The sequence below is a fragment of the Blautia caccae genome (assembly GCF_040095955.1).
Classification (GTDB): domain Bacteria; phylum Bacillota; class Clostridia; order Lachnospirales; family Lachnospiraceae; genus Blautia; species Blautia celeris.
The window spans coordinates 115,343-230,685 of record NZ_JBBMFP010000003.1 but is presented as its reverse complement, the minus strand read 5'-3'; the positions used below and the strand labels follow the sequence as shown (position 1 = coordinate 230,685).

Annotated in this window: 99 protein-coding genes and 1 tRNA gene (2 of these 100 running past the window's edge); 18 read left to right on the top strand and 82 right to left on the bottom strand. The window is 47.1% G+C overall.

Features of this window, described 5'->3' with window-relative positions:
- The 6 genes from WMO65_RS04565 to WMO65_RS04540 form a co-directional block, all read right to left on the bottom strand.
- Positions 1–520, bottom strand: the 5' portion of a protein-coding gene (locus tag WMO65_RS04565; RefSeq protein ID WP_148392602.1) for an ABC transporter ATP-binding protein. 1,208 nt of this gene lie to the left of the window's left edge; the window shows 520 of its 1,728 coding nt (coding positions 1–520); its start codon is at positions 518–520; its stop codon lies off the left edge, out of view.
- 94 nt (positions 521–614) lie between these two features.
- Entirely contained in the window at positions 615–800 is a 186-nt protein-coding gene (locus tag WMO65_RS04560; RefSeq protein ID WP_033139363.1) for a cysteine-rich KTR domain-containing protein, read from the bottom strand.
- Positions 797–1,267 (bottom strand): MarR family winged helix-turn-helix transcriptional regulator, encoded by a 471-nt coding sequence (locus WMO65_RS04555; protein ID WP_148392603.1) that lies wholly within the window; start codon positions 1,265–1,267, stop codon positions 797–799. Before WMO65_RS04555 ends, WMO65_RS04560 begins: the two co-directional genes overlap by 4 nt.
- 145 nt (positions 1,268–1,412) lie before the next feature.
- The gene (locus WMO65_RS04550) at positions 1,413–2,930 is read right to left on the bottom strand and encodes an ATP-binding protein (protein ID WP_148392604.1); all 1,518 of its coding nucleotides are present in this window, start codon (positions 2,928–2,930) and stop codon (positions 1,413–1,415) included.
- A gap of 308 nt (positions 2,931–3,238) precedes the next feature.
- Positions 3,239–5,473, bottom strand: a complete 2,235-nt coding sequence (locus WMO65_RS04545) for a beta-L-arabinofuranosidase domain-containing protein (protein ID WP_103732394.1) — start codon at positions 5,471–5,473, stop codon at positions 3,239–3,241.
- Positions 5,474–5,488: 15 nt separating this feature from the next.
- Positions 5,489–6,742, bottom strand: coding sequence for a dicarboxylate/amino acid:cation symporter (locus tag WMO65_RS04540; RefSeq protein ID WP_033139359.1), 1,254 nt, complete (start codon positions 6,740–6,742; stop codon positions 5,489–5,491).
- A gap of 240 nt (positions 6,743–6,982) precedes the next feature.
- Here WMO65_RS04540 and WMO65_RS04535 point away from each other — a divergent pair, with 240 nt between their 5' ends.
- The 3 genes from WMO65_RS04535 (at position 6,983) to WMO65_RS04525 (ending at position 10,285) form a co-directional block, all read left to right on the top strand.
- A complete protein-coding gene (locus WMO65_RS04535) occupies positions 6,983–7,882 on the top strand; it encodes an AraC family transcriptional regulator (protein ID WP_227210401.1) in 900 nt (299 codons plus the stop codon).
- Between the two features lie 33 nt (positions 7,883–7,915).
- Positions 7,916–8,866, top strand: coding sequence for an AraC family transcriptional regulator (locus WMO65_RS04530; RefSeq protein WP_033139357.1), 951 nt, complete (start codon positions 7,916–7,918; stop codon positions 8,864–8,866).
- Between the two features lie 168 nt (positions 8,867–9,034).
- The gene (locus WMO65_RS04525) at positions 9,035–10,285 is read left to right on the top strand and encodes a uroporphyrinogen decarboxylase family protein (protein WP_052098856.1); all 1,251 of its coding nucleotides are present in this window, start codon (positions 9,035–9,037) and stop codon (positions 10,283–10,285) included.
- A 71-nt stretch (positions 10,286–10,356) separates the two neighbouring features.
- Here the strand turns inward: WMO65_RS04525 and WMO65_RS04520 are convergent, their stop codons facing one another.
- From WMO65_RS04520 to WMO65_RS04490, 7 genes are all read right to left on the bottom strand, one after another.
- Positions 10,357–10,776, bottom strand: a complete 420-nt coding sequence (locus WMO65_RS04520; RefSeq protein ID WP_148392667.1) for a HipA domain-containing protein — start codon at positions 10,774–10,776, stop codon at positions 10,357–10,359.
- 38 nt (positions 10,777–10,814) lie between these two features.
- Complete coding sequence (locus tag WMO65_RS04515; protein ID WP_054352143.1) at positions 10,815–11,093, bottom strand: hypothetical protein; 279 nt, start codon at positions 11,091–11,093, stop codon at positions 10,815–10,817.
- A gap of 289 nt (positions 11,094–11,382) precedes the next feature.
- Positions 11,383–12,099 carry a DUF169 domain-containing protein gene (locus WMO65_RS04510; protein ID WP_148392605.1) on the bottom strand — a complete coding sequence of 239 codons (717 nt, stop codon included), beginning with the start codon at positions 12,097–12,099 and terminating at the stop codon, positions 11,383–11,385.
- Between the two features lie 166 nt (positions 12,100–12,265).
- Complete coding sequence (locus WMO65_RS04505; protein WP_033139353.1) at positions 12,266–13,057, bottom strand: ABC transporter permease; 792 nt, start codon at positions 13,055–13,057, stop codon at positions 12,266–12,268.
- 11 nt (positions 13,058–13,068) lie between these two features.
- On the bottom strand, positions 13,069–13,863 hold the full coding sequence (locus WMO65_RS04500; RefSeq protein WP_148392606.1) for an ABC transporter permease: 795 nt from the start codon (positions 13,861–13,863) through the stop codon (positions 13,069–13,071).
- A complete protein-coding gene (locus WMO65_RS04495) occupies positions 13,860–14,852 on the bottom strand; it encodes an ABC transporter ATP-binding protein (RefSeq protein WP_148392607.1) in 993 nt (330 codons plus the stop codon). Before WMO65_RS04495 ends, WMO65_RS04500 begins: the two co-directional genes overlap by 4 nt.
- A gap of 518 nt (positions 14,853–15,370) precedes the next feature.
- A complete protein-coding gene (locus tag WMO65_RS04490) occupies positions 15,371–16,246 on the bottom strand; it encodes an AraC family transcriptional regulator (RefSeq protein ID WP_148392608.1) in 876 nt (291 codons plus the stop codon).
- A 268-nt stretch (positions 16,247–16,514) separates the two neighbouring features.
- On the opposite strand from WMO65_RS04490, the gene WMO65_RS04485 reads away from it, so the two are divergent.
- Entirely contained in the window at positions 16,515–18,731 is a 2,217-nt protein-coding gene (locus WMO65_RS04485; protein WP_148392609.1) for an alpha-L-rhamnosidase, read from the top strand.
- A gap of 101 nt (positions 18,732–18,832) precedes the next feature.
- Here the strand turns inward: WMO65_RS04485 and WMO65_RS04480 are convergent, their stop codons facing one another.
- The 4 genes from WMO65_RS04480 to WMO65_RS04465 all read right to left on the bottom strand — a co-directional run bounded on the left by WMO65_RS04480 (position 18,833) and on the right by WMO65_RS04465 (position 23,719).
- Positions 18,833–20,599, bottom strand: coding sequence for a glycoside hydrolase family 36 protein (locus tag WMO65_RS04480; RefSeq protein WP_148392610.1), 1,767 nt, complete (start codon positions 20,597–20,599; stop codon positions 18,833–18,835).
- A gap of 22 nt (positions 20,600–20,621) precedes the next feature.
- Complete coding sequence (locus WMO65_RS04475) at positions 20,622–21,449, bottom strand: carbohydrate ABC transporter permease (RefSeq protein ID WP_033141103.1); 828 nt, start codon at positions 21,447–21,449, stop codon at positions 20,622–20,624.
- A complete protein-coding gene (locus WMO65_RS04470) occupies positions 21,449–22,321 on the bottom strand; it encodes a carbohydrate ABC transporter permease (RefSeq protein ID WP_033141102.1) in 873 nt (290 codons plus the stop codon). Before WMO65_RS04470 ends, WMO65_RS04475 begins: the two co-directional genes overlap by 1 nt.
- 63 nt (positions 22,322–22,384) lie before the next feature.
- On the bottom strand, positions 22,385–23,719 hold the full coding sequence (locus WMO65_RS04465; protein ID WP_148392611.1) for an ABC transporter substrate-binding protein: 1,335 nt from the start codon (positions 23,717–23,719) through the stop codon (positions 22,385–22,387).
- A 239-nt stretch (positions 23,720–23,958) separates the two neighbouring features.
- Between WMO65_RS04465 and WMO65_RS04460 the strand changes: the two genes are divergently transcribed.
- On the top strand, positions 23,959–25,764 hold the full coding sequence (locus WMO65_RS04460) for a sensor histidine kinase (protein ID WP_148392612.1): 1,806 nt from the start codon (positions 23,959–23,961) through the stop codon (positions 25,762–25,764).
- Complete coding sequence (locus tag WMO65_RS04455) at positions 25,742–27,184, top strand: helix-turn-helix domain-containing protein (protein WP_187370590.1); 1,443 nt, start codon at positions 25,742–25,744, stop codon at positions 27,182–27,184. The genes WMO65_RS04460 and WMO65_RS04455 overlap by 23 nt, the downstream gene beginning before the upstream one ends.
- Here WMO65_RS04455 and WMO65_RS04450 read toward each other — a convergent pair whose 3' ends face one another.
- The 12 genes from WMO65_RS04450 to WMO65_RS04395 all read right to left on the bottom strand — a co-directional run bounded on the left by WMO65_RS04450 (position 27,185) and on the right by WMO65_RS04395 (position 40,647).
- Positions 27,185–28,210, bottom strand: coding sequence for a LacI family DNA-binding transcriptional regulator (locus WMO65_RS04450; RefSeq protein ID WP_054352093.1), 1,026 nt, complete (start codon positions 28,208–28,210; stop codon positions 27,185–27,187).
- A gap of 196 nt (positions 28,211–28,406) precedes the next feature.
- Positions 28,407–29,819 carry an MFS transporter gene (locus WMO65_RS04445; protein ID WP_148392615.1) on the bottom strand — a complete coding sequence of 471 codons (1,413 nt, stop codon included), beginning with the start codon at positions 29,817–29,819 and terminating at the stop codon, positions 28,407–28,409.
- A 16-nt stretch (positions 29,820–29,835) separates the two neighbouring features.
- The gene (locus WMO65_RS04440; RefSeq protein ID WP_033141098.1) at positions 29,836–30,777 is read right to left on the bottom strand and encodes a sugar phosphate isomerase/epimerase family protein; all 942 of its coding nucleotides are present in this window, start codon (positions 30,775–30,777) and stop codon (positions 29,836–29,838) included.
- Between the two features lie 26 nt (positions 30,778–30,803).
- A complete protein-coding gene (locus WMO65_RS04435) occupies positions 30,804–31,724 on the bottom strand; it encodes a sugar phosphate isomerase/epimerase family protein (protein WP_033141097.1) in 921 nt (306 codons plus the stop codon).
- Positions 31,725–31,830: 106 nt separating this feature from the next.
- Positions 31,831–32,847 (bottom strand): Gfo/Idh/MocA family protein, encoded by a 1,017-nt coding sequence (locus WMO65_RS04430; RefSeq protein WP_033141096.1) that lies wholly within the window; start codon positions 32,845–32,847, stop codon positions 31,831–31,833.
- Between the two features lie 372 nt (positions 32,848–33,219).
- On the bottom strand, positions 33,220–33,645 hold the full coding sequence (locus WMO65_RS04425) for an EamA family transporter (protein ID WP_033141095.1): 426 nt from the start codon (positions 33,643–33,645) through the stop codon (positions 33,220–33,222).
- Between the two features lie 283 nt (positions 33,646–33,928).
- Positions 33,929–34,867 carry a sugar phosphate isomerase/epimerase family protein gene (locus WMO65_RS04420; protein ID WP_033141094.1) on the bottom strand — a complete coding sequence of 313 codons (939 nt, stop codon included), beginning with the start codon at positions 34,865–34,867 and terminating at the stop codon, positions 33,929–33,931.
- A 21-nt stretch (positions 34,868–34,888) separates the two neighbouring features.
- Complete coding sequence (locus WMO65_RS04415; protein ID WP_033141093.1) at positions 34,889–35,896, bottom strand: Gfo/Idh/MocA family protein; 1,008 nt, start codon at positions 35,894–35,896, stop codon at positions 34,889–34,891.
- A gap of 37 nt (positions 35,897–35,933) precedes the next feature.
- Complete coding sequence (locus WMO65_RS04410) at positions 35,934–37,343, bottom strand: MFS transporter (RefSeq protein WP_033141092.1); 1,410 nt, start codon at positions 37,341–37,343, stop codon at positions 35,934–35,936.
- Between the two features lie 417 nt (positions 37,344–37,760).
- Positions 37,761–38,567 carry an AraC family transcriptional regulator gene (locus tag WMO65_RS04405; protein ID WP_033141091.1) on the bottom strand — a complete coding sequence of 269 codons (807 nt, stop codon included), beginning with the start codon at positions 38,565–38,567 and terminating at the stop codon, positions 37,761–37,763.
- 73 nt (positions 38,568–38,640) lie between these two features.
- Positions 38,641–39,501 carry a class II fructose-bisphosphate aldolase gene (locus WMO65_RS04400; RefSeq protein WP_148392616.1) on the bottom strand — a complete coding sequence of 287 codons (861 nt, stop codon included), beginning with the start codon at positions 39,499–39,501 and terminating at the stop codon, positions 38,641–38,643.
- A gap of 12 nt (positions 39,502–39,513) precedes the next feature.
- Complete coding sequence (locus tag WMO65_RS04395; RefSeq protein WP_148392617.1) at positions 39,514–40,647, bottom strand: carbohydrate kinase family protein; 1,134 nt, start codon at positions 40,645–40,647, stop codon at positions 39,514–39,516.
- Positions 40,648–41,005: 358 nt separating this feature from the next.
- Here WMO65_RS04395 and WMO65_RS04390 point away from each other — a divergent pair, with 358 nt between their 5' ends.
- The gene (locus tag WMO65_RS04390; RefSeq protein WP_148392618.1) at positions 41,006–41,986 is read left to right on the top strand and encodes an AraC family transcriptional regulator; all 981 of its coding nucleotides are present in this window, start codon (positions 41,006–41,008) and stop codon (positions 41,984–41,986) included.
- 29 nt (positions 41,987–42,015) lie between these two features.
- Here WMO65_RS04390 and WMO65_RS04385 read toward each other — a convergent pair whose 3' ends face one another.
- From WMO65_RS04385 to WMO65_RS04365, 5 genes are all read right to left on the bottom strand, one after another.
- On the bottom strand, positions 42,016–42,600 hold the full coding sequence (locus WMO65_RS04385) for a flavodoxin family protein (RefSeq protein ID WP_148392619.1): 585 nt from the start codon (positions 42,598–42,600) through the stop codon (positions 42,016–42,018).
- Positions 42,601–42,675: 75 nt separating this feature from the next.
- Positions 42,676–43,350, bottom strand: a complete 675-nt coding sequence (locus WMO65_RS04380) for a DUF5680 domain-containing protein (RefSeq protein ID WP_033141116.1) — start codon at positions 43,348–43,350, stop codon at positions 42,676–42,678.
- A 277-nt stretch (positions 43,351–43,627) separates the two neighbouring features.
- Entirely contained in the window at positions 43,628–43,897 is a 270-nt protein-coding gene (locus WMO65_RS04375; RefSeq protein WP_033141088.1) for an acylphosphatase, read from the bottom strand.
- A 257-nt stretch (positions 43,898–44,154) separates the two neighbouring features.
- Positions 44,155–45,147 (bottom strand): ornithine cyclodeaminase family protein, encoded by a 993-nt coding sequence (locus WMO65_RS04370; RefSeq protein WP_033141086.1) that lies wholly within the window; start codon positions 45,145–45,147, stop codon positions 44,155–44,157.
- A gap of 23 nt (positions 45,148–45,170) precedes the next feature.
- Positions 45,171–46,745 (bottom strand): BCCT family transporter, encoded by a 1,575-nt coding sequence (locus tag WMO65_RS04365; protein WP_033141085.1) that lies wholly within the window; start codon positions 46,743–46,745, stop codon positions 45,171–45,173.
- A 272-nt stretch (positions 46,746–47,017) separates the two neighbouring features.
- Between WMO65_RS04365 and WMO65_RS04360 the strand changes: the two genes are divergently transcribed.
- Complete coding sequence (locus WMO65_RS04360; RefSeq protein ID WP_118743299.1) at positions 47,018–47,950, top strand: LysR family transcriptional regulator; 933 nt, start codon at positions 47,018–47,020, stop codon at positions 47,948–47,950.
- A gap of 53 nt (positions 47,951–48,003) precedes the next feature.
- On the opposite strand, the gene WMO65_RS04355 is transcribed toward WMO65_RS04360, so the two are convergent.
- From WMO65_RS04355 to WMO65_RS04345, 3 genes are all read right to left on the bottom strand, one after another.
- Positions 48,004–49,344: a M56 family metallopeptidase gene (locus WMO65_RS04355; protein WP_148392620.1), complete on the bottom strand. Its 1,341-nt coding sequence runs from the start codon at positions 49,342–49,344 to the stop codon at positions 48,004–48,006.
- A gap of 1 nt (position 49,345) precedes the next feature.
- A complete protein-coding gene (locus WMO65_RS04350; RefSeq protein WP_225305376.1) occupies positions 49,346–49,702 on the bottom strand; it encodes a BlaI/MecI/CopY family transcriptional regulator in 357 nt (118 codons plus the stop codon).
- A gap of 77 nt (positions 49,703–49,779) precedes the next feature.
- Positions 49,780–50,697 (bottom strand): M14 family zinc carboxypeptidase, encoded by a 918-nt coding sequence (locus tag WMO65_RS04345; RefSeq protein ID WP_330641444.1) that lies wholly within the window; start codon positions 50,695–50,697, stop codon positions 49,780–49,782.
- A gap of 131 nt (positions 50,698–50,828) precedes the next feature.
- Here WMO65_RS04345 and WMO65_RS04340 point away from each other — a divergent pair, with 131 nt between their 5' ends.
- Positions 50,829–51,659: an HAD family hydrolase gene (locus WMO65_RS04340; RefSeq protein WP_054352081.1), complete on the top strand. Its 831-nt coding sequence runs from the start codon at positions 50,829–50,831 to the stop codon at positions 51,657–51,659.
- 66 nt (positions 51,660–51,725) lie between these two features.
- Here the strand turns inward: WMO65_RS04340 and WMO65_RS04335 are convergent, their stop codons facing one another.
- The 3 genes from WMO65_RS04335 to WMO65_RS04325 all read right to left on the bottom strand — a co-directional run bounded on the left by WMO65_RS04335 (position 51,726) and on the right by WMO65_RS04325 (position 55,080).
- Positions 51,726–53,009, bottom strand: coding sequence for an adenylosuccinate synthase (locus WMO65_RS04335; RefSeq protein ID WP_033141082.1), 1,284 nt, complete (start codon positions 53,007–53,009; stop codon positions 51,726–51,728).
- 212 nt (positions 53,010–53,221) lie between these two features.
- The gene (locus WMO65_RS04330; protein ID WP_148392622.1) at positions 53,222–54,604 is read right to left on the bottom strand and encodes a DUF4179 domain-containing protein; all 1,383 of its coding nucleotides are present in this window, start codon (positions 54,602–54,604) and stop codon (positions 53,222–53,224) included.
- Complete coding sequence (locus tag WMO65_RS04325) at positions 54,598–55,080, bottom strand: RNA polymerase sigma factor (protein WP_033141080.1); 483 nt, start codon at positions 55,078–55,080, stop codon at positions 54,598–54,600. Before WMO65_RS04325 ends, WMO65_RS04330 begins: the two co-directional genes overlap by 7 nt.
- Positions 55,081–55,279: 199 nt before the next feature.
- On the opposite strand from WMO65_RS04325, the gene WMO65_RS04320 reads away from it, so the two are divergent.
- A complete protein-coding gene (locus WMO65_RS04320) occupies positions 55,280–56,272 on the top strand; it encodes a Fic family protein (protein ID WP_118743296.1) in 993 nt (330 codons plus the stop codon).
- A 53-nt stretch (positions 56,273–56,325) separates the two neighbouring features.
- Here the strand turns inward: WMO65_RS04320 and WMO65_RS04315 are convergent, their stop codons facing one another.
- From WMO65_RS04315 to WMO65_RS04290, 6 genes are all read right to left on the bottom strand, one after another.
- Positions 56,326–57,615 carry a Na+/H+ antiporter NhaC family protein gene (locus tag WMO65_RS04315; protein WP_033141078.1) on the bottom strand — a complete coding sequence of 430 codons (1,290 nt, stop codon included), beginning with the start codon at positions 57,613–57,615 and terminating at the stop codon, positions 56,326–56,328.
- Positions 57,616–57,641: 26 nt separating this feature from the next.
- A complete protein-coding gene (purB, locus tag WMO65_RS04310; protein ID WP_148392623.1) occupies positions 57,642–59,075 on the bottom strand; it encodes an adenylosuccinate lyase in 1,434 nt (477 codons plus the stop codon).
- Between the two features lie 96 nt (positions 59,076–59,171).
- A complete protein-coding gene (purC, locus tag WMO65_RS04305) occupies positions 59,172–59,882 on the bottom strand; it encodes a phosphoribosylaminoimidazolesuccinocarboxamide synthase (protein ID WP_033141076.1) in 711 nt (236 codons plus the stop codon).
- Positions 59,883–59,982: 100 nt separating this feature from the next.
- Complete coding sequence (locus WMO65_RS04300; RefSeq protein WP_033141075.1) at positions 59,983–60,762, bottom strand: tetratricopeptide repeat protein; 780 nt, start codon at positions 60,760–60,762, stop codon at positions 59,983–59,985.
- Between the two features lie 10 nt (positions 60,763–60,772).
- The gene (locus tag WMO65_RS04295; protein ID WP_103731259.1) at positions 60,773–62,020 is read right to left on the bottom strand and encodes a DUF5716 family protein; all 1,248 of its coding nucleotides are present in this window, start codon (positions 62,018–62,020) and stop codon (positions 60,773–60,775) included.
- Positions 62,021–62,036: 16 nt separating this feature from the next.
- Positions 62,037–65,579, bottom strand: a complete 3,543-nt coding sequence (locus WMO65_RS04290; RefSeq protein ID WP_187370592.1) for a DUF5717 family protein — start codon at positions 65,577–65,579, stop codon at positions 62,037–62,039.
- A 232-nt stretch (positions 65,580–65,811) separates the two neighbouring features.
- Between WMO65_RS04290 and WMO65_RS04285 the strand changes: the two genes are divergently transcribed.
- Positions 65,812–66,909 carry a pyridoxal phosphate-dependent aminotransferase gene (locus WMO65_RS04285; protein ID WP_103731260.1) on the top strand — a complete coding sequence of 366 codons (1,098 nt, stop codon included), beginning with the start codon at positions 65,812–65,814 and terminating at the stop codon, positions 66,907–66,909.
- Between the two features lie 143 nt (positions 66,910–67,052).
- Here WMO65_RS04285 and folK read toward each other — a convergent pair whose 3' ends face one another.
- The 10 genes from folK to WMO65_RS04235 all read right to left on the bottom strand — a co-directional run bounded on the left by folK (position 67,053) and on the right by WMO65_RS04235 (position 79,870).
- Complete coding sequence (folK, locus tag WMO65_RS04280) at positions 67,053–67,880, bottom strand: 2-amino-4-hydroxy-6-hydroxymethyldihydropteridine diphosphokinase (RefSeq protein WP_187370593.1); 828 nt, start codon at positions 67,878–67,880, stop codon at positions 67,053–67,055.
- A 6-nt stretch (positions 67,881–67,886) separates the two neighbouring features.
- A complete protein-coding gene (gene folP / locus WMO65_RS04275) occupies positions 67,887–68,702 on the bottom strand; it encodes a dihydropteroate synthase (RefSeq protein WP_148392624.1) in 816 nt (271 codons plus the stop codon).
- 57 nt (positions 68,703–68,759) lie between these two features.
- Positions 68,760–69,263 carry an HD domain-containing protein gene (locus WMO65_RS04270; protein ID WP_330641443.1) on the bottom strand — a complete coding sequence of 168 codons (504 nt, stop codon included), beginning with the start codon at positions 69,261–69,263 and terminating at the stop codon, positions 68,760–68,762.
- A 98-nt stretch (positions 69,264–69,361) separates the two neighbouring features.
- The gene (gene folE, locus WMO65_RS04265) at positions 69,362–69,916 is read right to left on the bottom strand and encodes a GTP cyclohydrolase I FolE (protein ID WP_033141071.1); all 555 of its coding nucleotides are present in this window, start codon (positions 69,914–69,916) and stop codon (positions 69,362–69,364) included.
- Positions 69,917–69,919: 3 nt separating this feature from the next.
- A complete protein-coding gene (locus tag WMO65_RS04260; RefSeq protein WP_148392625.1) occupies positions 69,920–71,212 on the bottom strand; it encodes a bifunctional folylpolyglutamate synthase/dihydrofolate synthase in 1,293 nt (430 codons plus the stop codon).
- Between the two features lie 192 nt (positions 71,213–71,404).
- Positions 71,405–71,632, bottom strand: a complete 228-nt coding sequence (locus WMO65_RS04255) for a hypothetical protein (protein WP_033141069.1) — start codon at positions 71,630–71,632, stop codon at positions 71,405–71,407.
- Between the two features lie 24 nt (positions 71,633–71,656).
- A complete protein-coding gene (locus WMO65_RS04250; RefSeq protein ID WP_148392626.1) occupies positions 71,657–76,198 on the bottom strand; it encodes a PolC-type DNA polymerase III in 4,542 nt (1,513 codons plus the stop codon).
- A gap of 25 nt (positions 76,199–76,223) precedes the next feature.
- Entirely contained in the window at positions 76,224–77,279 is a 1,056-nt protein-coding gene (ispG, locus tag WMO65_RS04245; RefSeq protein ID WP_033141067.1) for a flavodoxin-dependent (E)-4-hydroxy-3-methylbut-2-enyl-diphosphate synthase, read from the bottom strand.
- Positions 77,280–77,343: 64 nt separating this feature from the next.
- A complete protein-coding gene (locus tag WMO65_RS04240) occupies positions 77,344–78,486 on the bottom strand; it encodes a toxic anion resistance protein (RefSeq protein ID WP_033141066.1) in 1,143 nt (380 codons plus the stop codon).
- A gap of 43 nt (positions 78,487–78,529) precedes the next feature.
- Positions 78,530–79,870 (bottom strand): 5-bromo-4-chloroindolyl phosphate hydrolysis family protein, encoded by a 1,341-nt coding sequence (locus WMO65_RS04235; RefSeq protein ID WP_103731265.1) that lies wholly within the window; start codon positions 79,868–79,870, stop codon positions 78,530–78,532.
- Positions 79,871–80,056: 186 nt separating this feature from the next.
- On the opposite strand from WMO65_RS04235, the gene WMO65_RS04230 reads away from it, so the two are divergent.
- Positions 80,057–81,082: a branched-chain amino acid aminotransferase gene (locus WMO65_RS04230; protein ID WP_033141064.1), complete on the top strand. Its 1,026-nt coding sequence runs from the start codon at positions 80,057–80,059 to the stop codon at positions 81,080–81,082.
- Between the two features lie 79 nt (positions 81,083–81,161).
- On the opposite strand, the gene WMO65_RS04225 is transcribed toward WMO65_RS04230, so the two are convergent.
- The 3 genes from WMO65_RS04225 to WMO65_RS04215 all read right to left on the bottom strand — a co-directional run bounded on the left by WMO65_RS04225 (position 81,162) and on the right by WMO65_RS04215 (position 84,077).
- Entirely contained in the window at positions 81,162–81,656 is a 495-nt protein-coding gene (locus WMO65_RS04225) for a dihydrofolate reductase (protein ID WP_033141063.1), read from the bottom strand.
- A gap of 42 nt (positions 81,657–81,698) precedes the next feature.
- Positions 81,699–82,550 carry a thymidylate synthase gene (thyA, locus tag WMO65_RS04220; protein ID WP_148392627.1) on the bottom strand — a complete coding sequence of 284 codons (852 nt, stop codon included), beginning with the start codon at positions 82,548–82,550 and terminating at the stop codon, positions 81,699–81,701.
- A 144-nt stretch (positions 82,551–82,694) separates the two neighbouring features.
- Positions 82,695–84,077 carry a sodium-dependent transporter gene (locus tag WMO65_RS04215; protein ID WP_148392628.1) on the bottom strand — a complete coding sequence of 461 codons (1,383 nt, stop codon included), beginning with the start codon at positions 84,075–84,077 and terminating at the stop codon, positions 82,695–82,697.
- Positions 84,078–84,574: 497 nt separating this feature from the next.
- Between WMO65_RS04215 and WMO65_RS04210 the strand changes: the two genes are divergently transcribed.
- Entirely contained in the window at positions 84,575–85,075 is a 501-nt protein-coding gene (locus WMO65_RS04210; protein WP_033141061.1) for a VanZ family protein, read from the top strand.
- On the opposite strand, the gene WMO65_RS04205 is transcribed toward WMO65_RS04210, so the two are convergent.
- The 10 genes from WMO65_RS04205 to WMO65_RS04160 all read right to left on the bottom strand — a co-directional run bounded on the left by WMO65_RS04205 (position 85,072) and on the right by WMO65_RS04160 (position 94,278).
- Positions 85,072–86,034, bottom strand: coding sequence for a biotin--[acetyl-CoA-carboxylase] ligase (locus tag WMO65_RS04205; RefSeq protein WP_033141060.1), 963 nt, complete (start codon positions 86,032–86,034; stop codon positions 85,072–85,074). The genes WMO65_RS04210 and WMO65_RS04205 overlap by 4 nt on opposite strands.
- 92 nt (positions 86,035–86,126) lie before the next feature.
- Complete coding sequence (locus WMO65_RS04200; RefSeq protein ID WP_033141059.1) at positions 86,127–87,083, bottom strand: ABC transporter permease; 957 nt, start codon at positions 87,081–87,083, stop codon at positions 86,127–86,129.
- Positions 87,083–88,171 (bottom strand): ABC transporter permease, encoded by a 1,089-nt coding sequence (locus WMO65_RS04195; RefSeq protein WP_033141058.1) that lies wholly within the window; start codon positions 88,169–88,171, stop codon positions 87,083–87,085. The genes WMO65_RS04200 and WMO65_RS04195 overlap by 1 nt, the downstream gene beginning before the upstream one ends.
- Positions 88,164–89,735 (bottom strand): ABC transporter ATP-binding protein, encoded by a 1,572-nt coding sequence (locus WMO65_RS04190; protein WP_148392630.1) that lies wholly within the window; start codon positions 89,733–89,735, stop codon positions 88,164–88,166. Before WMO65_RS04190 ends, WMO65_RS04195 begins: the two co-directional genes overlap by 8 nt.
- Before the next feature lie 128 nt (positions 89,736–89,863).
- Positions 89,864–91,120 (bottom strand): BMP family ABC transporter substrate-binding protein, encoded by a 1,257-nt coding sequence (locus WMO65_RS04185; RefSeq protein ID WP_103732349.1) that lies wholly within the window; start codon positions 91,118–91,120, stop codon positions 89,864–89,866.
- Between the two features lie 118 nt (positions 91,121–91,238).
- Positions 91,239–92,153 carry an alpha/beta fold hydrolase gene (locus WMO65_RS04180; RefSeq protein WP_033141055.1) on the bottom strand — a complete coding sequence of 305 codons (915 nt, stop codon included), beginning with the start codon at positions 92,151–92,153 and terminating at the stop codon, positions 91,239–91,241.
- Positions 92,154–92,243: 90 nt separating this feature from the next.
- The gene (locus tag WMO65_RS04175) at positions 92,244–92,630 is read right to left on the bottom strand and encodes a 4Fe-4S binding protein (protein ID WP_033141054.1); all 387 of its coding nucleotides are present in this window, start codon (positions 92,628–92,630) and stop codon (positions 92,244–92,246) included.
- Positions 92,631–92,829: 199 nt separating this feature from the next.
- On the bottom strand, positions 92,830–93,213 hold the full coding sequence (locus WMO65_RS04170; protein WP_207727870.1) for a cupin domain-containing protein: 384 nt from the start codon (positions 93,211–93,213) through the stop codon (positions 92,830–92,832).
- Between the two features lie 33 nt (positions 93,214–93,246).
- Positions 93,247–93,924 (bottom strand): DUF554 domain-containing protein, encoded by a 678-nt coding sequence (locus WMO65_RS04165; protein ID WP_033141052.1) that lies wholly within the window; start codon positions 93,922–93,924, stop codon positions 93,247–93,249.
- A 15-nt stretch (positions 93,925–93,939) separates the two neighbouring features.
- Positions 93,940–94,278: a cyclic-di-AMP receptor gene (locus WMO65_RS04160; RefSeq protein WP_018596100.1), complete on the bottom strand. Its 339-nt coding sequence runs from the start codon at positions 94,276–94,278 to the stop codon at positions 93,940–93,942.
- A 398-nt stretch (positions 94,279–94,676) separates the two neighbouring features.
- Between WMO65_RS04160 and WMO65_RS04155 the strand changes: the two genes are divergently transcribed.
- Positions 94,677–94,749, top strand: a tRNA-Gly gene (locus tag WMO65_RS04155).
- Between the two features lie 66 nt (positions 94,750–94,815).
- On the opposite strand, the gene WMO65_RS04150 is transcribed toward WMO65_RS04155, so the two are convergent.
- From WMO65_RS04150 to WMO65_RS04135, 4 genes are all read right to left on the bottom strand, one after another.
- The gene (locus WMO65_RS04150) at positions 94,816–96,339 is read right to left on the bottom strand and encodes a serine hydrolase (RefSeq protein WP_033141051.1); all 1,524 of its coding nucleotides are present in this window, start codon (positions 96,337–96,339) and stop codon (positions 94,816–94,818) included.
- A gap of 280 nt (positions 96,340–96,619) precedes the next feature.
- Complete coding sequence (locus WMO65_RS04145) at positions 96,620–98,350, bottom strand: collagen-like domain-containing protein (RefSeq protein ID WP_349063706.1); 1,731 nt, start codon at positions 98,348–98,350, stop codon at positions 96,620–96,622.
- A 68-nt stretch (positions 98,351–98,418) separates the two neighbouring features.
- On the bottom strand, positions 98,419–99,507 hold the full coding sequence (locus WMO65_RS04140; protein ID WP_148392632.1) for a tetratricopeptide repeat-containing glycosyltransferase family 2 protein: 1,089 nt from the start codon (positions 99,505–99,507) through the stop codon (positions 98,419–98,421).
- Positions 99,508–99,603: 96 nt separating this feature from the next.
- The gene (locus WMO65_RS04135) at positions 99,604–100,368 is read right to left on the bottom strand and encodes a nitroreductase family protein (protein ID WP_033141049.1); all 765 of its coding nucleotides are present in this window, start codon (positions 100,366–100,368) and stop codon (positions 99,604–99,606) included.
- A 181-nt stretch (positions 100,369–100,549) separates the two neighbouring features.
- On the opposite strand from WMO65_RS04135, the gene WMO65_RS04130 reads away from it, so the two are divergent.
- The 4 genes from WMO65_RS04130 to WMO65_RS04115 are packed head-to-tail and all read left to right on the top strand — an operon-like array spanning position 100,550 to position 102,795.
- On the top strand, positions 100,550–100,921 hold the full coding sequence (locus tag WMO65_RS04130; protein WP_033141048.1) for a GntR family transcriptional regulator: 372 nt from the start codon (positions 100,550–100,552) through the stop codon (positions 100,919–100,921).
- Entirely contained in the window at positions 100,918–101,616 is a 699-nt protein-coding gene (locus tag WMO65_RS04125; RefSeq protein ID WP_148392633.1) for an ABC transporter ATP-binding protein, read from the top strand. Before WMO65_RS04130 ends, WMO65_RS04125 begins: the two co-directional genes overlap by 4 nt.
- Positions 101,610–102,440 carry a hypothetical protein gene (locus WMO65_RS04120; protein ID WP_349063703.1) on the top strand — a complete coding sequence of 277 codons (831 nt, stop codon included), beginning with the start codon at positions 101,610–101,612 and terminating at the stop codon, positions 102,438–102,440. The genes WMO65_RS04125 and WMO65_RS04120 overlap by 7 nt, the downstream gene beginning before the upstream one ends.
- Positions 102,441–102,483: 43 nt before the next feature.
- Entirely contained in the window at positions 102,484–102,795 is a 312-nt protein-coding gene (locus WMO65_RS04115; RefSeq protein ID WP_033141045.1) for a YbjQ family protein, read from the top strand.
- Between the two features lie 64 nt (positions 102,796–102,859).
- Here WMO65_RS04115 and yicI read toward each other — a convergent pair whose 3' ends face one another.
- The 9 genes from yicI to WMO65_RS04070 all read right to left on the bottom strand — a co-directional run.
- Entirely contained in the window at positions 102,860–105,106 is a 2,247-nt protein-coding gene (yicI, locus tag WMO65_RS04110; RefSeq protein ID WP_148392634.1) for an alpha-xylosidase, read from the bottom strand.
- On the bottom strand, positions 105,103–105,741 hold the full coding sequence (locus WMO65_RS04105) for a YesL family protein (protein WP_148392635.1): 639 nt from the start codon (positions 105,739–105,741) through the stop codon (positions 105,103–105,105). The genes yicI and WMO65_RS04105 overlap by 4 nt, the downstream gene beginning before the upstream one ends.
- 32 nt (positions 105,742–105,773) lie before the next feature.
- Entirely contained in the window at positions 105,774–107,771 is a 1,998-nt protein-coding gene (locus tag WMO65_RS04100) for a glycoside hydrolase family 31 protein (RefSeq protein WP_148392636.1), read from the bottom strand.
- A gap of 77 nt (positions 107,772–107,848) precedes the next feature.
- Entirely contained in the window at positions 107,849–109,918 is a 2,070-nt protein-coding gene (locus tag WMO65_RS04095) for a glycoside hydrolase family 31 protein (protein WP_148392637.1), read from the bottom strand.
- A 26-nt stretch (positions 109,919–109,944) separates the two neighbouring features.
- Positions 109,945–110,799: a carbohydrate ABC transporter permease gene (locus WMO65_RS04090; RefSeq protein ID WP_033141041.1), complete on the bottom strand. Its 855-nt coding sequence runs from the start codon at positions 110,797–110,799 to the stop codon at positions 109,945–109,947.
- A gap of 1 nt (position 110,800) precedes the next feature.
- Positions 110,801–111,694 (bottom strand): carbohydrate ABC transporter permease, encoded by an 894-nt coding sequence (locus tag WMO65_RS04085; protein ID WP_118593771.1) that lies wholly within the window; start codon positions 111,692–111,694, stop codon positions 110,801–110,803.
- Positions 111,695–111,807: 113 nt separating this feature from the next.
- The gene (locus WMO65_RS04080; protein WP_148392638.1) at positions 111,808–113,199 is read right to left on the bottom strand and encodes an ABC transporter substrate-binding protein; all 1,392 of its coding nucleotides are present in this window, start codon (positions 113,197–113,199) and stop codon (positions 111,808–111,810) included.
- 214 nt (positions 113,200–113,413) lie between these two features.
- Positions 113,414–114,151: a response regulator transcription factor gene (locus WMO65_RS04075; protein ID WP_033141039.1), complete on the bottom strand. Its 738-nt coding sequence runs from the start codon at positions 114,149–114,151 to the stop codon at positions 113,414–113,416.
- On the bottom strand, positions 114,148–115,343 hold the 3' portion of the coding sequence (locus WMO65_RS04070; protein ID WP_103732562.1) for a sensor histidine kinase. The gene runs 643 nt beyond the window's last position; only the last 1,196 of its 1,839 coding nucleotides appear in the window; its start codon lies off the right edge, out of view; its stop codon occupies positions 114,148–114,150. The genes WMO65_RS04075 and WMO65_RS04070 overlap by 4 nt, the downstream gene beginning before the upstream one ends.

Sequence of the window (115,343 nt, the reverse complement as noted above, 5' to 3'; positions counted from 1 at the left end):
CCATCATGACAACAAAAACAATGATCGCTATCATAAAGCCAAGAATCGTGAATGCCAGCAGCCTGTTTTTTGAAAATGCCAGGATCAATCCGGCAATCGTCATAAATGGGGCAGGAAGCAGCATTTCAACAATAATGGAGAAGGCCACCTGTATCTGTGTCACATCATTGGTGCTCCGTGTGATCAAGGATGCCGCGCCGAACCTGTTAAAGTCATTGATAGAAAACTCCTGTGCTCTCCGGAATAAGGCCCCACGGATATCACATCCCATGCCGGTGGATATATATGTGGATGTATATGTCCCGAGAACGGAAAATACCGCAGTGACCACAGCGGTCAGCAGCATAAACCCGCCTGTTTTCCACACATGATCCAGATCCCCTGTCACAATGCCGTTATTTACAATATCTGCGGTGAGTGTCGGGATATATAGGGTTCCCATGACCTGTATAAACAGCAATCCTATCATAAGCAGGAGTTTATTTTTATACGGCCTCAAAAAATATAATAGTTTCTTCATTGTAACCTCCTGTTCGTCAATAGAAAGCACGCCCCAGCGAATTTTCTATTGTCATAAATAAAAAGGAGCCGATAACCACGAATAAAAATCGTAGTTATCGGCTCTGCGTCTTCGCGTCTGGCTCTTTGATAATAGACATTTTAAATTGCTTCACGGTAATCAGGGCTTCCTGCTTACACTTCGGACAAAATAAAGGAAAATTCTGCAGCACTGTATTTTCCTGTATCTTTAATCTTGTTTTACTTTTACAAAAGGGGCATAGAAGCCACTGCTCTCTCATTCCGATCCCCCTTTTCCGCATTCCAACAGATGCCCCAGCTCCTCCTTGAGGAATAGGTGATGCTTTTCAGAAAGGGCAACTGCCGTATCCCGTTCTGTCTCTGACAACCTTGAAAATGCTTTCTGCTCAGCAATAAACAACGGCAGGATCATTTCCCTGCAAAATTCACTTCCCTTTTCTGTTAAATGTATAGATTTGCTGTTACGCGCTTTCTGTATCGGGGCAAGCTGTACATAGCCGGCTTTTACAAGGACATTGATCGCTGAGTTGATTGTCTGTTTCGGAATGCACCACAACTCTGCAAGACTGTTTTGTGTATAAATCTCATCTGATTCGCAAAGGCTGTACAAAACCCAAAATGCTGTATCAGAAACCCCCAAGCGGACAGCAAAGCGATGGTATAATTCTCCCTGCTTTCTGTCAAGCTGATTTAAAGCTGCCAATTGTTCTTTCGCATTGTTTTTCATTTTTTCCTCCTTTACAGCTCAAAATCCCGTTTCGGATTTTAATAATCATAAGTCCGAAACGGGATTTTGTCAATAGGTTTCATAAAAGCTTTAGAATATTTATAATATTTTTTATTTGTATCTGCATAGATGCGGCTCTGGAGGTTCATCCCCTCCCCGCCGCATGATACTTCTGCAGCTTACTCTGTGGCTTCTCCGGCAGAGTCATGACCAGCTTCCCGCTTCTCAAAAGCGGATTCACATATTTTTTCATGGCATAATACAAAGTTTTCACGCCCATAAACTCTGCGATCTCTGTCTTTGACCTTGGCTGTGCGCAGAATTTCAGTAAATCCTGTACGCTTTTCTCCCCCGGCATCTCTTCCGTATCCGGGCCGTTCACAGCATACAATGCACTTTCCATGACTACCGAAGGTTTTGATGACACACTGCGGTAGCTGACAGTACCGTTATAGAGGGTCACAACAAATTCATTGCGCCGGTTCTCAAAGACCGGGTCAGGCAGACCGGCATCTGCCATTTCCTTGCGGATCGTGGGGATACCGGAATAACGGTTCTCCGCTCCGGTCAGGCTCTCCGCCATGACTGCCAGGGCCGGATTGCGCAGGTCAGGCCGGGCCACGCCAAGCTGCTCTACTGTCATCCTGCCGTACAGGTTTCCCGGGCTATGGATCTCCAGGCGGTCTTTAAAAAAGTCGATCTGCACTGGAGTCCCCTCTGTATGCTCACTGTAATCTCTGTGGATCAGGGCATTTAAAACAGCTTCCCTGACTGCGTTCAGAGGATATTCGGCCTTATCCCTCCGCCTGCCGGTATCCGGGTCAATGATGGTCTTTACTTTCATGTTGCGCTTACAGAAACCCACAGCCTCCTCCACCATCTCGGAGATTGTTCCGCAGATTCTCCTGTTGTCCATGAAGCGCTCCAGGTCTTCACCCACGTCCCCAATCTCATAGCCCGGTACCACGACCGCGGTTATGCTGTACTGAGGAAATATACCCTGGGGATAGATGCAAAAATTCATAATCCCGGCCAGAGTGGGAATGCCTCCTCTGGTCACATTGAGCATCTCCAGCATCTGTGGCTCCTGAAGGAGAGAAAACTGCGGACGCTCTGCCTTCTTATCGTTCAAAAAACGTTCCAGCCTTGTCTGTTCCAGCATGGAAACCGGGATTCTCTCCACAGTACGCTCATCATCATGCACGTGCTTACGGTATGCCTCATAGCTGTAGATCTCATAGTCCGTCATGGGAAGGTCCGCATCTCCAACCCGTATATATGCGCCTTTTACTTTACCGGCGCCCTTATAGTAACAGGGACGTTCTGCAAGGTCAATGGCAGGAATCTCTGCGGAACATATGTTTACACCTTCGTATTCCGCAAATGTAAATACAGCCCGGACCGGCGGCTCCATCTGATTGCACTGCTCTGTCACCTTCTTCTGCAGATCATGCAGATCATATACGCCCACCGCCCGGAATGCCGCTCTCTCATCAAGACCGAAAATCAGGATACCTCCGCTGTCCTGATTGGAAAAGCCGGATAATGTATCATAAAGCCTTTTCGGACAGCCGTCTTTTGCAGCTTTCACTTCCAGAAACTGCGCCTCTGCCCTCTGTGCCCGGACTTTTGCAGCCAGTTCCCTTAACTCTTCCGGTAACATCAAATCCCCCTCTTTCGCAATACAGAACATTTGTTCTTATTTTATGGATTTATAATACCATATTACGGATGATTTATCAAGTTTATTTTGAAAGTTTTGTTTGTATTTTCAATATTTGTTCGTATATTTACCCCATTATTTTGTAATTTTACTTTTCTATTTCAATGATCCATCTGTAAACACCTGATGATTTTTCCGGAATCACGTCTGTGCCGGCACACTTTGCATAAAAAGGTACTGCCATTTCTGTGTACAAATTACAGGCCGCCGGAATCTCTCCCGGCGGCCTGTATCTCTTACCTGTTTCATTATTTCATAAAATACACATGATACTTTTCATGGTCTATCTCAGCCAAAGGAACAAACCTGCGCTGTCCCTCGGTAAACTCCAGACACTTTCCATTCTCCGTCCTTCTCATTTTCTGCAGATCCGGCAGCGGTCGGAACGCCTCTTCCTCTGAAACCTCTGCCAGTATATACGGTCCGTATGCCAGACTTCTAAACTTCCGGTTGTCCGGGGATACGATTTCTCTCATGGTATAGATTTCACGGACTATGACGGTCGTTTCCTGATTCCAGTTTCTTCTGATATGGATATAGCCGTCCGCTGCCGCCTCCCTGTAGATTTCTTCCCCTATCCGGATCTCAAAACCATCTGTCCACCCGGGCACACGAAATGCTGCCTCTTTATCCCCATATATCCTGACTGTAAAGCGGATAACCCCGCAGGTTTCTTCTGTCTGTTCTATATGGATTTTATCTGTTTTCAAAACAGACGGGATATAGAGATTGATATACACAGACTCCTGACTATCCATATAAATATCTTCCATATACCGGAATCTGCTCTCCAGCCCTGTTCCGTGGCAGCAGGTATTTTCCTCTGTGCTAAACTCCTTCTGTCCGCCCGGACGAAGGGGCATGAAATAGGTTGTTCCTCCGTCGTATGCATGGCTCATGGATGAAAGAACATGATTGCAGAGAGTATTCTCATAGTAATCCATCCTGCTGCCCGCAGGCTTCATACGAAACAGCCCGGAGGTCAGTCTCAGCATATTGTAGCTGGCACAGCTCTCCGCTGACTTGTCTGTGAGATAGTCTGTGAGATGACCGGCCATATGGAACATCTCTGTCTCACCGGTCCCGCCGATGGTGTAGACATGGCCTTTTGTAACCATATCCCAGAAGTTCCGGGCAATGTCCAGATACCGCGTCTCACCCTTAGCCTTATACATTTCCAGCGCGCCGATGATCTGGGGAATATGCTGGTTGGCATGCATATCCTTCAGCGTATCCACATTTTCCGCCATGGGATAGAACAATTTCTCATTGCGGAAATATTCCGCTGCCCTGTAATAACGTTCCTTCCCGGCTTTCTCATACAGTTTTACCAGGATTCCGATCATTCCTCCGAATTCACCTGCAATGTACATGGACCACATCCTGTCACGCTGTTCCTTTGTCAGAACAGAAAGCCTTTCGTACACCCAGTCCCCCATACGCTGCAGAAGCTCCAGCGCCTGATGATTTTCTCCAAGGGTACAGCAGTCGTACAAACCCGACATGATCTTATCCAAAGTATAGTACGGCGCCCAGATGGTGGGATATGTGGTGTATTCCTCCAGAAGGTCGAACTGCTCCTCCCCGTACGCGCTGAGGAAACCTTTATGCCATCCCTTTTCTTCCAGCGCCTTCTGACAGTGGAACAGGCCGGATACCATGTAATCCATTTTCTTTTTCAGCACTTCATCCCCGGAAGCACTATAGGAAAGGGCGAGGGCGGATAAATAATGTCCTGTGGTATGCCCTTTCAGATTACACTCCGGTGCGTCCCAGCCGGTCATGGGCTGGGCGCCCTTTGTATCCAGTCCGGCTGCCGCACGGAAATTATACAGCATCTGGTCATCGTCTGTTTTCTTCAGGAATTCTGCCATCTTCTCCTGGGCTTCATAAAACATACTTCCCGGCTTTAAGGTTACACTTCCTGCCGGAAAAGAAACCAGAACCTCTTTATCCCGGACTTTATTTTCCATACTTTTCTTCTTCTCATAGTGGATTTCCGCCAGCGCTTTTTTCTCCGTATCTTCCGCTGCGCCGCATACGCACAGGATTCCTTCTTCCTTTTTGGGTTCGTACGCATCCCACATAACAGGAAGTGTGACGGCATCCCCGTTTTCCTCCAGTACAATGACAACGGGAGGCAGCTCTGCCCTTTTTCCCGGCTCTGCATGGACAATCACTTTTTTTATCTCTTTGACCCGGACTTTTCTGGGTTCCTCCAGAACAGTGGCTTCAAAAACCCGGCTTGCTCTGCTTCCCAGGTATTTTGCTTCTACCTGCAGGGTCACTTTTCTGTTGCCGACGCCAAAGGTGGGCCTTGTCACTTTTCCGTCATGGCTGATAAAGAGAATCTCCTTTGACTCCCATTGAAAAGAAGAGCCGTTTCTCCCCTTTAAAGGCAGTTTCAGATCCGCGTCCACGGTATTCAGATTCCCTATGTAAATCTCTTCCAAATCTTTTTTTACAATTTCTGTCTCTGTCATATTTCCTCCTGAAATTTATACCTCTGCCGGTGTGAACACTTTTGCCTTCACCCAGTCTCTGCCTTCTACAATTTTAGCCACCAGCATGGCAAGGGCTGGATCCCCTGATACACTTACCATGGTACAGAACGGGTCTGTCAGGGTCCCCATGATGACAATAACGGGAATGACCGTTGTGGGGAATCCAAATGCTGTACATATGAACATTTCACCGATGAAACCGCCGCTCGGTATGGTTCCCACAATGATGCCGCTGATAACTGCCACCAGAACTGCTTTCACCATCTCCTGCGGTCCCATTTCCATATGGAAGACACCCAGAAGAAACGCTATTTTTACTATCTGTACTGCAATGACACCGTTTTTGTGCATGCTTGCCCCAAGGGGGATGACAAGGCTGCTGACCTCATCCGGGATTCCCATTTTCTTAGATGCCAACAGATTCAGAGGAATACAGGCTGTACTGCTGCAGGAACCGGCTGCGGTTGCGGCAGGAAGCCAGATTTCTTTCCAGTATCTGCAGAGGCCTTCTTTCCCGCCTCCCAGAAACGGCATAATGATTCCAAATGCCACAAAAAACAAAATACAGAATCCCACATAGATCACTGACATTCTCGCCACGGAACCGATGATCTGACTGCCTGTCTTCCCGATCAGTGTAGCAAAATAACAGGCAATGCCCACCGGAGCATAGAACATTACAATAGAAACCATCTTACCAAGGGCTTCGCTTAACGCCTCAAACAATGTGACCACCGGTTTCCCCTTCTCCCCAATACAGGCAACGGAAATACCGAAGAGAATGGCAAATACAATCAGTGCCATCATGTTGTTGATAGACAGCAGATCCACAAAATCAGAGGTAGTGAAGAGATTTACCAGATTCAGCGAAGTGTTTCCCGCATCCACAGCCTCATCAAAGACCACACTCACACCCTTGGCAGGGTCAAAGATCTGAACCGCGATAATGCCAAGGGCTGAAGTGATGATTCCCCCTCCCACTACCACTGCAAAGAAAACTCCCAGGACTTTTCCCAGCTTTTTCAGATTCCCCATGTTTGCAATAGAATTTGCGATTGAGACAAATACTACCGGTACGATAAGGCAGAATACCATATTCAGAAAAATATCTGCCAGCGGCTGCAGAACGCCTGCCTTCTCACCAAGAAACACGCCCAGCAGCGCTCCCACTACCACACCCATCAATAAAATGATGGAAAACTTGTAGTTCTTTAAAATTGTTTTCCATTTTGCCTGTGACTTCTCCATAATAAATTGACCTCCTGAAATATTATCTTTTTTGTTTTCCGTCTTGGCTTTTGCTGATGGACTTATTATAATATGACATTTTCGACAGGAAAATGGCAGAACATGACCTTTTATATAACAATACAAACCTAATTTATATAACAAAATTGATTATTTCTTGTTTTTCTCTGGAACAAATGATAAAATCATACAATAAATATTGTCATACGGGCGAAGAAACCCTTATTTTAACGAAAGGTCATGAACACTATGTATATCCACTTTACCTGTCCGCCTCTGCCGCATCTGATCGTGGGCGGAATGTCCATTTACCGCAAGGGGGACCGCCATGAACGGCGAATGATCCACAATACCTTTGATTTGATCTATGTAAGAGAAGGTGTTCTATATATGGAAGAAAAGGGGAAGCAGTTTACCGTGCAGGAAGGAGAATTCCTGATTCTGGTACCGGAACGAACCCATATGGGATACCGTCACTGCACGGAAGATACTGTTTTTTCCTGGGTGCATTTCTATACAGAGGGAGCTTTTTCCTACTCAGATGCCCCGGCTGTCAATCTAAGTGACAAAATGAACAAAAATAAATATTACCAGAAAGAGCAGTTCCACGTCTCTCTCCCGCAGTTTGGATTGATTCCGGAGGGATACAGAGAAAAGCTTCTGGGATATCTGGACCAGATTTCCCTTGTAAAAATTGACAGATACAATCAGCAGAAATTATTTTTTGACTCTGTATCATCCCAGATTGAATACCAGATTCTCTTTATGAATATACTGGCACTCATCTGCAGCTGCAATGACCAGCCAAGAGAGAAAACACTGGCAGAAGAGATTTATGAGTATCTGTGTGCCAATTACCGGCAGCCCTTCAGTCTGACGGAACTGTCACGGCAGTTTTCTTTCCATCCGGCATACATCACGCGCTGCATAAAGAAAAAATACCAGCTGACTCCGCTTCAGCTTCTCACAAGGATCCGCATTGAGGAGGCCCAGAAGCTGCTTGGCACTACACAGCTCCATGTAAATATCATTGGCGAAAATGTGGGCTATTCAGACCCTGCTTATTTTTCCAAACAATTTAAGAAGGTGACAGGCATGACAGCCCTTGAATACCGTTTGAATCACGAACGCCATGTTTAATAGAATCTGTAAATCAATAGAAAGAAGCACATTATGGACAATACGCAAAAACCAAAAGTAGAATTCAGATATTACGACACTCTGCCTCAGCTTCCCATATATTTTCTGACCGGGAACAACTGGCTGAACTGCGTCGGGACACGGACCGCATGCCTTCATTTTCATAATCTGATGGAAATCGGCTACTGTTATAACGGGAACGGAAATCTGCTGCTGGGCGATCAGGCCCTTAAAATCGAATCCCATATGATTTCCGTAATCCCTCCCAATTATCCCCATTCCACAGACAGCATTCCCGGCAGTATCATCACCTGGGAATACCTCTTCATAGACATAGACAAATGTCTGGAACCCGTCTATGGAAATGATAAATCCAGACTGAATTATATGAAAAAACTGATCACACAGAAGGCGCATTTTATCCATGCAAAAGAATATCCGGAAATTGCCGCTGCCTTTCGTATCATTCTCCACGAAATGCTGGTGCAGAAGGAATACAATACATATATCGTAAAAGGCATGGTATTTTCCCTGCTCATGAGGATTGCCCGGCTGACATCTTCTGAGATGGATGACGCGCTTTTATCCCGCAGTAAGCCTTTGGATGTGGAGAATGTAAGCCAGATCAAACCGGCACTTGATTACATCCGCAGCCATTATCAGTCGCCAATCAGGATTCAGGACCTGGCTGATGCCTGCAGCATCAGTGAGACGTATTTCAGAAAAATTTTCAAGGCATTTATGAATACCTCTGCTCTTGACTATATCAATAAGATAAGAATCCTGAATGCCGCTGACTCCATGCGCAGCACAGACTGCTCCATTCATGAGATCATCTCAAAATCCGGCTTCACATCGGAATCTACATTCAACAGGAATTTCAAGAAATATATGGGGGACTCTCCAAAACAATGGAGGGAAAAATACGCGGGGCAGGAACGGCAATTGAAAGATTTCGATATATATCTTGAAAACGGCTGGTAAACTTCCGGTATAATATTGAAAAATACCGGTATATCATTTTATCGGCAGTGATGATACAGCAGATGTTTTCTGAATATTTATTTAATACAAATAAAGCAGTCAATCCTTTTCTTTTGTGATACAATAAAAGTATGAACAATTATTGTGCTATACAAAGGAGGATTGTATATGAGCACTACAGAACAGTACCAGCAAAGAATGAAACGAATCGACGAGGCACTTGCGGTAAAGGAACCTGACCGTGTACCTGTAATACCCTTTGTCCAGACCTATTCCGTTACTCATTCCGGCCACACCATGGCGGAGGCCATGTATGATTCGGCGGTCATGCAGAACGCACTCCGCCAATATCTGAAGGATTACGAACCGGATGCCAACTATGGCTACTCCCCGTTTTTCTGCGGACTCGGGCGCTGCTTTGAGCTGACAGGAATCACGTTCCTGCAGTGGGCCGGACAGCAGGGCGGCGTCTGTACCGAAAATTCCATCCATCAATTTGTGGAGAAGGCGTATCTGGGCGATGATGAATATTCAGAGCTTCTGACAGACCTGACCGGCTGGATCATGAAGAAATACCTTCCCAGGAATTTCAAACTGCTGGAGCCTATGGCAAAGATGTCCTTCGGCGGAATGCTGGGATACGGCGCTCTCCCCGGAATGATGCAGTTTGCAGACCCGGAAATTGCTGAGATGTTCATAAAACTGGGGGACGCCGCCAAAATGATTTCCCGGTATTACGGGGAAGCCCATAACTTTGACGCGGAAATGATGGAGGCCGGCTATCCCCTCTTTTTCAAAGCCACCACTACCTGTGCCTTTGACATGTTAAGCGACTGTCTCAGAGGTACGCTGGATACCATGGCCGATCTGTACGAACAGCCGGAGAATGTCCATAAAGCCATTGACTTCTTCTACCCCGGCACCTTATATGGAGCGCTTTCCCAGGCCGAAACTTCCAAGGGAAAAGTGGTCTTCATTCCTCTGCACAAAGGGCTTGACGGTTTTATGGGAAATGAGCAGTACAGAGAATTTTACTGGCCGACTTTAAAGGCTCTGGTAAATGATCTGGCTGCTGCCGGACAGATTCCCTACGTCTACACAGAAGGGAAATATGATTCCCGGCTTGAATTCTTGTCAGAGCTTCCCCCCGGAAAGTGCCTTGTGCACTTTGAAAACTGTGATATGAAGGAGGCAAAACGGATCGTCGGAAAGAACTGCTGTATCTCCGGCGGATTTGACGGAAGAATCCTGGAGACAGGAACACCGGAACAGGTGACAGACGCGGTCAAACGCCTTCTGGATGTCTGTGCTCCGGACGGCGGATATATCTTTGATGTGAATACGACCATTGATTATGGGGTGAAGCATGAGAATGTGCTTGCTATGTTTGATGCGGTTAAGACTTATGGAAAATATTGACATATAAAGTATCCAAAGAGAGGTATGGCGCCTTGCCGCCATACCTCTCTACACTTCCATGTTTCCCTGCATCATATTCTATATTTCCCAAGCATCTGATTCACACATTCCTGGATTTCTTCTGCAAGCTCTCTGCATTTATTCCTGCTCATTCCTGCTTTCGTCCCTACCTTTATCAATTCTTTCATACCCGGATCTGATCCATTTCCATCAACAGTTGTTGTATGTTCCCCATAATAGGTACTGCTGTAAGTCAGATTATATGCAGGGCTAAGACACCATTTTTCCTTATTCTCATCGTACAAATATGTGAAATTCTTAGAATGGTCATCCCGGTTATGAGCAAATACATTAAAGCACATTCTGCGATACATATTCTCTATATCTTCCGGGCTGTCTCTGGTAATTATTTTTGTCAGTTTCATCAGACTGTGATAGTCCAGGCTGGGCTGCGTAAAATCCGATTCTAAAAGTGCTGCCGCAGTACACATATGCACTCTGGACGCTCCGCGGTCAAACTTTCAAACATTTATTTTCTGTCATGAATAACCTCCTCTATACTTTGATAAGGGACCTCCGCAAATATATTCCTTATCTCATCAGCCAGATCAAGTGCTATAGAAATTCTGGTAAGAGAGAGCAGCGATATATTGCCAGTAGATTCAAACCTTTTGACAGAACCCAAACTTACACCACTGATCTCACTGAGACGCTCCTGGGATATTCTGCGTCTTCTTCTGATATTTCTTATACGTTTTGCTAAATTTTTATTAATTTCCTCTGCAGTCTCCCATACAAACTTTTCCATTCCGGCCTCCTGGCTATATCTTAATTGCAGATACTACGAAACATAATTTATTATAGATATTATATTAGCCATTTTTTAATTATTTTAGTCTTTTTAGATAATATATTATCTCTTATATCATATACTCGATTTTTATCCAATACAAAAAAACTGACCGTCGGGCAGTATACTTGTACAAACCCGTAGAGTTTGCTGAAAAAATCCGACAAAAAGGAACGTTCATCCGAACGCCCCTCTTTTATACTAATCACTTTCTCCCTTTCCTGTATTCTATATAAACGGTTATTTTTTATATCCTCTCTGACAGGCACAACCAGGTCTCCTTCGTCAGGAAACTCTCCTCCACCTGTTCCTCCATCTCCAGATACCTGTGATACGGAATGCTGAAGGTCAGCAGCTCTTTGCTGACACATTTGCGCGCCGACGGGTCAGTGAGGCCAATGGTACATTTTCCATTCCCCTCCTCCTCACCGCTCAGAGCGTAGAGAACCGCCTGTGCACACCCTGCACCGAACTTAATCTGTACATTATCCTGGGTTGGCCGGTCATAGTTGGCAAGTGTTGCAAGGGCGGAAAGCTGGTCTGCATTTACCAGGAAGACAACAGCCTCCGGCTTTTCGTCCTCCTTAAGATCGTTAAGCGGTTTTAGAATGACATATCTTTTTGCTTTTACTTTCGGAATGCTCTCTATATATTTTCTGGCCAGTTCAGGACTCTTTTTATAGAATTCGCCCGGTTTTGGTCCCACACCTCCGATGGAAAGAAAATATTCAATGGTGCCCGGCTCAAAACTTTTGAAGCCCAATCCGACCTTACCGCCCTGGCAGGTGGTTGTTTCCTCGCAGAACGCCGCAGTCCTGCCCTTTGACGCAGCCGACAGCATGGCTATGGCACAGCCCCATACGCCCTCCTTAAAATGAATGGCACCGTTTGGCATTTCGTGGGATTTCAGAACTGCCACGGGGTGGCTCTGCAGTTTGATCGCCTCTTGCATTTTGCTCTTCATAAAAATTTACCGCCTTCCCTCTGAAAAATAATGTACATGCTCCGTAACTAACCAGCAGGCTGAATAGTTACCATACTTCTTATATTTACATTATACCTGTTTTGGCCGCTGCATGTAAGCCTGTCTGTGCTTATTTTTCCTGCACGTGCAACAGGAGCTCAATGACTCAGGAACTCACACTGTCATACCTTCTCAACCCCGTTTTCCACATCACAACCGTCACCATCGTAAAACATGCCAGCACAATCCCCTCATGTGCTGCCATCTTCCACGAAAACCTCCCCAACAGAATCAGAGACGGATAGGTAGCGATGATACCATAGGGCAGCACATAATAAAACACAAATTTATATGCCCCGTAAAACACGGTCCCCGGTATCTGCATACACAGATCCAGACCACTCATTTCTATCTGCAGGACTCCATCTGAAGACACCGTAAAAAATGCCAGTGACCGTATGATCACCTCCAGCTCATAAAACAAAACCGTCATCATTCCCACAGACACCGCATATCCCGATACACTGCTGATAGTCACGTCCGCTCCCGCTGCATTTATCCCATAAAGAATGATTGCAATGCTGAAAATAACAAGCGGCAAAGCCCCGGGATTTACCTGTTCAAAGGTCAGTCTGAGCAGCGGACTCACCGGTTTTGTCAGATACAGATCTATCTCCCCTGTCCTTATTTTTTCCGGTATAGAGTTGACTCCGAAGAAGTAAATGCTCATGTTGAGAGCATTGATAAGGGAAAATGTTCCGATAAAAAGTATCATGTCCCCCTGCCCCCAATTTCCGATTCTGTCCACCTTTGAGTAAATGGCCTGAAACACCAGAAGCTGTATCACGAATAAACTCCCATCCACGAAAAACGGCCCGAAAAAGCCAAGGCGAAACATCATGACTCTCTCAAATCTTAATTTTACCAACGCTTTTACCAATCTTATATTATCTTTCATCACTGCCCCTCCTATATTCCTGCCCCGTCATATTTCACCCTGTATCTACTATAAACATTCCTTGAGAGAAGCCAGATTCCAAAATTCCATCCCAGCATAACAAACACCCCTCCAACGGCTTCCTCCCCATTTCTCCCAATCAGCAGCATAGACGGCAGATAGGCTGTATAATAAAAAGGAAGGATCTGCATACATTTCACGACCATTTCCGGCAGGAGTGCCAATGGTATGATGGATCCTGTGATCAAAGCCATGATATTCTGCTTTATCATTAAAAATGTTGAGATTTCCTCAAACCGAAATGTCAGGATCCCCAGAAAATAACTGAGCTGCGCCATAAAAAGCAATCCCAGAAAAGCAATCAACAGCGCGCACAGAATGATAGCAACATCAGACGTAATGTCTATTTTTATCCCAAATACCAGGCCGATCAGAAAGATTGCCGCAACATCCAGCACGATATGGGGCAATATGGAACCTGCCTCCATAGCCAGAAAATATTTGTCGGTATCCATAGGTACTGCCATATATTTCGTAAAAGTCCCGTTTCTTATCCCCAATGTGATGTCCCCGCTTATCTTTTCCGATATATCAATCTGTGTAAAAAAAGCACTGAGCAGATAATAAGCCATCATACTGTTCTGCGTAAATCCCGCTACTGTTTCCTTGTCCCTGAATATCACACCCCAAAGCAGCGAAGCAAATATGATTTTCATTACTATAGAAATAAAGCCGAATATCAGATCCGCCCTCCACATAAGTTTTACCTTCAAGTATACCTTCGCGACTTCCAGATATTTTTTCATGCCCTCACCCTCACATCTGAATAGATTCTTTCCACAACCTTGCCGATTTCCTCCTCATCCAGAGAGATATCTCTGGGCTTATAGCGCATAAAGTATTCCAGGATCCCGCCGGAGTCCTCTTTTGGTACCTCATATACTTTTTTATAACCATTGTCATCCAGAATCCTGCATTTCCCTGCAAATGCCTCCGGAATCTCGATCTCTGTCAGACTGTCAAATACCAGCGTTATCTTTTTATTGTTCTGATAACGTTCAAAAAGCTGTTCGGTGCCGCCATCGTATACCTTTGTTCCGTGGTTGATGACAACAGAACGGCCGCACAGGGATTTGATATCTTCCATGTAATGGGAGGTTAAGAGGATCGTCGTCTTTCTCTCCTGGTTCACTTCCTTCAGATACTTCCGGATCTGCATGCCTGCCACCGCATCCAGGCCTATGGTAGGCTCATCCAGAAATAAGATTTTAGGATTGTGGAGCAGAGCAGCGAGAAGTTCCATCTTCATCCTCTCCCCCAAAGACAGGGTTCTTACCTGCACATCCATAAGGTCTTTGATGCCGAACAGTTCTATAAAATAATCCCTGTTCTTTTCATATTCCTTTTCCGACAAATGGTACATCTCCTTAAAAAGATGAAGGGTATCCCCTGCTGTCAGCTCGAAAAACAACTGGCTCTTCTGTCCCATCACCAGGGCATACTGCTGCCGGAAACGTTTCTCCAGTTTGTTTGGATAATACCCCAAAACACGGATGGAACCGCTGGTAGGCGCAATGATGCCTGTTAGCATTTTCACTAAGGTCGTCTTGCCTGCCCCGTTCCGGCCTATCATACCTATAAATTCGCCCTCCTCTACACACAGATCAATATGACTGACTGCCGTTTTCTCTTCATATTCCCGCCGGAAAAGGCCTGCCAGACTGCCTTTCATACCCTCTTGTTTTTTATATCTTGTGTAAACTTTTGATAAATCCTTAACTTCTATGACATTCATATATAACTGCCTCTTTTCATTTTAACTTTTTATGATCTCACACCCATCCGTTCTCTCTGGAGTGGTCGTTTTCCTGTATTTATGCAGAATCCGCATCCTCCCTTTTCTGCACAAAAAAACTCATGGTATTTTGCTTACACTGTCTCGTAAACAATACCATGAGTAGTAAATATCTCTAAAATACGCGTCAGAAAATACAGCCCGCAGATTCTCTGTGATCCTCAATCATAACAGAAATCCCGTCTGCGGAACTGCCTGCCGGCATAAAGAAAGAGCACAACAAAAATGCCGTGCCCATGCTCTACTTTTGGTGTGTTTCGTTTCCTGTAAGCAAAATAAATCTGCACAACAACAAAAGAGTCATCTGTTACATCAACCCTTCTGTGTATTTAATTATACTTTTGATTTATTTTCTTACAACAATGGACAAACACACACCTCCCGTTTCCTTCTATTGGTTATCATAACCTATGGGGTACTTATAAGTCAACCCCTTGCTTATAAATGGACTCCTGCTTTTACCCCTTTCCCTTCACTGCAGAAAGATTCCTATACTCCCGTGGCGTCATTTTCACAATCTTCTTAAAAATACGGTTAAAAAACTTCTTATCTTCATACCCCACCATCTGGGCGATCTCCCCTATCCGCATATCGCTCCCCGCCAGCAGCTCACAGCTCTTTTCGATTCTGACCTTCTGCAGGTACTCCCGAAAAGAAAGCCCTGTCTCCTGCCGGAAAATCCTGCTGATATAAGATAATGTATAATGGTACTGCCGACAGAACATTCCTAAATTGATATAATTCTGATAATTCCGGTCAACGTACTGGATCACTTCCAGCACAGCCCTGTGTTTTGGATGCTTGGGTTTCTCATGGATGCCTTTTCTGAGCGTGAGGATAAGCAGCTCGATCAGCCTGCATCGGAATACCTCCGCATATCCCTCTTTTTTCTCCTCATATTCCTCCAGCATTCCCAAAATTAACTGTTTGATCCTGCCGTCCTCATCGTGAAAGATACGGTTGACCGGAGTTTCCCCCGGTATGGATGTATAATAACGAATCAGACATCCATGAAGAAGTTCATCCAATGAGCGGCACCCCGTCATTGTCTCATCTATGACCTCAGGCAGAAAAATACAGTTGATCAGTGTAAAATCCTCACTTTTCGAGTAGCTGTGCACACTCCCGTAATCCATAATAAAATAATCGCCCTCTGTCAGAACCCCTTCCTCCGCATTCAAAATATGTACGGCTGTCCCCTTCACCACATATACCAACTCAAAAAAGTCATGGGTATGGCTTTCCATATCCGACTGCCGGTACGGCATCATAACCAGCCGCTCCTGCACCTCTTTCGTCACTTCCCTGATATGGATGGTTACCGACTTATCCATAAAGTCAAATTCACCCCCTATTTTAGTTAAATACAGGTGTTTCTTTCAATTTTATTCTCTGGTATCATGAAAGTCAAGAAAAGAAAAAGTTACTGTTCACGGCCAATGTTCCGGGAGGTGTTTTCCCCAAGGGGATGCTGCGCGATGCGAAGCAAAATCCCGAGGCAGCCAGCGCGAAATGGAGCGGAATGCTCCATATTTGTGCATCGCGAAGCGTGTTGCTGGGCACGCAGTGAACAGTAACAAGAAAAACGGAGGTACTTCTTCAATGGAATGGTATGCAAAATGGATCAAACCACAGACGGACACAGGGGATGTCTGCCCCCTTTTCCAAAAATATTTTTTTCTGGAAAAACCGATAAAGACAGCCAGACTTTTTATAACTGCCCTTGGTACATACGAAGCGGTATTGAACGGAAGCCGCGTGGGAGAATTTGTCCTGGCCCCTGGCTGGACTTCTTATGAAAAACGTCTTCAGTATCAGGCTTATGACATTACAAATCTACTGGGAAAAGATAATCATATTTCCGTGACCGTGGGAAAAGGCTGGTACCGCAGTCCTATGCCCGGCTGGAGTAAATCCTCCGTCCAGGAGGAATTGAAAAAAAGCCCTGCAGGACTTCTCGCCCAACTGGAGATCACCTATGAGGACGGTTCTGTGGAATACACAGTAACGGATGAGACCTGGACATTTACGGAAAGCCCTGTCCGCTTTTCGGAAATCTACGACGGGGAGATCTATGACGCCTCAATGGAGTGCGGCAGCTCTTCTGCAGGCAGCGGCAGCCGGGATTACGGTTCCGCCAAACCTGTATGTGCATTTGAAGGCCCGACACACACCCTGATTCCCCAGCAGGGCGAAGAGATCCGGGAGCAGGAAAGACTCACTCCCATCTGTATCTTCACCACGCCAAAAGGAGAGGTCGTGGCTGACTTCGGCCAGGATATCACCGGTTATGTAGAAATCAATCTTACTGCCAAAGCCGGGGAAACGGTTGAACTCTCCCATGCCGAGGTTCTGGATAAAGAAGGCTGTTTTTATACGGAAAACTACAGAACAGCCAAAGCCCAATACCTGTATATCTGCCGTGACGGACAACAGTCCTACAAGCCAAAACTTACCTTCTTCGGCTTCCGGTATATACGGATTGATCAGTTCCCGGGCGGTACATCTGCTGCAAAACCGGAAAATTTCACAGCAGTAGTGATACACTCCGCTATGCGTCGGACCGGGTATTTCAACTGCTCTAATCCCTTGCTGAACCAGCTCTTCGACAACGTCATCTGGGGACAGAAAGGTAATTTTGTGGATGTGCCCACAGACTGCCCCCAGAGAGATGAGCGGCTTGGATGGACCGGGGATGCACAGGTATTCATCCGCACAGCCTGCATGAATTATGATGCGGAAAAATTCTACACCAAATGGCTTGCAGATATGATGGCAGACCAGGGCCCGGACGGAAGAGTCGGCCACGTTATTCCCGACCTGCTCTCTGAGGAACCGGCAAGTTCCGCCTGGGGTGACGCGGCAGCGATCTGTCCATGGGAACTCTACCTTGCATACGGTAATAAGGAATTATTATCCTCTCAGTTCACCCTCATGAAGAAGTGGATCTCCTATATTTCGACTCACACAGAGACAGAATATCTGTGGACAGGGGGAACGCATTACGGAGACTGGCTGGGTCTCGACGCTCCATCCGGAAGCTATAAGGGCTCTACGCGGGAGGATTTCATCGCTTCCGCTTTCTATGCCTATTCCACTTCACTGGTGATCGAAGCCGGAAAAGTGCTTGGGGAAGATGTGGCAGAGTATGAAGAACTGTATACTAAGATCGTGGCTGCGTTCCGGACAGCCTATCCAGAGTACAAGACACAGACGGAATGTATTCTGGCTGCCCATTTCCACCTTGCAGAAGACTGCCGGGCTGCCGCTGATCAGCTTGCGTCTATGATAAAAGAATGCGGTGTAAAGCTTCAGACCGGTTTCGTCGGTACGCCCTATATCCTGCATGTACTGAGTGATTACGGCTATTCAGAACTTGCCTACAGCCTGCTGCTTAGAAAAGAATACCCCTCCTGGCTGTATCCGGTCACAAAAGGCGCAACAACAATCTGGGAACACTGGGATGGGATCATGCCTGACGGAAACTTCTGGAGTGCGGATATGAATTCCTTCAATCATTATGCCTACGGTTCCGTGGCTGACTGGATCTACAGTGTAGCCGGGGGAATCCGGAGAATTCCTGAATTTCCGGGTTATGAGAAGGTAAAGATAGCACCCGTCCCTGATGAAAGACTTGACTGGTTATCCGTAACTCTGGATACACGCCATGGAAAAATCTATTCCGGCTGGAAAAAGGCAGGAAATGTATGGCGGTATGAAATCACTACGCCGGTGGATGCTGTTGTGGTTATTGATGGAGAAGAACAGCAGGTAACAAAAGGAACTTATCTGTTCTACAGTGCAATAGAAAAAGCATAGTCTCTGCCTTATTAAAAACAGACAAAAACCGGAGATTGCACAGCAGCTCATATAAGCAGCTCCGTGCAGTCCCCGGCTTTTAAATCTTCTATTTCTGTCCTTTATTTCTCATGTAAAAACTTAACCATTCCCCCTGTGGGTACCACAATATCCGTCACAGGAACAGCATCCCAGACCCCTTCTTCTACTATCCCTCCCATACAATTTCGTATCTCGTAAACAGTTCTCGAATCGACATCCAGCCGTATACAGACTTCTTCCTCTTTTACTGCATGAATATAATACATACACTTATGAAGCCGGCGCAGATCAACAGTTCTGCCTCTGCTGTACTGTACCAAAATCTGTATTTTCTCATCCTCCACCATCACCTGCGGATAAAGGTTCTCAGGTTCCTGAGGCTTGATCTGGGATTCCTGTAAAAGCTGTTTATGCTCCTGCATAAACGCCATCCAGAATAGCAACATTTTTTTCATTTCTTCGGTAAGCTTATCCAAACTTACTGATATCTGTACCGTGGAAAAAATACAGCTCAGCACTTGCAGCGCGGCATCCTGGGCGGTTTCCGCCTCATGCCACATCAACATATCTGAATGAACTGCTGTCTTCCCTGAAAGAAGACGCAAATCCACAATTCCCACCCGGTTGCTGATGCCAGATCCCGGACAATCGGAAACCCTTAACAGATTCCCATACTTTCTGATCTGCGGACCGATATATCTCTGGCGGAACTCAATCAGTATATCCGGCCGGACAGAAGTAAGCTCCTCCATTACTTCTGTCAAAAGGACATCCAGCGCTTCCTGCACATCCGCATAATCCATTCCTTCGGAAAAGGACGGGCTATCCGGATGAAGATAAAATTCATCTATAAAATCCAACTTTAGTCCGTCGATTCCCCATTCCTTCACTGCTTTCCCATAAATACCCTTCAGGTATTCACGCACCTTGGGATATCGGATATCCAGAATTCCGGCCTGCTGAAATTCATTCCAATACAGTAATTTGTCTTTAAATAACTCCCATGCCCGCGACATTTTTCCAACATACGGAACAGAAAACCACATAAGATATTTGAGTCCCATATCCTGAACGTTCTTTACATGCTGTGAAAAATCCGGAAATTTATCTGCTGCCGGTTCCCAGTCTCCGCAGAATGCATAACCCCGGTTATTATCATCCGTCTGCCATCCATCATCTATGATAACAGTGGAAAATCCTAATGCTGCGGCCATTCTGCACTCCTTCTCCACACTCTTTGCGTTCACCGACTGGTGCTGAGAATACCAGAAAGAGTAAAAGGGATTTCTTGCCGCCTCGGGGACTTTCATCATACGCCATCCGGGAGCGCTCTCCCACCATTTTCTCACTCCCGCCAGTGTATCCCAGTATGGCTCGTTCTCCCGGCTTCCCCATATTTTAAGCTTATATTTCTCCGGGAACAAACCTCTTGGGAGAACCATACTGATTCTGCATAACATGGTTCCATCTTCTTCATGAATGCCGTACTGCATGTTTACTTTCTGTTTCACTTCAGACAAGGCTATGGTATGTCTGTTCTTCCCTTTTCCGTTAAAAAAACAGATAACAGGAGCAGAGATAGAGGTCATAGACTCCACTCCCGGAAACCAGTCTGCCTTTATTGACCTGTCAAACCCACAGGCAGGATACCATCTGCCGCTTATATCCAGAACAGGAAATGAAAACTCTACCATGATTTTCCGTTCTGTCTGCTGTTCTTTCTCCGGCGCATAGGAAAATTCCACTTCCCTGCAGATTACATTCTTTTCATTACAGAGCACCTCTGTCTTATACTCTGCCGGAAAATTACTGGATATTTTCCAATTATCATCAATATATTTTTCCATACTTTCCTTCTCCTGTTTCCAATCATTTCACTGCACTGTCGACCATACCCTGGATAAAATACTTCTGTAAAAATACAAAAATCACCAGAACCGGCAATACCCCCAGCAGTGCAGAAGCTGCGGCCGCATTCATATTATTTGCTGTCTGGGAAAAATAGCTGGCAACTGCCAGGGTAATTGTTTTAAGTTTGGGGGCCTGAAGAAAATATAAGGAAAACTGGTAATCATTCCAGCATCCAACTCCTGTCAGGATCACAACACTGGCTACCACAGGCTTTAACTGCGGCAGAATGATCCGGAAAAAAGCCTGAATAGGACCGCATCCGTCAATAAAGGCAGCTTCTTCCAATGCCTCCGGTATCCCTGCAATAAAATTGGAAAACAGGAAGATACTCATAGGCAGATTAAAGGTAACTAATACAATGATAATCCCCCAATAGGTTGAGATCCCGTGTATTTTTACCATAGTGCTGTAAAGGGGTACGAGTATGCTCAGCCCCGGTATCATCATAATGCCAAGAATAAATCCTTTTACTCCCATATTGAATCTGGAACGGTTTCTTGCCAGGGGATAAGCGGAAAAGGCACCGATCAAAGTAATAAACACAACAGAAAACACAGTGATAACAGCCGTATTTTTTAAGGCCATCAGCATGTTTCCTCCATCCAGGGCTTCTTTAAAATTATTCCATTCAATATAAGCGGGCATGATCCATCTGGAACTGGTATCCATGGAAGATTTGGCTGCCACCCCCACCAGGATATAGATAGGAATGATATGTACAATAATAACTACTGCGCCTATCAAATAGAGCCACCAGTTTCTTTTTCGTATTTTTTTATTTTCCATTACATATATACCTCCTTCTTATTGAAATAAGAAGTCACCACATTACTCAGTATCATGATCAGTAAAAATGAGAACAGCCCTATCGTAGCAGAATATCCCGCATTTGTAGCCTGGAAATACTGATTTGCAACAAGCGTAGAAAGTGAATGGGAAGAGTATCCCGGTCCTCCTTTTGTCAGAGCCTGAATCACATCAAACAACTTCAGCCCTCCGATGAGATTTAAGGTTACGGAGGAAGAAATAGCAGGAATCAGAAGCGGAACGGTTATGTAACGGAATTGCTGCCATCTGCTCACACCGTCAATTGCTGCGGCTTCATAATACTGGGAAGATATATTCTGCAGGCCGGCCAGATAGATTACCATGGATATTCCCACATACTGTATGCTGTTAATCAATGTCATTATGATCACAGCCCTGCTGCCGCTGCTGAGCCAGTCTACCGGAGCCTGTCCAAAAGCTGCCATAATATCATTGATCGCACCGCCGTCATACTGCACCAGGAAATACATAATATATCCCATGACCAGGCCTGATATCATAACCGGTGCATACACTACTGTACGGATGATCGTTCTTCCTTTGATTCTGGTATTTAACAATATTGCATAGCTTAATCCCAGAATATTTTGAATAATCGTACTGCCAATTCCATAAATCAGAGTATTTTTCAGCGCTGTTAATATATTACTGTCGTGAATGAGTTTTATATAATTTGCAAATTCCACATAGGTATATTTCTGTGAATAGCCATTCCAGTTGGTAAATGAAATCCTGATTCCCTCTGCAAACGGATAAATAACAAAAAATAAAAACAACAGTATAGCCGGAATGTAAAAAATATTAATTACAGATTTCCTGCCTTTTTTCATCTTGCCATTCCCCTCCTTTTAAAAAGGGCGCTGTCACAGACAGCACCCCTGTATCTGATTTTACTATTGCTGTGCAAGTTTTTCTTCGTAAGTCTGCTTCATATTATTTACTGAAGTTTCAACTGCATCTTTTTCTCCGGCCAATATACTTGTTCCGGTTGTGCACATTACATCATACAACCCATTTGGCAGATAAACTCTGTCAAAGTATGGAATCGTTAAGATGCCCGCATTCATGTATTTTTCATAATAAGGCTGTAATATACCTGTCTCACTCTCTACACCTTCCAGACCTGCAGGCATACCGCATGCTGCGGCTAATTTGGAACATACCTCAGGGCGGGCCATATAGTTCAGTAATTCCAATGCTTCTTTCTTATGAGGACTGTCTTTCCATACGCCTACGGCCAGATCTTCACCGCCGATCATACATGGTTCCTGTCCCTCTTCTGATGCCGGAATCGGCATAATTCCCAAATCAGCATTCGGATTTGTCTGCAGGGCCTCAGCCACCGCTTTTCCCGTGTAGAAGGTGAATGCAGCTTCGTCTTGTGCCAGCGCTTTACAGCTTGTAATATAATCTGCAGTCAGACAGTCTACATTGAAAAATCCTTGATCGCTCCATTTTTTTACCATTTCACTGATAGGTTCCCAGTTATTCCAGTCAAAACTGCCATCCAGAAGTGCTTTCCCCCATCCTTTTTCCTCATCATTTGTAAGGAACGTTGGTGCGATCAGATCCAGCATTGTTCCGATTGTCCAGTTATCTTTTCCTCCCACATGAATCGGCGTTTTGCCGCTATCTTTTACTTTTTGACACGCCTCTTCAAAATCGGCCCATGTCTGGATATCATCCACATTGACACCTGCATTATCCAACACCGTCTTATTAAAAGTCATTCCACTCAAGTCCGCATCTGCAGGAAGCACATACATATTTCCCTCTGCATCCGTTATCATATCTTTAATGGAATCCACAATCTTATCCGCAAATGGCTGGTCATTGATGGGTTCCAGATATTCAACATATAAAGATGTTGACCATCCATGGGTAGAGAATAAATCCGGCATATCATTGGAAGCCATTCTTGCTTTGATCATCTCACCGTACGTTCCCGGCGCAGATACCTCAACAGCTATTCCTGTTTCCCTAGTAAAATCATTACACACCTCTTCGATCGTATCCGTGATTACGCCTGTCATATTGTGCTGAAATTCCAGTGTGACACCTGTACTCTTTGCTGCCTCTCCATCGTCTGACGCATTGTCTTCTTTCTTTGTTTCTGTTTCACTTTTTTCTGTCTTTCCGCTCTCCTGTGGACGCTGGGAACATCCGCTGATTGCTGCCGCTGTCATTACAGCCGCCATAATTCCTGCCAATAATTTTCTGTATTTCATTTTTTTCTCCTTTTTTATCGGGCCCGTTTTATGAATTTATTATAACAACTCCCTTCGTATTTTAAAATGTACTATTTCTATCCTCCAAGTACCTTTTTCTACAGTACATTTATTCATATTATTAAAATCCCCCCCGTATCCTTTTTACATTCTGCACAAAAATATCCTTTCGTTCTTTTTATTATTGTAATCATTTTCAAATCTGCTATGATGTTTATTAGCTGAAACGGAGGTTACTTATGAAAAAAATCAAAAAACAAAAACGTTCCTTCCAAAAAAATATTTTTCTCCTCTTTCTGTTATGTGCAGTCGTTCCGCTTATGATCAATACATTCCTCAATGTATCCCTCTATTCTCTGAGACTATCTGATGATACGACGCAGAAATATAACAATGTATTATCTTCTCTTGGCAGCAATATAGAAGCTTATCTGGATGAGATGGAACGCCTTTCCCTAAGCCCATATCAGTATGACGATATGATGAATCTCTATACTTATATCAGTACGCAGGGAAATCATTCCGAATCCTCTCCAAGCCAGTGGTCTCATTATGTCACACAGTATGAACGCATAGCCACGAGACTGACTGCCTTGAGTTCCACGGAAATTCTGGGACTTGCATTTTTTCCCACAGGCCCAAGCAGTGACAAAGGATTTGTCTATCGAAAAACCGACTGCAGACTTCACGAATTTTCTGCTGAGGACTACCCTTTGGATTCCTGGTTCTCCTATGAACCATTCGCGTATAAATATGTAACATACTGTGCGCCACACACAGTTTCTTACTATGATAATGAGAAAGACTGTTCCGTTTTCTCTGTTGTAAAACCAATCCGGCTTCTGGATTCAAAAAAAGATGTGGGTTTTTTAAAAATAGATGTATCTACTAAATTGTTTCACAATTTATTTTCAGAAATATCCATTTCTGACCTATCGTGTATTACCATATTGTCAGAACAAGATAAAATAATTTATGCTACAAATGAAGCGACAGGAAAAACTTTTTTGGATGCTTATCTATCCAATCCGGATTCCTCGGGAGTTGTATGTTCCTATTCCCTGAAAAAAAATGAATGGAAAATGTTATATTTTATATCTTACATGGAATTTTATAAACCTATTCTGGAAACACTCCTGGCTTCTTTTGTTTTCGGAATCCTTATTTTTCTTTTTTCCATCTGGAATTACAGAAAAATATCCTCTCGTTTTACAAAACCGCTGCAGAATATTCTATATATTATGCATGAAGCGGAGGAGGGAAATCTGGACGCAAGAGCGGATGAAACCCTGCCTATGAATGAAGAATTTGAACAGATCACCATACAGCTTAACCGGATGATTGAAAGCCTGGATGAACATATCAAGAAAGAATTTATGGCTGTTATCAGTCAGAAAAATGCACAGTATCAGGCATTGCAGGCACAGATAAACCCTCATTTTTTATATAATACTTTAAACAATTTCGTTGCGCTGAACCGTATCGGTGAACGTAAATTGCTGGAAGATTCCATTATTCAGCTTACACGTATTTTCCATTACACCTGCTCAAATTCAGGCTACAGTACATTACAGGAAGAATTTTCATTTATAGAACATTATCTTTTTCTCCAGAAAATCCGTTTTGAGGAAAGGCTGGAATTTTCCCTGCATCTGGATCATGAGGCGGAAACTTTCCTGATTCCCCGTCTGCTTATACAGCCTTTAGTGGAAAACGCCATCGTCCATGGAATGGAGGATTATGACAAGCCTACACGTGTAGAAGTTGATGCTTCGCTGATTACCTTAAAGGGAATCGGAACATGCATTTTTCTGGCCGTTATGGATAATGGAACCGGATTTGATAAAAAGAAACTGAATATAAAAAACAGTGTGGGCCTGCTGAATATCCAGGAACGCCTTCAGCTTTTCCAGACGGAAAGTTTTTTTGAAATACACAGCGCAGTAGGAAAATATACGGGAAGTTATATGATTATCAGAAATATCAATACCAGTCTGATAAAAGAAAGGATGGATGGACAACATGAAAATATTGATTGCCGATGATGAACGTATGGTACGTTTGAGTTTTATCAGTATGTGTGAAGAACTATTCCCCGGAATGCATGAGTTTTTAGAGGCCCGAAATGGAAAGGAGATGTTTTCCCTTGGTAAAGAACACCAGCCAGAACTGGCTTTTGTAGATATACGCATGCCGCTGATGGATGGGCTTACTGCCATAGAAGAACTTTCCGGCCTTTGTCCCCGGACACAGTTTATCATTCTAAGCGGTTATTCTGACTTCTCCTATGCGCAGAAAGCCATTCAGCTTGGCGCACGCGATTATCTGCTGAAACCGCCTTCTCTGGATGATATCAAGAAAATTTTCATACAGGCAGAAGCAGACAGAACCCAAAAGACATATGAAGATAATCAGGTCTTTTTTTATGAAACGGTTGCACAGTTCAATACCTACTGTATTTTCCCCAGACTTGACCAGGATATTGCCGGCAGTTTATCCGCCTATCTGTTCTGTGTGGACTACAAAGAACCGGAAGCACAGAAACAGTTTTACAAGGAACTGTATAAAAATATCCAACAGGATTTGAACCCTTTAATCCCTCTTTCCTGCCGTTATTCCCTGTTCCATCTTCCGGAGGGTGAAATCTGTCTGATCATAAAAATGCCGCAGTCCTCCCGCCGTCCGAGTGATATTTTGCAGAAAATTTCCTCTGCATTCGGTGTTCCTGTAACAACCTTTTATCTTCAGGGAGGTTCTTTGGAAGAAATATTCCATAAAATAACCTCTGCCATGGATCTGTTCTCTCTAAGGATCTTCTGTGGATACGGCGGCTTTCTGGATGAAAAAATACTGCAGACTTTTTCAAAGAAAAAGCAGCTTTTAAACCTCAGTGAAACCATAGAAAATCTGCAGCTTGCCTATCAGGACAGGGACATCATCCAGTATGAAAAGCTGTTACAGAATCCGTTTTCCTTTTCTGATCCTTATCTGGAAAAAGAACTGGACTGGGAAGGTGTCCGTAAATATCTGCAGCACTATTTTCAGCTAAACGGCACGGTAAATGACTTTACATCCCTGTACCATTTTCTGCTGCTGGGCAAAGAAGATATGTATAAAACAGCCCCTGTAAACAGCGCTCCGAACATCACCGAAAAGGTCAAACAGTATGTGGAGGAGCACTATATGGAGGATATTGGAATTAATACCATATCCTCCATTTATGGGATAACCCCTAATTATCTCAGCAAGATCTTTCACCAAAAGGAAGGACTGCGTTTTATGGATTATCTGACGCTGGTCCGTATCAGTCACGCCAGGCGTCTGCTCACTTCCAGCAGCACACTGTCTGTCAATGAAATTGCTGAACAGGTAGGATATCGGGGAACCCGCCACTTTTCAAAGGTCTTTCAGAAACTGACCGGGCAGACGCCTTCTGACTACCGTAGGTACAGGCCGGAACGCTGATTACAGACTCTCCTTCACCATCACATGAATCTCCGAATACAAATGTTTCCGGTAAGGATTTCTGTCGTAAATCAGTTTGTCCAGCAGAACCTCTATACTTCTTTTTCCCTGCTCACTAAGGCCGCTGCCCAGTGTCATAGTCACAATATCTTCTTTCATAAGCTCCAGAATTTCCGGATAATCCTCGTAGCAGATGAGGCGCACGTTATTTCTGCCGCTGGCTTTCAGCTCCTCGCCTGCTGCCTGGACACATCCGCAGGTGATCAGTATGCCGTCTATGTCCTTTTCCTCCCGCAGGATTCTCTGCATCTCCCGCCGCATGATAGCCGGATCCTCTTTTGTGGTCACACTGGGAAGCATCTCTATCTTGGGATATGCCTCTGTGATGACCGTGCGGAACCCGCCCTCACGTGTGCCGAAGGGGAAGGACTGATGCTCATCCCCGTCACTGGTTATGACCACGGTTCTGCCTTTTCCGCCCAGGAACTCGCCCATAAATCTGGCTGCCACTTTTCCCGCTTTATAACCGTCCTGTCCGATAAAGCAGAAACGCCTGCTGCCCTTGATATCTGAATTGACTGTGACCACAGGAATCTTTTCCTCTGTGCAGCGGTCAATCGCTTCGACGATCTCGTGTGCGTTGATGGGACTTAAAATGATGCCGTCCACCTTTTCCTCACGATACCGGTCCAATAGATCCGCCTGCTTCTGTACATCAGAATAGGCAATGATCTGAAACTCCAGATGCACCTGAAAGGAACTGTACTCTTTCAGCTTCTCCTCGATTCCCTCTCTGATATAGGGAAGCGCATCCACCTTCAGGAGCAGCACTGCAATACGCAGCTCTCTGTTCTGCATCTTAAGGGCTTTTCCGATCGGATTCGCCTCATAATTATTTTCATCTATGATCTTCTGTACCTTTTTACGCACATCATCACTCACGCCCGGTCTCTTATGAAGCACTTTGTCGACAGTAGACCGGTGCACACCCGCCATTTCCGCTATCTGTTTAATGGTTACTCCCATATTTATCAACCTCTTTCCTGTCTGTCCGGTTCCGAAAGCGTGCTGACTGCCGTGATGGGTTTTCAAACACGCTTTGAGAGAGAACGTACTCTTAGACTAAGTATAGCGCATTATCCGGAAGATGAAAAGAGAAAAATGGCATGCCCCGGACGTGTTATCTGAGACATGCCATTTTAACTTTATTTTGATTCTGTCTTTAATTCTCAGCCTTTTTCTTTAAATCAATCTGCGCCTCTCTTTCCAGAAGCTCTTTCATGATCGTCGGATATTCCTTATCCAGGTGATAGAATAACAGCAGGATGATCATGATCACACCCAGAATCGTCACACCGTAAATGAACAGGTTGGAAATGGTATGCAGGGCCTGCGCGGACTGTGTTCCAAGGTCACCATTGTACTGGTTTGCCTCCATAATGAAGCCAATCAGCGCGGAGCCGATACCCTGGCCGAACTTCTGACCGGATGTGGCTGCTGACTGTATGGCACCGGCTGTGCGCAGCCCTGTCTTCCACTGTCCGTATTCTATGGCATCTGCGATCATGGTAAAGATCATGCCCAGAATAGGCGTCATTCCGATTCCCCTAAGCAGGCCGCCGAAGGTTACAACCGCAATGCTGGTAGGGTTGACCAGCAGAACCAGAGAACCGGCGATGATAAAGAGCGCGCCTACGATACACCAGTTTCTCTTGCTTGTCAGGTGCATAACCTTGCCTAAAAGCAGAGTTGCAACTATGGTGATACCGAAACAGGCTGTGTTTACATTTCCGATGATCTTTGTATCACCCACGATCCATTTGCAGTAATAGGTAGCCATGGTTCCCGCAAAGGTCTGGTACATGGCAAAGAATACAAAGAACAGGAACAACATAATGAAGTATTTATTCTTAAACAGAGCAGGCAGGGCCTTTTTCAGAGGAATCTGTTCGCCGCCCATCTCATCTTTTACCACGACTCTCTCACGGACTGTTGCAAAGCAGAACAGCATCAGGGCTGCAGCGCCGACTGCATAGATGGCTGTCAGGATGATCCAGTTCTTCTGAGAATCCATGCCGCCGCCGGACATCATATCCAGAATTCTTGTGAAGAGAAGCGTTACAAGAATATTTCCGATGGGGCTCATTGCCATACGGATAATATTGATTTTTGCCCTCTCATTCTGGTCACGTGTCATATAAGTCATGGTCGTGGCAAAGGGCAGCTGGAACAGTGTGTAAACAACTGTCAGCATCAGGTTGTATGTAATAAAAATGTAGATAGCCTGCGCCATTGCCCCGATCTGAGGCACGGTTATCAGAAGCACTGCTGCGATGGCATATGGAACGGACATGCGCAGCATCCACACACGGGCACGTCCGTATTTGGAACGTGTCCTGTCTATAATAAATCCGGCTGCTATGTCCGATACTCCGTTGAATACCTGGGAAATAGCAATGATCATGCCGATTACGGCTGCAGATACATGGGCCACGTCTGTATAGAACATGACGAGGAGACTTGTCGCTATGGTAAATACGATGTTTGTGGAGATTTCACCGCAGCCATATGCAAATTTTTCAAATCCTGTTACCCTGTCTTTCTGTACCAGTTTGTTAAATCCGTTGAGATTCATCCGGGCACCTCTTTCCTTATTTGCTTATTGTCTGATTCAGGGCGTCGATGGAGGTGTTCAGGCCTGCTTCCACACTCATAGTCAGGTCTTCCATTTCCAGAGAAACATATCCATCATATCCCATCATGTGACATACTGAGAAGAATTCTTTCCACCACTGCAGGTCTTTTCCGCATCCCACTGCCACATAGTTCCATGTTCTGTTCTCACAGTCTGTTACCGGTTTTGATTCAGGAAGCCCGTTCACATCGCACAGACCTCTCTCAATGCGGGCATCTTTGCCGTGAATGTGATACAGTGCGCCTTTTAAAGCTCTTGCTGCTGCGATGGGATCTGCTCCCATAACCATCAGGTGGGACGGGTCCAGATTCATTCCGATCATGGGGTCTACTGCATTTCTCAGCTTCCAGAGAGTCTCCGGGTTATAGACAAGCTGGCAGGGGAACTCTTCAATGGCAATCTGTTCCACACCGTTTTCCTTGCAGTGAGCCACGAATTTTTTCCACCAGGGGATTGCCACATCCTCCCACTGGTATCTTACGGTTTCCACCATATAATCCGGCCATGAAACAGTTGACGTGATCCAGTTAGGAGTTTTGTCCTCAGGTCCGCCTGCCGGGAGTCCTGACATCATGACAAGTTTCTTCACACCCAGTTTTCCTGCCAGCACTGCTGTATCGTAAATCGTCTTAGTGTGAAGTTCTCCCATCTCACCCGGACACAGAGGATTTCCGGAGCAGTTGAGAGCCGCGATTTCCATGCCCCTTTTCTCGATCTCAGCCTTATAGGATTTTAATTTGTTCTCATCTGCCAGGAGCTCCTGTGTGGGAACGTGTTTGCAGCCGCCCCAGCCTCCTGCTGTCATTTCCACTGCATCTATACCTAATGATTTTACCTTATCCAACATCTCCGTAAAAGACAAATCGCCTAAAACATCTGTACAAAGTGATAATTTCATGATCTTTTCCTCTCTCTTTCCTATTTTTATCTGCCTAAAAGTTCTCTTTCGATTCGTTCTCTGGCTTCCGGTGCCTGTTTATCCATTTTCTCCGGGAAACCAAACATGGAAACACAGGCAATATTGTCACCGCCCACTTTCGGGGCATTTTCCTGCAGCTGTTTATTTGCAAAATCCATGTCACGAAGGGTCTCAAAAATACCGTCAAAATCCACGTCTCCCTCACCCATTGCCAGATGCTGATGAATGGTCACATCCGCTTTTCCACGTCCGTTCAGCCACGGGGGATTGGCAATATAGCGGCAGTCCAGGGTCTGGTTAAAGGTATCCGCGAACAATACATGAGTCAGCTCGTCGCCTGCGTATCTCAACATGGAACGCACATCCCCTTTGCCCTCGTCATAGAAGAAGCCGTGAGGGGAAGAATATACATATCCAAGATTTTTGGAACGGAAGGATTTTACCAGATCACAGGTTTCGTTATTCAGCTCACAAAAATCATAAGGGTGGGACTGGATTTCCACACGGATGCCTTCTCTCTCTATGATAGGAAGAAGCTCCTCCATGGACTTGAACCACATGCCATTACAGATTTCCTGCTGATTAGGGTCTCCGGACAACTCGGTGTTGATGACCTGGACTCCCATGTCCACTGCAATCTCAATCATACGTTTCCAGTTGGCAACCGCGAACTGTCTCTGCTCCTCAGTAGGACCTGACCAGCGGTATACAACAATAAAGGATGAAATTTCTACACCGGTCTCTTTTAATGCCTGTCTGTATTCCTGCTCGCATTCTTTCGAGAATAACGGGTGTTTGTAAAAGGGATTAATCCTCGGGTGTGGGGACTGCTCAATGTATTTGTATCCCCAGTCAGCTACCTGATGGACCATGCGGTTGATGTCCATCTGCTTTGCCAGTACATCTACATCAAATGCTATTTTCATATTCTGTATCCTCCTATGGATTTAAGAGTTCGTGCTCTCTTCCAGGTAAAAATAAATGAGATTTCTTTTCCGCAATTGTCTTCCAAAATTCTCCCTGGCGGACTTTTTATTTTTTATAGAATTCAGGCATTTCGTCGAAGGTTATTTCCACTACTTTTTTCTCATCACGTGCTTTGGAAGCTGCTTTTGCAGTTACCTGTCCCACATATCCGTCCCAAGCTGTAGGGCCGTCTACTCTTCCTTCCTTTGTGGCATCGATCCATTCCTGGATTTCCGTGTTGTAGGCATCCACGAATCTGGTGGACCAGTCACTGTGGATTGCATGGCCTCTTGTGGCATTGGCACATACTTCAATATTGGAAGGCTCCGGCAGATTCAGGATGGCATCCTCGCAGACAACCTCACATTTAATATCATAGCAGTGACCTGTGTTGACAAAAGCCTCCACATCGATGCGGACACCTGATTTTGTTGTCAGGATCATGATCTGCGGGTCCATAAGGTTTGCATGGGTTCTGCGGGTGTTCTTGGCAAATACCACCTCTGCGGTTGCGTAATCTTCGTTCAGCAGCCAGCGGAGAACGTCGATTTCATGGATCATGGAGTTTTCTACTGCCATAGGTGTGTCATAACTCTCATCCACAGCCGGATTTCTATGTGCGCAGTGCAGCATCAGGGGTTCTCCGTAGGTGCGGTTCTCAATTGCTGCCTTTAACTGACGGTATCCGGTATCGTATCTTCTCATGAAGCCGACCTGTACAAGCTGTTTTCCGCCTGCAACCTCTGCCTCCACGATTCTCTTGCAGGCTTCTGCCTCAGGTGCCAGAGGTTTTTCACAGAATACATATTTTCCTGCTTTGATCGCTGCCATTACATACTGCTCATGATATGGGTCAATGGTGGTGACGATCACTGCATCAATATCGTCCGATGCAATCATCTCTTCTCCGTCTGCATAGAATTTGCAGTCATACTTTTCAGCTACGGATTTTCCAAAATCCACATTTACATCTGCACACGCAACTACTTTTGCGCCCTGCAGTTTGTTGTTAATTCTCTCAATGTGTGTTCTTCCGATTGCTCCTGTTCCTACAACACCAATTCTTAAATCTTTACCAGCCATAATCTTATCTCCTTTTCTTCATTCCTGAGAACATTGTTTTTTGTTGTTAAGAGCTCGTGCTCGTACTTTTGTAAAAAAGAGTGCGGCTTTCACCGCAGGTAAATTTTCTTTTGTTATATTGCTCATTATCTCTTGTTTTGCTCGCTTGCGAGCTCGTGCTCTCTTTGATGAGTTAATAATACAACTTTATTTCTTTTGTGTCCATTGACATTTTTACTTAATATCATATTTCATTTTTGTATAATTTTAACAATAATAGTTTTCAGGAGATTTGCTTCCGAATACAGGAAGAGCAGCGGGCTGTGCTCATCGAATTGAGGCCAAATATACAGCAAGGCGGCACGTGCACGCCTTTTTGCAAGGCATGCACGTTTATGTATTGAGCAGCAGCAGGCCGCCCAGACACAGCATGATTCCGCAGATTTGTTTTATACTTATCAGTTCTTTGTAAAAAATCACACCAACCAATATCAAAATAACTGCGAGGCCGATATTGGCGACCAAAGAACCGACGCTGACTTTCCATCCGGCCCTGTATATTGCAATATACCCAAATTCCAGCGCAACGACAGATGCCCCCAGGACAACAGATGCCCAGTTCAGTTTTTTTAACTCAACAAAATAATCCTTTCCGGCTGACGTCAGAAAAAACATGCCTATGGACAAAAGCGCACCTACCAGATATGTGATAGAAAGTGATACAAATGAATTTGCCTCTGCAGGCGTTGATTTGGCGCAGATGTTATAGACCGTGTTGGAGCCGATCACCAAAAGAATCGGCCAGATGTAATTCCACATACTTGTCTCCTCCTCTCTGATTCCTGAACACTATCATGTACCGTACCAAAGGCCGGCAATATACTGTATATAACAGGCGGTATATGCAGACCTTCACTGTAAATATCAGGCTTTTTCAAATAAAAAAACCGCAAACTAATGACCTTAGTTTGCGGTAGGTGTCCACCCAATTTTTATTTTACGTCAAATTCTCTTATCCGTCAAATGTTTTTATCTCAATCTTTTCTTCTCAGGCAAACCACAAGAACCTGATTCTGTTTTCTTCCTGCCCATCCTCTGTGTTTTACAGACTGATGGTCTGTTTCAATGCATCAATGGATGTGAGAACGCCTGCCTCGGTGCTCATAGTCAGGTCTTCCATTTCCAGGGAAACGTATCCGTCATATCCCATCATGCGGCATACAGAGAAGAATTCCTTCCACCACTGCAGGTCTTTTCCGCATCCCACTGCCACATAATTCCAGGTACGGTCTGCCACCTCTGTGACAGCTTTCCACTCAGGCAGTCCGTTGATCTCGGCAAGTCCTCTCTCAATTCTGGCATCCTTGCCGTGCAGATGGTAGATTGCCCCCTTCAGTGCCCTGGCAGAGGCAATGGGGTCTGCCCCCAGGGCGATCAGATGGGATGGGTCCAGGTTGATTCCGATAATAGGATCCACTGCATTTCTCAGTGTCCAGAGTGTTTCTGGATTGTACACCATCTGACAGGGGAATTCCTCTATGGCTACCTGCTCGATACCGTATTTTTTACAATGTACGGTAAATTCCTTCCACCAGGCAATGGTTGTTTTCCACTGGTACTCCACCGTGGGCTGCATATAAGCTGTCATTGTGACGCTGGAGGTGATCCAGTTCGGTGTAGTATCGTGTTCGCTGCCTGCAGGAAGTCCTGACATGCAGACAATTTTCTTTACGCCCAGTTTACTGGCAAGCACAACACAGTCATACATGGAATCAGAATATTCCCTTCCCAGTTCACAGGGCCAGAGCTGGTTGCAGGAGGTGTTCAGCGCTGCAATCTCCATTCCGCGTTTTTCCAATTCCGCTTTATAGGCAGCAAGTTTATTGTCATCCTCCAGCAGTTCTTTTGTGGGACAGTGTGTCCTGGCTCCCCACCCTCCGGCTGTCATCTCCACCGCATCAATCCCCAGGGATTTTACCTTATCCAACATTTCCGTGTAACTCAGTTCTGCAAATACATCTGTGCAAATAGAAAGTTTCATGTTCATTTCCTCCGTCTTAGATTACTTTTTATAAAATTCCGGCATTTCTTCGTATTCAATGTTCACCACGGTCTGTGTGTCGCGGGCTTTGGAAGCTGCCTTCGCTGTCACCTGTCCCACATAACCGTCCCAGGCGCTTGGACCGTCAACTCTTCCTTCCCGGCATGCATTGATCCATTCCTGGAATTCAATATTGTACGCGTCGATAAAACGCTCTGACCAGTCATGACAGATAGGTGTGATGCGGGAATCATTGCTTCTCACCATAGTGTTGGCCGGCTCAGGCAGGTTCAGGGAACCCTCCTCGCAGACAACCTCACACTTGATATCATATCCGTACCGGCAGTTTACAAAAGACTCCACGTCAATGCGAACCCCTGATTCCGTGGTCAGATACATGATCTGCGGGTCGCGCAGTTCTCCCTCCGCGTTGCGTGTTGTCTTTGGAAATACTACCTCTGCTGTTTTATAATTCTCTCCCAGCAGCCAGCGAAGCACGTCTATCTCATGGATCATGGAGTTCTCCACCGGCATGGATGTGGTGAATCCCGGTGCGTCGTAGTTCCTGTGTGCACAGTGCAGCATCAGAGGCAGACCGTATTTTCCGGAGTCGATCAGCGCTTTTAACTGGCGGTATCCCGGGTCATAGCGGCGCATAAAACCAACCTGCACCAATTGTTTTTTACCTGCCATCTCCGCTTCCACAATACGTCTGCAGGCATCCGCCTCCGGTGCCAGCGGCTTTTCACAGAACACGTATTTACCTGCTTTGATGGCCGCCGTCACATACTGCTCATGGAAGGGGTCAAGCGTGGTGACGATCACCGCGTCCACTGCATCAGATGCGATCATTTCCTCTCCGCTGTCATATGCCTGAATGCCGTATTTCTCAGCTACAGATCTGCAGAAGTCCATATTCACATCTGCACATGCCACAACCTTCGCTCCCTGGAGTCTGGTGTTGATCCGCTCAATGTGTGAGCGTCCGATCGCACCTGTTCCTACTAATCCAATTCTCAATTCTTCCATTTTTTTATTCTCCTTTATCTTTGATTGATTGAATTTGTTACATTTCTCCCCGCAGCTCCCGCTCTGCCAGTTCCTTCATAATTCGGGGATAAATCTTATCCAGTTTATAGAAAATAAGGACAACCACTGCAATGACCCAGATAAATGTGGTTCCGTATTTGTAAATACTCATGATCATGGCCTTTGCCGTTTCCGGCTGCACAGCGCCGCCTGTGGAGGAACTGATGTAGCCGCTGGCATTTAATAAGCCGCTGATGATAGCGCTTGTCAGGCCTACTCCCAGTTTGAATCCCAGAGATCCGCCGCCAAAGACAAGGCTTTCCTGGCGGATATGGCTCTTCCACTGTCCATACTCAATGACATCTCCCATCATGCCGAAGACAACCGCAGTAAGGGGTGCCTCCCCCAGCGCTCTTACAATGGTAGTTCCCATTGCCAGGCCAAAACTGTGAGGGTTCATAAAGAATACCATCTGTGCCGCCACTGCCAGAACGCATCCGGCCAGAGACAGATCCCTTTTGTTGAATTTCTTCAGAAGTACAGGGCAGATCAGTGCCCCTGCGATCAGTGTGACGGCCTCTGCCATGTACAGTGTGCTGTACATCCAACTGTCATTTCCGAAAATATATTTGCAGTAATAAGGCAGTACAGCTCCCACAAGTGTCTGGTGCACACAGGTGATAGTCCAGAGGATCAGCGTTGCCCAGAAATAAATATTTCCCACAAGAGCCTTTACATTTTTACCGAAGGACGCCTTCGGTGTTTCTTTCTTTACTTCAATATGTACGTGTTCTTTACAATTTGCAAAACAGATAAGCAGCATGACAAACGCGATCACACACCACAGCATCATGGCTTTCACCCAGGCTGCCTGTGTATCTCCGAATAATTTCACCACCGGCATGGTGAAAGTTACTGCAATGAGCCTTCCCACCGGAGCCATGGACATGCGCACAATGGAAAGCAGGTCCCTCTCGTGAGATGACCTTGTCATCATGGTGGACAGTGTTCCGTATGGCACATTAATGGCTGTGTAGCACACCGTGGTGCACAGATTATATGTGACAAAAATGTACCAGAACTGTATCGTCTCGTTCGTCTGGGGGACCGTAAACATAGCTATGGCACAGAGCACATAGGGAACCGCCATCCACAAAAGCCACGGCCTTGATTTCCCCCATTTTGATTTTGTTTTCCCTACAATGACTCCCATGATAATGTCTGAGGAGCCGTCAAATACTCTTGATATCAGCATGACCAACCCCACTGTCGCTATGGGGATTCCCGCATAATCTGTGTAAAACAAAGTCAGCAGAGCATTGATCATGCCGCAGACGATATTACATGCTGTATCTCCGCATCCGTATGCTATCCTGTTTCCCCAATTTAGTTTGACAACTCCGCTCACTGCGGCTGTCTGTCTTTCTCCTGTTATTTCTCTGTTCATAATCACCTCTCCTGTTTTTCATTTTTTCACCGAAAATTATATAAAATTGCCTTCTGTTTTTTTCTGTTCCAACCTATCTTCAGGTTCTGATATCTGTGTCATAAGCTTTCTGCTACTTTGCCGTATTATAGCTCTTTTTTCATCACCTCCATGTCTATTATGACCAGTATTTCCCTGTTTTTGCTATATTTGCGTTGCCCGTTCATGAACTTTAACTATATTAATCATATCAAATCCGGCTAAAATCCGTTATTATTTTCTTGCTGTATTTCCTGCCTTTTTTCGCCCTCTATGAGATTTTGTTATAAAATCTTGCAAATATGTTAAAAAAAAGACATCCATTGCCCGCACCGGAATCATGATTCATGAAAATGATTCTGACACGGACAATGGATGTCCTGTTATTATAAACTGCTTTCATTTAAAATGGCTGCGAAACTCTTTTGGGGAGATTCCCACATATTTTTTGAACATAGCGCTGAAATGACAGCTGCTGCCAAACCCAAGCCGTTCCTCTATCATATGGATGGGAATGTGGGTATCCATCAGCAACGTCTGCGCCTCCCCGATCCTGCGGTGTATCACGTACTGCATGGGTGACACTCCTGTCTCTCTCTTATATATATGCGAAATGCTGGAGGGGCTGATGTAAAATCTGTCACTGAGTTCTTTCAAAGTCAGCGGTTCTGTGTAATGTCTGTCAATATAGTCTGTGATCTGCCGCACCAAAAATTCCTTTTTCTGGTCCTCCACCTCCCTGCCGCTGTCCTTGTACTGCTCCAGGCGTTCCTTTACAAGAAGGTACACCGCCTGGGCCAGATGCTGACAAACGTCTTTTTTATACATATTTTCTGTGAACAGCTCATGCATGGTACGCATGAGACATCCCATATGCCCTGCAGCGTTCCCCATAGCAAGTACCGGTTTATATCTGGAATCCATCAGACAATTTTCCGGAAGTCCGGGAATCATCACCTGCGAAAGCGCACAGCAGTATGTCTGGATCTCATGTTTTTGAAAAGGGGCCTCCCCGTGTATCATGCCGGCATTGCAGATCACTACATCCCCGGCAGATACCGCATATTCCCTTTTTCCCACAATATACCGCCCTTCCCCGCTGTCAATGTACAGAATTTCCAGTACATCGGGATGCTTGTGCAGCATATGAGCGTGATTCTGGCTGTAGTTTACATCTACAAAGTATGTTTGCATCAATTTTGGCATAGTGGTCATCCTTTACGCTTCTATATGTGTTAAGGTAAATATACTATGCCTCCAAAGCAAATACAAGTAAGAATCAGACTTCCCGGCTTCTGTTTTCCGACCCGAAAATCTTCATCTTCACCTTTGCCGCCGCTGCCACGGCTTCCACCTGATAGGGAATGATGTCTGTCAGGCAGGTTTTTCCCTCTTTCCATGCCTGCTCTGCCGCTTTTGCCGCCGCAATATTGATATCCGTGAAGATATTTACTTTGCTGATCCCGCAGCCAATTGATTTTTTAAAGTCCTCCTCCGACAGCCCGGAACCTCCGTGGAGCACCAGAGGGACATGCACCATATCCGCAATTGTCCGGATTCTTTCAAAATCCAGCTTTGGTTTGAATTTGTAAGCTCCGTGGGCCGTCCCAACGGCTATGGCAAGGGCATCCGCCTGTGTTTTCTCTATAAAATCCTTTGCCTGGGCCGGATCTGTATAGTATGCTTCCGGCATTTCCGCCTCCCGGCCTCCTGCCTCCTGGTTATCCCCCACATGCCCCAGTTCAGCCTCCACAGTTGCACCGAAGCAGTGGGCAATCTTTGCAAGCTCCGCAACCTTTCTCACATTTTCTTCATAGCTGTCCGTGGAGCAGTCATACATAACCGAAGTGAATCCCAGCTTCAGCGCCTCCATGCATTTCTCAAATGTAAGTCCGTGGTCATAATGGACCACAACAGGGACTGATGCTCTATCTGCCATGGAAACGATCAGTGGTGCCAGATCCTCCAGCGGCCCGCTGGGAAGCAGAATCTCCGCTGTACCGATGATAACCGGGGACCTGAGTTCCTCCGCAGCCCTCAGCACACCTCTTGCCAGTTCCAGATTCACGGTATTGAACAGACCCACCCCATAGCCATTCTGCCTGGCCGGAAGTAATACCTCATTTAAATTTTCTAACATTTTCCATGCTCCTTATCTTCTGAAATTCTGTTTTTTCCATCCCTTTTCAATCCTGGACGCCAGTTCCTTAAGCGGCCGGATTCCGCCCAGTGCGTCATAAGCCTCCACACAGGAGGCCCCTTCTGCCGCTGCCAGATGGATACACATTTCAAAAGGATACCCCTCAAGCATAGCTGTCAAAAATGCCGCAATGGTGGTGTCGCCCGCACCTGTACCTGACAGCACCCTCTCTGGCTGATAGCTGGCCTCAAATCCCTCTCTGTCCGACCAGTCCTCTGCAGAGATCCCAAGGGCTGTCTCCAGTCCTTCCAGACGTTTTACTTCTGTGGTCCTGTAATACAGGCCGGGAGCTCCGCATTTCAGCAGAAGGACCTTTGCCCCTAATTCCATGCACTTATCTGCCAGAGGCCTGATATCTCTCTGAACATCCAGGGAGAAAGAAATGTCTTCATCCCCTGCTTTGGTCTTCCAAGCCTCATATCTGTCCCGGTCCAGCATAAAGCAGAGTTCTTCGATACTGGGCACAAAAAAGTCTACATACGGCAGCACCCGGCTTAGAATCTCCTTCCAGTCCGCCGCTCCTGCATCTGACTCCCCGTCCACAAAAGCCAGATCAAGGGAAGTTGCCGTCCCCTGGGCTTTCATATATTTCATCATCCGCACCAGTTCGCTTCCGGTGTCCTCATACATTTTCTTCATCAGCGGGGGATAGCCGAAGTGGAACAGGTCTGTCCCCAAAAGCTTTTCCTTCGGCAGATCTTCAAAGGAAAAAGTGTGGTTGCACCCCGGGTCATGAAGAAATATCCTGTCTATACCCGGAAGTGCAAGGACCACCGAATAGGAGGTATTCTGCCCTTCCTGCACAATGATTCCGGAATCTGCGCCCTGTGCGGCATAAATATCGGAAATGATCTTTCCGAATTCATCGCTGCCTGTCTTTGCCATGAGACATACATCTGCCCCCAGCATTTTCATTGCCATACCCGTGTTGGATACCGCACCTCCTGCATGGATATCAACACCCTCCATCTGTATCAGCTTTCCCGGCGACAGGATATTTCCTAATTTCGCTGCCTGCTGATTCTGAGGAAAGAGAGGGGTAATATCCAGACAGGCATGTCCTGCTACAATTACTTTTTTACCCATACGATCACCCTTTTTCTGAACTGTCACGTTTACTTTTGCTCTCGCCGTAAAACGAAAAGTCTGCATTTTCTGCGCAGAAAATTTCTTTATAAACTATCTTCAGTTTAATCGTTTTTTCTCTGCGGGGCATTTCCATGTTTGTGAAAATACGGCGATTATCCTGCGCTGGTTGATTTCTTGGCTGCAAGGCTTATTTTATGGGAAGTTCAGCTAATTATCCGTTCCACAGGCTCGATTTATTTGCTGTTTATCAACGATTAGTTTGTTGTTTTCGTGAATATCTTGAGACAGTTCTTGCCTCTTTTCTGAAATGACATTAGAATAGAAAATAAGAAATTATGAGAAGGCAGTGACGGAAATGGATAAAGAATTTGAATTGATCGCACACCCGCAGATCCACGCGTTCAGTGCTATACTGGTACGCCTTTTTTCCCGTGCGCCGCACGCACACAGGGAGATGGAAATCGGGCTTGTTCTTGACGGAAAAGTGGAATTTACAGTAAACGGAAATGCAAACCAGCTTCACAGCGGTGACATGTATCTGCTGAACCCCATGGACCTCCATGAGATACGCGGACTGGATGGCAGCGCCCTGATCCTCGCCATTCAGATGTCCCGGCAGCTTGTCACATCCTATTTTCAGCACGATGAAAATACATGTTTTCTGGAGAACTGTGTGCGCCCCTTCTTCTCCCGGCATGAGACACGCTACGAAATTATGAATGGTCTGCTTATTGAGCTGGCCTACAATTATTTCGGGCAGTTTGCCAATTATGAATATAAATGCATGAGTCTGCTGAATATGATTCTGTACAGCCTCCACACCTATGTTCCCGAGAAAATATATACAGACGCAGAGATGACAGCCCGCAGGCACAGGCAGGAACGCATGAGCCGCATTACAGACTATATAGAAAAAAATTTCCGGCAGAAACTGCTGCTGAAGGACATTGCAGAGCACGAAAATCTGTCGCTGACCTATCTGTCACATCTGTTCCGCGATGAATTAAACCTGTCCTTTCAGGAATATCTGAATCTGAAACGTTTTGAATACGCCTGCCGTCTTCTGCAGAATACAGATAAAAAGGTGCTCACCGTGAGTATTGAGAGCGGTTTTTCTGATGTCAGATATTTAAATCAGCTCTGCCAGAAATATTACGGCTGCCCCGCCTCCGAACTGCGCCAGAAACGGCCGGGACCTGCCCGCGCGGACAGGCAGGCTGCTTCCAATACACAGAATATCTTTACAGCCGGGGACAGTATGCTGCTTCTGCATACGCTGCGGGAGAGCTGCAGGGAAAAATACGGGGATTATACGATATGGGAATTTTATGGGTAAGCGGATACTGTAATAGAACGGCGTTTCTATTACTCCTTGTAGATATTTTTTCCAAACTCATATGCCTTCTGCAGATGATCTGTTTTGTCAATCTGCGGCCTGCCGTTTGTATCTCCGCATCCGCCTGCAAGCAGCATGCCTTTGTCCTTGAAACCCATGTAATTGATGACGGCAAACTTATAGTATGACACAGCCTGCTCATATGTCCAGAAAAAATCATCTGCCGATGTCATCAGTAAAGCAGCATCTTTTACCGGATATCTTTCATACCGGCCATAGGGAGGATTCGGGTCCTCCTCTGCTATGCAGTAGAATCTTTCTATAAATGCCTTTAATTTAGAGGATATTGTCCAGAAAAAAAGCGGTGATGCGAAAACAAGCAGATCCGCTTCTTTTATTTTGGGGACTATTTTGTTGAAATCATCCTTTTGTATACAGGGTTTCCCGTAGCGGCATGCATTGCAGCCGATACAGCCTTTTACCTCGAACTTGTTCAAGGATATTTTTTCTGTTTTATGGCCTGCTTCTAAAGCTCCTTTTAGGAAGGCATCTGCCAGTTGGCTGGTATTTCCGTTCGGACGCCCGCCGCCCTGGATTACTAATATATTTTTCATAGATATCACCTCTTGATATTCTGATTCTGGTTCGTCTTTGTGTGTTGCCAGATACCGTAGACACAAGTCGGCGGTTTACCTGACTTTTCCACCATGGAAATAACATTCATATACTCTCTTGCTGCTATAAAAAATTTCTTCATATCCTTGAAACCATAGAAATTCTCCCTGAACTCTGCAATGATAACCATATTCCCCTTTTCTGTAAATATTCGGTCCCCTGTAAGGCATATTTGCATCTGCATGATACAATGCTTCTTTCAAAAAATCACCGCAAAATTCTTCTCCTAGAACCCTGCCTGTATAATTCATACACCACACAGGGACAGAACTTTTCCAGACTGCTTCCTCACCAGAAAAGCATTCACCGCCAATATATGAGTCATAATAAAAGAACTCTTTCTCACTGTATTCTAAGTCATGGGCAGCAGTTTTTGATGGCTCCACTTCTTTTCCGTTTCCGGCATATGTATTTTTCTTTGCCCTTATTAAAAACTCAATCAGGTTGTCTATATTCCTGTCTGTACTGTTAACCAGGGTAATATTGCAGTCATCATCCTCTTTCACAATTCTGTCAATTGGAATTCCATATAATCCGCTTAATAAAACCATCCCGGATATTTCCGGTATTACCTGTCCTGATTCCCATTTTCCAATTGTCTGTCTTGAAACACCTATTTTATAAGCCAGTTCTTCCTGTGAATATCCGTTTTTCTTTCGCAGTACCTGTAGTTTCTCATATAATTTCATACTTATCACCTCGTTTTTATTATAAAGGGATTGCCTATGGAAATCTACCAGCCCGCCTTTGCAAATATGACCATTAAAGTGTACATTCTCCGCATGCCCCTGGCGAAAATAAAAAAACAAGTGAATCTATGCCCATACTTCGTCCTCCATGCAAAAAAGTCCCCAAAGGTGGGTTTTCGCCTTTGAGAACCTTTTTCCGACTTTTATTTTTCTATATCTTAGACCCATTTTTCCTGTTGTCAACATTTTACTGCAGGCTCTTAGAAAATATCCGATTTTAGCCCTTAACTTGAAAACTATTCTCCTCTACCACAGGAACCTCTTTTGCTTCAACACCCTCAATCCTTATAAAATTCCCCATGGACAGGCGGTCCAGAAAATTGGCTATCTCTTCCTCTCCGCCCTGAAGCTCAAGCTCCACGCATCCGTCCCAGGTGTTCTTCACCCAGCCTGTCAGCTGCAGCAGCCTCGCCAAATGCTGTGCCCGGTATCTAAGCCCCACCCCCTGTACCATACCGGTCAGTATAAAATGCTTTCTAATCTTCATCTTTTACGCCCCATTTCTCCCTATTTCTTTCCATTGCCTTCCGGTTATTATAAAACCGGAATGGCTGCAGCACCTGCGCTGCCGTTTTATTCAAGGATTCTTCCATCCCTCTTTCATAGACGGGAAGAATTGTACAACTTGAATTATACCACTTTCTGTAATGTCTGCAACTGTCTTTTTTCATATACCTTTTTCTTTAAAAACCGCCCTGCGGCCGGACAATTTTGTCTGCCGCAGGGCGGTTCAAAGAGGGTGCTCTATCTGTATTTCAATGTGGTTCCGATTCCCATTTTTATAGCCTTTTCATATACTAACTGTCCCAGCGCAATATCATTTGTTGAGAGGCCCCTGTGCCAGAAAAGTATAGTCTCATCCTCTCTTTCTCTTCCCGGTTTTTTGCCTGCAACAATCTCACCCAGTTCGCCGTAGAGGGTGTCCTCACTGAGTTTTCCTGTCTCCACATGCCTGCGCAGGCTTCCCAGAATACCGCCTTTGCACTGTCCCCAGTCATCCACTACGATTTTGTCCATCACATCTGTCAGGGACAGCTCCACAGCACTGACGGTTCCGTAGGGAACCACAAAATTTCCCGGCTGTACCCACTCTGTTTTCAGCAGAGGTGTCGGCTCCATCAGGCGTGTGGCCTCCACCATAATGTCAGCTCCCTTCAGACACTCCTCACTGTTTTCCGTCACCTTCACCTGTTTTCCCAGCTTCTTTGTAAGACGCCCGGCGAAGTCTTCCATGGACTCCCTTCTTCTGCTGTTCACACGGATTTCCTCAAAATCATATATGGAATCCAAAAGCACCACATTCCACCAGGCCGTTCCCCTGGCCCCCAGATGCCCCAATACTTTGTTTTCTTTCTTTGCCAGATATTTCGCACCGATGGCTGTCAGGGCGCCTGTCCGCATGGATGTGATCTCAGTCGCATCGATCACAGCTCTCGGGGCACCGGTTTTAGGATCATACAGATTCAGGAGGGCCATCTCAGAGGGCAGATTCTGCTTATAATTATAGACATAATCTCCGACTACCTTCACGCCTGCCACGTCCATGGGTTCAATATATCCTCTCAACACGTTAAAATGTCCGTGATATTCCGGATTAGGAATCAGATGCACCCGAGGCTCTATGACTGTCTTTTTGTTTCCCTGGGCCTCCAGACTCCGTTCCACGGCTCCCAATATTTCCTCATTCGTCAATTCCAGTTTCTCTATATCCATTGCATTTATATATAATAAGTCCATACGCACCTCCAAATATTCATAAACTACTCTTTCTTATCCTTTTTTAAATCCACGAAGAATGTCTTGATAAATGCGATCAGCTGCAGCAGAAAGACAAATAAAACCAGAAAACCTCCCACTGAAGCAAGCTGTTTCACACCGTCAATGCCCCGCACACCGCCTGCAACCGCGCCCATGATGATCGAGATAGAGCCAATCAGAATACCCCAAATCAGTTTCTGGGATTTCGGCGGTTCCTCCTCCATATTCTGTCCTTTGGTACAGATGGATGCAATGGTGCTGGTCATGGAATCTGCCGCGGTGGAGAAGGACAGCATAAGTGTGATCATGACAACAGGGATAATGATCACGCCAAGGCCCAGAGGCAGATGCTGCAAGAATGCCCATACACCTGCAGTAGCTCCGCTCTCCTTAATGACGCCAACCATGTCAACGACATTGTTCATCTGCCAGTTAAGACCGGTTCCGCCCCAGACGGAAAACCAGACAATACCGAACACAGACGGCATTACCCAGTTGATGATCATAAATTCCCGAACGGTTCTTCCGTAAGCTATCTTCCCAAGGAAAATCCCCATGATAGGCGCATAGGCAATCCAGGAACACCAGTCAGCCAGCGTCCACCATCTTGTCAGAGCCTCACCACCAACATCACCGGAGTCCAGTCCCCAGATAAAGAAATTGTTCAGCCATTCACCAAGACCTGATACGGAATTGCTGAGGATGATGGCCATAGGTCCTGTAATAAACAGGAATATCAAAAGTCCGTAAAAAATCTTACTGTTTAAGGAAGCCAGCCTGCGGATTCCCCTGTCCACGCCCAGAATAGCGGAACTTGTGAAAATCAGTGTTGCAATACCTCCCAGCAGCACCCAGATAAATGTGCTGTTTGGAATCTTATACACAACATTCAGACCTGAGATAACCAGGGCCAGGCCCGTTCCGAGTCCGGAAGCCATTCCCAGTGTGATCGCCAGGGAACACAGCGTATCCACAGTGTTCATCACAACCGGATGCTCTGCCTTTTTGCCAAATAACGGCTTCAGTGTGGAAGTCACAGAAAGCTTTTCTTTCTTGTTAAAATACATATAAGCAATGAGCAGACCGGACACTGCGTAAATGGCATAGGGCACAAAGGTCCAGTTGTAAAAACATCTGCCCAGGGCAAACCTGGCGGCCTCCTGGGTACCAGCCTGAATTCCCAGATTATCCAGCTCACCATATACATTTCCGTAATAGATCAGGGGCTCGTTGATTCCCCAGTTCACTATTCCCACAGCGATTCCGCCGGTGAGCGTCATGGCAAACCAGGTTCCGAATGGATATTTCGGTTTTGCATCTGCCCCGCCGATACGGATATCTCCCAGCTTTGAAAATGTGACGATCGCTATCACCAGCACAGAAATCACTGCCACGAGCTGGTACAGCCATCCGAATTTTCCCAGGGAAAATCCGAAGAATGCCTTTGCTCCTTTTGCCAGGCCCTCGTTATTGACAAATCCCACGGTTACCACCACTGCCATCACTGCAAATGCAGGAATAAACACGCCCTTACGCACCCGGCCTGCAGGCTCTTTCTTGTCTTTTGCTTCTTTCATCTTCTACCTCCCGATTCTTCTCCTCTTCTGTATTTCTATGTTTCGTTTTCGCAGAAACTTTCCCTCTGTTATCAGCTCCGAGAATCAAACTGCCCCCCTTTTAAACAACGCCTTTCTCATCTCCTTTATATATTGATTATTGTAATAACATATTTTTTAAATCCGGCCGAATTTCAATCATTATGGTCATAATAGCACTTGATTTTACTCTTGTAAAATACTAAAATATGGTTATGTTATGAGTTTTTTCAATAGTTAAAGGAGGATTTCACATGACGCTCCGCCACATGACCATATTTCTGGAAGTTGCATCCTGCAACAACATGAGTATTGCAGCCCAGAACCTGTATATCTCCCAATCCACAGTAAGCCTTGCTGTCTCTGAGATTGAGAAGACCTATAATGTCCGTCTCTTTGACCGCCTGAGCAAGCACCTGAGGCTCACGGAAGCCGGTATGCTGCTTCTGGATTATGCTTCCCGGATCATAACTCTGTACAAAGAAATGGAGTCCGCACTTCTCGGACTCCATCTGAAACAAATTCATATTGGCAGCACACTTGTGGCCGCCTCCTGCCTGCTGCAGGATATCATCCGCGCATACCACATCACCTGTCCTGATGTCAGTACACGCTTTACCATTGATGACTCCTATTTTATGGAAAAAAAGCTGGCTGCCGGGGAATTGGATGTCATGCTTACGGAGACAAAAGGGAGTCACAGCAGTCTTGTCTATACCTCCTTCCTGGATGACACGTTTATGGCTATATGCAGTCCAAAGCATCCCTATGCAAAGCGGAAAAATCTGTCTATTGTAGATTTTGAAAATGAATTATTTCTGCTTCGTGAGGAGGGAAACAGCACCCGGGCGGCCCTGGAACGGGCGCTCAGCAAACAGGGGATCACCCTTACAAAAAGTCATATATATCACAACATTGATGCTTTAAAAGAAGCCGTAGCACAAAATGAAGGGATTTCCATTATCTCCAAAATGCTGATCCGGGAGGAGCTTTCGGGCGGCAGGCTCCATGCCTGCCCGGTCACAGATCTGCCCATGAAACGTGTCTTCTATATCGCACAGAGAAAAGACAGAACCACTCTGCCCTATGTCAGGGAATTCATACGCCTGTGCCGGGAAACTCCCGGCAGACAGCCGGAAAGCGTACCGGTACAGGAGCAAAAAAAGGGTTCTCAGGAATATTCCTGAAAACCCTTATCTATATCATCTTTCATACGAATGAAACGGTCCCGCAGCCTCTTTTATCTCACACTCGCATTTTCTTCCTGAAGCAGTGATTGATCAACAGCTTCACTTGGTACCTCTGTGCCTGAAGAATAGTCCTCTGCCTCTGCAAGGTTATTTTCATTCATATTCCGTGTTTCTCCGTTCACTGACGCTTCTGCTTCCGTTGTTTCTCTTAAAATTATATCTTCCGCTTCCCCATAAGCACTTACTTCCGGAATTTCCTGTGCTTCTCCATAAGCATTTTCTTCCGGAATTTCTGTTATCTCTTCCACTGCACCATTTTCGGGGATTTCCTGTGTTTCTTCCGCATTCGATTGGGCCTTATTCTCTTCAATTTCTCTGGCCTCTTCTATCACATTCAACTGCGGCTTTTCCCTACTCTCTTTTGACTCTTCACTGCTTTTTACAATGGTTTCACCGTCACGCATTCCCGCAAAAATCTGGTTTGAAAATCCCAGCAGCAGCGCAAAGGAAAATACAATGCTCCCCATGAATATCTTCCCGGCGATTCCTGTTCTTTTGTTTGATTTTTTATAATTCATTATAGCGATCACTCTCCTCTTCAGACTTCCTGCTGACAACTGGGATGTCATCCGGCTGAGACGGCAGTACAGGCCCGCAAAAGCCACAAGTGTACCTGCATAGGCTGCCCTTCCGTCCTCTCCTATGCGCCGAAGCACCTCCTCGTCACAGGATAATTCCACTTCTCTAAGAAACGTAAAATAAAAAAACCACAGATACGGATGCTGCCAATAGGCACATAAAAGAAAAAGCGCCAGGAATTTCCACAGGTTGTCCCTTCTCTTGGCATGGATGAATTCATGCAAAACAATCTGTGTATATTTTTCCTCCTCCTCATCCTTCAGATAAGAGGGAATCAGTATTTTGGGCATGAAAAATCCCCAGGTCACCGGCGCACTTATGCGGTCACTCAGCAGAATCCTTCTTCTGTCCAGGCCCAGTTCTTCAAAACTCAGCTCCCGTGCGGCCTCTCCCGGCACCGGAACAGCCTCTCTTAAAATCCTGCTCTCACGGCAGTAGCGGATAAACAGTATAAAAAATATCGCACAGCCCACAGCGAATGCGGCCGCCATTCCCCACTTTACAAAGTGATAACTCTCTGCCACTTTCTGCGGAGACATCCTGGAAACGATTCCCATGGTCTGTGCTGAAACAGCACGCACCGGATATCTCTCCACCGCAAGCATCAAAGGCAGTGCCAGGATACCGATGCAGATGAAGATCCGGTCCATCCTGTACTTATCGCTGCTTCCGAACTTTTTTGAAGCCAGACGGAAAATGCTGAAGACAAGGCACATTACCGCAAGAACCACATTGATCTTTATAAATACCATGCTACCTCCGCTTCCTTTGAATCAGCGATTCAATCTCCTCCAGGTCTTCCTTCGTCAAATCCTGCTCCGCAAAGAACGCTGAGATAAAATTTTTCTTGGAACCTTTAAAGGTCCTGGAGATCAATTCGTTCACTTCATAGGATTCAAATTCATGCCTGTCGATCAGGGGCCTGCACCGAAATCCCGGCTCTGACCGCTGAACGGCTCCTTTTTCTATACATTTCTTGATGACTGTGTAAGTTGTATTCTTGTTCCAGCCGACTCTCTCACTCAGCACTTCAACGACTCTTTTTGCCGGTATCTCACCTTCTTCCCACAGGACTTCCATTACTTTCTGTTCTGATTCAAATAATTTCATAAGCATAACTCCTTTGGACTATTGCAATCGTCTACATATAGACTATTACAATAGTCCACATTTGTCAATGGTTTCTTTTAATCTTTTTTCTCTTCTATGATATCCAGCAGGATTTCTTCCCACACGCCTCTGTTCTCCCGGAGGATTCTCCGGTAGGCAGACTGCGGCAGGGGAGAATCCGCTCTGCCGATCTCTATAGTTAGACTGGGAATCCCCATCTTAAGCAGCGCCCAGTCCTTGTATCCCGCCGGGTCCAGTTCTTCATAATTGCCGTCCGGTTCATAGCCCGTGACAGCGGCAATGCGTTTTGCAAAGGTCTGGGTCCTTGATGCCAGCTCTCCCTGCTGTCCAAATGCCCAGTATATGACACCGCCGGAGGAGTGATAGCTGACTGTGCGGCAGAACAGTTCCTTTTTTGTAAGATTTACCAGTGCCTGCGCCTCTTTGGTGCTCTCCGGCGCAGTTCCCTTGTATTTTTCCCTGGAAGGCCTGCCGATCCCATCCACATACTCTTCCCACAGGGCATCAAAGTTCCGGTTCACATCCACGCCCTCCGCATTGGACTTCCAGCGGCGGAAATAAGATTTCCAGGGCATTCTGGCGCCGTCCTCGTCCGCAATCTCCCACACCTGTTCCCGGATTCCGGGAGACCGCATACCCTCGGCTCCGAACTGGCTCACTGTCACACCGTCCGGATTCGCCATGGGGATAATATGCAGAGCTCGGTCTCTCAACAGCTCGCTGTAAGAGTATCCCTTGTAGGTTCTGTCCTCATGAAGCAGATTCTCCACAAATTCCCCCAGCTGTTCCATGACAAGCTGAGTGGTCATATATTCTCTTCCATGGATTCCCGCAAAGATCAGAACCTTGTCAGCCGCGTTTTCATCCCCCATACGCACGTGATATAGTTTCCTGCCGTCCACCGTATCACCAACTGTTTTAACTTCCATAATTCCTTTGAAAATTTTGGAAAATATGTGCAAATCATTCTCCATTTCTCGGTAAGTGTAGCCTGAAAATTGGACAAATTGTCGATTTTCTCTTTGATTTCGGGCATTTATGCACATTGACGGATACCTCAAAACTCATTATAATTAAAGATATTCTATGGGAGGGAGAATAAGAAGTGAAGAAGCTGAAACAAATTGCTGCACTGGTTGGAGCCGTACTGCTGCTTGGCATGTACGTCCTGGCTTTTATTTTTTCTCTTTCGCACAGCCCAAATGCCGGTAATATGCTGCTGGCCGCAATCTACTGCACGGTACTTGTTCCCGTGTTTTTGTATGCCTGCCTGCTCGTATACCGCTACACAAGGCAGAAAAACGGTATTCCTAGGATAGATGCCAATTCCTCTGTGGATACCTTTATCTTTGACCTTGGAAATGTGCTGGTCCGTTATGACTGGAAATCATTTTTAAAAAGCATGAAGTACAGTGGGGAAACGATTCAGGCTGTGGGCGATGCTGTGTTTGACAGCCCTGACTGGGTGGATGCTGACCGTGGTGTGCGGAATGAAGAGGAAATTCTCCAGGCCTTTATTGATAATGACCCGGAATACGAAAAAGAAATACGCGAGACATTTGCCAAAATGAGCGGTGTCATACATACCTACTCTTACACAGTGGACTGGCTGAAATATCTGAAAAAAAGAGGGTACAAAATTTATTACCTGTCCAACTTTTCACAGCCGCTCTATGAACGCTGCAGGGAGGAAATGGCCTTTCTGGATCTGATGGACGGCGGCTACATGTCCTGGCAGGTAAAAATGCTGAAGCCGGAACCTGAATTCTATCAGAAACTGCTGAAAGATTTTCATATTAAACCTGAAAAAGCTGTATTTATTGACGATGTCCTGGAAAATGTGGCGGAAGCCCGCTCCCAGGGAATTAATGCTGTCCATTTTAAAGGTCGGAAAGAGACAATCCAAAAATTATTGGAAGAATACGATGTGCAGTAAAAATAAGTGCACCCAAAATAAGACAACGCTCCATTATAAAAACCAATGGAGCGTTGTCTTATTGTTTTATTTATTGCGGTAGATAATATCCTCACGGCTCGGACCATTGGAAACCATGGTGATGGGGAAGCCAATCTTCTCTTCCACAAATTCAATATATCTGCGGCAGTTTACGGGAAGGTCATCGTAGTTTTTGATGCCGCGGATGTCACAGTTCCAGCCCGGAAGCGTCTCCAGAACCGGTTTTGCCTTTTCCAGCCTGCCGGTTGTGGGGAATTCTGTTGTAATCTCACCGTCAATATCGTATGCCACGCACACCGGAATCTCCTCCAGATATCCAAGTACATCCAGGACCGTGAAAGCTACATCCGTAGTTCCCTGCATACGGCAGCCGTATTTAGATGCCACACAGTCAAACCATCCCATACGTCTCGGGCGTCCTGTGGTAGCACCGAACTCTCCGCCGTCTCCGCCGCGTCTTCTCAATTCATCTGCCTCATCGCCGAAGATTTCAGATACAAATGCGCCTGCACCTACTGCACTGGAGTATGCCTTGCAGACTGTGATGATCTTTTTGATCTCATATGGCGGAATCCCTGCACCAACTGCACCGTAGGCAGCCAGTGTGGAGGAAGAGGTTACCATGGGATAGATACCGTGATCCGGATCTTTCAGGGAACCTAACTGTCCTTCCAGAAGCACTTCCTTACCTTCTTTCAGAGCGTTCCACAGATACAGAGAAACGTCACACACATAAGGAGCAATCATCTCTTTATATTCCGCCAGCTCTTTCATGATGTCATCCGGGTTCAGAAGCGGTTTGTGGTATAAATGCTCCAAAGTCACATTCTTTGTCTCGCATACACGCTCCACTTTATCTCTCAGTGCCGCGTCATCATCGAAAAGCTCGCTGACCTGGAAACCGATCTTTGCATATTTATCAGAATAAAACGGTGCGATTCCAGACTTGGTGGAACCAAAAGATTTTCCTGCCAGGCGCTCTTCTTCATACTCATCGAACTTGATATGATAGGACATTACCATCTGCGCACGGTCAGAGACTTTGATCTTCGGTGCTGGTACACCCTTGTCCACAATAGACTGAATCTCTTTAAACAGTACCGGGATATTAAGCGCAACACCGTTTCCGATGACACTGGTTGTGTGGTCGTAGAACACACCGGACGGAAGAGTATGGAGCGCAAATTTTCCGTAATTGTTTACAATTGTGTGGCCCGCATTGGCACCGCCCTGGAATCTTACGATGATATCGGATTCCTGTGCGAGCATGTCAGTGATTTTGCCCTTACCTTCATCTCCCCAGTTAGCCCCTACTACTGCTTTTACCATTTTTCATTCCTCCTAATGAACTTTTTGTACCCATGTATCATACTACATTTCTTTTAAGAAATAAAGTTCTAATTTGTAAATTCGGACGAAAAATTGCGGATTTTCATGGGAAAGGAGCCGTTTTCCCCGCGTTTTGGCGACTGAAAACGGCTCCTGCATCCGGGCAGAATAAAAATTCCGATTCTCATTCTGCCGTTTTTTATCAAAAACTGTTAGTCAAAATGCACTTCTGCGGCAAATTTTGCCCTTTCATCCATCAATGTCTTGAATCCATCCTCATTTCTGGACCCCTTCAGCTCATCCATATATTCATCATAATCGCATAAATAAACATAGACGGTAGATGTGTCATGGTTTTTCACGGATACGGTATTTACACTTCCCCCTGTGACATCCATAACATTACCCTGGGCATCCAGGATCACCGGGAAATAATCTGCTCTTTTCGTTTTATCATCATATGACTCATTGACTGTGATCTCAAATGGAGTTTTGACAACAGATGCAATGCCTGCGCCATCCTCATTCATCTCATTCACTTCGGCAGTCTGTGTTCTGGAGTAGTCTGCGTTGATATCAAGCTCAAACTGCCAGGAGCCATCCATCCACCAGTTTTCATGGCTGTTGGGGAAGCTGTCCCAGCCGCCTTCGTCTTCCGCTTCTGTCATGACCCGGTTCCACTCTTCATCGGACATGGCTTCCAGTTCCTCCGCCGTGTACCCTGTACTGAAGGTATCGGGATCAGCCAAATCCCCTATGATCTGGCTGATGTCCAGATTCAGGGTGAACTGTTCCGGTATCTCTATTTTGGTGCTGTACTGATCCAGTACTTCCGCGTCAACTATAAATTCTTCCCCGTTTGCCTCAGCCTCTGCCTGCTTTGCCTGCAGCCCGCTGTCATCTGTATTCTTCATGTTCAGGTCTATACGCATAACCCCTGTGTAGGTATTTTTATCCAAAAACTCGCCTTCCAGATAGACAAGATCATTCTGTTCCTGAGGATTAAAGCTGTAATTTTCCTTCGTTTTCACACTGATCGATGGCTGTCCGTTCCCATCCAGACGGGTATCCTGAAATGGCTCTTCTGATTCTATGATAAGGGAAAGGTACAGGGCCGAGCCGCTGCAATAACTCTCAGACATGGTAACTGTAGTGCCGCCAACCGTTTGACGGAAGGCTCCCGCACCGGTATTTCCCTCATCGCCGCTGTCCTGCCCGCCGCCTTCCCGGTTTTGTGCTGCTTCCTTATCCAGTGGTTCTGCATAATCCTTGTAATCTTCCCCAAAAGAAAGCTGTCCTTCCATGCGCTCAAATATGTGCCCGATCAGCGGCAGATTGGAAGCCCATACCGGATTCTGATAGCAGGCTCCGATAAAGACTGCCATAGCGGCTGCGGCGGCTGTACAACCCACAACTGCTTTCTTCAGATGTCTGCCCCTGCGCTTTGTCTTCCTGTTCATTCGGATGATCTCGGCACCTGCCGGTGCCTTCTCCCCTACTTTTTTCTCTATCAGTTTCAAACTCTCCTCAAATCTGTCATGAAATTCCTTTGAAGGTACCGGTGCCCCGTCTTTCCATTTTCCCTGTTCTAACATAATGCTTCCTCCTTATCACCAAGACTTTTTCTTAGCTGATTTCTTCCCCTGTAAAGCCGTGTTTTCACTGTATTTTCCCTGGTCTCCAGCATCTCCGCGATCTCCGCAATGGAGAAACCTTCTATATAAAATAAGGTAACCGCAATGCGGAGGTCCTCCGGCAGATCATCTATGGCTGCATAGAGGTCTGTATACAGCTTGTCCTCCTTCCCCGGTGCGTTCTCCACATACTCCTCGTAGGGAACCAGACGTTTACTTCTGCGTTTCATTTGGTAGCACTCATGGATAAGAATACGTATCAGCCATGTTTTAAAGTATTTTTTTTCCTTCAGGGTATCTAATTTTTCAAAAGCCTTCAAAAGCGCTTCCTGTACCGCATCCGCACTGTCCGCATCATTCCTTAAAATGGACATTGCAACATGGTACAGGGTAGCTTCTGCGTCCCTGACGGCCTGTATAAATTCCTGCTGCTGCATGGGCTCCTCCTTTTTCTGTTTTATCTCTTTTGTTATCTATTAGATACCCGGGGTGATAAAAAGGTTCTGATAAAAATATTATAAATTGTTTGGGGGAAGGGCTGCAATATGAAAATCCACTTTTCTGTTTACTTCAGTGCCGGAACATGCTAAGATAATAAGCAAGTTAATAAGCAAGTTAATTTGGAGGTGAAAATATATGAACCGTTATCAACCGCCGTTTACCATTAATAATACCATGCTGATATATGTCTCATCCATATCGGAAAAACTCGGCAGGATCAGTATGCTGCAGAAGATGGAATCCCGCCCCTATCTAAGGCGTAACAACAGAATCAAGTCCATTCATTCTTCCCTGAAAATTGAGGCTAATTCCTTGTCACTTGGACAGGTCAGGGATGTGCTTGCCGGGCACATGGTTCTGGGTGAGCAAAAGGAAATTCAGGAAGTAAAAAACGCTTACGCTGCTTACGAAAAATTGCCTGAGATCAATCCATATAGTTTGAAAGACTTAAAAAAGCTGCATGGAGTCATGACCCAATATACGGTAGATGAGTCCGGCGTATTCCGTAAAGGAGAAGAAGGTGTGTTTAATGGGGATAAATGTATTTTCATCGCACCTCCGGCAAGATTGGTACCGGGGCTTATGGAAGAATTGTTCGACTGGATGTCTCGAGAACAGGCATCCGTACACCCTCTTATCCTGTCCTCAGTCTTTCATTATGAATTTGTATTCATTCACCCTTTTTCAGACGGAAACGGCAGGATGGCAAGGCTGTGGCATACGGCGATTCTTTCCAAATGGAAACCGATTTTTGAGTACATCCCGATTGAAAGTCAGATTGAAAAATTTCAGGATGGTTACTATCAGGCAATTGCCCAATGTCATTCAGAAGGGACTTCCAATATCTTCATTGAATTTATGCTCAAACAGGTTGATATGGTTCTTGATGATATCTCCAAACAGATATCGGATGATACAGAACAGATGACAGAATATGTAAAGAAGCTTTTGTCCGCAATGGAAATGGATACTTCATATACAGCAACCTGCCTTATGAAGAAACTGGGATTAAAATCAAAGGAAACCTTTCGTAAAAATTACTTAAATCCGGCAATGGAACTTAATCTGGTCGAAATGACTGTACCGGAAAAACCAAGAAGCAGAAATCAAAGATATATTCGGAGATAATAGAAAAAGGCAGCTATATTCCCCAAAGAATACAGCTGCCTCATCCATATTTTTTATTCCGCCACTTCTCTCCTGCGGAAAATTATAAATATAATTGCCGATACCCCCATCAAAATAGGATAGAACAGATACGGCATGATCGCTATAGGCGTAAGCCCGGACAGACTGGCCGCGGCCAGAAGCTGGGCACCGTAGGGAATCATTCCCTGGCCTACGGATGCGAAGATATCCAAAAGGGACGCGCTCCTTTTGGGGCTTACCCGGAATTCCTCGCTGATCTCTTTTGCAATGGGGCCTGCCATAACGATAGCCACCGTATTGTTGGCTGTACAGCAGTCCACGAGCAGGGCCAGAACGGAGATGCCGAACTCTCCGCCGCGCTCCCCGTTGATCTTCTTCTTGATCACATTCAGAATATACTCAATCCCTCCGTGTTCCTTCACCAGGGCCACAATGGCTGCAACAATAATGGAGATCACTGTGATATCATACATTCCGGTGATACCGTCTCCCATCTTCTGGAACATCTCACTGACAGCAAACGCCCCTGTGCCTACTCCCACAATGAGGGACAGTACAGTACCGGTTATAAGAACAATGAACACATTGATGCCGATGAGCGCGCCGATCAGGACCACCAGGTATGGAATCACCTTGATGATCTGGAACTTCAGGTCATCATCAATGACTCCTGCATTTCCCCTGGCGATCACGAAGAAGATCACAGCCGTGATGATAGCTGCAGGCAGAACAATAAAAAAGTTCTCCCTGAATTTGTCCTTCATCTCACACCCCTGTGTCCTCACCGCCGCAATCGTGGTATCGGAAATCATGGACAGGTTGTCACCGAACATGGCGCCGCACACAATGGCTCCCATGCAGATCGGGAGAGGAATGCCTGTCTTCTCGGCAATTCCCACGCCGATGGGTGCCATAGCGGTAATAGTGCCCACACTGGTTCCCATGGAAATGGAAATAAAACAGCCGATGATAAACAGCCCCACCACTGCAATGGAGGACGGCATAATGGAAAGCCCCAGATTGACCGTGCTCTCCACCCCGCCTGCCGCCTTTATGGAACCGGAAAAGGCTCCGGCTGCCAGGAAGATCAGGCACATGGTTACAATATTTTCCTCACCGATGCCCTTTGAGATAATTGCCACCTTTTCCTGAAACCCTACTTTCCGGTTCTGAAAAAATGCCACGGTAAGCGCGATCAAAAATCCCACAATGGCAGGCATGGTATAAAAGTCATGGAACAGGATACCCGCTCCGATAAAAATGATCAGAAACACCCCAATCGGCAAAAGCGCTATGGGATTCCCCCTCTTTTGCTCCTTCATGTAAAAACCTCCGAACTGTATTTTTATTATACGTTGATCTCTGCAGTCATTCCCAGGATTTCTTTATTTTCATCCAGTACCGGCTGTACCACATTTTTCAGGAACGCCTCCACCTGTACCTGGGCACGTCCTGTGTAGCGGGACGGCTCCATGGTCTTCTGCAGGTCTTCCAGACTCATGTTAAATGCGGGATCAGCGGCAATAAGCTCCAGAAGGTTGTTCTCTTTGCCTTCCACCTTCACGTTCCTGCCTGCCCCCATGGACAGCTCACGGATTCTTTCGTGCAGCTCCTGGCGGTCCCCGCCTGCCTTCACGGCATCCATCATGATATTCTCTGTAGCCATGAACGGAAGCTCGCTTCTCAGACGTTTCTCTATAACCTTAGGATACACAACAAGCCCGTCCACCACGTTCAGGCACAGGTCCAGGATACCGTCAATAGCCAGGAAACCTTCCGGAACGGAGAGACGTTTGTTCGCAGAGTCATCCAGTGTTCTCTCAAACCACTGGGTAGCGGAAGTGATGGCCGGATTCAGGGCATCCACCATGACGAAACGTGACAGGGACGCAATACGCTCACTTCTCATCGGGTTTCTCTTGTATGCCATAGCCGAGGAACCGATCTGGCTCTTCTCAAACGGCTCTTCCACTTCTTTTAAGTGCTGCAGAAGCCTGATGTCATTGGAGAACTTGTGGGCACTGGCTGCAATGCCTGCCAGTACGTTCAGCACTCTGGTGTCCACTTTTCTGGAATAGGTCTGTCCGGATACCGGATAGCACTCCTTAAATCCCATCTTCTCCGCAATCATGGGATCAATCTTGTCAATGGTCTCCTGGTCCCCGTCAAACAGTTCCAGGAAGCTGGCCTGTGTACCTGTTGTACCCTTGGAACCAAGCAGTTTCATAGTGCTGATCACATAATCCAGGTCTTCCAGGTCCAGCATGAACTCCTGCATCCACAGGGTTGCTCTTTTTCCCACTGTAGTAGGCTGCGCTGGCTGGAAATGTGTGAACGCCAGGGTTGGAAGCGCTTTATGCTCATCTGCAAATTTGGAAAGCTCTGCGATGACGTTGACCAGTTTTTTCTTCACAAGCTTCAGGGCCTCTGTCATCACAATAATGTCTGTATTGTCGCCCACATAACAGGAGGTAGCACCCAGATGGATGATTCCCTTTGCCTTCGGACACTGCACGCCGTATGCGTATACATGGGACATTACATCATGGCGCACCTGTTTTTCTCTCTCTTTTGCCACGTCATAATTGATGTCTTCTGCGTGGGCTTTCAGCTCGTCGATCTGTTCCTGGGTAATATTTAATCCCAGCTCTTTCTCTGTCTCTGCCAGGGCGATCCACAGTTTTCTCCATGTGCGGAATTTCATGTCCGGGGAGAAAATATACTGCATCTCTTTGCTGGCATAGCGCTCAGATAATGGACTTTGATATCTGTCTGTACTCATTTGAATTCTCCTTTTTATTTTATATTGAAGTAAACACAAAAAAGGGCGCCGCGAGGCGCCTTCCGAGCCGGAAGGTGTCCCGGGCACCCCTCTGATTTAAGCCAGGCCCAGACGTTTGAACACTTCGTTATATGCCTCTTCTACGTTGCCCATGTCTCTTCTGAAACGGTCTTTGTCCAGCTTCTCATTTGTCTCTACATCCCACAGACGGCAGGTATCCGGTGATATCTCATCAGCCAGGATGATGGTTCCGTCTGCCAATTTACCGAATTCGATTTTGAAGTCGATCAACTTCATTCCTGCGTTCAGGAAATATTTGATCAAAAATTCGTTGATTTTTCTTGTATAATTTTTAATGGTGTCGATTTCTTCCTGTGTAGCCAGTCCTAATGCAAGTGCATAGTCATCATTGATGAAGGGGTCGCCCAGGTCATCATCTTTGTAGCTGAACTCTAAAATCGGGCAGAGAAGCTGTTTTCCTTCTTCTACTCCCATTCTCTTGGAGAAGCTTCCTGCAGCCACGTTACGAACAATTACCTCTAAAGGAACGATGCTCACTTTTTTTACGGCTGTCTCGCGGTCGCTCAGTTCTTCTACGAAGTGAGTCGGAACGCCTTCCTTTTCCAGCTGCTGGAAAACATAGTTTGTCATGCGGTTGTTGATAGCGCCTTTACCTGTGATCGTGCCTTTTTTCTCGCCGTTGAATGCTGTGGCATCATCTTTGTAATCCACGATCACTACGCCGTCTACATCTGTTGCAAATACTTTCTTTGCTTTTCCTTCATAAAGCTGCTCTAACTTCTTCACCTTCGTACACCTGTCCTTTTTCCATAATATTGAGTTCTCTCAAAAGAGAAACGTTACGATACACAAGGAATTATATAACATCGGTTTTCAAAACACAAGCCTAAAATCCGGTACTTCTGTGATATTCTTTTGTGTATTTTTCCAAAAGAGCCCCCATGTCTTCCTGTTTTTCCCGGGAAGCATCCGGCTTTTTGGCTTCCATCTCTTTCTGGATCTCTCTGCAGGTATCCAGATCCGCACCCATTCTGGCACATTCTCCCTGCCACTGGGCTTCCTCCATCAGCATCCTGCAGGCACACAGGTAATGCTTCAGGATCAGCTTGGTGTGAAGCTTTTCATATGCCTTTTCAAAGCATTCCTTAGCCTCCTCTATCTGGAAGAGGTGCAGATAGGCACAGCCCATATTGTGGAAGATCTCCCCCTCATACTGTCCGCCAAGACCTCCGGTATCCACACTTCTTAGGGCATCCTCGTAAATGCGGATGGCATTCACATACATCCGGTTGTCCACCAGATAGTCGCCCTTTTTCTTCTTGCGGGCCACTTCGGGAAGCTGTTCCAGGACCACAAGCTCCTCATTTAATTTTTTAAACTGCTCATGGGTCAGGTAATTGATCTCCCTGAAAACAGCCAGGATGAAATCCCCTGCCCCCCGCTCTTCCTCCAGAATCCGGTACAGCTTCTGGTAGAGCTTTAATAGTCCCAGCTCGTTTTTTATCCAGTCACAGAGATGTTCATTGATGATCGTCTCGTCCAGAAGATAGATGTTGTGGTAGAGATAATAACATAATTCTTCTATACTGTAGATATTCGTGCTGATGTTTTCAATATAAAACGGAAGGGAAGCCCGTTTTATCTGACATAATATGTATCCGCTCATCTGTTTCCTCCTACCACGCTGCTCTCTCGGTCCACATCAGGCCGCTTGAGGGGAACATCTCCCCGAATCCCAGATCCTGTACCAGAATAATGCAGGTATCCGCTGATTCATACATGATGTGCACACGAAGCCTCGTGGTCCTGTCAGGCCTTTTCGGAAGCCCCGGCAGCTTCATGCAGTAATGTCTTACTTCCCCGCCGTCCATGGGCTTCACCATGAATTCCAGGTTCTCCCTGCCGTCCAGAAGCAGTTCAAATTCATGCTCTGTCTCATACCAGTTTCTTCCGGCCTCAGCAACGGTATAGTTCTTCTTTTTCCCCTGGATGAGCATTTCCATGCTCACATGGTTCTGGACCAGGGCATTTCCCACATACAGATATGTGCCCAGAAGCTTCTCCTCGGTCCGCTCCCTGGCCGCATAGCAGGCCCCTTTCACATACATGTTGTTTCCATAGTATACATGGCGCTGATTCTTGCACAGAAGCGGTACACTCCTTACAGCCCAGTCCTTGGAAAATCCATCCCCTACCAAGTAAATCCCCGCGTATGTGTCATTTCCGCAGGAATCTGCAATCAACTGATAAAAGTCTACGTCCTTCTGGTCCGGGTCTTCCGGCAGGGTTATGGTCTTGCCGTGTTCCACTGTGACCAGCATGGGCTTTTTCTGGCTGTCCACCACCATGCGGGAAAAAGATACTTTTCCTTTATCAAATGTGAAGAGTCCTGTCATACGGTTCCAGTTATCCAGTCTCTTGCTCATCACATAATAGTAAAAGCTCTCCTCGTAATCCTGCAGAAGCACCTGCCCGGAAGTAAATTTCAGGCGGGTGCACACTCTCTGCAGCTTGCGCACCAGCACTCGGTTCAGGTCCGGAACCGTGATCATCAGGGTCTTGATCTGTCTCGCCGGCTCTGCCACGCCAAGCACGGACAGACAGCCTTTTAAGTAGATCTCCAGCAGCTCCTCCGGCCTGTACCAGCCGCCGTCAATCTCCACCGGTTCCCCCTGGCCCCAGATCTCCAGCAGGTTATCCACCGGGATCTCCCCCTCGTGCATGGAGAAATAATCCGCCTCCATACCGAAGTGCCACACTTCTGTCCTGGGCCTTTTGGAAAGCCTGGTGGAAAATGTATACTGATTGCTCCCTGTCTTCACGGAAAGAGAGACCGGTTCTTTTTCTTTTCTGTCATAATAGCAGATCTGGGAAAACTCCTTCCCCAGTTCCAGGCCCGCGATAATATTTCTTGTCTCATTCATGCCCTTGTCTGCCTCCTTATTCTATCAGTTCAAAGAGAGAGGAAACCCAGGCTTCCTGCTGTCTGTACTGTCCCAGCAGTTCCATAAGCTCCTGTTCTCTTCCCTGCTGTTTCGCCGCCAGCATACGGTTGATCATCTGGTATTTTGTAGTCCCCTCCAGCTTTGCCTCGGGAACGGTGAGCCTACTCTTTTCCGTCTGCTGTATCTCCCCGCGGCCTGCGACAGTGAAATAATACTCCAGTACCTCCCCGTAAAACAGGATAAATTCTTTATTGTAAATACCCTGATACAGATTTTTCAGCGGTTCGCTTTTGAACTCTCCCGGCTCCCTGTCCGGCTGCAGCATTCGGTAGTGAATCGTCACATCCGCCCTGGGACTGGCCTGGCACTGGACAAACACCTTGTCCTCAAGCTGCATACTCTGCAGAAGGGTTCTGGGAAGCTCCTGGAAAAAGGCAAATTTAAGCCCTGTCCTGGCACATACGGATAAGATGGCGCGGGCCGTCTCCAGCCTGTTTTCCTCCCATTTCTTTTCCTGTGCATAATATTTGAGAAGGGCCAGGTCACAGATAATATCATACTCCCATCCTTTTTTCCTCACGTGCTCCAGCGAGCGGAAAATAAACGTCTCCGCCTCTTTCCCCCCGATAAAATACTGAAAGGATGCAAAGGTCAGGTAAGCCAGTATCACCTGTTCCTTACCGCTTAATTTTACATAGTCCTTCAGAACCGCCGCATCCCCCGGATGGTAGATTCTTGTGAACATGCTGTAGGTCAGGATGTCCTCCTCCAGCTCGTAGGCCTCTATGGAAAATCCCATGGAGCGCTCCCACACCCGGATCATCTCATCCACAGGTCCCTCAAAATACTTGGTCAGATATTCGAGAACCACCTCATCATAGGTGTTCTCCTTAAATATATGGTGAGCCAGAAGAAGAAGCTCCTCCTCATATTCAAACTCCAGATTGAGGATCATGCGGCTGCACAGCCTTAACAGGTCTCTTGGGTCGATCTCCTCATAGCCGTACTCACACAGCAGGTCATAGGCCCCCACATACATGCCCTGTTTGATCAAAATGGTGATGAGAAGGCTCTTGTTGACTTTTGCAAAGCTGTGAAAATCCATCTCCCGAAGGTAATCCTTCAGATTGTCATTATCCATATGCTCCTCATAGTAGAGAAGCAGGCGCCTGCGCACCCTCTGCCTGTAATCCTCAGAAAAGCAGTCCTCCCCGGACACATCCTGGATACAGGAGATATTTTCTCTTGTTATGGGGTTCTCATGGTTCAGTTCCCCGCAGGTATAGAGGAGAAGCCCCGGTGTCCGGATTCCCTCCGCCAGAAGCTGCCTTGCCAGCTCTTTTCTCTCCAAAAGCGGCTGGATATTGTAATCTATGGTCTGGATATAGCGCCTCTGCCTGTCATCCTCAAAGACAATCCTGGCGTCCGGTGTGTAAATGGACACATAGGCCACTTTATCCGTACAGGTATACGTCTGTTCTTCACAAAATGCCGCATGGCGGACGATCACCCGCCGTATCTTGGGATCATCACAGTAAAGCCTGTGGGTGAAAAGCACCTTCGCAAGGGCTCTCTTAACTGCAGGATCATGGGAGCTTAAGCAGAACTCCTGGTACACCACAGCAAAGTCCTCATTCATCCTGCCTTCCTTGAGCTTCTCACAGGCGAACTGTTCCATACTGCTTTTATAGCTTAAATAAGTAGTTTTATCCACTTCCTTGTTGCGTATCACATTGCTGTACACAAATGCCTTTTTCGCGTCGCTCAGCGTATTGTTATAACTGAAATACATGCGTATCATGCGTGGCAGCATTTTCTGGTAATTGCGGCTCATGGTCTCAATATAATACTCGTACAGCCTTGTGATCTTCAGCTCTTTCTCCACTGCCAGCTCATACCACCGGAAATATTCCTTCTTCCTGGGGTCGCCCTTCATGATCAGCATACAGATGGAGCGCACCACAGCTGTGGAGGGATATTTTTCGTAGATGTATTCCAGTATCTCATATACCTTCTGGCTGAAATCCTTCATCTGCCCCGCCAGGTCTGTGGCGCGGAAGGCCATCTCCTCAGTCATAATATCATGCCGCATGGCAAAGAGCAGCACCTGAATGGTGAAGGGACTGATCCTCCTGAGCAGCGCTCCGTCCGCTGCCGCTATCCGGCATGCTTCCAGATACAGAAACGGGCTTCTGCAGCCGGTTCTGTACTGCTCCTCCAGCAGATAGATCTTCTTTGACTGGGTACGCACCTGCTCGGAATCTGTTTTCAGGAGAATATATAACAGAAGGAAGCTGTCCTCCCTGCGCTGGTAAAGCTGATGGAGACGCACCACCATCTTCTCCCGGATCTCCTGACCGCATCCCAGCACATCCTCCAGGTAGAGATATACGCCCTCCAGCTCCTCCTCCGCCTGAATCCGGCTGTTGTCTTTTAACTTATCCAGGGCGTCCTTTGCTCTGCTGTCCTCCCCGCATTCATGGTAGAACCAGACCTCAAACAACTGGTGCTCCGTGGTGTAATGCCCGGTCTCCCGCAGTTCTGTGAGAAGTCCCAGTGTCCTGCTCTCCCACTGGCTCTTTGACAGCTTCTCCAGGCTGTAGTCCAGGTAATCTCTCAAAAGCTCCAGTTTCTTTTTCTTCTCGTATGCCGCGACATTTACCTGGATCTTACCGCTTTTGGAGGCCATCACTTCATAAACAAGGGTCTGGTAAACGGTTTTGATACAGATTCTTCCGTAATTTCTGCCTTTTCCCAGATTCTCTCTGCGGATAATATACTGCAGCTCATATACACTGCCGATGAAATCCTCGTCCCGTATGGACTTTTTCTCTACTTCCAGGAAATCGCCCTCCACGGTCACGCTTGCTTTCAGATAGCCCCAGCCGCTTCTGCGCACCCGGACGGTATCCATAAGGGAACTCTGCACCTCATAGATCTCCAGATTCTCCTGTTCCAGATGCAGCTTCACAGGGTCCTTTTTTCCCGTGCCGATGAGAAATTCCTCCAGATGCTGCCAGGTCACAGGATTTTTCGCCATGGCATAATAATAGGGCAGTACCTCCTGTTCTTCTTTCAGAAGCTCCGGAAAGGAATCATCCAGAAACAGATGGTACGCCTCCTTAAAATCTTTTTTCGCCAGCTCCGCAAAGGCATCCAAATCCCTGATGGAGCCTGCAGATGTCTTGATCCGGCACGGTTCCACCTGTATGGCAAAGGGAACCCTGTACTCTCCGATGCTGGTGCTGAGAACCAGCTCTCCCTCAAAGGAATCTCCGGGGTTCAGGCCCTTTACATCTGCCCCGTAGGGAATCTCTATCTTCTCCCCGGTAAAACGCTCTTTTCCCAGAAGAAAACGGCGATGGGAGGAATAGGCGATCCCTTTTATCCGGCTCCCATTCTCTGCTGCTATGATCAGCTCTCCCCTGATATTTTCCCCGGCCTTTGTGCTCTCCCTGATATCTTCCCTGGACAGCAAAAGACCCGGAACCTCGTATTCAAATCTTCCATTTATCAGTTGTTCTATTCTTCTCTTCAATGTATTCTACCCCGTTATCTCTAAACCATATGGCCCGGAGAATCTCCGACTGATTATTATTTATCTTGTTGAACTATTTTCTATATCCCGCTATAATATGTGTTAGTATATATTATTTCAGGACAGAGTCCTGAATAGTACAATTATACACTACAAATGCAAGGGGTGCAACCTCTGCCGCCCCTTCAACAACTCTATAAATAGGAAAATCAAAGGAAACGGAGGCATTTTCATGCTGAAACATAAAGACCATTTTCACGGCAGCGACCTGGAAAAAATCGAAGAAATCTACGGAATCAAAAAAGAAGACATCACCAGTTTTTCCGCAAATGTAAACCCCCTCGGCATCTCTCCTCTCCTGCGGGAGACACTGGCAAGCCACGTGGACGCCATCACCACCTACCCGGACAGAGACTACACAAAGCTGCGCAAAAGTATCTGTGCATACACCGGCGCCCAGTTCGAGAACATCATTGTGGGCAATGGCTCCACTGAGCTTATTTCCCTGTTCATACAGACCACACACCCGGAAAAAGCGCTGATCCTGGGCCCCACCTATTCAGAATATGAGCGCGAGATTGCCCTGGAAGGAGGCCACACGCTCTATTACCCCCTGAAGGAGGAAAATAACTTCCAGATGGATGTAAACGACCTGTGTGCTCAGATGAAAGACGGCCTGGACCTGCTGGTACTCTGCAACCCCAACAATCCCACAGCTTCTGCCATCTCCAGAAAAGACATGCGCAAGATTCTGGACGCTGCCCTGCAGTTCGGCATTGCTGTCATGGTGGACGAGACCTATGCAGAGTTTGCCCCTGATGACAGGAAGATTTCTTCCATTCCCCTTACCAACAATTACAACAACCTGATCGTCCTGCGCGGTATCTCCAAATTTTTTGCCGCTCCCGGTCTCAGGCTGGGCTATGCAGTCACCGGAAACCCTGATCTTTTGAAATACATCAACACCAAAAAGAACCCCTGGACGATCAACAGCCTGGCCGAGATTGCGGGCTGTATCATGTTCTCCGACAAAGAATACATTGAAAAGACCCGCACCCTCATCACTACGGAGCGGGAACGTCTTCTCAAAATACTTTCTGCCTGGGATACTGTGAAGGTGTATCCTTCCTGTACGAACTTTATCCTTATGAAAATATTGAAGGAGGATGTGACATCGGATATGCTGTTTGACTGCTGCATCCGGAAGGGACTAATGATACGTGACTGCTCTACGTTTCCGTTTTTGGATTCTTCTTATGTGAGATTTTGTGTTATGAGTCCTGAGAAAAATGATGCGCTGATAGAGGCGTTTGGAGAATTGCTGGGGTAAAAGACAGATGACGGGAGGGGGATAAAAAATGAACGGGTTGTGGGGGCTGTGCTCCCGCCCCCCCCCCCACACACAACCCTGGTTTTCTCTGCCACTGCGTTTTTGAGAAATAGAGGTGGAATGGCCCGTCCATCCGCTTTCGCTTATTTGAGTTCAGCCTCCAGCTCTTTTATGGTTTTCAGAAGCACCGGATGCCTTTTCCATGGCGCGATCTGCGCCAGCGGCTTCAGCACAAAATCCCGCAGATGCATTTCCACATGAGGCACGATCAGTTCCTCTGTATCTATGATCTCATCGTCAAATAACAGCAGATCCAGATCCAGCGTTCTGGGCCCCCAGTGTACCAGGCGTTCTCTTTTGGCGGCCTGCTCGATCTCGTGCATGCGCTCCAGAAGCTCGTGAGGATTGTACAGAGTCCGCATACTGAGGCAGGCGTTCAGGAAGTCATCCTGTTCCACACCGCCGTAGGGCGCTGTCACCAGGTAATCTGAGACTTTTAAGACCTTGCAGCCTGTCGTCTTGTCAAGCTCCTCCACTGCCATGTCCAGGTATGCCTTTTTGTCTCCCAGATTGGAGCCGAGAGCGATGTAAGCGGTATGCCATCCCCTTGTTATCTTTACGGATACGGTTTTCAGCGGGAGGCCTACCGGCGCCCAGGGTTTCTTGATCTCCAGGGTGACTGCTTCCAGATGGGCAATGCTGCAAAGCATTTCCTCTGCCAGATGCTCCGCAGCAGCCTCCAGAAGCTTGAAGGTGTGTTTCTGCATATAAGAAGTTATGAAATGACTCACAGCCCCGTAGTCTATGGACGCTGCCAGCTCATCGGTCCTGCCGGCGTGTACGGTATCTGTGTACAGTGTGGCTGATACCATGAACTTCTGACCCAGTTTGTTTTCCTCCGGAAATACGCCGTGGTTTGCGAATATTTCCAGATCTTCTATGTTTATCTTATCGTATTTTTCCAGATTCATATGCTATTATCCCTTTCTCTCGCAAAGAATGGCCTGTGTCATGCGGATGGCACGGAGGTTTTCTTTTACGTCGTGGACTCTCACAAATGCCACTCCCTTTTCTACACCCATGACTGTGGTTACAAGTGTTCCCTCCACTCTCTGGTCAGCGGGCAAATCCAGGGTATTGCCGATCACGGATTTCCTGGAAGTTGCAAGAAGAACAGGGTATCCGATCTCCTTCAGCATTTCCAGGTGGTTTATGGCAGTCAGGTTTTGTTCATAGGTCTTTCCGAAGCCCACACCCGGATCCAGGATAATTTTGTCGTCTGCAACGCCTGCTTCTTTTGCGATGGCGGCACATTCTCTTAAATCCTCACACATTTCCTGCATGAAATCTGTGTACTCTGCCTTGTCTCTGTTATGCATAAGACAGCAGGGTACCTGATAGCGGGCGGTGAGTTCTGCTGTTTTTTTGTCGTATTTGAAGCCCCAGATATCATTTACCATGTCAGCGCCTGCCTTCAGGGCGGCTTCCACTACCTGGCTTTTGTAGCTGTCTATGGATACGGGGATATCAAAGTTCTGTTTCAGCATTTCGATGACAGGCACTACCCGGTCGATTTCCTCCTGTACGGTGATCTGCTGATGTCCCGGGCGGGTGGATTCTCCTCCCACGTCAATGATGGCTGCCCCTTCGGCGATCATTTGGGCTGCATGCTGTTTTGCACGCTCCACGTCGTTCCATTTTCCGCCGTCTGAAAAGGAGTCCGGGGTTACATTTAAAATAGCCATTATGTAACAGTCATGTTCTGTGTCAAAAATTCTGTTTCCGATTTTCATTTCCTGTTGTCTCCTTTTTCCTGTATTTTTGTCTGCCGCTGCGGTCTGTATGCCGGTTCATACGGTCAGATACATATTTTTCTTCTCTGCACTCCAGCTGCACTGCGCCTGGGCAGGGCAGGAAAAGCAGCAGCGGGAACCTTTATCAGCCCGGTAAAGGATGCCTGCCAGGTTCCTTTTCCCTTTGGCCGACGTGTCGCGGTGGCCGCCGATGGCTTCCAGAATCTCCTCTGACTCCGCATCTGTAAAGCCGCAGTCCTTCAGTATGGGAGCGGCAAGTTTTACTCCGCCCTCATGGTGGGGAATGCCCTCTGTGTATTGCAGGCCCCTGCCGATGTCGTGCAGAAGAGCTGCCGCATAGATCATTTCTTTGGAAATTCCCAGATTCAACTCCAGGTTCTCAATATAAGCCAGTCTGGCGGTATCCAGCAGATGCTGTGCATTGTGGCCGCAGAAGATGCGTTCCTGCTCCAGCTTTTCTATATTATGTAAACTTTCCCGGTAAAGCGGATGGTTCCGGATCCGGTTTACCCTTGTCATATCCTGCCTGTTGTCTTCCACTTTTCTTGTCCTCTTTTATCAGCCGCCGCGGCAATTTTGTCAGGCAAATTCCTATACATGGTCAGTACGGGAAATGCGCAGGCCCGGCGGAACCCTTGTCAGCACTCCAGCATTCTGTAGAAAGAATTCTGCAGGCTCTCATTGTCGTCAAAGATACCTCTGGTCACTACAGATACGGTTCTGGTTCCCGGTTTTTTGATGCCGCGCATGGTCATGCACATATGCTCTGCCTGGACCAGCACCATCACACCCTTTGGCTTCAGTTCCTCCATAAAGGCATCCGCGATCTGGGCGGTCAGTCTCTCCTGAAGCTGGAACCGTTTTGCGAACACCTCCACAGTCCTGGCAATCTTGCTCAGACCCACCACTTCCCCGTTGGGAATGTAGGCGATAGCCGCGTTTCCGTAGAAAGGGAGCATGTGATGCTCGCAGAAGGAATAGAAATGAATATCCTTTTCCATCACCATATCATTATTATCCACATGAAAACGTTTCTTCAGATGTACTGCCGCATCGTCGGTATAACCGGCAGCCAGCTCCTCATACATACGGGCAATCCTGTCCGGTGTCTCCAAAAGCCCCTCTCTGTTTATATCCTCCCCGATTCCTTCCAGAATCAGGCGTACTCCCTCTTTTATCTTATCCTGGTTCATGTATTACTCTCCCTCCATGGCCTGTACTTCCCGGTCCAGCTCCCCTAAAAAGGACAGAGAGCCAAACGCTACGATCACGTCATCCTTCTGTGCATTTTCCATACTCTTCCTCACAGCTTCCCGTATGCTTCCCGCTGCCTCTACGCTGGGATTCACCTTTGCCACAGCGTCTCTTAACTGTTCTGCCGGAAGTGCTCTTTGGTTGTCCGGTGTCTGTATGGTGATGATGTGTTTTGCCAGAGGCGCTGTCATGCTGATCACGCTCTGATAATCCTTGTCCGCAAACACACCGAAAATAAAATGCAGGTCTTTGCCCTGAAAATATGTCTCAAGTGAATCCTTCAGCACCTTAGCCGCCGCCGGATTATGGGCACCGTCTATGACTACCACAGGATTTTTGTGGATAACAGAAAAACGCCCTCTCCAGAAAGCCTCCTTCATTCCTTTTCTCACCTGTTCCTCTGTCAGGGAATATCCCAGATTTCGCAGGGCCTCCACAGCCTCCAGTGCCAGTGCCGCGTTGATGACCTGGTAAGTGCCTGCCAGGGTGATCTCCACGTCCTTCCAGTCCTTGTAAGAAAAAGTCTGCCTGTCATACCCGTAATGCACATCCTGAAAAGCATCCGGGTCCACCACTGAAAGCCTGCACTCCTTCTCACGGCAGACGCGCCTGATCACCGCTGCCGCCTGAGGGTCCTGCTCCGCGCTTACCACCCATGTGCGGGGTTTGATGATACCTGCTTTATTCTCCGCGATCTCCTGAAGGGTACCGCCCAGAAACTCCATGTGGTCCATGCCTATGGAAGATATCATTTCCATCACTGTCGTCTTCACAACATTGGTGGCGTCTAATGTTCCTCCGAGTCCTGTCTCTAATACCACGATGTCGCATTTCTTCTCTTTAAAATACAAAAAGGACAGGGCGGTCTCCACTTCAAATACTGTGGGACTTCCCTTCTTCTCCGCCTCCATGGCATCCACTGCCTCTTTGACAACCGTCACCAGAGCAGCCAGGGATTCCCTGTCTATCATTTCCCCGTCCACCTGAATCCGTTCCCGGTAGGCATATAGGGTTGGAGATATGTACCGGCCTGTCCGCAAGCCCGCACCGGAAAGGATTGTGGACATATATGAGAGTGCTGACCCCTTTCCATTGGTACCGGAAATATGGATAAACTTCAAATCATCCTGGGGATTTCCAAGCCGCTCAAGCAGCTCTCTCATGTTATCCAGACCAAGTACACTTCCGTATTTGGACACTTCGTCCAAATATACTCTTGCTTCTTTGTAATTCATGTTTCTCCTATCCGAGGCGGCCCTCTTTTTTGTCCGTCTCTATATCGTTCCCATTATATTACTTTTCCCCTGTGTGTTCAAGAAATATATCTATTGTATGGAATATTATGCCAGATGCAAAAGTACCGCACTCACTGTTTGCCAAACAGTGCTGCGGTACTTCCAAACTCCTGAACCATATTCATACACACGCTAATATTTTTTCAGGTCGTCCTCATCTTCATGGTCAATCTCCTTCAGTCTGATAAAGAGCACTGCCACCAGGACGCCCACGCCCCCGATCCCCGCCAGCAAAAACAGCAATCCGGCTGAGGAAAATCCATCCAGGCCTGCCGTCTCCCGCAGCCCCGTACAGGCCCACAGAATGATCAGCAGGCTTACTACAATTGTTATGATCACAGGTGCTATCTTTTTCTTCATGGCATACCCCTCCCGGCTTTGCTTTTACTGAAAGTCAAACAGTGACATCTGGTTGGAATCCGGCAGATCCCCGAACAGACCCAGATCATCCATCAGATCGATCACTGTCTTGCTGACCTTGGTTCTGTTTCGGAAATCGTCTTTTGACAGGAACTCCCCTTCCTCCGCGGCCAGCACCACGGCGTCGGCTGCCCTGTCCCCCAGTCCCTCTATGGTATCCAGGGCGGGCATCAGCTTATCCTCCATGATCTGGAAGGTATGGGCATTGGCTTTATACAGGTCAATGGGTACAAACTCAAATCCTCTCGCGTACATCTCCTGCACGATTTTCATGTCTCTGTAAGTATCCTGCTCCTTCTTGCTCAGTGTATCCTTGCGCTTTTCATAGTCATCCATGAAATATTCCAGCTTCTCTTTTCCCTGGCACATCAGTTCATAGGAAAAAGCCGTTGCGCGGATACTGAAAAACGCCGCATAATATGCCAGCGGATAATAGATCTTACAGTAGGCGATTCTCCATCCCATCATTACATAAGCGGCCGCATGGGCCTTTGGGAACATGTACTTGATCTTCTTACAGGAATCAATATACCAGTCCGGCACATCATGTGCCTTCATATCGTCAATCCACTCCGGTTTCAGGCCCTTTCCCTTACGCACGCTCTCCATGATGGTGAACGCCTGCCCGTGCTCCAGGCCCTTGTTGATCAGGTAGATCATAATATCATCACGGGTACAGATACATGTAGTAATGGTTGCCGTCCCTGATTTGATCAGATCCTGCGCGTTTCCAAGCCACACGTCTGTACCATGGGACAGGCCGGAAATACGCACCAGGTCAGAAAAAGATGTGGGATTAGCGTCAATCAACATCTGCATGGCAAAATCCGTTCCGAACTCCGGTACCCCCAGGCAGCCTAACGGACAGCCCCTGATATCATCCGGTGTGACACCCAATGCATCCGTATTTTTGAAAAGAGACATAACCTCTTTGCTGTCCAGAGGGATCTCCCTGGCATTGATGCCGGTCAAATCCTCCAGCATACGGATCATTGTGGGATCATCGTGTCCCAGAATATCCAGCTTTAACAGGTTGGAGTCAATGGAATGGTAATCAAAGTGTGTGGTGATAATATCGCTGCTCATATCATTGGCCGGATGCTGCACCGGGGTAAATTCCTCGATATCCCAGCCGATGGGAAGAACGATGATACCTCCGGGATGCTGTCCCGTGGTTCTGCGGACGCCTGTGCAGCCCTGCACGATTCTGTTTATCTCGCAGTAACGCTTGCGGCTTCCCCGCTCTTCAAAGTAATTCTTCACGTATCCGAACGCCGTCTTCTCCGCAAGCGTACCGATCGTGCCTGCCTTGAAAGTCTGCCCGGCGCCGAATATAACCTCCACATACCGGTGTGCCTTTCCCTGGTAATCACCGGAAAAGTTAAGGTCAATATCAGGCTCCTTGTCCCCCTTGAATCCCAGGAAGGTTTCAAAGGGAATGTCAAATCCTTCTTTTGTCAACGGCTTTCCGCACACCGGACAGTTCTTATCCGGCATATCACAGCCTGCCCTGCCGGAGTACGCCCGCACTTCATCGGAGTCAAAATCACAGTAGTGGCAGGAGGGACAGTAATAATGGGGACTTAAAGGGTTTACCTCCGTGATACCCGACATAGTGGCCGCAAAGGAGGAACCTACCGAACCTCGTGACCCTACCAGGTAACCGTCACTGTTGCTCTTCCATACCAGTTTCTGGGCAATCATGTACATAACCGCATAACCGTTGGAGATAATGGAATTCAGCTCCCTCTCCAGGCGCTCCTCAACCACTTTCGGCAGCTTCTCTCCGTATATCTCATGGGCCTTGCTGTAGCAGATCTCCCTCAGCATTTCATCTGAATTTTCAATGACCGGGGGACATTTCCCCTTGTGGATGGGAGATATCTTCTCAACCATATCCGCGATCCTGTTGGGGTTGGTGATGACCACCTCCTCGGCCTTCTCGCTGCCCAGATAGGAAAATTCCTCCAGCATTTCCTCCGTTGTGTGGAGGAACAGGGGCGGCTGCAGATCCGCGTCGTCAAAGCCTTTTCCCGCCATGATGATCCTTCGGTAGACCTCGTCCGACGGGTCCAGAAAATGCACATCGCAGGTGGCAACCACCGGCTTATTGAACATTTCCCCCAGCTTCACGATCTTCCGGTTGACTTCCCGCAGATCGTCCTCTGTCTGAATATCCGTCCTGTCCTCATCCCGCAGCATGAAGGCATTGTTGCCAATCGGCTGAATTTCCAGATAGTCATAGAAGTTCACCAGTCTGGCGATCTCCGGCTCGGGCCTGCCGTTTAAAACAGCCTGGTACAGCTCTCCGGCCTCACAGGCGGAACCGATCATAAGACCCTCCTGATATTTCAGATACAGGCTCTTTGGTATTCTCGGCCTTCTGTGATAATAGATCAGATGGGAATCTGACACCAGATGATAGAGATTAACCCTGCCCGTATCGTTTTTAGCCAGAATAATGGCATGGTAAGTGGGCATCTTCTGCACTGCGTTTACAGAGACAGCGCCCTTCTCATTCAGCTCATCCAGGGTGCTGATCTCCCTCTCCTCACACATGGTAATGAACTTCTGGAAAATCTGAGCCGTACACTCCGCGTCATCCACAGCCCTGTGGTGATGCTCCAGGGAAACGCCCACCGCCTTTGCGACGGTATCCAGCTTAAAACGGTTTAGCTGGGGAAGCAGAAAGCGGGCCATTCCCACAGTGTCCACAGATGTGTAATCTGTCTCGATCCCCAGATCCCCGCAGTTTTTCTCGATAAAGCTCATATCAAATTCCGCGTTGTGGGCAACCATGACTGCCCCTCTGCAGAACTCCACAAACCGCGGCAGGATCACATCTATACTATCAGCGCCTGCCACCATACTGTCATTGATGCTGGTAAGCTTTTCAATCCTGAAGGGAATGGGTATCCTGGGGTTTACGAACTCGGAGAAACGCCCCACGATCTTACCGTCCTCCACCCGGACCGCTCCGATCTCGATGATCTTATCCCTGAGAGCGGAAAATCCTGTTGTCTCAATATCAAATACCACAAAGGTTCCGCGCATGGACTGCACTTTGCTGTTCTGCACGATTCCTTTCATGTCATCCACCAGATAAGCTTCCACACCGTAGATCACCTTAAAATCCGCATCCGGCGGTACAACACCGCCCCAGGAATCAAAGCAGTGGTTGGCCTCCGGGAAAGCCTGCACCACACCGTGGTCTGTAATAGCAATGGCCCGGTGTCCCCACTCATAGGCCCGTTTAATGATGTCCTTCGCATCAGACACACCGTCCATGTCACTCATCTTGGTATGGCAGTGAAGCTCCACCCTCTTCTCCGGGCTGGTGTCTGCCCTGGAACTGGTAAAGGGGGCAATCTTCTTGATTCCCACCACACTTCCGATGGTCAGCTCACTGTCATACCGGTCAATGGTGGTCACACCCTTCAGTTTCAGAAAGGCTTTCTCCTTCACGCCCTCCAGGATCTCACTCACCTGGTCATTTCTGGCGAACATCTTCACTGTGATGGAATCCGTAAAATCCGTGATGGCAAAAATGATGATGGTCTTCTCATTTCTGATCTCCCTGGTCTCCAGTGTCATGATCTGACCGCGGATGCAGACCTCTCCCATCTCCGTCTGGATGCTTTCCAGGGGAATGGTCTCATCTTCAAAATCTCTGCCGTAGATCACATCCGGATTGTCGGAGCGCTTGATGCTGCGCTTATAATCGCCGAAACCGCGGTCTCCTTTTCCGAAACTCTTTCTGCCCTTTCCGTCCTTCCCTTTGTCTTCCTTCCGGTCTTTCGGGGCTTTCTTCTCCTCCCCGGATGTTTTTCCTGCAGGAGCGTCTGCCTTTTTCTCTTCCTTTGAAGTCTCCCCGGCAGAAACGGCTTCCTCCTCCGGAACTTCTCCGCCCTCCTCCTGCTGCCCGAAAGAAGACTGCTCAATTACGTGAGCAGCCTCCTGCATAATACGGATCTCACTGTTTTTACGGACTTTACTCTCACTGGCCTCCACATATTCCGGCTCCACGATCAGGGAGAAGGGACAGCGCTCGCAGAATACCTTCTCGATATAGGAGACCAGCTCCTCCTCCCGGCTCTTTGCCAGCACGGAGGACTGCATCTTAAGCTCCATCTTCTGCTCCTCCGGGAAGGTTATCTGGGCTGTGCGGAACATGTTATACACCAGAATGCTGTAGTTTTTCAGTTCCATGGACATGGAAGTGCGGTATGCGTCAAAAAACAGTTTTGGAGTGTACTGCCCGGTCAGAGTGAACTTCTCAATGATCTTCACCGACATGGGCACACCGGGAAAGAACTGGTTTCGTATGGTCTCCTCCAGGGAATAGATGTATTTCTTATGGATCCACTGCCTGCTCCGGATATAGATTCTGATATGGTCTTTTTCCGGATTGACGGCAACTTTTGTCACCACCACCTCTTCCAGCAGGGCGGCAAGTTCCTGCCCCATTTCCAGATTGGGGAAGACATCCAGAAAATTCTTTTCCATCTTTAAGCTTCCTTTCCGTAAAACACTATTTCTCCCAGTTTTCCAGTTCCAGCCGAAGGACATCTAAAAGCTCCGCCTCCGGAACTTTTCTGATGATCTCGCCTTTTTTGATCAGCAGACCCACACCTTTGCCGCCTGCAATGCCGATATCCGCCTCTTTTGCCTCTCCCGGACCGTTGACCACACAGCCCATGACAGCTACCTTGATGTCCAGCGGGAACTTCTGCACCATGGTCTCCACCTGGTTTGCCAGTCCGATCAGATCGATCTGCGTCCTTCCGCAGGTCGGACAGGAAACCACCTCGATACCGCCTTTTCTCAGATTCAGTGTCTTTAAGATCCTCTTAGCGGACTTGATCTCCTCCACCGGGTCTCCGGTGAGGGATACACGGATGGTATCGCCAATCCCCTGGTATAAGATAATGCCCAGGCCAACAGCGGATTTGATATTGCCGGAATACAGGGTGCCTGCCTCTGTGATGCCCACATGAAGGGGATATGCTGTCTTCTCTGCCAGAAGTTCATGGGCTTTGACGCACATAAGGACATCTGAGGATTTTATGCTGATGACCAGGTTGTCATAGTCAAAGTCCTCTATGATCTTCACCTTGTCAAGCGCGCTCTCCACAAGTCCCTCCGCGGTCACGCCGTGATACTTTTCCACCAGCTCTTTTTCCAGGGAGCCGGAGTTGACGCCCACACGGATGGGGATATTCCTCTCCTTCGCTGTGTCCACCACTGCTTTTATCTTCTCAGGACCACCGATGTTTCCGGGATTGATACGAATTTTATCTGCCCCGTTCTCCATGGCTGCCACAGCCATTCTATAGTCAAAATGAATGTCCGCTACCAGAGGGATATGAATCTGTTTCTTGATTTCCCCCAGCGCCTCTGCCGCCTCTTTCGTGGGAACCGTACAGCGAATGATCTCACACCCTGCCGCCTCAAGAGCATGGATCTGTGCCACTGTGGCTTTCACATCCTCTGTTTTCGTGTTGGTCATGGACTGGATCAGGATCGGATTGCCCCCGCCTATTTTTTTATCACCTATCTGTACCACTTTTGTATGGTCACGATACATTTCACTGCCTCCTGTATAAAAAGCGTGTTCAGGCTTTTCTGACCTAAACACGCCCGTTCTGCATTTACCGGTTAATCTCTAAAAGCTTATTCTTCAGTTCGCCTTCCAGACGGTTCATCTCCACCTCAGCTTCCATACGCTTCTGATGGCCCTCTTTCTGGATGTTCATGATCTCATCAAAAGTGCTGATCAGAGACTCGTTTGTCTTCTTCAGCGTTTCAATATCCACAATGCCCCGCTCGGATTCCTTCGCGGCCTCGATGGTGGCCATCTTAAGTGTCTCCGCATTTTTCTGGAGAAGAGCGTTTGTCATATCGGTCACCTGTCTCTGTGCCCTTGCCGCCTCAGAGGAATGGGCAACGCCCAGTGCCAGAACCATCTGGCTCTTCCAAAGAGGAATGGTATTGACCAAAGTGGACTGGATCTTCTCTGCCATCAGGGTGTCATTGCCCTGTACCAGACGGATCTGGGGTGCTGTCTGGATGGAGATCATGCGGGTCAGTTCCAGGTCATGGATCTTCTTCTCAAATCTCTGGCACATGGAATCCAGGTCCTTGGCTGCCTGGGCATCCTCCGGAAGACCGCTTCTCTGGGCTTTCTCCATAAGCTGGGGAAGGTCTGTGCTGCGCACTTCCTGGAGTTTCTTCTTTCCGGCCAGAATGTACATGGAAAGCTCTTTAAAATAATTCAGGTTCAGCGCATACATCTTGTCCATGGTGGCAGCGTCCTTCATAAGCTGAATCTGGTGCTGCTCCAGGGTCTGTACGATCTTCGCGATATTTGTCTCCGCCTTGGCATATTTTGTCTTCATAGCTTCTATTTTATTGGAGCCGCGTTTGAACAGGCCGCGCAGTCCCTTTTCCTCCTCGGCTGCATCGAAGCTTTTGAGCTGTGTCACCACATCGCCCAGAAGATCTCCCACTTCACCCAGGTCCTTTGTCTTTACCTTTTCCAGAGCCTCCTCGGAAAAATCCGCCATCTTTTTCTGGGTTCCTGCCCCGTACTGCAGAATGGCTGCGGAATTGCGGATATCAATCTGTTTTGAAAAATCATCCACCATTTTCCGCTCCGCATCGGAGAGCACACTCTCGTCAAGCTGCGGTTCCACCGGCTCTTCCTTTTTTATTTCCACAACCGGCGCCGCCTCCTGGGGCGCGTCAAATGTCAATGTGGGTGTTACCGTAAAATCTTTGAATTCGTCACTCATCTCTTACTCCTTCTTCGGTTCATTTCCATTCACAGCCCGGATCTCACTTATCCTGCTGAAAATCCTTGCCGCCTGTGAGGCCTTCCTGTGCCAGCATGGTCTTCAGGACCGAAATATCTGTGGCTACATCCCACGCCGTATCCCTGAAAAAGCTGTCCAGAAGATTCTCAAATGCTTCATTAATAGTGTCCAGTGTATTTTCAATTTCTTTCTTTGCCATTATGATGTTGTCGCCTTCCACATCCTGTTTGTCCAGCTCTTCATAGGCCTGCAGAAGCTTCACTGTGGTGGGCAGGTAATAATCCATGAATTTGTGCAGGTCATCGATCAGTTCCGGATGCTGTTCCACGCGCTTGAAGATACGCTTGATCACATTTTCCAGATGATACATCTTGTTGGATATCTCCACGCCCGGGATGGCGTCATTGCTTTTTCTTATCTGCTCAATGTAGGCATTGCCCTCCTCTATGACCTGACGGGCCTCCTTGGACAAATTCTCATCGCTGTCTGTTTCTTTTTCCTGCCGGATCTCCTGCTCTTTTTCTTTCTGCTGGATCTCCGCCTGTCTCTTTGTCTCCAGATATTGTTTATAAGACTCATCACTGGTGATCAGGCAGGTGCCCGACTCATCCAGATGTCCCTCCAGAAACATATATTTCTTGATCATCCGCTTCAAATCCCTGCGGACAAATTTCTCCGGCTTTCTCACACCCTTTGCCAGCTCCGAAATCTCCGCATACGTCCTGCCGTTCAGGGTGTGTATGTAGGAACGGAAACGGTTTATTTTCTTTCTGAGCTTATTCCCGCAGATTCCCATAATTCCGCTGATGCCGATAGCCGGACCGAACACGGACAGAAAGATTCCCATCTTATCAGCCAGGGAACCGATGAACAGCGAACAGATTCCCAGCACCGTCAGCGTGACGCCGAACATGGCGAACAGCGCAAAGCCCAGGGTGGTAAAGAGTATGCCCATGGCTCTCGGCCCGCTGGTATTAATATAGAGGGCAAATTTTTCCCTTGCCTCTTTTACACGCTTTGTCTCGGGGTACCGGTATCTTGGTCTTGACTGAAACCCATCCGGGGAATAGGTCCTGTCATTCCACGAAGAGCTGCCTGTGTAAGTCCTGCGGGAGCCTGCCCCGCTGTTTGGTCTTCGGATCCTGTCCCGCCCGCCGCAGCACGAACCCTGGTTCATACTGTTTTTTGCCTGGTCCATGCCGCTTTTTGCCGCGTCTTTCACGCTGTTGGCCACATTGCCCAGCGCATCCTCCAGCGTGGCTCCCAGGTCTCGGTTCAACCGGTTAAAATTTCCTGTATCCAGGGCATCCTGTACGATATCTTTAATATCCCTGCCCAGATTATTCCAATCATTATTTGCCATCTTTTATCTCTCCAGTTTTGAATAAAACTATTAGCTATCAGACATACTTGTCCGTTTGATTACGATTATATATGAAATAAGAGAAAAAAGCAATGCGGCATCTCTTGCAATTCATACGTTAAAGTTTTATAATGATAAAAAATTATGATTACATACCGTATCTATCGGCAGAATGGAGGAACTACTATGGAAAAGAAGAACATTGACTGGTCTAATCTCGGATTTTCATACCTGAAAACCGACTACCGCTATGTTTCTAATTATAAGGACGGAGCCTGGGACGAGGGCGCAATGATCACAGATGACACAGTGACCATCAGCGAGTGCGCAGGTGTCCTGCAGTACGCACAGACGGTTTTTGAGGGACTGAAGGCCTACACAACGGAAGACGGACGCATCGTCACCTTCCGCCCTGACTTAAACGGTGAGCGCATGGAGAATTCTGCCCGCCGCCTGGAAATGCCTGTGTTCTCAAAAGAGCGCTTCATACAGGCAGTGAAGGAAACTGTAAAGGCAAATGCTGCCTATGTACCGCCCTACGGCTCAGGAGCCACATTGTATATCCGTCCCTATATGTTCGGAAGCAACCCGGTTATCGGCGTAAAACCAGCCGATGAATACCAGTTCCGTGTATTCACCACTCCTGTTGGCCCTTACTTCAAAGGCGGCGTAAAGCCTCTGACCATCCGCGTCAGCGATTTTGACCGTGCAGCACCAAACGGCACGGGCCATATCAAAGCAGGCCTGAATTACGCCATGAGCCTTCACGCCATCGTGGATGCCCACAACCAGGGCTTTGATGAAAATATGTATCTGGACCCGGGCACAAGAACCAAGGTGGAGGAGACAGGCGGCGCCAACTTCCTTTTTGTCACCAAAGACAACACCGTAGTAACACCAAAATCCAGCAGTATTCTGCCGTCCATCACCAGACGTTCCCTGATTTATGTTGCGGAACATTATCTGGGCCTGAAGGTTGAGGAGAGGGAGGTTCTCTTCGAGGAAGTAAAAGATTTTGCCGAGTGCGGTCTCTGCGGCACAGCTGCAGTTATCTCCCCGGTAGGAAAGATCGTTGACCACGGCAAAGAGATCATACTGCCGGCAGGCATGGAACAGATGGGCCCTGTAACCCAGAAACTGTATGACACACTCACAGGCATCCAGATGGGTAGACTGGAAGCTCCTGAGGGATGGATTCAGGTTATTGAATAATTATTGAATAAATCAGAGGCCTCCGGCGGGAATTTTTCCTCCGGAGGCCTGTTTTGTGTCCGCGGCAGAGCCGCAGGTATTATTTGCCGTTTTTCTTATATTTTACGAACTGGTATTCCAGGTCAAAATAGGTCTGCTCCTCGCTGGCCTCAGCTGCTGACCAGTCCTTTCTCTCATCCAGATTGGGGAACCAGGTATCTGCCTCATAGGCGAAGTCGATCTTCGTTACATAAGCGGTATCACAGTAGTCCAGCAGGGCGCTGTATACGCTGTCACCGCCGATGACATAAACCTCTTCGCTGTCATATTGTTTCAGTTCTTCCATAAGCGCATCCACACTGTGCACGATCACAGCGTCTTTTACCTTGTAATTTTCATCCCTTGTGAGCACAATGTTCGTGCGGTTTTTCAAGGGCTGTCCGCCCGGAAAGCTCTCCAGAGTCTTTCTTCCCATAACAACCACTTTGCCGGTGGTTGTGGTGCGGAAAAATTTCATGTCAGCCGGAATGCTCACAAGCAGACGGTTGTCTTTGCCGATTCCCCAGTTCTTATCTACAGCTACGATTATATTCATCTTGTCTCTCTCCTTTGTCATGCAGATTCTCGGACTGCCGCCTCAAACTGCTATGGGTATATTCCTGATCTGCGGCCCCGCCTGGTAATCCTTCACGATCAGATCCTTTGTGGTAAAGTCATAAAAATCCTTTATCTCCGGATTCAGGGTTACCTTTGGCGCCGCATAAGGTGTCCTGGAAATCAGTTCCCTGACAGCCGGCACGTGGCGGTCATAGATATGGGCATCCGCGATCACATGCACCAATTCCCCGGGGATCATGTCATTTACCTGGGCCACCATCATAAGAAGGATGGAATACTGGCACACATTCCAGTTGTTTGCCGCCAGAACATCCTGGGAGCGCTGGTTCAAAACACCGTTCAGTACCAGCCTGTCCTCTGCCGCGTCCTTTGTCACATTATAAGTCATGCTGTAACAGCAGGGGTCCAGCGCACCGCTGTGCAGATATTCAAACTGGTACAGATTGGTCATGATCCTGCGGCTGTACGGGTTTTCTTTTAGCTGCCGCAGTACATAATCCATCTGGTCTGTCTCCTCCCCCTTGTAGATGAACTTCCTCCCCACCACATCGCCGTAACAGGTTCCGATGGAGCCGTCCGCATCCGCCCAGGCATCCCAGATATGGGAATTCAGGTCGTGGATGTTGTTGGACTTTTTCTGGTATATCCAGAGGATCTCATCCATGCAGCTTTTAAGAGCTGTCTTCCGCAGTGTCAGCGCGGGAAACTCTTTTCTCAAATCATAGCGGTTCACAACTCCGAAACGTTTGATCGTGTACGCGCTCTCCCCGGTATCCTCCCATTTTGGGCGGACCTTTTCGCCTTTTGTGTCCGTGCCGTTCTCCAGAATATCGCGGCACATATCCATAAAAATATGATCTGCCAGACTCATGCCTTGTCCTCGCTTTTCTATAATAGGTTTCTAATCATCTTTTGTCCTATACAGAATATCATTAATTATTGAAATTGACAATAGAAGAAAAACCGCCCGGATGCGGCTCTGCTGCCATGCATCCGGACGGTTCCTGTCCCGTTTTTACTTAAACAGATTGCCAAACAGATCTTCAAACAGTTTTTTTATCCATTGGTTGGAGGTTATAAAGATAATAAAGATCACAACCGGCAGTACAAACTTCACCAGCACTGACCAGGCGGAAACCAGCTTAAAGCTGATCTTTCCATCATTCGTAACTTCCTTCTCTGCATTTTTCCTCTTCCATACCCATCCGATAAAGATACAGGCCAGAATCCCGCCAATCGGCAGAGATACATTGGACACCAGATAATCTCCCAGGTCAAAGAAGGTTCTTCCGGCGATCTTAATATCGCTCCAGATACCGAAGCTGAGCGCGCAGGGGATTCCCAGACAGGTGATGAGTGCCGCGGAAATGACGGATGCCTTTGCACGGCTTACCTTGAACGTGTTCACAGCAAAGGAGACCACTACCTCTAAAAACGCAATACTTGTGGAAACCGCGGCAAACAGCACCAGCACAAAGAACACCACTCCGAAAATCTTTCCGCCTGCCATCTCATCAAACACTGCAGGCAGCGTCTGGAACATAAGACTCGGTCCGCTCTCCGGTGAAAATCCAAATGCGAACACAGCAGGAAGAATGGCAAATCCCGCGATCATGGCCACCATGGTATCGAAAAACGCAATGCTTGCGGCACTCTTGGGAATATTCTGATTTTTCCCCAGATAGGCCCCGTATGTGATCGTGGCCCCTGTACCCAGTGACAGGGAGAAAAATACCTGTCCAAGTGCTGACAGGAAGGCTCCCGGCGTCAATTTTGAGAAATCCGGTTTCAGAAAGAATTTGATTCCCTCCCCGGCACCCGGAAGTGTACAGGAACGAATGACAATGACGATCAGGCAGACGATCAGAAGCGGCATCATGATCTTGCATGACTTCTCAATCCCCTTCTGGATTCCCATTACAACAATAGCCACTGTGATGACCATAAACACCAGATAATAGATGATCTGGCTGCCCGTATTGCTTGTAAACGATGTAAAAAAGGCTTCACTGCTCTTTGGCAGCCCTGTCACGGAGACAAAAATATACCGGATCACCCAGCCGCCCAGCACGGCGTAGTAAGAAAGGCCGATGAAGCTTGTGATCACCGCCAGAATACCCACACCGCCCCATTTGGAATTCAGGGCCTTATAGCTTCCGAAGGCGTCTTTTCCTCCGGCGCGGCCAATACTGATCTCGGCAATGATCAGCGGAATCCCCACCAGAAAGATGCAGATGAGGTACACAAGAACAAAGGCTCCGCCTCCGCTCTCCCCCACAAGCATGGGGAAACGCCATAAGTTTCCCATTCCCACAGCAGAACCCGCTGCTGCCATAATAAATCCGAAGCTGCCCGACCATTTGGGCGCTCCTCCTGTTTCCTGTGTCTGTTTACTCATAATCTCCTCCTTTTCCGGCAAAAAAAATCTCCCGTCCATAATTGACATACAATCAGGACGAGAGCATTATGCTTCGTGGTACCACCTTGATTCATCCGCGCCTCACGGCACAGACCTTTGCAAGTACGGGAAATCCAAACCACTCCATGGATATCCTTATACTCCGGCGCTGTAATGGGCGCTCCCATCGTAGCCTATACTTCTGTAGTCGGTACGCGGCTCCAAGACCATCTTCCATCCAGCCTGCTGCACTTCTTCCCACCGATCGAAGCTCTCTTTGCCAGTCTGCAGAATGTACTCTTCTTTTCTTTGCCTTTTTCTTTATATTTTAATAATAGTATAAAGCGGTTCTTTTTCCTTGTCAAACGGTTTTTGGGTAATCCAAGGGGGTTTTCTCTCCCGATCCGCCTGTCCCCGGCACTTTACACATTTCCTGAAACGTGATATAGTCACCAGGAAGCAACCTATAACCTGATAAGACGAAAGAGGAACCCAACATGAAGAAATTTTTCATATTGCTGCTGAAGCCCTTTTCTTTTCTGCCGGCACTTCTGGTGATGTATTTGATATTCTCCTTTTCCAGCCAGACGGGAACCGAATCGGGAAATCTCAGCTATAAAATAAGCCATAAGATCATAGTGACCGCAGATACTGTACTGGATAAAAATATGAGCGAAGAACAGATCGCCTATTACACGGACAAGATCCACACACCTGTCAGGAAGCTGGCGCACATGAGTGAATACTTTGTGCTGGCTGTCTGTGTCTCCTTCCCCCTGTACGTATACGGCCTGCGCGGGATTCTGCTGATCCTCTTTGCAGGATTCATCAGTGTGGGTTTTGCCTGTACGGATGAGTTCCACCAGTCCTTTGTGGCGGGCAGAGGCCCTTCCAAACGCGATGTGATGATAGACAGCATCGGCGCTTTTGCCGGCATCCTGCTGGTCCAGTTTGTCTGCTGGAATACCCTGCGCAGAAGCCGAAAGAAAAATCGTTAATGCAGATTCAGGGACACATCGCCGCAGGGGAGGATTTCCTCCTCTCCCTGCTCATTTTTAACAAGCAGCCTGCCGTCCGGCAGGATTTTTTCTGCCTCCACACTTCTGACCCGGGTCCCGTATGCCACCCGCACACGTCTGCCCGGCACGATATTCCTGGAAATATACGCTTCCGGGATTCCCTCCTTCTCCGCCTCTTCGAGGAGATAATTGATAATGCCTGCAGTCAGCAGGTTCCTGTCCACATACACATCATCCCCCAATATAGCTCCGGCAACCTCTGAAAGCTCCCCGGGAAAACCGCCGGCCGGCATACGGAGATTCAGTCCTATTCCCACCACCACCAGCTCAATATCTCCTGTCTCAAAGTCTGTCACAGCCTCCGTAAGGATTCCGCAGACCTTCCGCTCCCCCAGATACAGATCGTTGACCCACTTGATTCCCAGAGATACCCCGCAGACTTCCTCCACAGCGCGGCAGACAGCCACCGCAGCGGCGGCTGTCAGGGTCAGACTCTCCTGCGCTGTCCTTTTCGGCCGCATGAGTACGCTCAAATAAAGACCGCTGCCGGCCGGTGAGTAAAAGGTACGCCCCCGCCTGCCCTTTCCCTCAGTCTGAGCCTCCGCTGCCACAAAGGAGCCATGGGGCAGATTTTCCTCAATCCCCTTCTTTTTCAGATACTGGTTCGTGGAAGAGATTTCCTTTTCCACCTGCATAAACACATTCCGATGTTCCAGATGCATTTTCACTGCCTCCACGGACAGAATATCATTATCCGTCTCCAGGGCATACCCTCTGTTATTCACAGCCAGAATCCGGTATCCCTCCTGGCGCAGGTTTTTCATGGCTTTCCACACCGCTGTCCTGGAATATCCAAGCCTTGATGCCAGTTCCTCCCCTGAAAGGTATTCCCCTCTGTGACTCTCAAGCAGCTTCAAAAGCTCTGATTTTGTTGACATTTTCCCGCCTCCTATCCACTGATTTTGCACATTGGCGAAAAGCCAGACTCCCATCCGGGAATCTGGCTTTTCTTTCGTATCTTGTAACGATTCTATCTCTCCTCACGGAAATAGTTCACACCGCAGGACTGCGGCTGGGAATTCTCCTTTGAGGAACGGATGGAAGTGATGATCAGCACAAGTATTGTCATGAAGAACGGCACCATATCGAAAATGGAATCCGGTATCCTGATGACTGACTTCGGTACATAGTATTTCAACACGCTGAACGCACCGAAAACCAGTGCCGCGAAAATAGCCTTATTGGGATTCCAGGTGGCGAATATTACCAGAGCCACAGCGATCCATCCAAGACCGTTTACACAATTGCTGATCCATACACCGTTACAGATGATCATGGAACAGTACGCACCGCCAATCCCGCAGATGCCTCCGCCAAGCATCAGATTGATATATTTCAGCCTTGTGACGGGAAGGCCCGCGGCATCCGCAGCCGCCGGATTCTCCCCCACTGCCCGGATATTCAGTCCTGCCTTGGTCCTGTGCAGATAAATGCCGCACAGAATGGCAGCCACGATTCCGAGATACACAAAAATATTATAATTAAAGAACAGTTTTCCCAGTACCGGAATATCGGACAGCAGCGGAATCTCCACTTTGCCAAGGCTGTCTAAAATGCCGGACGGCAGTTTCAGAGAGGTGGCCCCTGACTTCTCCCGTACAAAATCACCGAAGAAGTTGCTCAGGCCGATACCGAAAATAGTGAGCGTCAATCCGGTAACATTCTGGTCTGCCATAAAGGTAACGGTGAGCACAGCATAGATGAGTGCGCCCAGCATACCTGCCGCAAATGCGGCGATCAGTGCCAGAAGCAGATTATCTGTCTTATATCCCATCATGAAGCCTGCGCATGCACCGATGGACATCATGCCCTCCACGCCCAGATTCAGATGTCCTGACTTTTCATTGATGATCTCACCTAAGATCCCGAACAAAAGCGGAGTACCGGCAAGAACTGCCGCCACAAAAAAGTTAGTAAAAAAATTCATTACGCCTTTCCTCCCTTCTTACGGGTCACAAAACGGTATCTGACGAAAAATTCACATCCCAGCACGAAAAACAGGATGATCCCCTGCAGCACATCTGCCGAGTAGGCGGACAGCCCATAGGAGGACTGCATAACCGTACTTCCCTTTTCCAGCACACTGAACAGCAGGGAAACCACCAGGATTCCCACCGGATTAAGCTGGGCCAGCCATGCCACGATGATAGCTGTAAATCCCACGCCGCCTGCCACTGAAGTGGTAAGGGTCAGGTCCGAACCGCTGGCCTGTACCATGCCTGCGATACCACAGATGGCACCTGAAAATGCCATGGTGCGCAGCACGATCTTCTTATAGTTCATGCCCGCATACTGGGCTGTGGCGCGGCTCTCGCCTACCACGCTGATCTCGTAGCCCTGTTTTGTGTATTTCAGATAGATATACACAATGACTACCAGAACAAGCCCGATCAGCCATCCCACATGCACGCCGAACAGCTTGTCAAGCTGCGCATTCTCCCCAAACCTGGCGATTTTAGGAAATCCCGAAGAGTTGGGGTCCTGCCACGGACCATCCCTTAAGAAGGAAATCAGATACAGCGCAATATAGTTCAGCATCAATGTGAAAAGTGTCTCATTGGTACCGAATTTTGCCTTAAAAAACGCGGGAATGATTCCCCACAGAGCGCCTCCCAGCATACCTGCCAAAAACATGCAGATCATGAGAAGCCAATGAGGGAAATCCCAGCAGAACAGGGCAAAAAATGTGGCAAACACAGCGCCCATGATGATCTGCCCCTCAGCTCCGATATTCCAGAAACGCATCTTAAATGCCAGGGTAAGTCCCAGCGCCGGTATGAGCAGCGGCACCATAAGTTTGATCGTCGCCTGGAATGCCATGCTGCTTCTGAATGCACCTGATACAATGGTAGCATACACAGAAAACGGATTATATCCGATACAGAGGATAAAGAGGCCGCCGGCAACAATGGCAAGCAGCACTGAGGCCAGACGCAGCAGCCGAACCTGTTTTGCGGGGCGCTCTTTTCTCTTCTCAACACGAATCAGAGGCTCTTTCTTTCTTGTCTCATCCATCAGCCTTCACCCCTTCCCTTTTTGATCCTGTCATCATCAGTCCCAGTTCTTCCTTTGTAGTAACGGCAGCATCCACGATTCCGGTCGCCTCTCCATGGCAGAGCACCATGATCCTGTCAGAGATTTCCAGAAGCACGTCCAAATCCTCACCGATAAACATAACGGCAACACCCTTTTTCTTCTGCTCATTCAGCAGGTCATAGATCGTGTAGGAAGAGTTAATATCCAGACCTCTGACCGGGTAAGCGGTGATCAGCACTGACGGCTCTGATTCGATTTCCCGCCCAAGCAGAACCTTCTGCACATTACCGCCCGAGAGCAGGCGCACAGGCGTCTCCACATTGGGGGTCATGATCTCCAGGCGTTCTACCAGCTCCTCAGCCAGTTTTTTGGCGGGCTTTCTGTCCACAAAGATGCCCTTTGCCTTGTCATAGGATTTCAGCAGCATGTTGTCCACCATACCCATGGACGCCACAAGCCCCATGCCCAGCCTGTCCTCAGGCACAAAGCCCAGGCTGATTCCCAGGTTGTTGATCTGCTTCGGCGTCTTGCCGATGATATTTTCTTTATTGTGCAGGACTGCACCTGTCTCCACAGGCACAAGACCCGCAATGGCCTCGCACAGCTCCTTCTGTCCGCTGCCGGCGATCCCTGCTACGCCCAGGATCTCTCCCGCCTTAATCTCAAAGGACAGATCCTTAAGGGCCATGGTCCCGTCCGCTTTCTTCACAGACAGATCCACCACTTTTAACCTGGTGTGCACATTCTCACATTTCGGCCGGTCTATCTCCAGGGTGACCGGACGGCCCACCATCAGCTCGGTGAGCTGCTTTTCATTGGTCTCGGCTGTGTTTACCGTGTCTATACTTTTTCCTTTTCTGAGGATCGTCACCCGGTCGCTGATCTCCATAACCTCGTTCAGCTTGTGGGTGATAATGATAATGGCGCTTCCCTGCTCTTTCATTCTGCGCAGAATGGCAAAAAGCTTCTGGGTCTCCTGGGGCGTGAGCACTGCTGTAGGCTCGTCTAAGATTAAAATATCCGCATTTCTGTACAGTACCTTCAGAATTTCCACGGTCTGCTTCTCACTGACGGACATATTGTATATCTTCTTCTCCGGGTCAACCTCAAGACCGAATTTTTTGGTCAGCTCCTGGATTTTCTCTTTCAGCTCCCTGGGCTTAATCCTTTTTCCCTCTGCACCGATCACCACATTATCCATGGCTGAAAATACATCCACCAGCTTAAAATGCTGATGGATCATGCCGATTCCCAGCTTCTTGGCATCCATGGGGGAATTGATCACCACTTCCCTGCCATTTACATGGATGCTGCCCTCATCGGGGTGGTAAATGCCTGAAATCATATTCATCAATGTGGTTTTTCCGGACCCGTTCTCACCAAGAAGCGCTAAGATCTCTCCCCTTCTCACATCCAGGTCAATATGGTCGTTCGCCACAACACTGCCAAATGTCTTTGTGATACCTCTCAGCTCAATGGCATTCTCTACCTTGTCTAAAGCCAACTGTGTCACCTCTCGTTTCTTTCTGTTTTGGTAACGCATACACCATCCGTTACAATTTTAGACACAAACATACAGGATAATTGTATCATAAGAAAAGAGGGAATACAAAATGATTTTTCACATTTTGTATTCCCTCTTTGTATTTTTCACTAAACAAGAAATATGGATCAATCTACGATTACATTCTTATAATACCAGTTGATTCCTCCGGTAATGGTCGCATCATCCAGTGTGCCGCCTTCTGTTCCCACAGCTTTGCCGTCGTTTGTCTCCAGAACTCCGTCAAATACATTGAAGCCTTCTTCCATGATCTTTCTTCTGGCTTCTTCCACTTTCTCTTTTGTTCCCGGTGCGCACAGCTCCTCATTGATAGGAGTGATATCTACCAGACCGTCATCCATTCCGCCGAAGTAGATCTCCGGTGTCCAGGTTCCGTCAATGACTTTCTGCACTGCCTGTGTATAATATACGCCCCAGTTCCAGATAACAGAGGTAAGTGTAGCATCCGGAGCATCCTTGCTCATATCAGAATTGTATCCTACGCCCCATACGCCTGCGGATTCTGCCTCAGTCTGCGGGTTGGGTGTGTCACAGTGCTGTCCGATCACGTCACAGCCCTCTGCGATCAGAGCTTTTGCCGCGTTGGTCTCCTCTGTGGGTGAGAACCAGCTGTTCGTTACTTTTACGTGGATCTCCGCATCCGGGTTCACCTCTGCAACACCGATGGCAAATGCGTCGATACCGCCGGTAACCTCTGAGTTCTCAGAACCCATGGCTGCCACATAGCCGATCTTGTTGCTCTCTGTCTTCATACCTGCAACGATACCGGATAAATATCTTGCCTGGTAAATTCTTCCGAAGTAGTTGTTAAAGTTTGTATCATTGGACTTATATCCTGTGCCGTGAGAGAAGATCACATCCGGGAATTCCTGCGCAAGCTGCTCACAGGTGTCCATGTAGTTAAAGCTGGTGGCGAAAATGATCTGGCATCCGTCCTCGATACATTCCCTGATCGCCTGTTCTGTCATGGTTGGGTCTGTATCCGGGATATTGTTCTTACGGATGATCTGGCTGTCTTCCAGTCCCAGTTCCTTCTGCATCTCAACGATGCCCTGGTCATGTGTGTAAGTGTATCCGGAACCCTCTGCCGGATCGGAAATATGGATAACGCCCACCTTCAGGTCTTCTTTTGCAACCGGAGCGAATTTACCGCTGGCTTCCGTCTTGCTGTCGTCAGCAGCATCTTCTTTTTTGTCCGTATCATCCGCTTTTTCGGCGTCGTCCGCATTGGTATCTTCTTTGCTCGTATCTTCTGTCTTGGTTTCTTCCTTCTTGTCCTCAGCTCCCTGCTGCTGTCCGCAGCCTGCCAGCATGGCACCGACCATTGTCAGAGATAACACGATACCTAAAATTTTCTTCTTCATGCTCGTCCTCCTTTTATAACACCTGTACTTTCTTTTTATTTATGAGTACAAATTAACTATAACATTATATTTTTTGTTTTTCAACCGGCATATTGGAGATAATTTCAAAATAATCGCCTTATTTTTCCAGATATTGATAAATATTCCGATATACTGTCAGTTTATCTTTTTCATTTAAAATCTCATGGCGCATGCCCGGATAGAGCTTTCCCGTCACGTGGCGGTAGCCCACCTGCCTCATGTACTGAAGCTCTTTCACAAACTTTCTGCCGTTTCCGATACAGGGGTCCTCTTCGCCCCCCAGAAACAGAATGGGCAGCTGGGGATTCTGCAGCCTCCAGCCCTCTTTCCTGTAGGTTTCCTTCAGGAGCATCAAAAGCCCCTCAAACCCATCCGCCGTAAAAGTGAAACCGCACAGTGGTGATTCCTCATACGCCTTCACCACTTCCTCATCGGAACAGATCCAGGCAAACCGGCTCTTCTCCCCTGCAAAACGGCTGGCAAAGGTACCAAAGGACATGGTCTCTAAAAGTTTGCTGCGATAGCGGCCTCCTCTGTGCCTTTTCTGTGTTCTGGCTATGAGCAGGCCCAGATCCACTGCCGGATTCTCACATGGCGGCCCGGTAAGGATCAGTTTTTCCAGCTCATTGTCAAAATATTTCAGGTAATTCCTGGCTACCAGTGTGCCCATGCTGTGCCCCAGAAGATACACCGGAAGATCCGGAAATATCTCTTTGATCCATATGGTGATCTGATGAAGATCCTCCACCATGGCTTTATTTTTACCGCCGTAGAGATATCCCAGCTCCTCCCGGTTATGTACACTGCCGCCATGCCCGCGATGGTCATGGATCACACAGATGTATCCCCGTTCGGCCAGGTATTCCATAAATGGCAGATACCGCTCCTTGTTCTCGCTCATGCCGTGGGATATCTGTACCACACCTTTTGTCCCTTCATTTGGCACGACCCATAAGACGGACAGCCCCAGGCCGTCGTATTCTGATTTCAGTACCGCTGTACCGTGTACCATGCAAAAACCCCCTTTTCTTCCAATATCTCCCGGTATCCAAAAACACAAAAGGCCGCCGCATGATTCACGCGGCAGCCCCGTTACATATGCTTAGCTCTCTACAACTTCCAGTACGTCCATCGGACATGCTTTCGCACAGATACCGCAAGCGATACATTTGCTGCTTGTCGGTGAATCCTCTGCCTTCACCATTACATGGAAAGGACATGCCTCAACACATTTGCCGCATCCGGTACATTTTTTCTTGTTGATCATGTAAACGCCCTTTGCATTCTGTGTGATCGCACCTTCTGGACAGGCCTCTGCGCACTTTCCGCACTGTACGCAGACCATCGGTTTTGCATCGCCCTTTTTGTCAATGATCTGGATACAGGATTTGTCCGGGTCAAACTCCTTGTAAAAGCTTGTTGAACAGGCTCTTACACATTCCAGACATGCCATACACTTTGCGCCTTTTGTCACTTTCAGTTTTTTCATCTTGAATTCCTCCGCTTTTTTCCTGAAATTTTCGTATGCCCAAGAAGCATACACAAGCATATGCTTATGTGACAATTTTAACATTATATATTATGTTTCACAAGTGCATTTTACAAAAAAGGACATTCCCGCCCATGCGAAAACGTCCTTTTTGTCAGATTTCGTCAGAGGCTTTTCTCCTCCGCAAAATCTGTCCTGTCTATTTTGCTGCTTCGTTGTAAATGAGAGCCATCATTTCAAAATCTTCGTCTGTATTATTCTCCATGCTATGGCTCTGTCCCGGCTCAATGACACATACATCTCCGGGATGCACTTCTGTACGGCTGCCGTCATTGTCCACGAAAACTCCTGTTCCCTTCAGCACAAAATATGGCTCTGTGTTGCCCACATGCTGATGCATACCGATGGAGCTGTGCGGCTTTAACACTACTTTGGCATATAACTTGCCGTGTCCGTAAAGCTCTTCCTCCTTCAGGATATGATGGAATTCCACGGTGCCTTCTCCGCCCCGCACATTCTGCTGTTCCACTACATTTGTCTTTCTGACCACGATGTTGATCCCCTTTCTTCTGTCGTATGGCATCCATCCCTTATGACCGGGGTTTGGATTTTCTGTTTATAAAAATGATTTGACGATAAAGAACACTGCGGGAACCAGAAATGCGGGAAGCATATTCATGGTTCTGAAATTCTTGATTCCCAGGATGCTGAGGCCTGAGCTGAAGATCAGGATACCTCCGATAATGGAAATCTCCGCCATGATCGCCGGACTCATGACACCGGCCAGCAGCAGTGCCAGGCAGTAGAAAAATCCCTGCCAGAAAAACAAGACAATGGCTGCCAGTGCGATACCGAATCCAAAGGTGGATGCCAGCACAGAGGATGTGACAAAATCCAGCATGGCATTGGTGAACAGGTAAGTATTGTCCCCTCTCAATGCGCTCTCCATGGGCCCCAGAATGGACAGGGTTCCCACGCAGAACAGTAATATCGCCGTGGATAAGCCCTGAGCCAGATTCCCATTGGAAAACCCGGTGACAAACTTCTTAAACTTGTCCTCCAGATGTATCTTCTCTCCGAGAAGCCCGCCAAGTGCCAGACTCACAATAAACAGAACCGGGTATTCACTCTGGGGCATGTACTTGACTATGGCATTGATTCCCAGCGCTGTGGCTGCCAGCCCCATGGCCTGCATCATGATCTCCTGATGCTCCTCCCGTATTCCTTTTTTCAATCTGCTGCCGATAAAGCTCCCTGTCAAAATCGTAGCGCAGTTTACCAGTGTTCCTATCATCTCTCGTATCCGCCTTTACAGTTTCAAGTATTGTTCCACATTCACAATAAATACTGTAGCGCCGCCCACATCAATGGTGACCGGCGGTGCGGAATATCCCAGCACCGGACCTTTTGTCCCGGCGGAATAAGTTGGATTGATGAGCATCTCTTTTCTTCTGGAACACTCTTCCTTGATGACCTGGAGCACCATTTCCACCTTGTCGTCCTCAGTTCCTATCATCAGCGTGGCATTTCCTTTTCTCAAAAATCCGCCTGTACTGGCAAGTTTTGTCACACTGATGCGTTCCTTATTCAGACGTTCTACCACGAATCCTTCATCTTCCTTGTGCACGATCGCAAAAATCATTTTCATAATGAAGCACCTCCTAATGCAGTGCTGCTCTCTGCCCCCGTCTGGTCTTATCACAGACCCCAGGCGCCGGTGGGCGTCTGACCAGCTTTTCGTCTATTATAGCATAAATTGAGCATAATGGAAAATTATTTTCTCCTTTCACAAAACATTCAAATTCCATTCACAATTCTTTTAATATTTCACCACAGTTTCATCACATTTGTGCTTTATTATTAGATACATAGAAAGGCAATCACCTTTATATAAAAATTTTCTTTTTCATACGCCGGGCTTTATAAAAAGCCCGGCCCTCCTTTTTTTACATGGTAAATACCCCAGAAATATTTTTTAATTTTTTTCAAAAAACGTGTTGACATTTGACGAAAGATATAGTATATTATGTTTTGTCGTTAAGACATGCGCGAGTGGCTCAGTTGGTGGAGCGCGACCTTGCCAAGGTCGAGGCCGCGGGTTCGAGTCCCGTCTCGCGCTCTTTTTATTTCTTGAAAAGGACGGACATCTCAAAAAGATGTCCGTCCTTTTGCGTTCTGCATTTATCTATGCATAAACACTCCCCGCTTTTCTCACAAGTTCCTCCAGCAGCTCCTGCATCTTCCCAACCACCGGATGACTGCCCAGTCCATATTCTCCTGCCAGCCGTTCCATTCTTGGAAATGCCAGCCAGGTACTGCCCGTCTCATCCTCCCAGAGGGCAATCCTGAGCGGAAGTTCCAGGGAAATGCTCTGATCCTCCTGCATCAGCCCGGTTCCCACTTTTGGAGCACCAAAGACGACCACTGTGGTCGGCCGCAGGGACAGACCTGCCTCCTCTGCATTTTTCGCATGGTCAAATTCTGCAAATACCGGAATTTTCTTTTCTTCCAGAACGTTTTTCAATCGTCTGACCATATCCTTTACCGGAAACTGCCCTTCAAAGAGATACAATTTATTATCATCATAATTGGTGGACAGCAGATCTCCGAACGCCCCCGCAATTCTTCTTCCCAGATTCGTAAAGTCAATACCTTCCTTATTTGCCAGCAGCGTAACGCACACCAGTTCATCCGGATGGGTAAACCTGCTCAGGAAAGAAGAATACCCGGGAACAGAACCTTTGATATCCATCAGTCCTCTGTGCTTATAAAACTGCCAGCCTGCCACTCCCGGCACCTCTCTGCCGTCCGGCAGGTTCCACGGGGCGTAGACAAGCTTTCTGTGCTCAGGCTCATGGATCAGCACTCCTCCTGCCAGCCCGATATCCCAGAAGGAAATATCCTGCGCGGACGCCCAGACATCCCCCACTCCCCTGAGGGCTGAAGACGCTGCCCGCCCTGTCCTTCTGCCGAGTTCGTCATAACTTGCGGCCGGTTCTGTGGGGTCAATGTATGTCCCGTCTTTTTTAAACAACTGATGGATGTTCTCCGTCAGGGATACATCCTCATGCCTGAAGTTTTCCAGGTCCTCCGCAAATCCTGTCCTCTTCAGTCCAAGGAAATGGATCTGCCTTTCTGTCACAAAATCATGATATGTCTCACCGCTTACACGTTCCACGATCTCTGTCAGCATCAGGAAATTTGACGCACTCCATTCCACCTCTGTACCCGGAGTAAAATGCAGGGCTTCTTTGCTTATTAAATCAAGAACCTCTTTAAACTCCCATTCTCTGTAAATGTCAAATCCATCCGTCTGGCAGTCAGGCAGACCCGACGCATGGCGGAGCATCTGCAGAATCTCAATATCATACCATTCCTCCGGTACCTCCGGTATATGATCACCCAGTTTATCTTCCAGCCCCAGTTTTCCATCCTCAAAAAGCTGCATGACTGCCACAGCCGCAAACGCCTGGGAAATGGGGCCTGCCGGCCACATTGTATTGGCTGAAGCCAGCCTTCTCTCACCTGTATCTGACAACCCATACCCCACTACTCTCGGAATATAGGGGGCCTGAACAATTGCCAGGGTAAGTCCCGGAATCCCCTTTTCCTTCATAAACTCCCATATCATGGAGTCTACGCTCTGCCCAAGATATGATACATCTGCACTGCCTCTCATTTTCATAACTTCGTGTTCTTTCGTATTCATAACTGCTCCTTTCTGAGCCCATGACTCAGAATATAAATCCTCATCACGCTACTGTAACTTTTTTTGTTACTCTTATACTGTAACTATATCAGTTACATTTTCACTTGTCAAGAAACATTTATCGATTGACCGGAACTTTTCACCATCTTATGATAAAAGAAAATACTTTCGCTCAAAAAGGAACAAGTGCCCTCCAATCAAAGTATAAAAAACAGGAGGAGAAAACCTGATATACAGATTTTCTCCCCCGTATGGTTTAAAGCTTATTCCTTGTAAATAATTACTTTGTGATACTTTCGGCCTTGCAGGTGGAGATAAAGGTCGGATCACTGTTATTGGCGCCGACAAGAACCACTACGCCATATTCGTTTCTCAGCACACTGCCCTGTCCGACGGTCTGACCGCCTGCCTTGACAGCGGCTCCTGTTGTACCCACCGGCAGATAAGAACGGACAGCAGCCTCACAGTTTGCGCAGCAGCCTGTAGGTGCCGGAGCAGGTGCCGGAAGATACGTGATTCCGTTATTATAGGCAGCACTGGTGATTCTGACGGCTGCGATTCTGCAGATTGATACCGCCTCCTGTGCTGCGCCCTGACTGTTTACTATCTGGAAAAGACCGGCATTTGGATTTGTGTTCGGGGCAGGAAGAAGGCTTCCCGGACGGCCGCTCACATTGTTGCCGCTTTCCATGGATATCACAAGATTTTCTGTTGGATAAAGCGTGATGATCTGCTGAAGGATGTTTCTCATCTGCGCAACACATGCACAACATGCCGTATCTCCTGCAGGACCTGTCGCGCCTGTAGCTCCGGTATTCCCTGTGGCTCCGGTGGCCCCGGTAGCGCCGGTTGCTCCTGTAGCTCCCATTACTCCATTGGCTCCGGTCGGGCCGGTTGCTCCTGTCGGACCCGTAGCTCCGGTGGCCCCGGTAGCGCCGGTTGCTCCTGTAGCTCCCATTACTCCATTGGCTCCGGTCGGGCCGGTTGCTCCTGTCGGACCCGTAGCTCCGTTGGCCCCGGTAGCTCCTGTGGCTCCCATAGGTCCTGGTGCTCCGGTGGCTCCTGTATTTCCGGTGGCTCCTGTGGCTCCCGCTGCTCCATTCATACCTGTAGGCCCTGTGGCTCCGGTCGGACCGGTTGGGCCTGCAGCTCCGGTAGCTCCGACGGCTCCATTGGCTCCGGTGGGACCCGTAGGGCCTGCGGCACCTGTCGGGCCGGTTGCTCCATTGGCTCCGGTATCACCTTTTGCTCCCATTGGCCCAGTGGGGCCTGTGGCCCCGGCTGCCCCTGTGGCTCCGGTTGGGCCGGTTGCTCCGTTGGCTCCTGTATTTCCCGTAGCTCCGGTGGCTCCCGCGGCTCCATTGGCTCCGGTGGGACCCGTAGGGCCTATGAGCCCGGTCGGACCCGTTGGACCGGCAGCTCCGGTCGGACCCGTAGCTCCGGTGGGACCTGTAGGACCTGTGGGACCGGCAGCGCCTTCCGAACCGGTTGCCCCTGTAGCCCCGGTAACTCCTGCCGCTCCTGCTGCTCCGGTCGGACCTGTGGGACCAGCCGGAATCGTATAGAACAACTCAGCGCCATCCGGTGTAAACGTTTCATCAACAGACGCCTCTGTGCCGGGTTCTCCCGTCACTGTACCTGCCACGGTAATCACAGGAGTCTTTCCTGCAGGCCCTGTGGCCCCCGTTACACCTGCAATTCCAGGGGCTCCGGTTGGGCCTGTGGCACCACGCATTCCGTTAGCGCCTGTAGCTCCGCTTGGCCCTGTAGGTCCTGTGGCTCCCCGCATTCCCGGAACTCCCGCAGCACCGGTAGCACCTCTTGGGCCGATGGGCCCTCTCGGACCTATGGGCCCCATGGGTCCCATGGGACCTGTAGGCCCCGGGCAGCAGCATCTTCTCTCATGACAAACCGGACAACATCTTGTGTCCTGGCATCCTGCTGCATGCACATCATTATTTCTCTCTGCCGCAGCACTCTCTTCTTTTCCATATCTACAATTATCTTTCATATTATCACATCCATTTCTATTAGCAGTTCAAGACTGCTAATACATTGTATGTTGCTGTCCAATGGATGTTAAGAATTTTGGGAATTTATGTTTTTTCCACGAAAGTATTCCCTATTGTATAAGTAAGCCGCGGAATCCGGTTTATATTTCCCGCCCCTCTCGTTATATGCCTCCGCCTCCGCGTATTTTCCCAGTTTATCACAGCAGACACAGAGCTGCATTGCCGGAATATACCCATAGCAGTCTGGGAGGACAAAACCCCCTCTTTCGATATCCGGCCTGCATTCCAGAGCTGTTTTATACCAGAAGACAGCCGTTTCGTACTGATCCTCTTCCATAAAATGCTTCCCGATGTCACAGCAGATCTCTGCTCTCGGCACATCATATTCCAGGCTCCTTAAGAGCGCCTGCAGAGATGCTGCCCTGTTTCCTTTTTTTTCATAACACTGCGCCATGACCTGGCATGCCTCTATCTTATTTTCCAGCCAGGCATCCGGCTGCCTTAAAAAGCTGCCGAATGCTTCGACAGCTTCCCCGTAAGCCCCATGGTAATATAGTTCCCGGGCATAATAATAGAGTTCTCTTGCATTCAGGACCTTCCCCTGTGCCAGCATCTTCTTATATATATTGAGGTTCCTGTCCGGGTCCCCTGCACAGATCTTTTTATGTGAAACAGCAGCCTCTGAGTATACAATATTTCCGCCGGGCGTTATGACCTCATGTACTGCGCCCTGCCATAAAAATCCACGTCCGTTCCGAATCAGACGCTCTCTGTAATACCAGAATACTGCATTTCCTTTCTCATCAAATGCCGTATGATAACGCATCATCACAATATCCGTGTCCAAAGACAAATCACGTTTCATTGTCAAAAAAGCCATTCTGTCCCTCTCGAGCAGCACATCATCCGCGTCCATCCACATACAGTATTCCATAGATGCTTTGGAAAAAGAAAAGTTCCTGGCAGCCGAAAAATCATCTGTCCATTCAAATGTAAATACTTTGTCAGTATACCGTCCTGCAATCTCCTTTGTCCTGTCCTTTGATCCTGTATCCACAATGATCATTTCATCCACCAGGTCTTTCATCCCTGAAAGACAGCGATCCAGAACCTCCTCCTCATCCTTAACGATCATACATAAACTCACAGTTATCATGCATTCCCTCTTCCTTCACACGCATGTCTCATTACACAATATGCCGCGGCGCGCATAATTGTACGTGAATTCAGAAAAAAAGGACGTGACTCTTCATCACGTCCTTAAAATAGCACTCAATATATACTGGCTGTTGGGGAAATTCTTATGTGTGATATCCTCCAGGCGTATCAAATCCACGTCCAGCCACAATTCTTCTGCAACGATCATAAGATGAGAAAACATGATACCAAAATTAAACTCCTCATACCTGCCCAGGTGATTCATATTATGCTTCTTGGCAAATACGTGAATTCTGTTATCGTAAACCACAAACCGCCATGGCTGGCTGTTCATACTGGACGGCGCCAGGCGTGCGGAATCCAGAAGCTGCTTCATCCACTGTCTCGGAACCTCCTTGTACACACAAAGCTCCTGCAGATCCATGCGCTTTGCCTCCACAGCCTTTCTTGTATGGCTGCCCCGGCTGTATCCGAAAGCCATGAGAATCACAAATTTCAGATTCCCCTTGTGAGGGTTTCCTGCCTTTGGCTTCACACCGCTTAAAAAACATGTCCCCAGCCCTTTTGCACACATAAAGAGCGCAAGCTGCTCCATAATATATCCCGCGTTCATCATAGCGCGGTCTTTATCCTCTGAGTAAAAGGCAATGTAATAAGGTGCCTTCGCTCCCAGCAGATGTATTCTTTTATTTTGTCCCTTAGTATTATCTATAATAGAAATCTCCGTATGGATACCCGGATTCAACCCTTCAATCTGGCTGTAATACTCTCTGATCTCACTCAGCAGAGCCGCCTTTACCGGTTCCATCTCATAGCTTCGGACAGATTTTCTTGAAAATATCGCTTCGTATAAGTTCATACTCTCACCTTTTAATTTTTCCGTAACAATATTGTAACATATAATCGGGGAATTGCAATGCCTAAATGGATGGTTTTTCAAATTCTTTTGTATTTTTTTAAAAACCTATTGACAAAGTACCTGTAAATGCGTATTATTGTATTAAGCAATTAGTACAGTAATACAGGAGGTGTTACATTATATGTCGTGGAAACTGAATCCTGATCGGCCTGTCTATGTACAGCTGATCGAGCGTATCACAACAGATATCATCGCTGGCATCTATCCGCCGGGAAGCAAACTTCCATCTGTGCGGGATTTGGCGCAGACAGCAGGCGTCAATCCCAACACTATGCAGAAAGCCCTGTCAGAGATGGAGCGTACCAATCTGGTATACAGCCAGAGAACCAGCGGAAGATTCATTACGGAGGACCTTAGTATGATAGATGATCTGAAAACAGAACTTGCATCTGAACAAATCAAGGAGTTTCTTGAAAAAATGGAAAAAATAGGCCTGTCTAAAGAGGACATCATAGGGCTGATCAATAAAGTGAGCGAGGAGGAGAAAAAATGAGTACGATTCTGGACTGCCGGGGCCTGACAAAACGTTATGGCAATAAACTGGCACTTGACCACATCGACTTATCACTGGACCGTGGTAAGATCATCGGTCTGCTGGGCCCAAACGGCAGCGGCAAAACCACATTAATCAAACTGCTGAACGGCCTTTTGGTTCCCACTGAGGGAGAGATCTTTGTTGACGGCAAGGCACCCGGTGTGGAGACAAAAAGGATTGTATCCTATCTGCCGGAACGCACCTATCTGAACCGCTGGATGCGGGTTTTAGATCTTATATCCTATTTCTGTGACTTTTATGAAGACTTCGACAGGTCACGGGCCTATGACATGCTGCAGAAGCTGAATATCAACCCCAACGACCGTCTAAGCACCATGTCAAAGGGTACAAAGGAAAAAGTACAGCTCATTCTGGTCATGAGCCGCAGAGCCAGTCTGTACTGCCTGGATGAACCGATTGCAGGTGTTGACCCTGCTGCCAGGGATTATATCCTTTCCACGATCATCAACAACTATGATGAAAATGCTACCATCCTCATTTCCACCCATTTGATCTCAGATGTGGAAAACATTCTGGATGATGTGATTTTTATTCAGAACGGGCATATCCGCATGCAGGACAGCGTGGACAATATCCGCATGGCCAAAGGAGTATCTGTGGACAGTCTGTTCCGGGAGGTGTTCAAATGTTAAAGAAACTATTCAAATATGAGTGGAAATCTGTTTCCACACTACTATTAATTGTACACGGAGCGCTTTTAGTTTATGCACTCATCGGGCGCATTGGATATCAAATTTATTTTTCAAAATTTCTTTCTGACTCATCCAATACCGTTATGGGCATAACAACCATGTTTTATGTGGTCGTCTACGTATTCGGGATCATGGCAGTCCTGCTTATGACCATGCTGTATCTGGCAATACACATACAGAAAAGTTTCTTTTCAGATGAAGGCTACCTGACGCACACGCTTCCGGTATCTCCCACACAGCTTTTGTTGTCCAAAATATTTATTTACTGGGTATGGACAATACTTGACCTGATCTTTGTTGCTGCATCCATTGCCATCCTTCTGGTGAACAAAGAGACCTGGCCCGCCATCGTTTACGGATTCCGGGAGATGTGGCACACACTGACCTCCCTGAGCGGACTGTCGGATATCCTGAACAATATTGTATATCTGCTGTCCCTCTGTATAGAATTTTTCATCTTCTCCACAGGGCTTTTGATCTTCGCTGTCTGCCTCGGAAGCCAGTTCAAGACCCACAAAGTTATGGGGTCCGTGTTATCTTTCTTTGGTATTATAATTTTATGCAATATCGTAGACCTTATTATTACAAGTATTACCCTTCCGGGCGGATTCGGAACCGTAATGATGATCACACGTGCCGGTGAAAGAGTCACTAATTATTCCTATATCATAGAAACCCTCTGGTATCTGGCAGCCGGTATTTTCTTCTTTCTTCTTTGGAAGCAGATATATCTTGTCAAAAAGACTGAACCTGGAGTAGAATAAAGACATATGATCACACTTTTATAATCAAAAGGGGGAAATGCTTATGCTGATAGTCACAACAGATCACATAACCGGAAAAAATGTTGAAATGCTTGGCCTGGTAAAAGGCAGCACCATCCAGACCGTGCACATGGGCAAAGATATCATGAACGGATTCAAGACTCTGGTGGGCGGCGAACTGACCTCATATAATGAGATGATGAATGAGGCCAGAGCCCTGGCAACCAAACGCATGGCGGAGGAAGCCCAGTCCATGGGAGCAGATGCCATTGTATGCGTACGCTACTCATCTGCCTCTGTTGCCCAGGCCGCAGCTGAGATCATGGCTTACGGCACTGCAGTAAAATTTGTTTAAAGAAATGGCGCAGGAACCGTTTTTTCCGGTACTGCGCCATCTTTTTATTTTCTTTTATACTTTCTTATACCATTTTAAACTTCTGTCCGCCAAGGCTCTTTACCGTATAATTATCGTTTCCGCCTTCAATATGTACAAGAATCTCTCCGTCCCTGCATTCTGCATGGGCTTTCATCACAATTTTGCCTCTGCAGTCCGGTATCTCCACATCTGCTTCTTTTCCATCGGCAAATACAGACAACAGAAGTGTCACACCGTCCGCAAAGTCATATTCCGCTTCCCGGTCATTCTTTCCGACAGGCAGAATCGTATTTTCCTTCACCATAAGCGGCATGGAATGGTAATCGTAAACTTCCCTGTACCAGGTTCCGCCCTCTCTTGTCTCCCCGGTGATCAGATTCACCCAGGTTCCCTTCGGCAGATAATAATCCACCTCATCGGATTCTTTAAATACAGGCGCCGCGAGCAGGGAAGAACCGAACATATACTGACGGTCCAGGGTATCACAGGCTCTGTCCTCAGGGAAATCCAGGAACATGGGCCGCAGAACCGGTGTGCCGTATTCATGGGCACGGACAGCCTGTCCGTACAGATACGGCATCAGGCGGCATTTCAGATTCACAAACTCTTTCAGCACTACACAGGCTTCCTCATCAAATAGCCACGGCACGCGGTAGGAAGAAGACCCATGCAGACGGCTGTGTGAGCTCAAAAGCCCGAACTGGCACCAGCGTTTGTAAATATCTGCCGGAGCTGTCTGTTCAAATCCGCTGATGTCATGGCTCCAGAATCCAAATCCACTGAGGGAAAGAGACAATCCGCCCCGCAGCGTCTCAGCCATGGAAACATACGTAGCGGAGCAGTCGCCGCCCCAGTGAGCCGGGAACTTCTGCCCGCCAACCGTTGCGGAACGTGCAAAGAGTACGGCATCCCCCTCACCTCTGACTTCCTCCAAAAGCCGGAATACGGTCTGATTATATAAATAGGTATAATAATTATGCATTTTAACCGGATCTGAGCCGTCAAAATAAGCGATATCCTTCACAGGAACCCTCTCACCGAAGTCTGTCTTAAAACAGTCCACACCCATGTCCAGAAGTGTCCTTAATTTGCTCTGGTACCAGACGCAGGCATCAGGATTCGTAAAGTCCACAAGTCCCATCCCCGGCTGCCACAGATCTGTCTGCCATACGCTTCCGTCCGTGCGTTTCAGCAGATAGCCTTTCTCGCTGCCCTCCTCAAACAGGCAGGATTTCTGACCGATATAAGGGTTGATCCATACACAGATCTTCAGGCCCTTGTCGTGGTATCTCTGCAGCATGGATTTGGGATCCGTGGTCACATTGGGGTCCCATTTGAAGTTACACCACTCAAAAGCCTCCATCCAGTAACAATCAAAATGGAACACATGCAGCGGGATATCCCTGTCTGCCATTCCCTGTATAAAACCGGACGTAGTATTCTCATCATAATCCGTCGTAAAGGATGTGGTGAGCCAGAGGCCGAAGGACCAGGCAGGAGGCAGCGCAGGCTTCCCTGTCAGTTCTGTGTATTTCTCCACAGTTCCCATTGGGCTTTGACCGCTGATGAAATAATAGTCCAGACGCTCCCCTTCCACGGAGAACTGGATTCTCTCCACTTTCTCACTGGCGATTTCATAGGCCACGTCGCCCTCATTATCCACCAGGACACCGTACCCCTTGTTGGTAATATAAAACGGAATGTTTTTGTAGGCAATCTCACTGGCTGTGCCGCCGTCTTCATTCCACATTTCCACAGTCTGTCCGTTTTTCACGAAAGGTGTAAACCGTTCGCCAAGACCGTAAACATACTCATCCACATCAATGAGAAGCTGTTCCACCATATAGTTCTTTCCGGTTTCCCTGTTGTGCATATGTGCCAGGTTGCGGAAGCTGGACTCTGTCAGGAACTTGTCCCCCTCATAAAAAGCCAGCTTATACGCATTCGGCGTCTTGTCGATCACTGCCCTTAAACTTCCGCTGGCGAAGGTCAGACATTCCTCTGTCTCTGTGATCTGAGCATGGGGATGATCATTTGTAATCTCCGCAAAAGGCCCTTTATAAAGTGCTCCTGCGTGGTGGACGGCTGACACCTTGATCACGCCCTCCATAGGTGTGGAAAGTTTGACCGTCAGCATGGGAATGTTCAAGGCATCCCCTCTGCCTGCAATATGTTTTCCGGGCAGATAAACAGTCAGTTCATCTCCCTTTACGGTATGACCGCCGTACTCTACAGCATAGGCGGGGGTCATTTCGTCTTTTAACAGCCAATATCCATTGGTAAATTTCATAGCTGTGGTTCCTCCAGTTCTTCTATTTTTGGTTCATGCTTCTTCAATACCCGTTCCATAAATTCAGAGCAGAGCAGGGATGCAGCTCCGGGCACAACTATCATGGTATAGGGTATCCATGCCACTATCGCAGCAGAGGACACTAAAATAAACAGCAGCATAACAGTTGTCAGGAAATAACGTCCTGTCATGAACATGGACAGCTTTAAAATCCATCCCATAGGCATTTCAAATCTGGAAAGCGCAGGGAATACATAGCAGAGCATTCCTGCCGCGTAGATACTGACTCCATAGTAAAGGCAGATAAAAAATAATCCCACGTTTCCTGAAGTCTTCGCCTGTAATATCCCCACGTTTAACTGCAGGATAAACAAAACCACGGCGAAGAGTATTTCAAGAAGAATACCGTCTTTCAAATTTCTCCGGTATGATTTCAGAAACTGCTCCAGCACATATCCCTCTTCATTTTTAATAACCTTCACTGCAGTATAGTACATAGCAGTTGTAGATACACCAATCGTTATGATGGGGAGGCATCCAATCAGCCAAAATAAACTCACTACTATTGTATTGAATATCTTATCAATCACCTTTACATACTTACCGTCATAACCAAATATTGTACCATTGCCCATATGTCATCCCTGCTTTCCTTTTCAATCACTGTTTAAAAAATCTCTTCCAGTTCCCCTGCTTTTACAAATACAGGAATACTCTCATACGGCGCGTCACATACATATTCTGCACCGCCTTCATATAACCTGTTGTCGTTGATATTTTTCCATTTTCCTTCCGGCAGATATACCTTACGTTCCCGAACACCTTCATACAATACCGGGCAGACAAGTACCTTGCTGCCGAACATGTACTGATCTTCAATTTCCCAGGCTTTTTTGTCTTCCGGAAAATCATAGAACAGGGGACGCATGATCGGTGTTCCTTTTTCGTGGGCATCCTGCATCAGAGTCTTCACATAAGGACGCATCTTTTCGCGAAGCTCCATATACTTCCTGCAGATCTCATATACTTCTTCACCGTAGCTCCATACCTCGTTTTCTGCTCCGCTTATGTGTTTCCCTCCACCTGTAGTGCCGAGAGGTTCTTTGAATGGTTCACGGAATCCATGCAGCCTCATAACCGGACAGAATGCACCGAAAGCAAACCATCTGACAAAACATTCTTTAAATGCATCATCATGGATATTACCGCCGTGGAAACCGCCGATATCGGTTGTCCACCACGGAATACCGGAAATGCCCATATTCAATCCTGCTGCCAACTGGTTTCTCAGGGCACGGAAAGAAGAGTCAATATCACCGGACCATACCAACGCACCGTATTTCTGGCTGCCTGCCCATGCACAGCGAAGAAGATTGACAATATTTTTCTGTCCCTCTGCTTCCATTCCCTCATATGCCATACGGGCATAATATTTCGGATATAAATTTCCCACTTCCATATCAGCTCCCAGGAAATAGCGGTAATGTTCAAATTCGTATCCGGTAAACTCAGGCTCCGCCTCATCTAACCAGAAAATCTTAATGCCCAGGTCATAATAATTTTTCTTTATCTTCTCCCACACATAATTTCTTCCGTCAGGATTGGTCACATCTATAATGCAGGCATCTCCAAGCTGTCCGATCCGTTTCCCGTACTCAGAACGGGTCAGGTATCCCAGCTCTGTCATCTCCTCATAATTCTCACTCTCCGCGTCAACGGTAGGCCAGATGGATACCATCAGTTCAATGCCCATCTCCTTTAATTCCCTCACCATTGCTGCAGGGTCCGGCCAATAATCTTTATCGAACTTCCAGTCGCCTTGATGGGGCCAGTGGAAGAAATCCACTACAATGACATCAATGGGAAGACCTCTTCTCTTATACTCCCTGGCAACTTCCAGAATCTCATCCTGTGTCTGGTAACGCAGCTTACACTGCCAGAATCCCATTCCGTAATCCGGCATCATGGGAACCTTACCCGTGGCATCTGCATAGGCTTCTTCGATCTCAGCCGGGGTATCTCCCGCTGTGATCCAGTAATCCATCTGTTTTGTTGACTCAGCGATCCACTCTGTAACGTTCTTTCCAAATGTCACCTGACCGATTGCCGGATTATTCCACAGAATACCGTACCCTCTGTCTGACAAGGCAAACGGAACACTTGCCTGGGAATTTCTATGGGCCAGCTCAATGATACAGCCTTTCACATCCAGATACGGCTGCTGATACTGTCCCATACCGAAAATCTTCTCATCTTTATATGCCTCAAACCGGACTGTCAATTTGAAATTATCAGAGCACTGCCGTGGGGTAAAGGTACGCGGCACGATCTCCAATGCGCTTGCGAACTTATCACTTCCCTCATACATATCTCTGGTGCGGTCATACTCCTCCAAAAGAAGCTTTCCATTCTGATTATAATATTGGAGTACCCCGTTGTCCATGATTTTACAGGTTAATTTCCCATTGGTGATAACTGCTTTTTTCCCTTCAATGGTGATCTGTACCTCTGTATCTTCCGGTTCTAAAAGCGCGCTGTCCGTATCCGGGATAAACTCACTGCGCTGTGTTGCGCGCACGCGCAGGCTGTTTTTCCCCCATGGTTCGATGAGGAGCAGTTCCTTGTCCTGTCTCCTGTATAACTTGTTGCCCACTTGTTTCAGCATTCAAATACCTCCTCCTGATTGACTTTCTTATTTTATGAAAGGGCTGCCCCAGTTTTACGTGCAGCAACCCTTTTCGTTTAGAAGTTCAGTTCAAATTCATTTTTTGTAAACAGTGGAATCTGTTCGATAGGTGCAGCCGCAGTTACTGTCTGCCCGCCTTTAAAGCACTCGCCCGTCCACACATTTTTCCATTCCGCCCCTGCGGGAAGATAGACCTCTCTTTCCTCCTGTCCTTTTTCCATAACAGGAGCGACTAAAATTTCAGGTCCGAACATGTACTGTGTCTCATTCTCCCAGCATGTCTTATCCTCCGGGAAATCATAAAACAGAGGTCTCATGACCGGTGTACCTTTTTCATGCGCTTCTTCCATCAGCCTGCGCACATAAGGACGCATGGCCTCACGCATTTCAATGTATTTCTTACAGATTTCATAAACCTTATCTCCGTAAGACCAGATTTCATTCGGCGCTCCGGATACGCACTCCGCGCCTCCGGTTGTTCCGTACTGAGGCTGATACGGCATGCGATAGCCATGCAGTCTCATAACAGGACAGAACGTACCGTATTCAAACCATCTGATCAGAACCTCATGGAAATCCTCATCATAGATATTAGCCCCGAAAAATCCTCCGATATCTGTTGTCCACCAGGGAATCCCTGCGATTCCCATATTGAGGCCTGCTGCAAACTGGTTCTGAAGACTTTCAAAGGAAGAATGGATATCACCTGACCACACAAGTGCCCCGTATCTCTGGCTTCCGGCCCATGCACAGCGCAGCAGATTCACGATGTTTTCCTGTCCTTCTTTTTTCATGCCTTCAAAGAAGGTCTGTGCATACATTACCGGATAGACATTTCCGATCTGGACATTCGGTCCCAGATGATAACGATAATTTTCAAAATCATACACCGTATATTCCGGTTCCGCTTCATCCAGCCAGAAAATCTTCACACCCTTGTCATAATAATTCTGTTTTGCCTTGTTCCACACATACTCTCTGGCTTCCGGATTCGTCGGGTCATACTGGATGGTATTGCCCATATAAGTGTTGTCAATACGGACACCTTTTTCCACCCGTGTCAGGAGACCTTTTGCCTTCATCTCCTCAAAATTCTCACTCTTATAATCCACCATAGGCCAGATGGATACCATAAGTTCAATACCCATCTCCTTCAGTTCCGCGATCATGGCATCCGGGTCCGGCCAGTATGTCTCGTCAAATCGCCAGTCACCCTGCTTCGGCCAGTGGAAGAAATCCACTACAATGACATCAATAGGAATCTGACGGCGTTTGTATTCTCTTGCCACCTCCAGAAGCTCTTCCTGTGTCTGATATCTGAGTTTACACTGCCAGAATCCCATTCCGTATTCCGGCATCATGGGAACTTTTCCCGCTGCATCTGCGTAAGCTTCCTCAATTTCAGCCGGTGTATCGCCTGCAGTGATCCAATAATCCAATTTCTTTGTGGATTTTGCTTCCCATGTGGTAATATTTTTATTGAAGCTGACACGCCCGATTGCAGGATTGTTCCACAAAAATCCATATCCAAGGGAAGACAATGCAAAAGGAACACTTGCCTGGGAATTTCTGTGTGCCAGTTCCAGTTCTGCACCTTTGACATTTAGGAACTTCTGCTGATACTGGCCCATACCGTAAATCTTCTCGTTTGGATTGGATTCAAAACGCATGGTGAGCTGATAATCGCCCCCGATGATCGGTTTGAATTCCCTTGCTTCAACCTCCAGGGAGCTGCAGGTATCCGCAAACATATCCTCTCTGTTGCGGACATATTCCTCAAGCAGTACTTCCCCCTTTTGGTTGTAAAAAGTAAGCTTACCGATATTGTTCACTACTGCCCTGATCTTTCCGTTTGTAATTTCTGCGGAAAAATCATGTATTGCAATACTTGCCTCTTCGCGTCCCTCCGGTTTTCCATCTAATGCCCAGAGCTCATCCGGCATCTCGGGCATCTTGGAGGCGCGGACCCGGAGACTGTTCTTTCCCCAGGGTTCCACGATCACGCGCTCCGCATCATAACGGTAATACAATGCATGATCCTTTTCCTCAAAATATCCCAGTAAAAAATGATTGTCCGAACGGAAATCTCCGGTGGATGCACCTTCTTTTTTTATAATATCCGTCATTTTTTGTCCTCACTGTCCTATACTTCTTATTCTTTTACTGCACCTGCCGTCAGGCCGCCTACAATGTATTTCTGCAGGAATACAAACAACAGGATAACAGGCAGTACCAAAATTGCTCCGTATGCCATAATACAGTTCCACTTGGTTCCGTATTTACTCTGGAATTTATAGATATTTGCTGTCAATGGACGCATATCCGGTTTTACGTTAAATGTCATGGAATATGCCAGGTCATTCCAGCCGCCCAGGAAGGAGATAACTACTACTGTGATAACACCTGTCTTGATCGCCGGAATCATGATCTTGAAGAAGGAACGGAACACGCCGCAGCCGTCAATTCTGGCAGCATCATCCAGGGATGTGGGCACGCTCTTAAAATAAGGTCTCAAAGTTACGACGATAAACGGAACAGATCCTGAAGCAATTGCCAGGGATGGTCCTAAATATGTTCCTAATAAATGCAGCTTGTTAAAGATCAGATACATAGGAGTCAGCATCAGGGATGCAGGAAGCATCTGGGTTACCAGGAAGGTAAGCAGGAATACTTTTCTGCCCGGTACTTTATAACGTCCCATGCCGTAAGCTGCCGGAATACCAAATACCAGTGAGATCACCATGGATAAGAAAGCGATACAGATACTGTTCTTCAGGGAAGACAGGAATTCTGCATCCTGGAAGTTCTTGATCCAGGGCTCTAAGGTAAAATTGTGCGGATAATATGTCACAAGTTTGCCGAATGATTCCGCATCTGATTTAAAGGACATTGCAAGAATCCAGTAAATCGGAAACAGGAACAGAATGGCAACGATAACTGCGATAACACAGTTGATCAAATTTCTTCTTTTTTCTTTGGAGCTTGTTATTTTCACTTTTCCTGCCATTCTAATCATCCTCCTTTGATATGAGACGCAAGTAGAATAGTCCGACAATGAACAGGCATGCGAACAAGATGATCGCCGCTGTAGAACCTAAGGAGAATTCATACTGTTTGAAGGACAATGTATAAGCGTAAGTACCAAGAACATCAGTAGAGTTCAGAGGACCGCCGCTTGTCATAACAAACATCAAATCGAATGCTTTGAAGGTATAAATAAAACCTAACATAAGCACAGATAAAATAGCCGGTTTCATAAGCGGAAGTGTGATATAGAGGAATCTCTGGAACGGATTAGCGCCGTCAACCTCCGCACTCTCATAAATCTCCGTGGAAATTCCTGTCAGGCCGGAAGTCAGCAGCAGCATATTGAACGGGATTCCAACCCAGCAGTTCACTGCAATGATCGCGATCATGGCTGTACTTCCGTTCAGCAACCATTCCACCGGAGCGTTGATCAGCCCAATCTTCATAAACAGGTCATTGATCACACCACTGGATACATCGAACATATTCTTGCCCAGCAAAGCCGTAACAGACATGGGCATCATATAACCTACCAAGATCATACCACGGATGGGTCCGGCAAGTGTAAACTTCTTTGAGAAAAACAGTGCAAATATAAATCCTATAGTAAACTGTACAACCAAACATCCAATGGTAAATATAAATGTATTTTTAAATACCATCAAAAATGTTTCATTGTGGAATAACTCTATGTAGTTGGACAAACCTACAAAGACATCGGTTCCGCCTTTGAACGTTTTAACATTTACATTCCTGAAACTGAGCACAAAGTTATAAATCAGCGGATACCCAAGAACCACCAGCATATAAATGAATCCTGGAAGGATAAAGGTATAGCCTTCTCTTCTTTTTTTTGCCGCCATCGACATTTTCATGGATTTCACCCCTCTTCCAAATTCCTATCTGTTTCTTTTAAAAAGGTTTAAGATGTATCGCCGGGATACACCTTAAACCTTGTTTTACAGTCAGCATCCAGACTTATTCTGTATTACTTCTGTACTGCAATAGGTGTTTCTTCCAAAATAGGTGAAATCGTTGCCTGGGCTTCTTTCAAAGCTTCTGCCGGGTCTTTGTCACCCAGTAAAGCTGCCTGCTCTGCTTTGTACAGGGCTTCGGAAATGGTCGGCCAGGACTCGTGAGGTCCCCTTGCTACTGCAAATTCCATGGAATCGTTGAATACTTTGTATCTTTCATCTGCTGTCCAGAAGTCTTTCAGTTCAACTGCATCTGCACGAACCGGTAATTTTCCTGCGATTTCACACCAGTCTGCCGTGTTCTGTGCGGACTGCATATATTTCAGGAATTCTGCACACTCTTCTACATTTTCAGAACCGCTGCATACACCGAAGTTTTCGCCGCCGATAACGGTTGCCTGCTGCTCGCCTTTTGGCATTGGAGTATATTTGTATTCCCATGTTACATCGTCTTTATTATCGGTATCTAATGTAGCAATCTGCCATGTACCGGATTCCAGCATTGCCGCTTTACCTGCGATCCAGGCATTGTAAGCATCGCCCTGTCCCCAGTTTACAGCTTCTTTACTCATATATCCGTCTTTTACCAGATCACTTAAGAATGTCAGCGCATTTACTGCCTTGTCACTGGAAACATCTGTGATGTCTGCTCCTGCTCCATACAGCCACGGAATGAACTGGAAGGTTCCCTCTTCATTGGCGATTGCTGACATGGCAAATCCATAGACACCATTTGCCTCATCTGTGGTCTTCTCGCATGCTTCTTTGAATTCATCCCATGTTGTCGGCGGATTTTCAATTCCTGCAGCTTTTAAAAGGTCCATGTTGCAGAGTAATGCCAGACAGTTTGAGTTGTTCGGCAGTCCGTAGTATTTGCCGTCAGCATCCATACAACTGCTCAGAGGTCCTTCATAGAACTGGTCCAGATCAGACCATCCCTCCAGATATTCGGTGATGTCCGCAAATACTCCCAAGGAAATGTAGGAAGCCATATCCGGTGAATCTACCATACCAATGTCAGGAAGCTCTCCTGATACAGCACCGATCGTATACTGTTTCATCAATTCATCACGTGATACAAAAGTAGGTACAATGTAGATATCACTCTGCTCTTCGTTGTATTTCTTTACAACTGCATTTAATGCGTCAGCCTCATGCTCAAAATAATGCCAGAGGGTAACTTCTTTTCCGCCATTGGGCTCACCTATGTCTGCTGCAGTAGCTTTTGTTCCTGTTTCAGTCTCTGTGGAACCGGTGTCCGCATCATCTGCGGTATCCTCTGTACCGGTATCTGTACTGTCATTCTTAGTGTCGCTGCCTCCCGAACTGCCGCAGCCTGCTGTCATGGTCAATACCATCGCAGATGTCATGGTCAGTGCCAATGTCTTAACAACTTTCCTCTTCATTTTGTTTCCTCCTTTTGTTTTTTTGTTTCTTAGGATGTCCTTATTATAGCGTTTAAATGATATTTCAAAAACCGCCGCTTTTAAGATTTGGATTAATTTTTTAGGGTATTTTTTTAATATTGGAGTAAAAAATTAATATTTTTTATTTTTCATTGTATATATTGTACATTTACAGCATATATTGACAGCATTTTATACACAAAAAAGCGAGACACTAACGTCTCGCCTTTATAAACTCCGTCACATTGACTCCAGTCTCTTCTTTGAAGCATTTGTTAAAATACTTGGGATCTGAAAATCCCACACTATACAGTACCTCGTCCTTAGAAATTTCCCCTTCCAGCAAAAGTTCCTGGGCTTTCTCAATCCGGTATCTCCGAAGGAACCTGGAAAAATTCTCTCCCACATCTCTGCTGAACAGATAACTGAAATATTCCGCACTGACACCCAGGTCTGCAGCCAGATCTTTCTGTGAAATTTTAGATGCATAAGAGCATTCTATAATATGCATTGCCTTTAAAATAAGCGGATGCGCATTGGGATATCTGCTTTTTAAATCCCTGTTCTCTTTATCCCAGACCACACTGTTGTGCTCCTCCAGTCTGTGTATAATATCCTCAATGTCCTCAGGGACCAGAGGCTTCACCAGATAATCCGTGACCCCAAGAGAGATGGCCTGCCTGGCCAGTTCAAATTCCTCATACGCGCTGATGATCACAAACTTAGTCTTCATATCCTGAGCTCTTGCTGCTCTAATCAGAGAGATCCCATCCATATAGGGCATTTTAATATCAGTAAAGACTACATCAGGCTCTAATAGCTTCATGAGTTCAAATGCCTCTTTTCCGTCCGCCGCCTCACCCACGACCTCATGCTTATCCGAAGCCATCATGATCAGATTTCTGAGTCCTCTGCTGGCCCTCTTCTCATCTTCTGCTATAAGTATTCTCACACTAATTCCTCCTCCTGGCATATCTCACTCTGTTTTTTCAACTCTGATTCCGGGATTGGAATCCAGAATATAAAGGAGGTTCCTGAATCCAGATTTGTCTGCATTTGGATATCCAGATTTTCTCCATAATACATACGCATTCTTGTAACAACATTTAATATTCCTATCCCTACCTTCTGACGCTGCAGCACAGGTGCCATTCCTTTTGACTCCAGGATATTTTTTATTACTTTTTCAGTTTCAGAATCTATTCCGCTTCCATTATCTTTTATCTCTATTCTTAAGCGGCCTTTTTCCTCTGAAACAGTGATCTTTACCATTCCCCCCTCATGTCTTCCCTCAAACCCATGGAGGATGGAATTTTCTACAAATGGCTGGAACATCAGCTTACAGCATGGCCAATAACCGTATTCCTCTTCAAAATCAATAGAATAATCAAATACATTCTCAAATCTTGTCTTCTGCAGATAAAGATACTGGTCAATCCAGGCTATCTCCTGATACAGATATACATCCTGGCATTTCTGGTCAAAGGTATAGCGTAGTATGTTGGAAAGCTTTTTGATCAGCACAGATACCTGACGATTTCCTGCCTCTATAGCTTCATAGTTGATCGTACCCAGTGTATTACATATGAAATGTGCATTGATCTGGGATTCCAGGGCCTCCCGCTCTGCCTGATGCTGGCGCTCAATGGACGCCAGTGTCTCCTCATGCTGTCGTTTCATGGCAAGATTTTTCTCTTCCAGTGCTTCGATCATTCTATTGTACTCATCCGCAAGCTGCCAGATTTCATGTTTTCCTTCTATGGAAATCTTACTGTGGAAATTTCCTTTTTTCACTGTCTTAATAGACTCTGAAATCTTTGTCACAGGCTTGAGAAGATAACGCATGAAAAAAACAGTCAGAAATATGTAGGCCGCCAGAATCAGAATATAGATGATGACACCCCTGTTGTAAATCTGGTCCACATGCTCCTGCATTTTATGCTCATCCATCAAAATATTCATAGTCCAGCCAAAATAGCCCAGCTCACGGCTGATCACCTGTATCTCATCATCACGCACCAGGCTGTCCTCTGCAGTACCGATATATTTATCCATATTATGGTAGAGAATCTGTCCGTTCTCATCTGCGATGTAGCCCTGCGCATATTTAACTTTTGGTATCTCCACTGTGTTTAAAAATTCTT

What these genes read in the sequence shown, in the direction of transcription:
- WMO65_RS04515 (WP_054352143.1), bottom strand. Translation starts at nt 11,093, where the DNA reads ATGGAAAAGTTTGTATGGGAGACTGCAGAGGAAATTAATAAAAATTTA.
- WMO65_RS04325 (WP_033141080.1), bottom strand. Translation starts at nt 55,080, where the DNA reads ATGCAGCAGCAGGAATTTATACAGGCCGTCAGGGACGCAGAAGCTACC.
- WMO65_RS04145 (WP_349063706.1), bottom strand. Translation starts at nt 98,350, where the DNA reads ATGAAAGATAATTGTAGATATGGAAAAGAAGAGAGTGCTGCGGCAGAG.
- folE (WP_033141071.1), bottom strand. Translation starts at nt 69,916, where the DNA reads ATGAACCAGGATAAGATAAAAGAGGGAGTACGCCTGATTCTGGAAGGA.
- yicI (WP_148392634.1), bottom strand. Translation starts at nt 105,106, where the DNA reads ATGAAATTTACCAATGGATATTGGCTGTTAAAAGACGAAATGACCCCC.
- WMO65_RS04520 (WP_148392667.1), bottom strand. Translation starts at nt 10,776, where the DNA reads ATGTGTACTGCGGCAGCACTTTTAGAATCGGATTTTACGCAGCCCAGC.
- WMO65_RS04215 (WP_148392628.1), bottom strand. Translation starts at nt 84,077, where the DNA reads ATGAGTAAACAGACACAGGAAACAGGAGGAGCGCCCAAATGGTCGGGC.
- WMO65_RS04445 (WP_148392615.1), bottom strand. Translation starts at nt 29,819, where the DNA reads ATGAATCTCAACGGATTTAACAAACTGGTACAGAAAGACAGGGTAACA.
- WMO65_RS04190 (WP_148392630.1), bottom strand. Translation starts at nt 89,735, where the DNA reads ATGCGTTACCAAAACAGAAAGAAACGAGAGGTGACACAGTTGGCTTTA.
- WMO65_RS04420 (WP_033141094.1), bottom strand. Translation starts at nt 34,867, where the DNA reads ATGAAACTTTCTATTTGCACAGATGTATTTGCAGAACTGAGTTACACG.
- WMO65_RS04095 (WP_148392637.1), bottom strand. Translation starts at nt 109,918, where the DNA reads ATGACGGATATTATAAAAAAAGAAGGTGCATCCACCGGAGATTTCCGT.
- WMO65_RS04430 (WP_033141096.1), bottom strand. Translation starts at nt 32,847, where the DNA reads ATGGCTGGTAAAGATTTAAGAATTGGTGTTGTAGGAACAGGAGCAATC.
- WMO65_RS04330 (WP_148392622.1), bottom strand. Translation starts at nt 54,604, where the DNA reads ATGTTAGAACAGGGAAAATGGAAAGACGGGGCACCGGTACCTTCAAAG.
- WMO65_RS04125 (WP_148392633.1), top strand. Translation starts at nt 100,918, where the DNA reads ATGAGTACGATTCTGGACTGCCGGGGCCTGACAAAACGTTATGGCAAT.
- WMO65_RS04360 (WP_118743299.1), top strand. Translation starts at nt 47,018, where the DNA reads ATGACGCTCCGCCACATGACCATATTTCTGGAAGTTGCATCCTGCAAC.
- WMO65_RS04560 (WP_033139363.1), bottom strand. Translation starts at nt 800, where the DNA reads ATGAGAGAGCAGTGGCTTCTATGCCCCTTTTGTAAAAGTAAAACAAGA.
- WMO65_RS04460 (WP_148392612.1), top strand. Translation starts at nt 23,959, where the DNA reads ATGAAAAAAATCAAAAAACAAAAACGTTCCTTCCAAAAAAATATTTTT.
- WMO65_RS04335 (WP_033141082.1), bottom strand. Translation starts at nt 53,009, where the DNA reads ATGGTAAAAGCAGTAGTAGGGGCTAACTGGGGAGATGAAGGTAAGGGC.
- WMO65_RS04100 (WP_148392636.1), bottom strand. Translation starts at nt 107,771, where the DNA reads ATGCTGAAACAAGTGGGCAACAAGTTATACAGGAGACAGGACAAGGAA.
- WMO65_RS04425 (WP_033141095.1), bottom strand. Translation starts at nt 33,645, where the DNA reads ATGTGGAATTACATCTGGCCGATTCTTTTGGTGATCGGCTCCAACACG.
- WMO65_RS04085 (WP_118593771.1), bottom strand. Translation starts at nt 111,694, where the DNA reads ATGAAAATGTCGATGGCGGCAAAAAAAAGAAGAGAAGGCTATACCTTT.
- WMO65_RS04260 (WP_148392625.1), bottom strand. Translation starts at nt 71,212, where the DNA reads ATGAATTACAAAGAAGCAAGAGTATATTTGGACGAAGTGTCCAAATAC.
- WMO65_RS04490 (WP_148392608.1), bottom strand. Translation starts at nt 16,246, where the DNA reads ATGGATAAGTCGGTAACCATCCATATCAGGGAAGTGACGAAAGAGGTG.
- WMO65_RS04545 (WP_103732394.1), bottom strand. Translation starts at nt 5,473, where the DNA reads ATGACAGAGACAGAAATTGTAAAAAAAGATTTGGAAGAGATTTACATA.
- WMO65_RS04375 (WP_033141088.1), bottom strand. Translation starts at nt 43,897, where the DNA reads ATGAAGATTAGAAAGCATTTTATACTGACCGGTATGGTACAGGGGGTG.
- WMO65_RS04315 (WP_033141078.1), bottom strand. Translation starts at nt 57,615, where the DNA reads ATGAAGGAGCAAAAGAGGGGGAATCCCATAGCGCTTTTGCCGATTGGG.
- WMO65_RS04080 (WP_148392638.1), bottom strand. Translation starts at nt 113,199, where the DNA reads ATGAAGAGGAAAGTTGTTAAGACATTGGCACTGACCATGACATCTGCG.
- WMO65_RS04210 (WP_033141061.1), top strand. Translation starts at nt 84,575, where the DNA reads ATGAAGAAATTTTTCATATTGCTGCTGAAGCCCTTTTCTTTTCTGCCG.
- folP (WP_148392624.1), bottom strand. Translation starts at nt 68,702, where the DNA reads ATGAAAATCGGAAACAGAATTTTTGACACAGAACATGACTGTTACATA.
- WMO65_RS04240 (WP_033141066.1), bottom strand. Translation starts at nt 78,486, where the DNA reads ATGAGTGACGAATTCAAAGATTTTACGGTAACACCCACATTGACATTT.
- purB (WP_148392623.1), bottom strand. Translation starts at nt 59,075, where the DNA reads ATGAGTACAGACAGATATCAAAGTCCATTATCTGAGCGCTATGCCAGC.
- WMO65_RS04150 (WP_033141051.1), bottom strand. Translation starts at nt 96,339, where the DNA reads ATGAATACGAAAGAACACGAAGTTATGAAAATGAGAGGCAGTGCAGAT.
- WMO65_RS04120 (WP_349063703.1), top strand. Translation starts at nt 101,610, where the DNA reads ATGTTAAAGAAACTATTCAAATATGAGTGGAAATCTGTTTCCACACTA.
- WMO65_RS04455 (WP_187370590.1), top strand. Translation starts at nt 25,742, where the DNA reads ATGAAAATATTGATTGCCGATGATGAACGTATGGTACGTTTGAGTTTT.
- WMO65_RS04350 (WP_225305376.1), bottom strand. Translation starts at nt 49,702, where the DNA reads ATGAAATTATTTGAATCAGAACAGAAAGTAATGGAAGTCCTGTGGGAA.
- WMO65_RS04390 (WP_148392618.1), top strand. Translation starts at nt 41,006, where the DNA reads ATGGATAAAGAATTTGAATTGATCGCACACCCGCAGATCCACGCGTTC.
- WMO65_RS04410 (WP_033141092.1), bottom strand. Translation starts at nt 37,343, where the DNA reads ATGAACAGAGAAATAACAGGAGAAAGACAGACAGCCGCAGTGAGCGGA.
- WMO65_RS04365 (WP_033141085.1), bottom strand. Translation starts at nt 46,745, where the DNA reads ATGAAAGAAGCAAAAGACAAGAAAGAGCCTGCAGGCCGGGTGCGTAAG.
- WMO65_RS04105 (WP_148392635.1), bottom strand. Translation starts at nt 105,741, where the DNA reads ATGGGCAATGGTACAATATTTGGTTATGACGGTAAGTATGTAAAGGTG.
- WMO65_RS04295 (WP_103731259.1), bottom strand. Translation starts at nt 62,020, where the DNA reads ATGAATGAGACAAGAAATATTATCGCGGGCCTGGAACTGGGGAAGGAG.
- WMO65_RS04165 (WP_033141052.1), bottom strand. Translation starts at nt 93,924, where the DNA reads ATGATAGGAACACTGGTAAACTGCGCTACGATTTTGACAGGGAGCTTT.
- WMO65_RS04485 (WP_148392609.1), top strand. Translation starts at nt 16,515, where the DNA reads ATGGAATGGTATGCAAAATGGATCAAACCACAGACGGACACAGGGGAT.
- WMO65_RS04285 (WP_103731260.1), top strand. Translation starts at nt 65,812, where the DNA reads ATGCTGAAACATAAAGACCATTTTCACGGCAGCGACCTGGAAAAAATC.
- WMO65_RS04200 (WP_033141059.1), bottom strand. Translation starts at nt 87,083, where the DNA reads ATGAATTTTTTTACTAACTTTTTTGTGGCGGCAGTTCTTGCCGGTACT.
- WMO65_RS04180 (WP_033141055.1), bottom strand. Translation starts at nt 92,153, where the DNA reads ATGGTACACGGTACAGCGGTACTGAAATCAGAATACGACGGCCTGGGG.
- WMO65_RS04550 (WP_148392604.1), bottom strand. Translation starts at nt 2,930, where the DNA reads ATGTTACCGGAAGAGTTAAGGGAACTGGCTGCAAAAGTCCGGGCACAG.
- WMO65_RS04195 (WP_033141058.1), bottom strand. Translation starts at nt 88,171, where the DNA reads ATGGATGAGACAAGAAAGAAAGAGCCTCTGATTCGTGTTGAGAAGAGA.
- WMO65_RS04530 (WP_033139357.1), top strand. Translation starts at nt 7,916, where the DNA reads ATGGACAATACGCAAAAACCAAAAGTAGAATTCAGATATTACGACACT.
- WMO65_RS04525 (WP_052098856.1), top strand. Translation starts at nt 9,035, where the DNA reads ATGAGCACTACAGAACAGTACCAGCAAAGAATGAAACGAATCGACGAG.
- WMO65_RS04140 (WP_148392632.1), bottom strand. Translation starts at nt 99,507, where the DNA reads ATGATAACTGTGAGTTTATGTATGATCGTTAAGGATGAGGAGGAGGTT.
- WMO65_RS04555 (WP_148392603.1), bottom strand. Translation starts at nt 1,267, where the DNA reads ATGAAAAACAATGCGAAAGAACAATTGGCAGCTTTAAATCAGCTTGAC.
- WMO65_RS04535 (WP_227210401.1), top strand. Translation starts at nt 6,983, where the DNA reads ATGAACACTATGTATATCCACTTTACCTGTCCGCCTCTGCCGCATCTG.
- WMO65_RS04510 (WP_148392605.1), bottom strand. Translation starts at nt 12,099, where the DNA reads ATGAAGAGCAAAATGCAAGAGGCGATCAAACTGCAGAGCCACCCCGTG.
- thyA (WP_148392627.1), bottom strand. Translation starts at nt 82,550, where the DNA reads ATGAGTCTGGCAGATCATATTTTTATGGATATGTGCCGCGATATTCTG.
- WMO65_RS04205 (WP_033141060.1), bottom strand. Translation starts at nt 86,034, where the DNA reads ATGTCAACAAAATCAGAGCTTTTGAAGCTGCTTGAGAGTCACAGAGGG.
- WMO65_RS04475 (WP_033141103.1), bottom strand. Translation starts at nt 21,449, where the DNA reads ATGGAAAATAAAAAAATACGAAAAAGAAACTGGTGGCTCTATTTGATA.
- WMO65_RS04225 (WP_033141063.1), bottom strand. Translation starts at nt 81,656, where the DNA reads ATGAATATAATCGTAGCTGTAGATAAGAACTGGGGAATCGGCAAAGAC.
- WMO65_RS04395 (WP_148392617.1), bottom strand. Translation starts at nt 40,647, where the DNA reads ATGGGTAAAAAAGTAATTGTAGCAGGACATGCCTGTCTGGATATTACC.
- ispG (WP_033141067.1), bottom strand. Translation starts at nt 77,279, where the DNA reads ATGTATCGTGACCATACAAAAGTGGTACAGATAGGTGATAAAAAAATA.
- WMO65_RS04400 (WP_148392616.1), bottom strand. Translation starts at nt 39,501, where the DNA reads ATGTTAGAAAATTTAAATGAGGTATTACTTCCGGCCAGGCAGAATGGC.
- WMO65_RS04385 (WP_148392619.1), bottom strand. Translation starts at nt 42,600, where the DNA reads ATGAAAAATATATTAGTAATCCAGGGCGGCGGGCGTCCGAACGGAAAT.
- WMO65_RS04175 (WP_033141054.1), bottom strand. Translation starts at nt 92,630, where the DNA reads ATGAAAAAACTGAAAGTGACAAAAGGCGCAAAGTGTATGGCATGTCTG.
- WMO65_RS04320 (WP_118743296.1), top strand. Translation starts at nt 55,280, where the DNA reads ATGAACCGTTATCAACCGCCGTTTACCATTAATAATACCATGCTGATA.
- WMO65_RS04185 (WP_103732349.1), bottom strand. Translation starts at nt 91,120, where the DNA reads ATGAAGAAGAAAATTTTAGGTATCGTGTTATCTCTGACAATGGTCGGT.
- WMO65_RS04355 (WP_148392620.1), bottom strand. Translation starts at nt 49,344, where the DNA reads ATGGTATTTATAAAGATCAATGTGGTTCTTGCGGTAATGTGCCTTGTC.
- WMO65_RS04300 (WP_033141075.1), bottom strand. Translation starts at nt 60,762, where the DNA reads ATGAGCGGATACATATTATGTCAGATAAAACGGGCTTCCCTTCCGTTT.
- WMO65_RS04160 (WP_018596100.1), bottom strand. Translation starts at nt 94,278, where the DNA reads ATGAAAATGATTTTTGCGATCGTGCACAAGGAAGATGAAGGATTCGTG.
- WMO65_RS04380 (WP_033141116.1), bottom strand. Translation starts at nt 43,350, where the DNA reads ATGAAATTATATGAGAAACTACAGGTACTGCGAAAGAAAAACGGATAT.
- WMO65_RS04405 (WP_033141091.1), bottom strand. Translation starts at nt 38,567, where the DNA reads ATGCCAAAATTGATGCAAACATACTTTGTAGATGTAAACTACAGCCAG.
- WMO65_RS04435 (WP_033141097.1), bottom strand. Translation starts at nt 31,724, where the DNA reads ATGAAAATAGCATTTGATGTAGATGTACTGGCAAAGCAGATGGACATC.
- WMO65_RS04135 (WP_033141049.1), bottom strand. Translation starts at nt 100,368, where the DNA reads ATGAACTTATACGAAGCGATATTTTCAAGAAAATCTGTCCGAAGCTAT.
- WMO65_RS04090 (WP_033141041.1), bottom strand. Translation starts at nt 110,799, where the DNA reads ATGGCAGGAAAAGTGAAAATAACAAGCTCCAAAGAAAAAAGAAGAAAT.
- folK (WP_187370593.1), bottom strand. Translation starts at nt 67,880, where the DNA reads ATGAATCTGGAAAAATACGATAAGATAAACATAGAAGATCTGGAAATA.
- WMO65_RS04495 (WP_148392607.1), bottom strand. Translation starts at nt 14,852, where the DNA reads ATGAATGTCATAGAAGTTAAGGATTTATCAAAAGTTTACACAAGATAT.
- WMO65_RS04130 (WP_033141048.1), top strand. Translation starts at nt 100,550, where the DNA reads ATGTCGTGGAAACTGAATCCTGATCGGCCTGTCTATGTACAGCTGATC.
- WMO65_RS04465 (WP_148392611.1), bottom strand. Translation starts at nt 23,719, where the DNA reads ATGAAATACAGAAAATTATTGGCAGGAATTATGGCGGCTGTAATGACA.
- WMO65_RS04250 (WP_148392626.1), bottom strand. Translation starts at nt 76,198, where the DNA reads ATGGAAAAGAATTTTCTGGATGTCTTCCCCAATCTGGAAATGGGGCAG.
- WMO65_RS04470 (WP_033141102.1), bottom strand. Translation starts at nt 22,321, where the DNA reads ATGAAAAAAGGCAGGAAATCTGTAATTAATATTTTTTACATTCCGGCT.
- WMO65_RS04450 (WP_054352093.1), bottom strand. Translation starts at nt 28,210, where the DNA reads ATGGGAGTAACCATTAAACAGATAGCGGAAATGGCGGGTGTGCACCGG.
- WMO65_RS04255 (WP_033141069.1), bottom strand. Translation starts at nt 71,632, where the DNA reads ATGAAGAAAAAGATAGCACCTGTGATCATAACAATTGTAGTAAGCCTG.
- WMO65_RS04345 (WP_330641444.1), bottom strand. Translation starts at nt 50,697, where the DNA reads ATGGAGAATGATTTGCACATATTTTCCAAAATTTTCAAAGGAATTATG.
- WMO65_RS04370 (WP_033141086.1), bottom strand. Translation starts at nt 45,147, where the DNA reads ATGGACTTATTATATATAAATGCAATGGATATAGAGAAACTGGAATTG.
- WMO65_RS04235 (WP_103731265.1), bottom strand. Translation starts at nt 79,870, where the DNA reads ATGGCAAATAATGATTGGAATAATCTGGGCAGGGATATTAAAGATATC.
- WMO65_RS04170 (WP_207727870.1), bottom strand. Translation starts at nt 93,213, where the DNA reads ATGCCATACGACAGAAGAAAGGGGATCAACATCGTGGTCAGAAAGACA.
- WMO65_RS04415 (WP_033141093.1), bottom strand. Translation starts at nt 35,896, where the DNA reads ATGGAAGAATTGAGAATTGGATTAGTAGGAACAGGTGCGATCGGACGC.
- WMO65_RS04540 (WP_033139359.1), bottom strand. Translation starts at nt 6,742, where the DNA reads ATGGAGAAGTCACAGGCAAAATGGAAAACAATTTTAAAGAACTACAAG.
- WMO65_RS04440 (WP_033141098.1), bottom strand. Translation starts at nt 30,777, where the DNA reads ATGAAATTATCACTTTGTACAGATGTTTTAGGCGATTTGTCTTTTACG.
- WMO65_RS04500 (WP_148392606.1), bottom strand. Translation starts at nt 13,863, where the DNA reads ATGAAAAAATATCTGGAAGTCGCGAAGGTATACTTGAAGGTAAAACTT.
- WMO65_RS04480 (WP_148392610.1), bottom strand. Translation starts at nt 20,599, where the DNA reads ATGGAAAAATATATTGATGATAATTGGAAAATATCCAGTAATTTTCCG.
- WMO65_RS04230 (WP_033141064.1), top strand. Translation starts at nt 80,057, where the DNA reads ATGGAAAAGAAGAACATTGACTGGTCTAATCTCGGATTTTCATACCTG.
- WMO65_RS04115 (WP_033141045.1), top strand. Translation starts at nt 102,484, where the DNA reads ATGCTGATAGTCACAACAGATCACATAACCGGAAAAAATGTTGAAATG.
- WMO65_RS04505 (WP_033139353.1), bottom strand. Translation starts at nt 13,057, where the DNA reads ATGAAAGATAATATAAGATTGGTAAAAGCGTTGGTAAAATTAAGATTT.